This is a genomic window from Rhizobium sp. P1_B8 (genome assembly GCF_056406515.1).
In genome coordinates this window covers 1-112853 of sequence record NZ_JBFTZZ010000007.1, presented here as the reverse complement: position 1 = coordinate 112853, position 112853 = coordinate 1, and the positions used below count along the sequence as shown (strand labels likewise).

Sequence of the window (112853 nt, the reverse complement as noted above, 5' to 3'; positions counted from 1 at the left end):
AGGACGGCATGACGATGATGGTCGTCACCCATGAGATGGGATTTGCCCGCCGGGTGGCGACACGCGTCATTTTCATCGATCAGGGCGAGATCGTCGAGGATCGTCCGAGCGAGGAGTTTTTCGCGGGAAAACACAATCCGCGAACCGAAGCTTTCCTTGGCAAAATCCTGCAACACTGAAGGTCAGGCTTGTGAGCAACTACGATCTCATCATCCAGAACGGCACGGTGGCGACTGCTGCGGATGTTTTCCAGGCGGATATCGGCATTAAAGACGGCAAGATTGTCCAGATCGGGCAGAGCCTGTCGGGTGCTGCGCGCACGATCGACGCCTCGGGCAAATATGTCCTTCCAGGCGGCATCGACAGCCATGTCCATATCTCCCAGCCTTCGGGCGACGGGATCGAGATGGCGGACGACTTCGAGAGCGGAACGCTGTCGGCGGTGTTCGGTGGCAATACGACCATCATGCCGTTCTGCCTTCAGGAAAAGGGCAAGTCGCTGCGAGAGGTGCTAACGGCCTATCATGCGCTCGCAGAGGGCCAGTGTTATACCGACGTCAGTTTTCATCTGATCATATCCGACCCGAGCGACGCCGTGCTGGGCCAGGAGTTGCCAGCGCTTGTGGCCGACGGCTATCCGTCGCTGAAGGTCTTCATGACCTATGAGAGCCTGCGCCTCGATGACGCGCAGATCCTGAAGACGCTCGATGTCGCGCGACGGACGGGCGCCACCGTCATGGTCCACTGTGAAAACGAGGACGCAATCAGGTTCCTGATCGAAAAACACGAGCTGGCCGGCGACGTTGCCCCACGCGCTCATGCCTCCACCCGTCCGGTCGCTGTCGAACGTGAAGCCACGCACCGCGCCCTGACGCTCGCCGAAATCGTAGACGTTCCTGTTGTCATTGTGCATGTCTCGAACGGCGAGGCGATGGAAGAGATCGCTCGCGCAAGGACGAGAGGCGTCAAGGTCGTCGGGGAAACCTGCCCGCAATATCTGACGCTCACCGCCAAGGACCTCGACGGCATGGATTGGGAGGGCGCGAAACTTGTCTGCTCTCCGCCGCCGCGGGATGAAGATGCCCAGAAAGAATGCTGGCGCGGCATCGAGACCAGGGCATTCGAACTCTTTTCATCTGATCATTGTCCATTCCGCTACAACGACCAGCACGGGAAGCTTAATCCCAAAGGCCGCACGAATTTCAGGCACATTCCCAATGGTATTCCAGGCATCGAAACCCGCCTTCCCATCCTATTTTCGCAAGGGTTCATGGCCGGACGCATCGATCTGCCGCGCTTTGTCGCCCTGACATCAACGAACCATGCAAAGACCTATGGCCTCTATCCACAAAAGGGAACGATTGCCGTAGGGGCGGATGCGGACATCGCGATCTGGGATCCAGCCATCCAGCGGACCATCCGCCATGCGGAACTGCATGATGGCGCAGACTATTCGCCCTACGAGGGGATCGAGATCACCGGCTGGCCGATAACAACAATTGTCGCCGGAAAGCCTGTCGTCGAAAACGGCGTCCTGGTGGGTAGCAAGGGCCACGGGCAATATCGGAAAGCCGCGGCGAGACAAATCAACAAGCAGTCAAATCTAACAAGAGCGACATCATGAAACTGAAAATTACAGCAGGGCCATTCATCTTCGACGCTGTCCTGGAAACTGCCAGAGCGCCCAAAACCTGTGAAGCATTCATCAAGCAGATGCCGTTCGATGGGAAAATCGTGCACGTTCGCTGGTCTGGCGAGGGCGTTTGGATCCCGCTTGGCGACCATGATTTCGGCGTCGGTTATGAGAACCATACAAGCCATCCGGCCCCCGGTCATATCATCCTTTACCCGGGAGGCATCAGCGAAACGGAAATCCTGCTTGCCTACGGAGGCGTCGATTTTTCATCGAAAATGGGCCAACTGGCGGGCAATCATTTCATCACAATCACATCCAATCTCGACCAACTCGCCGAAATAGGCCGCCTCACGCTGTGGGAAGGCGCGCAATCCATTCGATTTGAGGCCGTATGCTAAAGCATGTCGCGCAAAACTGTGCAGCGGTTTTGCGATAACGACATGCGTAAAAACAAAGACCTAAAGCGCGACGAGCGAGGAAAGATCGCGACGCGCTTTAGGCGCAATAGCGCGAGGCGACAGGGTTGACGCCGGCGTGCCAGCACCGCCTAACGCAGCGGTTGGCACGTTTCCTGCATTCTAGTTTTCGAGATTTTCTTCGAGATTTCCAATGGTGGACGAGGCCCGAAATGTCTTTTGATTTTGACTTCGAACTTGCGAAAAGAGCGGCGCAAGAACTGCCTCCATCGCAGAAGCAGCCCAAAACGCGTAAGATGTCTCTTCTGCAGAGGCTCATGGCTTCGCCGCCAATTCCTCCTCGCCCGTCTCTCAGCATTCTGCGCCTATATAGAGGTGGTGATGCGCAATGACGCTGTGATACCCCTGTCGAGCAGGTAAGGCGGTGCTGTGCCGATGGTTCTATTCCCGTCGAGGCGGCGTCATTTCTGCGGATGCGGTGCGTGCCACACTTGACGAACTGTGTCGCCGGGATAGTCCAGCGCGGACGTCCAACGACGAGATCACTCTCTACAAGGCAGTCGGAACGACGTTGGCCGATCTTGCCACCGCGACGATGGTATATGAAGCCGCCTTTGATCGCCGGCTGACGTCTTGTGGTCCGGGCGATCGCGAATGATCGGAACCCGCCTGTTGCCCCGTTCCAATGGGCCGGCAGCCTCTGCTCCCAACGACTTCAATAGCGCGCATCTTCAAGGCCACAGAAAGGGTCTACCGGGTTGGTGCCGAGGAAGGGCTTGCGACCGAGCATACAATCAACGACGGCTTCCTGGACACTGTCCATGGTGGAGTACGCATTGATATAGGCCGGTACGCGCGGCGCATCGTAAAGGTGATAGGGATGCCCAAATGAGATCATTACGGAGGGAATATTCGTCCACGGTCGGTACATGGCCTTGAACAGGCCCCCACCACCCATCCTATGCCAGTCGACGAATATCCGGCCTCGTACGAGCAGCGACTCATCGCCTAGCGCATAGAGGACGAGGTCGAAGTCGTCGGGGGTCGGCACGATGTCCGATCGGTCGATCGTGACTTCGAAACCTTCCTTCCGCAACAGCTCGGGTAGCAAGAATTTCAGTGGCTGCGGCATGAGCGGATGAATGATGCCGCCGTCGACCAGCAGCACACGCTTTATCTTCGCCGGATCGAGCGGAAAGATACCATTGACGTCCTTCACAAGCGTGGGCGAGCGGCCGATGTATTCCCTTGATGCAGCGACATTGTCTGGATGCGCAAGCAGGCGGCGCGCTTCAGCGGCATCGGGGAGGACATCTGACGGTTGAAAAAGTTTGAGATGCGCCTTGAGCGCCAGCACGCGAAGAACCGCTTCCTCAAGTCGTTCCGGAGTAATTTTCCCATCTTCGACGGCAGCCTTGACCGCCGCCATATCCTCCTCAGGTTCATCGCTGAACAGGATCATGTCGCAGCCATTTGCGATGATATCAGGCAGCGTATCGAGGTGGTGGCCCCAGGCGGATAGCCCTCCCATGGGTGTCGCGTCAGAGACGATGATACCATTGAAGCCGAGTTCGTCGCGGAGAAGATCAACGTTCAGCAACCGAGAAACCGAGGCCGGTCGGAAAGCTTCAAGCCCGGCATCTGGTATCTTCGATCGAATATAGGCCGGAAGGGAAATGTGCCCACTCATTATTGCCAACACGCCTTCGGTGATCAGCGTTCTATAGAGCCGACCGAAGGTTTCCTTCCACTCGTCCATGGAAAGCGGATTGGTGGTCGTGACGAGGTGCTGATCGCGGTCGTCATATCCCTCGCCCGGCCAGTGCTTTGCGGTGGCGGCAACTCCATTTCGTTGGAGACCGTGAACATGGGCAACCGCGTGCCGCTCAATCTTGTTGACATCGGAGCCGTATGACCGTGTACCGACAATCGGTGATCGGAACGCGGTATTTATGTCGATGACTGGCGTGAAGGACCAGCGCACCCCCATCGCGCGGCCCTCGCGCGCCAAGATTTCTGAACTTTTCTCGGTCGCCTGAACGTCGTCGACGGCGGCAAGGCCAAGTTGGCCCAGCACCGGAGTGCCGAAAGCGAAGGAATGACGGCTGCCTTCGAGGTCTGCGCTGATGATGGGCGGGACTTTGCTCTTGGCCACGAGGTCAGAGATGACCCGCCGCTCGAACTCGAGGTCAGCCGTGAAGAAGCGGGTTACGCCGCCCGGCCTTAGTGAAGCAATGCGTTTGAAATCCTCCTCATCCGTCCCGATCATGATCAAGGTGAAGAGTTGGCCGATCTTGTCATCAAGATCGAGCGAGACATAGGTGTCGTGGAGCCAGGATATCGCAGCGTCGTCGAGGTTGAACGGCGCTTTGCGAAGCGCGTCGTAGATCGTCATAAGTTCCCCCCGTTGATCAAAGCTCTGCGGATAGCCCGTGTGAATATGCACGCTATCCCGTCATAAGCCAGTTCGGTGATGTCAGGTTAAGTTCGTCGGGAACATTTTGGATATCTCGTGCCGAGCGAAGCGCCACACCGTCGTCTTCTTGATTTCGCTGTCCTCCAGCGCCCGCGTTACCGGCACCTCATAAACCGCGCAGAATTCCAGTCGCTCTCTCGGCAGGTAACTGCGTCCGGGATCGCCGACCAGCACCCACTTGCCGTCGGCTGCCAGCTTCGCGAACCAGGGAACGAGCGCATCGGCGAAAGCGCGGTCGTAGAAGACGTCGCCGGCAAGCACGATATCAGCGTCGACGGCCTGTCCGATCAGATCGGCGCCGGTAAATCCGAGTGAAACGCGATTGGCCTCGGCATTCAGCCGGACTGCCGTCTCCGCCCAGGGATCGATATCGGCGGCGATGACCTCCCGGGCACCGGCCATCACAGCCGCAATGCCGACCAGGCCCGAACCGCTGGCGAAATCCAGCACCCGCTTGCCGCGCACCGTTTCGGGATGATCGAGAATGTAGCGCGCCAGTCCCTGGCCGCCCGCCCAGGCAAAAGCCCAGAAGGGCGGCGGCAGGCCGATCGCTTGCAACTCCTCCTCCGTCTTCAGCCAGAGCTCATGCGCCTCGCTTGCCAGATAGAGCGAAATCTCCGGCACATGCGGCGGCGGCATCAGGCTGGTATTGGCGCGGATGAAGGCTTGCGGATCAGTCTTCAACGCGGCGGATTGTCCAGTCCGCCCATGCGGCAGACTTCGAGATATTCTTCCTCGGTCACCGGCTGCACCGAAAGCCGCATCGAGGTGACGAGCGCCATCTTGGCGAGCTTCTCGCTCGCTTTGACATCCTTCAGCGTCACCGGCTTCGGCACGTCCATGATGGCGCGGATATCGACGCAATCCCACTTCGGATCGCCCTTGGCGGAAGAATCGGGATGCGACAGGGCGCAGACTTCGACGATGCCGACGATCTCCAGCCCGTCATTGGAATGATAGAAGAACCCTTTGTCGCCGATCTGCATCGCCCGCATATTGTTGCGCGCCAGATAGTTGCGGACGCCGGTCCATTCCGTGCCCTTTTCGCCGGCAGCCTTCTGCTGCTCCCAGGACCAGGAAGCGGGTTCGGATTTATAGAGCCAGTGCGCCATGCTCACGCCTCCGGTTTGTTGAAGACCCAGTTGTAGGCCTTGACGTCGACGCTTTCGAATAGTCCGGCCTTGGCATAGGGATCGGCATCGGCAAGCGCACGCGCCGCCTCTTTCGATTCCGCTTCGACGATGATCAGGCTGCCGCAGGGCTTGCCGTCGTCATCGAGAAACGGGCCGGCGATCTTCAGCGTGCCCTCGGCGTTCAGCTTGTTCAGATGCTCGATATGCGTCGGACGCGTATCCATGCGCACGTTCAGATGTCCCGGTTTGTCCTTGCAGAGAAGGGCGAAAAGCATGTCTGTCTCCTATTCGGTGGTGATCGGACGCGTCATCAGCTGCTCTATCGCCTCTGATATATCGAGCCTGCCGTCGATGATGGCTGAAACGGCATCGGTAATCGGCATGCTGACCTTCAATTCCGCCGCAAGCCGCGAGGCGACGGAGGCGGCAAACGCACCTTCCACCAGCGCACCATGCAGGGGATCGGTCTTGTCGCCGCGCCCGAGCGCTATACCGAAGCGCAGGTTTCGCGATTGATGACTTGTCGCTGTCAGCACCAGATCGCCGAGGCCGGAAAGCCCGCGTACCGTATCCGCCTGCCCGCCCTTGGCGACGACGAAACGCGACATTTCCGCAAGCCCGCGCGCAATCAGCGCCGCGCGCGCGGAATCGCCGATACCACAGCCCTCGACGATACCGCAGGCGATCGCCAGCACATTCTTCAGCGCGCCGCCAAGCTGCACGCCGATCCGGTCGTTGGAGGCGTAGAGCCGAAAGGTTCGGCCTGATATGGCCTGAGCGAGCCGCTCCGCGGTCTCCATGTCGGCTGCCGCGATCGCCATCGCCGTCGGCAAGCCCTTGGCGATATCGGCGGCAAAACCCGGGCCGGAGAGCACGGCGATCGGATGGTCCGGCAGTTCCCGTTCCAGCATGTCGGTCAAAAGATTGCCCGTCGCCCGTTCGATGCCCTTGGCACAGGTAACGACGACAGCATCCTTGGAAAGATAGGGTCCATATTGCCGCGCCGCATCGGCCTGCGCCTGCGACGGCATCGCAAAAAGCACGATGGAAGCGCCGGCGATCGCATCCGCCTCGGCGGAAAATTCCAGTGTATCGGGCAGGAGAATGCCGGGCAGCACTGCATCATGCAGCCGTTCGCTCTTCAGATCGGCAATCAGTGACGGATCACGCCCGACGAGCGTCACGGCACTTCGTCCCGCAAGCGCAATGACGGCGGCAAGCGCCGTGCCGAAAGCCCCCGATCCAACGACGGCGATGTTTTCGCTCATGCCTTGGCCCCTCGTTTTCCGAAGCCGATCAGCGTTTCCGCATTGGAATCGAGCGGCCAGCGCGAACGCGGCTGCACGTCGAGCGCATCCGGCGCGGCACCGGTCGCCATCCGTTCCAGTCCTGCCCAGGCGATCATCACGGCATTATCGGTGCAGAGGTGCAGCGGTGGCGCGACGAAGCGGAAGCCGTTCTTGTCGCACAGTGCCTGCAGCGTGCCGCGCAGTTCGAGATTGGCGGCGACCCCGCCGGCAACGACTAGGGCCGGCTTTTCACCGGTCGTCGGAAATTCTGTCTTGAACCGCTGCAGGCCGCGGCCGATACGGTCCTTCAGCGTCCGCGAAACCGCCTTCTGGAACGAGGCGCAGATATCCGCCACGTCCTGATCGCTCAGCGGCGCGATATCCTGCGCCGCCTGCCGCACCGCTGTCTTCAGGCCGGAGAAGGAGAAATCGAGCCTCGTCTCGCCGACCAGCGGCCGAGGAAAATCGAACCGATCGGGATTGCCGTCCCGCGCCATCCGCTCCACCGCCGGTCCGCCGGGATAGGGCAGGCCGAGCAACTTTGCCGTCTTGTCGAAGGCTTCGCCGAGCGCATCGTCGATCGTCGTGCCCCAGCGCTCATACCGTCCGACGCCGCGCACCAGGATGAGCTGGGTATGGCCGCCGGAGACGAGCAGCATCAGATAGGGAAAGGACAGCCCGTCCGTCAGCCGCGCCGTCAGCGCATGGCCTTCAAGATGGTTGACCGCATAGAGCGGCTTGCCGGCGGCTCTGGCGATCGCCTTGCCGGTCATCAACCCCACAAGCAGCCCGCCGATCAGCCCCGGCCCCGAGGTGGCGGCGATGGCGTCGACATCGTTGAGCGACACATTGGCGCGCTTCAGCGCCTCCTCGATCAGCTCGTCCAAAGCCTCGACATGGGCGCGTGCGGCAATCTCTGGCACCACGCCGCCATAGGCGCTATGCTCGTCGAGCTGGGAAAGCACGACATCCGACAGCACGTTGGAATGCCCCTCAGCATCGCGCTCGACGACCGCGGCTGCGGTCTCGTCGCAGCTCGTTTCGATGCCAAGGATGCGTAGAAAGGGAACCATGAAGCCTGTTCGTTGATTGCGATGGGATGGAAACCCGTTTACGAGAACTCCGGTAACAACGGAATAGAGCGGATGCAAACAAAACCTTTCCGGATCGGCACGCGAGGCAGCCCGCTGGCGCTTGCCCAGGCGCATGAGGCTCGCGACAGGCTGATGGCGGCGCATCATCTGCCCGAGGAAATGTTCGAGATCGTCGTGCTGACGACCAAGGGCGACCGCATCACCGACCGGTCGCTGGCCGAGATCGGCGGCAAGGGCCTGTTCACCGAGGAGCTTGAACAGAAGCTTACCGCCGGCGAGCTCGATTTCGCCGTGCATTCCGCCAAGGACATGGCGACGAAGCTGCCCGAGGGACTTTATCTCTCCGCCTATCTGCCGCGTGAAGATATCCGCGACGCCGTCATCGGCCGCACCGCGCGCAAACTGATCGACCTGCCGCATGGCGCCACCGTCGGTTCCTCATCGCTGCGCCGCCAGGCGCTGATCCGCCGCATGCGGCCCGACATCAACGTCATCACCTTCCGCGGCCTCGTCGAAACCCGCCTGCGCAAGCTCGAAGCGGGCGAGGTGGATGCGACCCTGCTGGCGCTTGCAGGCCTGAAACGCCTCGGCAAGGTCGACGTGCTGACCGATATCCTTGATCCCGACACCTTCCCGCCGGCGCCGGCGCAGGGGGCGATCTGCATCGAAAGCCGCATCGGCGATGCCAGGGTCGACGATCTGCTGGCGCCGGTCAACGATGGCCCGACCTTCGACACCGTCTCCTGCGAACGCGCCTTCCTCGCCGCACTCGACGGGTCCTGCCGCACGCCGATCGGCGGTTATGCCGTCTGCGAAGGCGACCTGATCCGGTTCTCCGGCCTCATCATCACGCCCGACGGTCGCAGCCAGCATGCGGTGACGACCGATGGCCACCGCCGCGATGCGGCAGCGCTCGGCACCCGCGCCGGCCAGGACGTGCGTGCAAGGGCCGGCAGCGCCTTTTTCGACGACTGGCACTGAACCGGCCATGCGTGTGCTCGTCACCCGCCCCGCGCATTCGGCGACGAGAACCGCACAACGTTTGCGCGATATGGGCCACGAGCCCCTGCTGCTGCCGCTGCGTCAGCCGCTGCACGACAGCGCCGCCGCCCTAGCCGCGCTTGCAACCACCAGCGGCGCAATCGCCGTGACCAGCGCCGAAGCCATCAGGGTCCTCTCCGCTCTCGGGGAGCAACTTCGCCCGCATCTTGCCCGCCCGCTTTTTGCGGTGGGCGAAACGACGGCCGAAGAAGCGCGCAGCCTCGGCTTCCGATCGGTCGCCTCATCCCAGGGCAACGGCCGCGATCTCGCCGATCTCATCGCGGCGGAGAAACCGGGCACGCTGCTCTACCTCGCTGGCACCCCGCGCGCCGAGACTTTGGAAGGAAGATTGCGCGAGCTCGGCATCCATTTTTCCGTCGCCGAATGTTACCGCATGCAGCCGGCCGTTCCCGATCCCGCCGAGATCGACGCGATCTTCGCTAACGGTTACCCGGACGCCATCCTCTTCTATTCCCGCCAGACGGCCGTGGATTTCTTTCGCATGCCGGAATTCCTATCAGCCGGGCCGGAACACAGTAGAAGCCGCCTTCTCTGCCTCAGCGAAGCGGTGGCGCAAGCCATCCCGACGGCTCTGAAAAAAAGCGTCGAGATTTCACCGATGGCGGATGAGAAAAGTCTTCTGTCGCTGCTTCGAAGGCTCTAACCGCCCAAATTTGATCTAACCTCTTCCCTTAACTGGCATCACTGTCTAGTTTCGTTGCAATGCAGAATAAAGAGGACCTCATGGTATCGGGAAACCCGCCACGCCATTCGAAGAGCGCCGACGAGCCGGTCACGATCGACCTCGATGCACAGGAATTCGCCGCTGCAGCCGACACCGAAAAACCGGTAGACAATGAAACTGCCGACGCCGACAGCACCGCTGCCGCCGATGTCGGACTGCCGCCCGAAACCGAGACTGCATCGCATGCCGAAGATGAAGAGAAGCCTGTGATGGATGCGCCGGAGGAGGAACCGGCAGCTCCAGAACCTTCCTTTACCCCTCCTCCCGAACAGCCTGCGCCGAAGAGCGCCGGCACCTCCGGTCTCATTGCCGCCGGCATTTTCGGCGGCCTCGTGGCACTGCTTGGCGCCGGCGCCATCCAGTATGCGGGTTACCTCCCGGGCTCCTCCGCGCCGCAGACGACCTCGCCGGAAACGGCCGATCTTGCCGGCGAGATCGACGGCCTGAAACAGGCCGTCGCCAACCTTGCCGCCAATCCGGCGAGTGCGGATAATGGTGAGCTTGAGAAGCGGATCGCTGCGCTGGAAACGGCTGCGAAGGCCCCCGCGGTCGCCGCACCGGCCGATTCTGTTAACGTCGAGGCACTCAACCAGAAGATTGCTGAACTGACCGGTCAGGTCGACCAGCTGCGCTCGACGCTTGCCCAGTCATCCGAGCAGCAGACGACGAACGGCGCCGATATCGCCAAGCGCCTCGAAGAGGCCGAAAAGAAGCTGAACGAGCCGCGCGAGGACGTCGCCGTTGCCCGGGCGATCGCCGCTGCCGCCCTGAAGGTGGCGATCGATCGCGGTGGCCCGTTCCTGGCCGAACTCGACACCTTTGCCGGCGTCGCACCCGACGATCCAGCCGTTGCCGACCTTAGAGCCTTTGCCGAGACCGGCATTCCCTCACGCGCCGAGCTGGTGGGCGAGGTTCCCGATGTCGCCACCGCGATCGTCGAAGCCGTCAACCAGCCGGACCCGAACCAGAGCTGGTCGGACCGATTGATGTCGAGCGCCAAATCGCTGGTGAGCGTCCGTCCCGTCGGCAATATCGAGGGCGAAAGCGTCGAAGCAATCGCCGCCCGCATGGAGGACAAGGTGAAAAGCGGCGACCTGCCCGGCGCATCCGCCGAATGGAACAATCTGCCTGCCCTCGGCAAGCAGGCGTCCACCGCCTTCAAGCAATCGCTCGAAGCACGCATCCGCGTCGAGGAACTGGTCGGCGGGGCGCTGTCGAAAGCGGTTTCCGGCACCGGCAAGGAAGGATGAGACCATGCTGATCCGCCTTGTCGTCTTCGCCCTCTTCGTGCTGCTTCTCGCCTATGGCTTCTCCTGGCTCGCCGATCGTCCCGGTGACCTCTCGCTGATCTGGGAGGGCCAGATCTACCAGACGAGGCTGATCGTCGCCGCCAGCGCGATCATCGCCCTCATCGCCGCCGTGATGATCGCCTGGTGGTTCGTCCGTCTCATCTGGACCTCACCGTATTCGGTGACGCGTTATTTCCGCGCCCGCAAGCGGGACCGCGGTTATCAGGCACTGTCGACCGGCCTCATCGCCGCCGGCGCCGGCAATGCGTTGCTCGCCCGTAAGATGGCCGCCCGCTCGCGTGGCCTCATCCGCGCCGATCAGGAACCACTGATCAACCTGCTCGAGGCCCAGGCCGCCCTGATCGAAGGCCGCCATGATGAGGCGCGCGCCAAGTTCGAGGCGATGGCCAACGATCCAGAGACGCGCGAACTCGGCCTGCGCGGCCTCTATCTCGAAGCCCGCCGTCTCGGGGCCAACGAGGCGGCCCGCCAATATGCCGAAAAGGCTGCCGACAACGCGCCATATCTTCCCTGGGCCGCACAGGCGACGCTCGAATATCGCAGTCAGGCCGGCCGCTGGGATGATGCGATCCGCCTACTCGAACAGCAAAAGGCCGCCCGCGTCGTCGAAAAGGCCGAAGCCAACCGTTTGCACGCCGTCCTCCTGACGGCGCGCGCCGCCGAGAAGCTGGAAAGCAACCCGACGGGTGCCCGCGACGACGCCCTGCAGGCGCTGAAGCTTGCCGCCGATTTCATTCCGGCCGCCCTCATTGCCGCAAAGGCGCTGTTCCGCGAAGGCGGCGTGCGCAAGGCCGCCTCGATCCTCGAACAGGCCTGGAAATCGGCGCCGCATCCTGAGATCGGCCAAGCCTATGTCCGGGCCCGCAGCGGCGATTCCACGCTCGACCGGCTGAAGCGCGCCGAGCGGCTGGAAGGGCAGCGCCCGAACAACGTCGAATCCCTTCTCGTCGTCGCCCAGGCAGCACTCGACGCGCAGGAATTCGCCAAGGCCCGTGCCAAGGCGGAAGCGGCGGCCCGCATGCAGCCGCGTGAAGCCGCCTACCTGCTTTTGGCCGACATCGAAGAAGCCGAGACCGGAGACCAGGGTCGCGTGCGCCATTGGCTGGCCCAGGCGCTCAAGGCGCCGCGCGATCCGGCCTGGGTGGCAGACGGCTTCGTGTCCGACAAATGGCTGCCGGTATCGCCCGTGACCGGCCGTCTCGACGCCTTCGAATGGAAGGCGCCCTTCGGCCAGATCGAGGGTCCGCTCGAAGACGGTTCGGCGCCGGCCTCGATCGAAACCGCTTTGAAGACACTGCCGCCGCTGCGTGACGTCAGACCGGAAAGCCCGGTCAACGACCATCGCATCATTGAGCTGGAACGCGCCGCGACGATTGCCGAGGCCGTGCGCCCCACGCCGGCACCGGCACCGACATCGGCAAAACCGAAACCCGCCGAACCGGCCGCGGGCGATAAAGCGCCCGCGCCGAGCGAGACAAAACCTTTCTTTGGCGGACTGCCGGATGATCCCGGCGTTCGCGATCCCAGGGTGGAACCGGAACCCAAGACACGGCTCCGCCTTTTCTGAAATGGAACGAAAACCGCATGTTCGAACGCTTTCAGGCATTCTTCCAGAATCTCACCGCCGACCACCCGAAGAAAGGTTTTGCCCCTGATGATCCCCGCATCGCAGTGGCAGCGCTGTGCATGCAGGTCATGGAGGCCGATGGTCAGATCAAGGCCAGCGAGAAGAAGCGGCTGCGCAAGCTCCTGAAGGAGCAGTATTCACTCGACGGCAAGCAGCTCGATGCTCTGATAGCCGCCGGCCTTGAGGCCGAAAGCTCCGCCGTCGACTATTATCGCTTCACCGCCGACCTGAAACGTCATCTCAATACCGAGCAACGCCTCGAGCTGATCGGCGTCCTCTGGGACATCGTCTATGCCGATGGCGAACGCAGCGAGATGGAAGACCATGTGATCTGGCGTATCGCCGATCTGCTCGGCGTCTCCTCGCGCGAGCGCATCCAGAAGCGGCAGGAGGCCGCCGCCAGGGTGACGGATGTCCAGGTTGCGCAAGATGATACCGACTGAGCAAAACCAGAACCGCGACGGGCGCCCGATCCTCATCGTCCTGCATCAGGAGCGGTCGAGCCCCGGCCGTGTCGGCCAATTGCTGGTCGAAAAGGGCTATCGCCTCGATATCCGCCGCCCGGTTCTGGGCCAGCCGCTTCCGACAACACTTAAAGACCATGCCGGCGCCGTCGTCTTCGGCGGGCCGATGAGCGCCAACGATCCCGATGACTTCATCAAGAAGGAAATCGACTGGATCGATGTTCCCCTGCGGGAAAAACGCCCCTACCTCGGTATCTGCCTCGGCGCGCAGATGCTGGTGCATCATCTCGGCGGCAAGGTGCAGTCGAATGCCGACGGCTCGACGGAGATCGGCTGGTATCCGCTGCACCCAACCGAGAAGGGCCGCCTGCTGATGCACTGGCCGAGGATGGTCTATCATTTCCACCGCGAGGGCTTCGAGCTGCCGCGCGGCGCCGACCTGCTGGCCGAAGGCGATGCCTATCCGAACCAGGCCTTCCGCTACGACGGCAATGCCTGGGGCCTGCAGTTCCATGCCGAACTGACCCGGGTGATGATGCATCGCTGGGTCGTGCATGGCGCCCATCGCTTCATCCTGCCGAATGCCCAGCAGGGCCGCGAACATCTCGAAGGCCGCATGCTGTTCGACGCGCCGCTGAAAGCCTGGTTGACCGAATTTCTCGACATCGTCTTCGAGGGAAAGACGGCAAAGGCGACGTCCTCTATCGCCATCCGCGCATAGTCGATTCCGACTATGGAGTGGGCGCGTCCAGCGTATCGATCCTGCGCAGTTTGGGGAAACTCGACGCCCAGATCGCCGCCACGACAAGCGTTCCGATCCCGCCGATGACGACCGCCGGCACCGCGCCGAAGATCGCCGCCATCGTGCCCGCCCTGAATTCCCCGAGCTCGTTCGAAGCGCCGACGAAAACCATGTTGACCGCATTGACGCGGCCGCGCAACTGATCCGGCGTCCAGAGCGCAATCAGGCTCTCGCGGACATAGACCGACACCATGTCGGCCGCCCCCATCAGCGCCAGCGCCGCGATCGAGACTTCGGTGTTGGTCGAGACGCCGAAGATGATCGTTCCGACGCCGAACAGGGCGACGCCGATGAACATGTAGATGCCGGCGCGATGTTTGAGCGGATAGGCGGCAAGCAATACCGCCATGACGATGGCGCCAAGGCCGGGTGCGGCGCGCAGCAGTCCGAGGCCCCAGGGACCGAGAGTGAGGATATCGCGTGCAAAAATCGGCATCAGTGCCGTCGCGCCGCCGAGCAGGACAGCGAAGAGATCGAGCGAGATCGCGCCGAGCACCACCTTTTCGGCGCGGATGAAACTGAAGCCACCAAGGATCATCGCCCAGCTCTTGGTCTCGCCGGTCGTCTTCTGTACCGGTTTCGGGATCATGTAGAGAAGGGCGGCGCCAAGCACGGAAAAGATCACCGCCACCGTATAGGCGGTCGTTGCGCTGACGCCGTAGAGCAGACCGCCGAGCACCGGGCCGGTGATTGCCGCGAGCTGCCAGGACGACGAATTCCACGCGATGGCATTGGAGAGCGCCTCCTCCGGCACGAGATTGGGTGCCAGCGACTGCACCGCCGGCGACATGAAGGCGCGCTCGATGCCGAAGATCAAAAGCACCGCGAAAACAGGCAAGGGCGTGAATGTCCCCATGACAGTCATAACCAGCAGCGCCAGCGTGCAGAGCGCGATCACCAACGAGCAGAGTGCGGCAATCGCCCGGCGATTGTACCGGTCGGCCACCGAACCGGTGACGAGGATGAGCAGCAGCGACGGCAGGAACTGCACGAGACCGATCAAACCGAGATAGATCGCGCTGCCCGTCTGATCGTACATCTGCCAGCCGACGGCGACGCTGACGATCTGCTGCGAGAAGGAAAGCAGGAAGCGCGCGAAGAAGAACCGCGTGTAGGACGAATGCCGGAACGCGGCAAAACGGTCTCCGGTGGGCGAAAACGACATGGAGGTTTTCCGAGGAGACGGGCGCCGGAATAGCGGCAAAGCCGCCCGTTAAACATGATTCACCGTGCGTTTCCACACGGCACTTGCTCGTTTAGTCGCCAATGTCTACATGTCTGTCAACAACGAATTGGAGACGACGATGTTTGCGCTGTTTCAAACCATTGATTTGGCTTTGAATATTTACACCTGGATCCTGATTGCCAGTGCCATTTTTTCCTGGCTCTATGCCTTCAATGTTATCAATTCCAGCAATCAGTTCGTCAATTCGGTCGGCACATTCCTCTATAATGTCACCGAACCGGTGCTGAAGCCGATCCGCCGCCTGCTGCCGAACCTTGGCGGCATCGACATTTCGCCGATCATCCTGCTGCTGATCATCTTCTTCCTGCGCACCTTGCTTTGGACCACGCTGTACCCGCTGGTCGCTTGAGCCGTCCCTGGAGCCTTTTCGATGGCCATCTGCGCCTCGCCGTCCGGCTGACGCCGAATGGCGGGCGGGACGCGATCGATGGCATCGAGGCCGACGGCGAGGGTGAAGCGTTCCTGAAGGCACGCGTCACTGCCGTGCCCGAGAAAGGCAAGGCCAACAAGGCACTCATCCTTTTGATCGCAAAATCCCTGCGCATTCCCAAATCCAGCGTCAGCCTCGTCTCGGGTGAGACCGCGCGCAAAAAAATCCTCCGGATCGAGGGCGACCCGGAGGATTTGGTAAAAAAGCTCGAGATATTTTTAGGCTGAACAATCAGCCTTTCTTCTTGGCGCGCTCGACGGCTTCAAGGATGAGTTCGCCGGCTTCCTTGGAGTCACCCCAGCCGAAGATCTTCACCCACTTGCCGGGCTCCAGATCCTTGTAGTGCTCGAAGAAGTGCTCGATCTGCTTCAGCGTGATCTCGGGAAGATCGGTGTAGTCCTTTACCTTCTCATAGCGCAGCGTCAGCTTCGGCGACGGCACGGCAATGATCTTCTCGTCCTTGCCGGAATTGTCTTCCATCTTCAGGACGCCGATCGGGCGCACATTGATGACGCAGCCTGGAACCAGCGGGCGGGTGCTGGCGATCAGTACGTCGATCGGGTCGCCATCTTCCGACAGCGTGTGCGGCACGAAACCATAATTGCCCGGATAGGTCATCGGCGTATAGAGGAAACGATCGACCACCAGCGTGCCGGCTTCCTTGTCCATCTCATACTTGATGGGATGACCGCCGACCGGAACCTCGACGATAACGTTGACGTCCTCAGGTGGATTGTTGCCGATTGAAATGGCGTCGATGCGCATAAGAAACTCCCGCGAGGTTGAATTTGCTGGCAGCCAGATAATCAGTTTCATGTGGCAACGCAACATGGCACAGCGTCAATGCTTAACTGCACCGGCGCCCATTCACATCAAAAGTTTCTAATAGGAGATAGTCGTAGGCTGACTCCAGCGCCGCGCACTTTTCAGAAGCGCAAAGGCCGCTGCAGCATTTGAAGTGCTGCCTAATATAGGGAATGACGCAGCCGCTCAGCTCCAGATGAAGCCGATCTTCTTCAATTGCCTGTGGTCGAAACTTTCCATGCCTTCGCAGAAATCGACGCCGCCATGATTGCGGTAGAAGTCGCTGGCGTTCTCGTTTTCCTCGAGGCACCAGACAACCAGCCCGTTGCAGCCGAGCGACTTCAAGAGCCGGCGCGCCTCGCCGAACAGCATCCTGCCGAGGCCGATGCCCTGATACTCGGGCCGAAGATAAAGCTCGTAAATCTCGCCTTCCTGCGGCAAAGCGCGGGCGCGGTTGAGGCCGAGCGTCGCGTAGCCGGCAACTGTTCCGGCAACATCGAGAACCAGCAGCGTTGCCGGTCCGCGCGTTGCCTTGCGCCACCAGCTTTCGCCGCGCCGCTCGATCATCTGCGTCAGCGCGCGATGCGGAATGATGCCCGCGTAGGTGTGTTGCCAGGCAAGCCTGTGTGTTTCCGATATGGCTCGGGCATCTTGCGGCTCGGCCCGCCGGACATCGATCGACAACGTCTTCATAACGTTTACTCTGGTCCCGCCGAGGGCAATTAACCATATGCACAGCGGCATTGTGATCGATTGCCCACAGACTTGATATGTGGACGACGGTCAAAAGTTAACGCTTTTTTAACGATTGTCACAAGATGGAATCGACGCGGCGCACAATAAAAAACCCCGGCGTGAAGGCCGGGGTTTAAAGGATTTCTGAAAGAGTGCGACGCGTTTCAGGCTCTCAGAGAGCGGCCTTCGACTTTTCGAAACGCTTGCGATCGTTTGCGTCGAGATACATCTTGCGCAGACGAATATTCTTCGGTGTCACTTCCATCAACTCGTCATCCTGGATCCAGGAGAGCGCGCGATCAAGCGTCATGCGGATCGGCGGCGTCAGCTTCACCGCTTCGTCCTTGCCGGCGGCGCGGATGTTGGTGAGCTGCTTGCCCTTCAGGACGTTGACTTCAAGGTCGTTGTCGCGCGAATGGATGCCGATGATCATGCCGGCATAGACCTTTTCGCCCGGCTCGATGATCATCGGGCCGCGATCTTCCAGGTTGAACATCGCATAGGCGACGGCTTCGCCGGGAGCGTTGGCGAGCAGCACGCCATTGACGCGGCCACCGATCACACCCTTGTAGGGCTGGTAGTCATGGAACAGGCGGTTCATGATCGCCGTGCCGCGCGTATCCGTCAGCAGCTCCGACTGGTAGCCGATCAGGCCACGGGTCGGTGCGTAGAAACGCAGGCGCAGACGGTTGCCGCCCGACGGACGCAGCTCGACCATTTCGGCCTTGCGCTCGGACATCTTCTGCACGACGACACCGGAATGTTCTTCGTCGACGTCGATGACGACTTCCTCGACCGGCTCAAGAAGTTGGCCGCTTTCATCCTTGTGCATCACGACGCGCGGACGCGACACGGCAAGCTCGAAGCCTTCGCGACGCATGGTTTCGATGAGAACGGCGAGCTGAAGTTCACCGCGGCCGGACACGTAGAACGAATCCTTGCCTTCGGCTTCTTCGATCTTCAGAGCGACGTTGCCTTCTGCTTCCTTGAAGAGGCGGTCGCGGATGACGCGTGAGGTCACCTTGTCGCCTTCGGTGCCCGCCAGCGGGCTATCGTTGACGATGAAGGACATGGTGACGGTCGGCGGATCGATCGGCTGCGCCGGCAGCGGTGCGGTGATCGAAGGATCGCAGAAGGTATCGGCGACCGTGCCCTTGGAAAGGCCGGCGATCGCAATAATGTCGCCTTGATGCGCTTCTTCGATCGGCTGACGTTCGATGCCGCGGAAGGCGAGGATCTTGGAAATACGGCCGGTTTCGATCGTCTTGCCGTCGGCGTGGAGAACCTTCACTGCCTGGTTCGGCTTGATGGAACCGGAATTGATGCGGCCGGTGATGATGCGACCGAGGAAGGGGTTGGCTTCGAGGATCGTACCGATCATCGTAAACGGACCTTCGTGGACGGTCGGCTCCGGAACATGCTTGAGCACCAGGTCGAGAAGCGGCGTAAGACCCTGATCCTTCGGACCTTCCGGATTGACGTTCATCCAGCCGTCGCGGCCCGAACCGTAGAGAATCGGGAAGTCGAGCTGCTCGTCGGTCGCGTCGAGGTTTGCAAAGAGGTCGAAAACTTCGTTGATGACTTCTTCGTGGCGGCCATCAGGACGGTCGATCTTGTTGATCGCGACGATCGGGCGAAGGCCAACCTTCAGCGCCTTGCCGACCACGAACTTGGTCTGCGGCATCGGGCCTTCGGACGCATCGACGAGAACGATCGCGCCATCCACCATCGAGAGAATGCGCTCGACTTCACCACCGAAGTCGGCGTGGCCGGGGGTGTCGACGATGTTGATGCGGACACCCTTCCATTCCACCGAGGTCGCCTTGGCGAGAATGGTGATGCCGCGTTCTTTTTCGAGATCGTTCGAGTCCATCACGCGCTCAGCGACACGCTGATTTTCGCGGAACGAGCCGGACTGCTTGAGAAGCTCATCCACCAGGGTCGTTTTGCCATGGTCAACGTGCGCGATGATCGCGATATTGCGAAGTGCCATATGTGAAATCTCTGAAGCTGGGGCGCACGCTCTAGAGGGCGCGCCTATTAGTTTGGGGCGTCCATACAGTTTTTTTTGCGTTTGCGAAAGGGGGGAACGCGCAAAAGCTGCGGCAAGGCTGTCGCCCCGCCGCATCATCGCATGTCATCAAATTGTCTTAGGCGTCGCTGCCTGTCAATTCCTCGAAGGTCGAAAGTCCTTTTTTGACGAGCATCGCATCCGGGCTCGGCAGTTTGCCGCGGAAGGCCTTGTAGGCGTCCTCCGGATCGACCGAGCCGCCGACGGAATAGATGTTGTCCTTGAGCTTGCGCGCCATCTCGCCGTTGAAGGCGTCTCCCGTCTCCTCGAAGGCGGCGAAGGCGTCGGCGTCGAGCACCTCCGACCACATGTAGGAGTAATAGCCGGCCGAATAACCGCCTGAAAAGATGTGTTGGAAGTGCGGCGTCGCATGGCGCATGACGATCGACTTCGGCATGCCGATCTCGGCCAGCACCTCACCTTGCACCGCCATCGGGTCCTCGACGGTCGTTCTCGTGTGAAACGCCATGTCGACCAGCGCCGACGAGGTGAACTCGACCGTATTGAAGCCGGCATTGAAAGTGCGCGCTGCCAGCACCTTGTCGAGCAGGGCCTGCGGCATCGGCTCGCCGGTTTCGACATGCACGGCATAGCGCTTCAGAATAGCGGGCACCGTCAGCCAGTGCTCGTAGAGCTGCGACGGCAGCTCGACGAAATCGCGCGAAACGCCGGTGCCCGAAACCGAGGGATAGGTGACATTAGAAAGCATGCCGTGCAGCGCATGGCCGAATTCGTGAAACAGCGTGCGGGCATCATCGAGCGACAGCAGCGCCGGCTTGCCTTCCGCCGGCTTGGCGAAGTTGCAGACATTGTAGATGATCGGCAATTCGCCGTGGCGGCCATCCTTCAGTTCCAGCCTGTGCTGCGATTGCAGCGAGCTCATCCAGGCGCCGGAGCGTTTCGAGCTGCGGGCGAAATAATCGCCGAGGAACAGGGCGACGAGCTTGTCCTCGCGGTCCCTGATTTCGAACACCCTGACATCCGGGTGATAGGCGGCCACGCCCTTCTTCTCGACGGCGCGGATGCCGAACAGCCGGCCGGCCACGTCGAAGCAGGCTTCGATGATCTTCTCGAGCTGCAGATAAGGCTTGAGCTCGGCTTCGGAGAAATCGAACTTCCGTGCGCGGATCTTTTCGGCATAGTGGCGCCAGTCCCAGGGCATCACCTCGTGGTTCCGGCCTTCCTCGGCGATCAGTGCAGCGATATCGACCTCCTCCTCGCCTGCGCGTTTCACCGCCCGCGCCCAGACAGCCCTCAGCAGCCCGTTCACCGCATCCGCCGTCTTCGCCATCGTGTTGTCGAGCTTCAGCTCGGCGAAATTGCCGTAGCCAAGCAGCGTCGCGACCTGATGGCGCAGCGCCAGCGTTTCCCTGATGACCGCGCGGTTGTCCGTCTCCCCGTCATTTTCGCCGCGCGCCACCCATGCCTTGAAAGCCTGCTCGCGCAGATCGCGGCGCTCCGAAAAGGTCAGGAACGGCTCGATGATCGAGCGTGACAGCGTCACCGCATATTTGCCCTCTTCGCCGCGTTCGCGCGCTGCCGCCGCCATCGCGTCACGAAGGAATTCCGGCAGACCCTCGAGCTCGGCGCTGTCCGAAAGGACCAGTGCCCAGGCTTTCTCGTCGGCCAGCACGTTCTGGCCGAATTGCGTCCCGAGGCCGGCAAGCTTTTCATTGATCGCGGCGAGTTTTTCCTGCTCGGCCTTGTCAAGCTTGGCGCCCGATTTGACGAAGCCTTTCCAATGGCGTTCCAGCACGCGTGTCTGTTCGAGCGTCAGGCCAAGCGTCTCGCGATTCTCCCAGAGCGTGTCGATACGGGCAAAAAGCGCCGCATTCATCCCGATCTTCGAATAGTGGCGCGACATCTTCGGCGAGATCTCCCGCTCCAGCGCCTGGATCACATCATTGGTATGCGCGCCTGCTTTGTTCCAGAACAGCGCCGAAACGCGCGACAGTGCGTCGCCGGCAATCTCCAGCGCCACGACCGTATTGGCGAATGTCGGCGCATCGCCGTTTCCGGCAATTTCGTCGATTTCCCTTTCATGCGCGGCAAGTGCGGCCTCGAAGGCGGCGGCAAAATCACCGTCATCCAGGGCATCGAAACGCGGCAGGCCGTGAAGACCGTCCCAGGTCACCAGCGCCGGATTGAAATCATGTGGAGAAGGCATCGGAGAATTCCTTTTGGCATGCAGATGGATCGTCAATATAGGAGAGCCGTCGTGAAATTGGTATGTTGCCGGGTAGGGCCTTTTGCCCCGTCTGCCAATCTGATGGACGTCCGTCAAATCTCGTGGACAACAATTGATACGTGAAAATTAACCAATCGTTAACGATTGACGCGAATCACGCGCAGGCGCTAGTTTTCCGATGTTCTTCTTGTAAGGGGACATGCGCCATGGAAATTTTTTCTGTGCGGTCTTCTCAGAGTTTGCTTTTTAAAAACAATCCTAATAACGCAAAAAGTTCGAAGACCTCTGATATTGAAATCGAGACCAGAGCTGTCGCCCCGGCCTCGTTCCAGATCGAAGACGAAGTTGGCGAAGGCCCGGATTTCACCGCGGTCAGCCCTGGAGAGCTGCGCAATTACGCACGCCAGAGCTTCGACAGCGGCCTGATCGATCAGAATACCTACGCCGCGATCTCCGAACCGCTGCCGATGCATGCGATCGATCCACTCGGCAACGTCATCGATCTCTCCAGCGTCACCGACGGCACCAGCTTCAATTTCCTCGATTATTACAAGAACCAGCTGCAGGTCGCCATGTCGATCGGCGATGCTAACGAGGTCCAGACGCTAAAATCGATCGTCAATTTCCTCGATGGCTGATCGGAGCATGATGCCGAAAAGTGCGCAGCGGTTTTAGGATAGCGACATGCATAACAACAAAGACAAGCGCGTCGCATGATTCAAGTTTAGCGCGACGCGCTTTAATCAGGCCTTGCGCCAGCCGAGCAAGCCGGGCGTTGCGTGCCAGAGCGCCTGGGCGGCAAATCCCATGAAGAGCACGCCGGAGCAGCGCACGATCAACCGCTCATGGGCGCGATAGAAGCGCCGCACCGTACCGGCGCCGATGATGCCGATCAGGATGATGTCGGCAGTCACGAAACCGACGAAGGACACGCCGAGCAGCACCGGCAGCGCCTCGAAATCGAGCGCGCCGGCCGAGCCTGCAACCAGTGCGGTGAAGGTGGCGAGCGCCACCGGATAACCCTTCGGATTGGTGACGCCGAAAATCAGACCGCGGCGAAACGGCCGCTCGACCACAACAAGCGCCTGCCCTTCCGCTTTCGGCTTGGCATTGACGGCGCTCCAGCCGATCCAGGCAAGGTAGAAACCGCAGGCAAGGCCGAGCAGGTCGAAGACGAAGGTTCCGATCGTCTTTGCGCCGACGATCGCAATCAGCGCCAGCGACGACCAGATAAGATCCCCGACCAGATGCCCCATCATGAAGAAAGCGCCGGCCTTGCGGCCCTGCCCGGCGCCGATGCCGAGCAGCTGCAGGAAGGCAGGTCCTGGAATGAGCACGTAGAAGAGCGCCGCCAGAAAGGCGCCGAAGAGCAAAGACTGCGTCATGGAAATGCTCCGGAAGATGATGACCGCAGACTAAGCGATCACGGCCATCCGTCAAGGGTGGCTACGTGGCCACGAAAGGGAGATGCAATCGCGGCAACGTCTCTCCCACAGCAGATGTTTCGCCGTGCAGTCCGCCACCCATTCGATGAGAAAGGGGCAGCCGATGCACTCAAATTCTTCGATCGAACACAGCAACTGGCGTCTTCAACCGATAGAGTGTCGTCGGTCGCCGGGCCCGCTCAGTCTGCCGCTTTTCGCCCTCGACCGTTTCGAGCAGATCGAGATCGTTGATCTTGCGGCGAAAGGCACTTTGATCCAGCCGTTCACCCATGACCATTTCATAGATTGCCTGCAGTTCCGACATTGTGAAGACCTCTGGAAGCAGCCTCGCGGGAATGGTCGAGTATGCGCCCTTGCCGCGCAACCGCTCCAGCGCGGCGGTGACGATCCCATTGTGGTCGAAGGGCAGTTCGCCTGCAGCCTCGGCCGGCCGCAATTCGAGAGGGCTTGTGCCGCCAGCCAGTGCTCCCTGTGGGACCAATGCAAAATACGCAATCGATACCGACCAGTCGCGGGGGTCGCGCCGCGCCGAAGCGAAGGTTCCGAGCTGTTCGAAGAATATGCCCTCGAGCCCTGCCTTGGCCTTGAGGATGCGCCGCACGGCTGCCTCCGCATCGACATCCTCGTCCGTATGCACATAGCCGCCAATCAGCGCCGGAACGCCGGCAAACGGCTCGGCGGACCGCGGCAGCAACGCGACACACAATCGTCCTTCGTGCAGCGTCAGCAAAACGATGTCGACTGTCACGATCGGCCGTGCAAATTCATCCTCTGCCATCAGCATCCTCCCGGCCAGTGTTGTCCTGGTCCTCATAGCGGCCGACCGAAAAAATAACAATTTGCAAATAGCAACTTGCAAAATGCACTTTGCAAGTTTATATCATGATCAACGAGGCGGCGGGTGACACCGGAGCCGATCGCCAGGCAATAAGCAAAGGAGTGATGCCATGGGTATGGGACGTTTCAGCACGGGCGACTGGGCCGCCTACAATGCGCGCCATGTGGATGGCCGCAGCCGGTCCGAGGTATTCGGTGCCACCGGCATCGATCCGCAGTTCGATCCGGCGCGTTTTTCCACCCGCGAGAGCCGCGACAGCGCCTACAATCCGCAATCGACCCCGATTATTCTAGCCTCGGATGTAACTGGCTCGATGGGCATGATCGCTCATGAGCTCATGCGCGGCGGGCTCATCACCCTGACATCGGAGATCTACGACCGCCGCCCGGTGTCCGATCCACATATCATGGTGGCAGCGGTCGGAGATGCGTTTACCGATGCGGCCCCTCTGCAGGCCACCCAGTTCGAGGCCGATATCTCGCTTGCCAGCCAGATCCGCGCCTTGTGGCTGGAAGGCAACGGCGGTGGCAATGATGGCGAGAGCTACAGCGCCGCCCACCTTCTGGCGGCCCTCAAGACCTCGACCGATGCCTTCGAAAAGCGCGGCCGCAAGGGCTATCTCTTCACCATTGGCGACGAACCGGTTCACAACGGCCTGGCCGCCCACCAGATCGCGCGCATCTTTGGCATCGAACCGCCGCGCGGTCTAAGCGCCCGGGAATGCCTTGCGATGGCGCAGAGGTCCTACGAGGTCTTCCACATCGTCATCCGCGAGGGCTATGCGGCCACGAGGCTCGACCGGGTGCTCGAGAGCTGGCAGCCATTGCTACCTGGCCGCACTTTCGTGCTCGATGATCACAGACGCATTGCTGAACTGGTGGTTTCGATCATCGAGATCACCGAGGGTCGGGATCCGGGCGACGTGGCCGCAAGCTGGCCCGGTGCGGCAGCGGCAGCCGTCGCCAAGGCCATCGGCATTCGTCCGAAGCGGCGCCTGCTGCCCTTCTTCTAAGCCAGACCTTCCAAAGCCCGGGGCGATGGCTCTGGGCGCCATCTTGAGGAGCAGCATGATGAGTACCCAAGCACAGGCCGTGATCGGCGCGCTTTATGGCGATGAAGGCAAAGGACTGATGGTCGATTGCCTTGCCGCGGCCACGCCGGGGGCCGTGGTGGTTCGCAGCAATGGCGGCGCCCAAGCCGGCCACACCGTGGTTGGTGCCGCGGGCGCCCGCCATGTCTTTCATCATGTCGGCTCCGGCAGCTTTGCCGGGGCGGCCACACATTTCAGCCGTTTCTTCGTCGCCCATCCGATGCTGCTGCTCGACGAGCTGGCGGCCCTCGGCCAGCTTGGTGTGACGCCGAAGATCAGCAGCGATCCACGTGCCTTGGTAACGACGCCGTTCGACGTCATCATCAACCAGGCCTTGGAGCTGGCACGCGGCACCGCCCGCCACGGCAGTTGCGGCCTCGGCTTCGGCGAGACCATCGAGCGCAATCTGCGCCCGGAATTCGCCCTCTCGACGAAGGATCTGTTCAGTCCCGATCTGCGCGCCCGCCTTGTCTCCATCCGCGACGCCTGGGTACCAGTCCGGCTTGCCGCGCTGGGCATCACCGCCTTGCCCGCAGAACTCGCCACCGCGCTGGCCGACGACATCACCATCGGCCACTTCGAGGCCGATTGCGCCGCCTATCTCGACCGCGTCACGCTCTGGCCCGACCGACGGCTGTGCGAACGCGGCACCATCATCTTCGAGGCCGCCCAAGGTTTGCTGCTCGATCAGGATAGTGGCGCCTTTCCACACGTCACCCGTTCGAATACCGGGCTCGCGAACATGCTCGCTATCGCCGTCGAGGCCGGTATCACAGAGCTGGACGCAACATATGCGACGCGCTGCTACACCACCCGGCATGGTGCAGGGCCCCTCAAGGGCGAAGTTTCCGCGCTCCCCGGCATCAATGTCGCAGATCCCACCAATGCGCCAAACGAGTGGCAGGGTACCTTAAGGCTCGCCCCGCTCGATCTCGGCGTGTTGCGCGAGGCCATTGCACACGATCTGGCATTGGACCGCGGCGGTATCGCCGTCAAAGCCGGGCTGGCAGTGACTTGTCTCGATCAGGCGGACGATGGCTTTGCCGTGACGGATAACGGAGAGGGAATGCGGCTAGACCCTGCCAAAGCGGCATCGCGCATAGCCAATCTTGTCGGCTTGCCGCTCTGGGCCGAAAGCTGGGGACCGCGTCGCGGTGATGTCAGGCTGCATGTGGATGCAGTCGCCGCGTGAATCGCGGAGCAATAAAAGAGCCCGCGCGGCAATGCCGGCGGGCTGATATCCGGTTCGAAGGTGAACCGTGATTATTTCACGAGGTTGCGCTTGGCGAGCGTGCGCAGGCGCAGCGCATTGAGCTTGATGAAGCCGGCCGCATCCTTCTGGTCGTAGGCGCCCTGATCGTCCTCGAAGGTGACGAGCTTGTCGGAATAGAGCGACTTTTCGCTTTCGCGGCCGATGACCATGACATTGCCCTTGTAGAGCTTCAGGGTCACTTCGCCTTCGACATGCTCCTGGCTCTTGTCGATCAGCGCCTGCAGCATCTCGCGCTCCGGCGAGAACCAGAAGCCGTAATAGATCAGCTCGGCGTAGCGCGGCATGATCTCGTCCTTGAGATGGGCGGCACCGCGATCGAGGGTGATCGATTCGATGGCGCGATGCGCCGAGAGCAGGATGGTGCCGCCTGGAGTTTCGTAGACGCCGCGCGACTTCATGCCGACAAAGCGGTTCTCGACGAGGTCGAGACGGCCGATGCCGTTGTCGCGGCCGTAATTGTTGAGTGTCGCGAGCAGCGTCGCCGGGCTCATGCGCACGCCGTTGATCGAAACCGCGTCACCTCTCTCGAAGCCGACCTTGATGGTCGTTGCCTTGTCGGGTGCGGCCTCAGGCGAAATGGTGCGCATATGCACATATTCAGGCGCTTCCTGCGAAGGGTCCTCAAGAACCTTGCCCTCGGAAGAGGAATGCAGAAGGTTGGCGTCGACGGAGAACGGCGCCTCGCCCTTTTTGTCCTTGGCAACCGGGATCTGATGCTGCTCGGCAAAGGCCAGCAGATCGGTGCGGCTCTTGAACGCCCAATCGCGCCACGGCGCGATGATCTTGATGTCGGGGTTCAGGGCATAGGCCGACAGTTCGAAACGGACCTGGTCGTTGCCCTTGCCGGTCGCGCCATGGGCGATCGCATCCGCACCCGTCTTGCGGGCGATATCGATCAGATGCTTGGAAATCAGGGGCCGGGCGATCGAGGTGCCGAGCAGGTAGACGCCTTCGTAGACGGCATTGGCACGGAACATCGGGAAGACGAAATCGCGCACGAATTCTTCGCGCACATCCTCGATGTAGATCTCCTTGATGCCGAGCATCTCGGCCTTCTTGCGCGCCGGTTCCAGCTCTTCGCCCTGGCCGAGATCGGCGGTGAAGGTGACGACTTCGGCGCCGAGCTCCGTCTGCAGCCACTTCAGGATGATCGAGGTGTCGAGGCCGCCGGAATAGGCGAGAACGACTTTCTTCACGTCTTTGTATGATGCCATGATGATGAGGTCCGTTGCATAAAAGGCCGGCGAAAACCCGGTGTCGCGGCACTTTTAGCGAGATTGGCGCGTGACGCAAGACCAAGTGCGACGCTGATAGTGCCGATACCGTTTGACAGCGCGAAAGCGGAGCCCATATTCGCCAGCGTCCGCAAATGCTCGAGGAGAGGCTGCCCCGTGACGAATATTCAAGACATTTTCAAGAAGTCCAATGTTGCCGTCATCACCGGCGGCGCCTCCGGCATCGGTCTTGCCGCGGCGAAATATTTCGCCGGACGCGGCATGAGCGTCGCCATCGCCGATCTCGGCGGCGATCGGCTGGCCGACGCCGCCAATGAACTCAAGGCCATTGCCGGCGAGGAAAATGTGATGGCGGTCGAGACCGACGTCGCAGTCAAGGAATCCCTGGAGGCGCTCGAGCGCGCCGTACTCCAGCGTTTCGGCCGTGTGCACGTGCTGATGAACAATGCCGGCATCGGCCCGGAAACCTCGATCTTCAGCCCGCAGGCGAACTGGGACCATATCTTCGCCGTCAACCTGATGGGCGTGATCAACGGCACGCGCACCTTCGGCCCGAAGATGCTGTCGCACGGCGAGCCCGGCCTGATCATCAACACCGGCTCCAAGCAGGGCATCACCACACCGCCCGGCAATCCCGCCTACAACATCTCCAAGGCTGGTGTGAAAGTCTTCACCGAAGCGTTGCAGCATGAGCTTCGCAACACCGAAGGCGGAAAGATCTCCGCCCATCTTCTGATCCCCGGCTTCGTCTTCACCGGCCTCACCAAGGGCGACCGCGCGGAAAAACCGGCTGCCGCCTGGACGCCGGAACAGACCGTCGATTTCATGGTCGAAAGCCTCGAACGCGGCGATTTCTATATTCTCTGCCCCGACAATGATGTGGCGCGTCCGGTCGACGAACGCCGGATGGCCTGGGCGGCCGGCGATATCATCGAGAACCGCCCGCCGCTGTCACGCTGGCACAAGGACTTCGCCGACAAGTTCAAGGCCTTCCTCGACCAGAAGTAATCGGCACCATCAGAAGGTTTGATTGGTAATTTTCTGAAAGCTGGGTAAGAGATCCCCAGATCCTTTTCCGGCTTTCAGAGTGTGTCATGGATTTCCTGCCGAGCCTGCCGACCCTTCTCGCCTTTGCCGCCGCGACGCTGCTGCTCGCGGCGACCCCAGGCCCCGACATGACGCTGTCGATCAGCCGCGCGCTGGCCCAGGGCAAAAAGGCGGCTCTCTTCGTTGTCGTCGGCACCAGCCTCGGCATCGTCGTCCACACCATGCTGGTCGCTTTCGGCATTTCGGCGCTGATCACCGCCTCGCCGACCGCCTTCCTGATCCTGAAGACCGGGGGTGCTGCCTATCTGCTCTGGCTGGCGGTGCAGGCGATCCGCTTCGGTTCGAAGCTCACCGTCGCCAAGGTCGAGGAGCAGAAGGGCACGCCACTTTCGAACATCTCGTCGGGCTTCTGGGTCAATCTTCTGAACCCCAAGGTCATCATCTTCTTCATGACCTTCCTGCCGCAATTCGTCAGCGCCGGCGATCCAGCCGTCACCCAAAAGCTGCTCTTTCTCGGCTTCTGCTTCATCCTGATCGGCATGCCGGTCAATGCCAGCGTCGTCTTTGCCGCCGACTGGCTGGCCTCCTGGCTGCAGAACAACAAGAAAGTGCTGCGCGGCATGGACTACACCTTCGCCGGCGTCTTCTCGGTCTTCGCCGCGAAGATCCTGCTCACCCAGGCGAAATAGCCCGCAGCCATTTAATCGGTCCGCCCGCTGTCGGTTTACCCGATCAGCCCGCTGTCGGCCTAGCCGATCAGCACGCTGTCGGCGTCAACCTATCAGCAGGGCGTCATCATCCAGCGTTTGCCCGCGCATCTTGCGGAACATCGCGATCAGATCCTCGACCTGCAATGTCTTGCGGCTGTCGCCGGCGACATCGAGCACGATCTCGCCGCCATGCAGCATCACCGTCCGGTGGCCATAATCGAGCGCCTGGCGCATCGAATGCGTCACCATCAGCGTCGTCAGCTTGCGCTCGGAAACGATTTTCTGGGTCAGGCCCATGATAAATTCTGCCATGCCGGGGTCGAGAGCGGCCGTATGTTCGTCGAGCAGCAGCACTTCCGAGCCCGCCAGCGTCGCCATGACAAGCGAGACCGCCTGCCGCTGGCCGCCGGACAGCAGGTCCATGCGGTCCTTCATGCGGTTCTCGAGCCCGAGATTGAGCTCGGCGATCCTCTCGCGAAAATGCTCGCGCCGTTTTGCGCCAAGCGCCGAAACAAGCCTGCGCCGCTCGCCGCGCCGCGCCGCAAGCGCCAGGTTCTCCTCGATCGACAAGGCACCGCAGCTTCCGGTCAGCGGATCCTGAAAGATCCGGGCGACAAGTCCGGCGCGCGCCGCCGTCGTCTTGCGGGTCACGTCGGCATTGCCGATCAGCACCTGCCCCTCGCTTGCCAGCACATCGCCGGCGAGCACGCCGAGCAGCGTCGATTTGCCGGCGCCGTTCGAGCCGATGACGGTAACGAAGGAGCCTTCCTCGATCGTCAGGCTGACACCCGAGAGCGCCTGCTTCTGCAGCGGCGTGCCGCGCCCGAAGACGACCTTGATGTTCTTGAGGTTGATCACGACGCGGCACCTCCACGCAAACGGGGAAGGATGAGCGCCACGGTCACCAGCACGGCGGTGACGAAATTGAGATCGGACGCCTGCAGACCGATGACGTCGCTCGAAAGCGCCAGCTGGATCGCGATGCGATAGAGGATCGAGCCGAGCACACAGCCGATCAACGCGATCAGCAGACCGCGCCGCCCGAGCAACGTCTCGCCGATGATAACGGCAGCGAGGCCGACGACGATCGTGCCGACGCCTGAGGTGACGTCGGCAAAGCCGTTCGTCTGGGCAAACAGGGCGCCGCCGAGCGCCACCAGCGCATTCGAGATCGCCATGCCGAGATAAATCTGCCGGCTGGTATCGACGCCCTGGGCCCGCGCCATCCTTGCATTGGCGCCGGTCGCCCGCATTGCCAGTCCCGCATCACTTTCCAGGAAACGCCAGACCAGGATGAGCGCAATGACGACCAGAATACCGACGAAGAGCGGCCGCACGTAGAAATCGCGAAGGCCATGGCCGAAGAACGGGCTGATCATCGTGTCGGCATTGATGAGGGCGACATTGGGTTTGCCCATCACTCTCAGATTGACGGAAAACAGCGCGATCATCGTCAGGATCGAGGCGAGCAAATTGAGGATCTTGAAGCGCACGTTGAGCAGCGCCGTCACCATGCCCGCAGCCGCACCGGCTGCCATGGCGATCAGAGCCGCAAGCCAGGCGTTGACGCCGGCAATGATCAGCACGGCTGTCACCGCCGCGCCAAGCGGAAAGGAGCCGTCGACGGTCAGGTCGGGAAAATCGAGAACTCGAAAGGCGAGATAGACCCCAAGGGCGACGAAAGAATAGACTAGGCCGAGCTCGACGGCCCCCCAGAATGCGATTTGGCTCAAGGCTTTCAGCCCCTTTTTGTGTCCGTTCCGCCCGTCGCGAAACGGAGCCTTTTAATACAAACAACCGCTCCCGTGCAAACGAGAGCGGCTGAATACGGCGAAGGCGCTAGACGTACCGGCCGACTATTCGATGACTTTGGTAGCGCGGGAAAGCACGCTTTGCGGCAGGGTGACGCCCATCTTCTCGGCCGCAGCCTTGTTGACGACGAGGTCGCTGCCGGCGGCAGTCTTGACAGCGATGTCGCCCGGGTTCTCGCCCTTCAGTACGCGCACGACGATGTCGCCGGTCTGCTTGCCGACATCATAATAGTTGAAGCCGAGGGCGGCGATCGAACCGCGCGAAACCGAATCCGTGTCAGCGGTAAAGAGTGGCAGCTTGCTCTCCTCGGCAACCGCGACGGCGCCTTCGAGCGCGGAGATGATCGTGTTGTCGGTCGGAATGTAGATCGCATCGGCGCGGCCGACGAGCGCGCGTGCCGCACCCTGGACCTCGGCCGACTTGGTGGCAGCCGATTCGACCACCTTCAGGCCAGCCTTTTCGGCTTCAGCCTTCAGCACGGCGAGCAGCGAAACGGAATTCGCCTCGCCGGAATTGTAGAGATAGCCGATGGTTTTCACATCAGGCAGGATTTCCTTGATCAGCGCTATGTGCTCGGCGACCGGCGACATGTCGGAAAGGCCGGTGACATTGCCGCCGGGCTTGTCCATGTTCTTGACCAGTTGGGCGCCAAGCGGATCGGAGACGGCCGTGAAGACGACGGGAATGTCACGCGTCGAGGAGACGACGGCCTGGGCCGAGGGCGTCGAGATCGGCACGATGACATTGGGCTCGTCGCCGGCGAACTGGCGGGCGATCTGGGCTGCCGTCGCCGGATTGCCCTGCGCCGACTCGAAGACGAATTTCAGGTTCTCGCCCTCTTTATAGCCGGCGGCCGTCAGCGCATCGAGAACGCCCTTGCGCGCCGCATCGAGCGCCGGATGTTCGACGATCGCCGTCACGGCGACGGTGACGTCATCGGCCTTTGCGGGCAGGGAAAGGGCCAAACTGGCGGCAAGAGCGAGCAAAATCGGGCGCATGGGGATCCTCCTGAATGATTTTGGCGCCACTTTTAGGAAAAGCACCCCCTGAAATCAATCGCGGAGAATTGTAGCGAGGATCAAACTTGCTGATCAGTCGTCGGCGCCGTGATTGGCGATCATCATCGCCTCGAAGGCCAGACGTTCGGTCTTGCGCATGCGTTCGGATTCCGATTTCAGCTGGCCGCAGGCGGCAAGAATGTCGCGGCCGCGCGGCGTGCGGATCGGCGAAGCATACCCCGCCGAATTGATGAAATCGGCGAACTTCTCGATCTGCTCCCAGTCGGAACACTGGTAATTGGTGCCGGGCCAGGGATTGAACGGAATGAGGTTGATCTTCGCCGGCACGCCCTTCAGGAGCTTGATCAGCCCCTTGGCGTCTTCCAGGCTGTCATTGACATCCTTCAGCATCACATATTCGAAGGTGATGCGCCGCGCGTTCGAAAGGCCCGGATAGGTCCGGCAGGCCTCGATCAGTTCCTTCAGCGGGTACTTCTTGTTGATCGGCACGAGAATGTCGCGCAGATCGTCGCGCACCGCATGCAGCGAAATCGCCAGCATGACGCCGATTTCCTCGCCAGTGCGGAAGATCTCCGGCACGACACCGGAGGTGGAAAGCGTCACGCGGCGCCTGGACAGCGACAGGCCGTCACCATCCGTGGCGATCAGCAATGCCTGCTTGACGGCATCGAAGTTATAAAGCGGCTCACCCATGCCCATCATGACGATGTTGCTGACCTTGCGGCCCTCGGCAGGCATGATCGTACCCTGCGGCGCTTCGCGGTCCGGGAAATCGCCAAGTCGGTCGCGGGCAAGCAGCAGCTGCGAAAGAATTTCCTCCGCCGTCAGGTTGCGCACCAGACGCTGCGTCCCGGTATGACAGAAGGAACAGGTGAGCGTGCAGCCGACCTGGCTTGAGATACAGAGCGTGCCGCGGCCCTCTTCCGGAATGTAGACGGCCTCGATCTCGACGGGACGCCCGGCGCCCCGCGGCGGGAAGCGCAGCAGCCATTTGCGCGTGCCGTCGTTGGAGACCTGCTCCTCGACGATCTCGGGACGTGCGATGGTGAAATGCTGCTTCAGCATCTCCCGCATGTCCTTGGCGACATTCGTCATATGGTCGAAGTCGGAGACGCCGCGCACATAGATCCAGTTCCAGAGCTGCGAGACGCGCATCTTGATCTGCTTCTCGGCCACACCCTTTTCCCGGAGTGCCGCCCCCATCTCCTCACGCGACAGGCCGATCAATGAGGGTTTCTCGATGTTGGCGGACGTGCGCGCCTGCGGCTTGGTGACAACGATCGCATCCATGACGGACATAGGCATTTATCCCGAATTCGAACATGTGCCGGCTCTGCGAGCCCGCGCGCTTCAGGGGGTAAGCCGGAAGACTTGCGGGCGCATGACGGCACATCGGCAGAAATTGAATGGCGGAACGGCGACTGTTATCGCGATCTGTCCGCTGTTGGCGCCGGCTTTACCATCATTTTGCCCGCGCGTCACTATCAAGCATGTCGCGCAAAAACACGCGGCGGTTTTGCGATTACGGCACGCTCAAACCAAACTCCTAAAGCGCGGCAGGCGGATCTGAAAGACCGCGTCGCGCTTTAGATGGAAACGAGAAGAGCCGGCGCAAGGCCGGCCCTTGAAATTCTGCGGCCGGAAGGACCGCCTACTTGCAGGTTTCGATCTGCTTCAGGGCAGCCGAGATGCCCGAGAGCGAATAGCTGTAGGAGGTGCCCGTGCCCTTGCGCGAAACGGCATTGACCGTCATCGAATGACCGGTCTTCATCGCCGCGACGAGGGCCGGCTCCTGGGCAGCATTCTCGACCCAGCCAGCCTTGTCCTTGGTGAACATCACGAAGGTCTTGTTGTCGATGACGACGTTGATCTTCGAATTTTCCTTGACCGTGTAGCCCATCATCGCCTGCGGCTCGTAGGAAATGTTCTGGCCCGGACGCTGCGAGACGATGAAGAAATTGTCGCCGTGGTCGACGCTTGCCGGCTGCTTTGCCGTCGGAACGGAAAGCACGTAGCAGACGGTGCTGCTGCCCGACTTGTAGGAGTAGGCGCCCCATGCCTGGAACTGCTGGATGCGGTTCGGCGCGGCCTGCTGCGCTTCCGCAACTCCGGCCATAACAAGGGTGAGTGCGAGAGCGGATACGATACTTTTTACAAACATGGATTCCTGCCGGTTCTTGCGATTCAAGGCCCGAAGCGATCATAGCGGGCGCCGCATAATCACGATCTGCTTTATTTTGACTTAATTCAGGTTACCAAATGGTCAACAATAGCTGCGATTTGTATCTGCCTGTGTCATTTCAGCTCGAGTGTCAATTTTCGCCCCTTTGACGGTATCGACCGCGACACCGTGCCCCAATGGCACTGATCGTCCGTTCGGCTGAATTTAAGACACAAAGATTCAGGCAAGAGTTTGACCTTTCCCAAATCCGTTGTACCTCATTAAGACTTGGAAATCCGGGACGAAATTGTTGCCGCAGGGGGCTGGTGAGGGGATATGGATGCCGAGGAAAGACAGCGTTTCGCTGCCCTCGCGAAGGCCGTCGCGAACGATCGCGACCAGCAGGCCTTTTCCATCCTGTTCGACTATTTCGCACCCCGCCTGAAGGCCTGGCTGATGCGCCAGAGGATGACATCAGGCGAGGCCGAGGAACTGGTCCAGGAGATCATGATCGTGCTCTGGCACAAGGCAGACCTCTATGATGCCACGCGATCTTCACTTTCGACCTGGCTTTTCCGCATTGCCCGCAATCGCCGCATCGACATGCAACGCCGCGCCAATACCCGCATCTTCGATGAGACTGATCCGGCCCTGCAGCCGCCGGCCGATATCGGCGCGGAAGAACTCATCGCCAATGACGATCGCGACGCCAAGATACGCGCCGCCGTCGGTCAACTGCCGGAGGAACAGCGCGACATGCTGCGCGCCGCCTTCTTCCTCGGTCAATCGCATTCGGAGATCGCCGAATCGACCGGGCTGCCGCTCGGCACGGTGAAGTCGCGCATCCGGCTTGCCTTCGGCAAGCTCCGCAAGGTGCTGGAACGCGAAATCGCCTGATGCAATGTCGCCCAGACGGGCGCAGCGGTTTTGAGATGACGACACGCATGAAACAAGCGTGTCACATCCCGGCTCGATTCGACGCGCTTTAAATCGTCTTCATCGCTTCTTCCGGCCGGTCGGCGAGAACGCGGTCGGCTGCTTCGTAGTGGCCCGGCCGGATATGGCCGCGCACCATGGCGAAGGCGGCCGAGAGCACGGCAATGTCGTCGGAAAAGCCGATGACGGCGAAAATATCCGGGATCATGTCGATCGGCATGACAAAATAGGCGAGTGCCGCGAGCAGCACGCCGCGCACCTTTGTCGGCGTCTGCGGATCGAGCGCGCAATAGAAACCGGCGACCACATCGCGCGAGAACGGGATCTGTCGCACCGCCCGTCGGAACGTCGGCCAGAATTTCTGCTTGACGGTCTTCTCGCGCCGGCTTTGGGTGTCCTCGTCGCCCGGCAAGAGGATTTCGCCGAATTTGACCTCGTCCATCCCTGCATCCCTTTTGTCCATGCGAACATATGGTGACGGCGCCCAGTCTTTCAATCGGCCCCTTTCAATCGGCCCCATATTCAAACGACACGTCGCGCCGCAGCCTTCTCCATTGCTTTGGCGAGCTTGAAATCCAGTTCCGTCAGCCCGCCGGCATCATGCGTGTTCAGCGTCACATCCACCCTGGAATAGACGTTGAACCATTCGGGATGGTGGTTGAGCTTCTCGGCCGCAAGTGCTGCCTGCGTCATGAAGCCGAAAGCCTCGACGAAATTTGCGAACTTGAACGTCTTCGATATCGAAGAAGCCGCATCATTGAGCACCCAGCCCGAAAGCTCGGTCAGCTGCGCCTCGGCCGCCGTCCGTTCCAGTTTTTCCATTTTCATGCCATGGTCCTCTTCTCTGTCCGACAGGTTACCGATGAAACGCATCAACATCCTCTTCGTTTGCATGGGCAATATATGCCGTTCTCCGCTCGCGGAGGGAATTTTTGGCCATCTCGTCGCCGAGGCGGGGTTGACCGGCGATTTTACGATCGATTCCGCCGGCACCGGTGGCTGGCATGAAGGCGAGCCGCCCGACCGGCGTTCGATCGCCATCGCGAAAGGCCATGGCATAGACATATCGAGACAGCGCGCCCGCCGCGTCCAACCGAGGGATTTCAAGGATTTCGATCTGATCCTCGCCATGGACCGCGACAACCTGGCGGCGCTCGAAAAGAGCGCGCCGCATGGGGCGAATATCCACCTTTTCGGTGACACGGCGCTGGGAACGGGAGAGGATATTCCCGATCCCTATTATGGCGGCCCGGGCGGTTTCGAGCTGGTCTACACCAGGCTCTTGACCGGCTGCTGCAGCCTGCTCGAAACGCTGGGCGTCGAGCGCGCCTCGTGCAGCGGGAACACTTCCTCGGTCAGGTAAGGCCCACCACCAACCGATTCGCGCGACGAAAGCAGCACGAAGCGCGGTGCGGTGAAGGTTGTGGTGTGGAAGTTGCCGCGCCCCGCCAGATATTGCACGACATCGTCGAGCCGCGAGGATTTGAGCCGCGCCAGCGTCACATGCGGCATGAATTTGCGGGGATCCGGCGGCAGGCCGATACGCTGGCAGATGCGCTCGATCTCGCCTTGCAGGGCATACATTTCTGGCGATTGCGAGACGCCGGCCCAGACCGAATGCGGTTTCTTCGATCCGAAGGAACCGATGCCTTCGAGCCGGAACTGGAATTCCGGCCGGTCAATCCGGTCGAGGCGTTCAACGATTTCATCGGCCGTGCGGCCGTCGACATCACCGATGAAGCGCAGGGTGATGTGGTAATTCTCCACATCGATCCATCGTGCTCCGGGGAGGCCACCGCGCAGCAATGAAAGACTCATCGCCGCATTGCGCGGAATTTCGAGGGCGGTAAACAGTCTCGGCATCACGAGCACTCCCCGAATCTTTTGCAGGTGCTCACACGGAATCACGCAATCAACAACCGCGCAAGCCCCTATTTCTTCACAGAAGAAATCGTTTCGACGAAATTTGTGACAGCAGGTTCCATCTTTTCGACCATGACGTCGACACCTCTCGCATTTGGATGCATGCCGTCTTCGAGCTTCAAGTCCGCCTCCAGCGCGACGCCGTCGAGGAAGAAGGCATAGAGTGGAAGCTTATGTTTTTCCGAGAGTTTCTGATAGATCGGGTTGAATCGTGCGGCATAATCCGCCCCCATGTTCGGCGGCGCTATAATACCGGCGAGCAGCACGCCAATCCCACGCTCCTTTAGCCGGGTAATCATTTGATCGAGATTCTTCTCGCTCTCCTCCGGCGGGATGCCGCGCAACGCATCATTGGCGCCAAGCTCGAGAATGACGCCATCGGTGCCGTCGGGCACCGACCAGTCGATGCGCGCAAGGCCTGCTGTCGTCGTGTCGCCGGAGACCCCGGCATTGGCAATGGTGACGTCGAGCCCCTTAGCCTTCAAGGCCGCCTGCAGCTTCTCGGGAAAGCCATCGCCGGGCGGCAGCTGATAGCCCGCCATCAAACTGTCCCCAAAACCGACGAGATTGATCGTCCGGGCATCGGCTGCAGTGGCAAAGATCAGCGAGACGGCAATGACGGTGAATTGAAGGGCGGCAACTTTAAATCTCATGCTGGCTTCCCTAGATTGGCGAGGTGCCGTTATGCGGCCATTCGATTACGGACTTATATAGGGCGATTTCTGTTGGCAAAAACCATTATCGAGTTGAAGGGCGCCGATCTGACCCTTGGCAGCGCAGCCGCCTCCGTCCATGTGCTGAAGGGCATCGATCTCGATATCGCTGCCGGTGAATCCGTCGGCATCGTCGGCCCTTCCGGTTCCGGCAAATCCACCCTGCTGATGGTGCTTGCCGGGCTGGAGAAACTCGACAGCGGTGAGATCAACATCAATGACACGCCGCTCCATAGCCTCAGTGAGGACCAGGTCGCCGATTTCCGCGGCCGCAACATCGGCATCGTCTTCCAGTCCTTCCACCTGATCGCCAACATGACGGCGCTGGAAAACGTCGCCGTGCCGCTCGAGCTCGCCAATGTCAGCAACGCCTTCGAGATCGCTCATCGCGAGCTGAAATCGGTCGGCCTCGGCGAACGGCTGAGCCACTATCCCGGTCAGCTTTCCGGCGGTGAACAGCAGCGCGTGGCCATCGCCAGGGCGCTCGCCCCGTCGCCGGCCCTGCTGATCGCCGATGAGCCGACCGGCAATCTCGATACCGAGACCGGCCGCCAGATCGCCGACCTTCTGTTCTCCAAGCAGGCCGAACGCGGTATGACCCTGCTTCTCGTCACCCACGACGTCTCGCTTGCAAACCGATGCTCGCGCCAAATTCGCGTCCGCTCCGGCAGGATCGAAGGCGACAGTGCCGCCCGCCGCAGCGAAGCGGCGATCGCATGAGGATCATCACGCCACGCGTCTCGCTCGCTTTTCGCCTGGCGCTGCGCGAGCTGCGCGGCGGCATCCGCGGCTTCTACATCTTTCTTGCCTGCATCGCGCTCGGCACGGGCGCCATCGCCGCCGTCAATTCCGTTTCGCAGTCGATCACCGACACGATCGCCTCGCAGGGGCAGGAACTGCTGGCCGGCGACGTCCGTTTCGAACTCAACAACCGCGAAGCCACACCTCAGGAAAAAGCTTTCCTCGAAGGCCTCGGCACCGTTTCGGTGTCAACAGGCCTGCGCTCGATGGCCCGCAAGCCCGACGGTTCCGATCAGGCGCTGGTCGAGGTCAAGGCCGTCGATGACGCCTACCCGCTCTACGGCAAGTTCGTGGCCGAACCGGACTATCCGCTTGCAGCACTGCTTTCGGGCCAAGGCGGCACCTATGGTGCGGTCGCAGCCCCGCTGCTTCTCGATCGGCTCGGGCTTGCGGTCGGCGACGAATTGCTGCTCGGCAACGTCAAGCTCAGCATCACCGGCACGGTGAAAACCGAACCGGATGCGCTGTCGGAAGGTTTTGGCTTTGCGCCGCGTCTGCTCGTCAGCCGCCAGGCGCTTCTAGCCTCCGGGCTGATCCAGACGGGAAGCCTGGTCGAACACGCCTACAAGATCCGCCTGGAAGACAAGGCCGCGATGTCGGGCATCCAGGCGCGCGCCTCCAAGGAATTCCCCTCCGCCGGCTGGGCGATCCGCACCAGCGACCGCGCCGCGCCCTCGCTCACCGAAAACATCACCCGCTTCTCGCAGTTCCTGACGCTGGTCGGCCTCACCGCGCTGATCGTCGGCGGTGTCGGTGTCGCCAATGCGGTGCGCGCCTTCCTCGATTCCAAACGCACCACCATCGCCACTTTCAAATGTCTGGGTGCGCCGGCGCAGGTCGTCGTTCTGATCTATTTCTTCCAGATCGCCATCATCGCTCTCGGCGGCATCCTGATCGGCCTCGTCATCGGCGCCCTGTCGCCGATGTTTGCCGCGCAATTCCTGGCGCAATTCCTGCCGGTCTCCACGACGCCGACCCTCTACCCCGGCGCCCTGCTGCTCGCCACGCTCTTCGGCATCCTGACGACGCTCGCCTTCGCCATCCTGCCGCTCGGCCACGCCCGCGAAGTGCCGGCGACGGCCCTTTTTCGCGAACAGGGCTTCGAGGCCCGCCGCCTGCCCTCCTGGCCCTACATCCTGCTTGCCGCCCTGTTCATGGCCGCCCTTGCCGGGCTTGCCATCCTCACCGCCTATGACCGCTTCATCGCCGTCGTCTTCGTCGGCGCGATCGTTTTTGCCTTCGTCGTCCTGCGCCTGGTCGCCGCCCTGATTGCCTGGCTCGCGCGCCGCAGCCCGCGCGTCAATTCGCCAGCGCTGCGGCTTGCGATCGGCAACATCCACCGCCCCGGCGCACTGACCCCCTCGGTCGTGCTCTCGCTCGGCCTTGGCCTGGCATTGCTGGTGACCCTCACCCTGATCGACGGGAACCTGCGCCAGCAGCTAACCGGCCGTATGAACGAGGGTGCGCCGAACTTTTTCTTCGTCGATATCCAGAGCGCCGAGGTCGATGCCTTCCGCGATCTCGTCCAGGGCCAAGCGCCGCAGGGCAAGCTCGTCGAAGTGCCGATGCTGCGCGGCCGGATCATCGCCTTCAACGGCGAGGATGTCACCAAGATGAACGTGCCGGCGGCCGGCCGCTGGGTGCTGAACGGCGATCGCGGCATCACCTATGCCGAAACCCTGCCGGAGAACGCCGCCCTCACCGAAGGCAAATGGTGGGACAAGGATTACAGCGGCGAGCCACTCGTCTCCTTCTCCTCGGAAGAGGCCCATGAGCTCGGCCTCAAGATCGGCGATAAGGTCACCGTCAACGTGCTCGGCCGCAACATTACGGCGAAGATCGCCAATCTGCGCCGCGTCGAGTGGGAATCGCTGTCGATCAATTTCGTCATGGTCTTCTCGCCGAATACCTTCCGCGGCGCCCCGCATGCGTGGCTCGCGACGCTGACCGATCCCTCTTCGACACCGGCCGAAGATGCGGCGATCCTGAAATCCGTCACCAACACCTATCCGACGATCACCAGTGTGCGCGTCAAGGACGCGATCGATATCGTCAACCAGCTGGTCGCGCAGCTTGCGACCGCGATCCGCGCTGCGGCCTCGGTCGCCCTCATCGCCTCGATCCTCGTCCTTGCCGGCGCGCTTGCCGCCGGAAACCGGGCGCGCACCCACGACGCGGTGGTGCTGAAGACGCTCGGCGCCACGCGCGCCATGCTGATCCGCGCCTTCAGCTACGAATATCTGATCCTCGGGCTTGCGACCGCAATCTTCGCGCTGATCGCCGGCGGCGTTGCCGCCTGGTTCATCGTCGCCCGCATCATGCTTCTACCCTCGACCTTTCTGCCCGACGTGGCGGGACTGACGCTTGTGACCGCGCTCGTCCTCACCGTCGGCATCGGCCTTATCGGCACCTGGCGCATCCTTGGGCAGAAGGCGGCCCCCGTTTTGCGCGAGCTCTGACCGGGCAGCGGCACTCAAACCCTTCACCTTACGGCGATTTAACCGGCCGAGGCTTTGCAAGCCTCTTGTTTGCAATGGGCGAAAGCCTCATATTGTTCGCAGGCATGCTGGAGCTCCGCAGCGGCGCCCGGGTCGAAAACCCCGACACCGTATATCCATCGGAGCTTGTAAGAGGAAACTATGGCTGATCTTCGTAACTATCAAAGCCGCGCTCAGACCGGCGAGATGATTGATCAAGGCCTGCGCGCTTATATGCTCAAGGTCTACAACCTGATGGCGCTGGGTCTGGCGATCACCGGTGTGGCCGCATATCTGTCGTTCCAATTCGCCTTCGCCAATGGCGAACTGACCGCTTTCGGTCAGGCGATCTATGTAAGCCCGCTGAAGTGGGTGGTCATTCTGGCGCCGCTGGCTCTGGTGTTCTTCCTGAGCTTCCGGATCAATACCATGACGGTGGCCGCCGCCCAGACGACCTTTGCGGTCTACGCTGCGCTCGTCGGTCTGTCGCTCTCGTCGATCTTCCTGATCTACACGGGCCAGAGCGTCGTTCAGACCTTCTTCGTCACCGCCGCCTCCTTTGGCGCGCTGTCGCTGTACGGCTACACGACGAAGCGTAACCTGTCGGCGATGGGCTCGTTCCTGATGATGGGTCTCTTCGGCCTGATCATCGCTTCGCTGGTCAACATCTTCCTGGCGTCGTCCGCCGTCCAGTTCGCGATCTCGGTGCTCGGCGTCCTGATCTTCGCAGGCCTCACCGCCTACGATACGCAGCGGATCAAGGAATTGTACTTGGAAGCCGATGACGTCGCCGTGGCCGGTCGCAAGGCGATCATGGGTGCGCTGACGCTCTATCTCGACTTCATCAACCTCTTCATGTTCCTGCTGCAGTTCATGGGCAACCGTAAATAAGCAGGACCGACTGAGATCGAAAAGGCGGCTTCGGCCGCCTTTTTTGTTGCGCAGGCTTTCGCGGGGTGGTTCGACAGCGCCGCGCGTCCTTTCAGACGCGCAAAGGACGCTGTAGCATTTTGAATTGCTGCATAATTTCGTCCTTAAATCGATTCCGATTTGAGGAATTATGCAGTAGGAAGGCCTTACCCACTCCTATGGACCGGCCGCGAAATGTCCTTCCTCCTGCGCGATGCGTCGAACGACGATATTCCCGCCATTGCCGATATCTACCGCGAATCCGTCCTGAACGGCGTCGCGAGCTATGAGATCGTGCCGCCCTCCGAGGCCGAGATGGCGCTGCGTTTTTCGGCGATCGTCAGCCAGCAATATCCCTATATTGCTGCAACCGATGCGGATGGAATCCTACTCGGCTACGCCTATGCCTCGGCGTTTCGCACGCGTCCCGCCTATCGCTGGCTGGTCGAGGATTCGATCTATCTCGCGCCTGAGGCCCGCGGCCGGGGCATCGGCAAGGCGCTGCTCGCCGAACTGATCACCCGCTGCACCGGACTCGGTTTCCGTCAGATGGCAGCCGTCATTGGCGGCGCCAGCCCGGCCTCGATCGCGCTTCATCGCGCAGCCGGCTTCGAGGAGGTCGGTCTGATGAAGGGCACCGGCTACAAGCACGGCCGCTGGCTGGATACGATGTTCATGCAGCGCGTCCTCGGTGAGGGCACGAGCACCGATCCGCACCCGTCAGCCTATCCCGGCACGCTGTTTGCCGGCTAGCGCATCGTGCTTTGCGCGTTTGGAAAGAGGCGCAGCGCTGTAAGTGCGGCTTACTTGTCGACGAGCTTCAGGGCCTTGTCGAACACCTTCAGCACCTGGTTCAGCTCGTGACCGCGCTTCAGGATCGTACCGTTGGTGTTGATGACGGAATAGGCGCCCTGCTTGGCGGCGAGCTTCGGATTTTTCTCGATGCGGAAGAGCGGCATTTCGCCGGAACGCTTGAAGACGGAAAAGACTGCCCTGTCCTTGAGGTGATCGATGGCGTAGTCGCGCCATTCACCGTCACCGACCATACGGCCGTAGATCCAGAGGATGGCGTCCAGTTCGCGCCGGTGGAAGGTCACCGGAAGCGGGTCCTTGCTTTGCTTGTATTCCCTGAGATCGACGACGACTGAGGAACTGTGGTCGACGGAACGGCTTTCGCCGTGTCGCAAATCCGGCTGATCTGTCATCAGTCTCACAAGGCCTCCACATGTGACAGGAGAGTGACAGTTTGCCCGAGCCGCCGCAAATTGCAAGAGTGCCAGCCGCCACATTCGGCCGCACCACAGCGCCGCGCGTCTCTCGCGCACGGACGCTGTAGCACTTTGAGTCTGCGCATCATGCCTTCCGAAAGTTGGGTCCGATTTTCGGAAGGCATGATGCGCTGGGCAGGCCAACGCTTTCTCGACAGCGCCGCATTTCAGTCAAAACAGCGCCTCATTTGCAGGAGATTTATGAATTCCAGTTTGGCGCCAGCGCGCCAAAGGGCCCGGCGGAGCGTATCGACCTTAACCCCAGCCCCGAATACGCTCGGCCGGGCCGCCCCAGCATTTCATCCGTAACCGGATGAAATTTCAGATATTTTTTCCAGCCATCACCACGGTTGCGCCAAGGATGGCAGCCGGATCGCCGTCTGCGGTCGCCGATTGCAGCAGAATCGCGCAGCCTTCGAGCTGCGGCCGCTGCAGGACGCTGGCCGGCAGCGTCAGACTGGTCGCCTTGCCGTCCCACATGCCGACGGTTTCGACATTGGTGACGCTGTGCAGATAGGAGATCTTCTGGCCGCTGTTCTCACCCTTTTCGACGTCGATTGTCTTTTCCTTGTCGAAATAAACCATCACGACATTGGCTTTGCCCTGTCCGGCGCCGATCTTGATCTCCAGTTCGTCGCCGCGCATCGCGGCGTTGATGGGAACGGTCAGACCGTTGCCTTCGCTGCTAAAGGTGTCGATCTTGCTGTTGATTCCGTTGAGATCGGCGCCGGCCAGATGGCCGCGTCCGTTGACGATGGCCTGCGGCGTGTAGACGTTGCTGCGGCCCATCGTCCTGGCATAGCCGTATTGCCGCTCGGTGTTTTCCTTGGAGCTCAGCGTATCGGCCCAGCCGAGATAGTTCCAGTAATCGACATGATAGGCGAGCGCGATGACATCGCCCTGGTTCACCAGCTTGCGGAAAGCGGCGTCAGCGGGAGGACAGGAGGAGCAGCCCTGCGCCGTGAAGAGTTCGACGACACCTTTCGGCGTGCCGTCCTCGGCCTGCAACGGGCCTGAGAAAACAACGCTAGCGATCAGCGGAATCAAAAAACGGGGGGACATTCACCTGCACCTCTTTTTCAGCGCCGACGGCGTGTTCGAACCGGAGGCCCTGACATATGAACGTACGAATAATCCTTCCGGGTCCAAACGAAAAGTCACGAACGGGTGAGACGTAGCTCGACGGGAACTTGCGCAAAACAAATCATCGTGAGCCCCGCCTAAATGGCGTCGCCGCAAAGAAAAGCCGCCGGAAACTGCTCTCCGGCGGCCATTATCATGTGAGTTTCTTAAAAATCAGGCAGCGAGATCGCGCAGAACCGTCTGCAGGATGCCGCCATTGTTGAGGTAGATCACCTCGTCGAGCGTATCGACGCGCGACAGCAGCGGAACCTCCTTCACGGTGCCGTCGCCATAGGTGATCCTGGCAATCTTTTTCTCGCGTGGCTTGATCTTTTCCAGACCTTCGATGGTGACGAGTTCATCGCCCTTGAGGCCGAGGCTCTGCCAGGTCGTGCCCTCTTCGAAGACGAAGGGAATGATGCCCATGCCGACCAGGTTCGAGCGATGGATGCGCTCGAAGGACTGGGCGACCACCGCCTTGACACCGAGCAGGTTGGTGCCCTTGGCAGCCCAGTCACGCGAGGAGCCGTTGCCGTATTCGACACCGGCGAAGATGACGAGCGGCACGCCTTCCTGCTTGTACTGCATGGCGGCGTCGTAGATCGAGGTCTCTTCCTTCGACGGGTAGTGGATGGTGTAGCCACCTTCCTTGCCGTTCGGGCCGAGCATGTGGTTGCGGATGCGGATATTGGCGAAGGTGCCGCGCATCATCACTTCATGGTTGCCGCGGCGCGTGCCGTACTGGTTGAAGTCGGCAACGGCGACGTCGTGGCCGATGAGGTAGGCGCCGGCCGGCGATGCAGCCTTGATCGAACCGGCAGGCGAGATGTGGTCGGTGGTGATCTTGTCGCCGAACAGGCCGAGAACGCGGGCGCCTTTGATGTCGGAAACGCCGGTGCCCTTCTTGCCCATGCCGACGAAGTAGGGCGGGTTCTGCACGTAGGTCGAATTGTCGTCCCAGGCATAGGTCTGGCCCGGCGGAACCTGAACGGCCTGCCAGTTGACGTCGCCCTTGAAGACATCGGCATATTTGCTTTCGTAGAGCTCGCGGGTCACGTATTTCAGGATGAATTCCTGGACTTCCTTCGAGGTCGGCCAGATGTCCTTGAGATAGACCGGGTTGCCGCTCTGGTCCTCGCCAATCGGCTCCTTGGTCAGATCCTTCTGCACCGTGCCGGCAAGGGCATAGGCGACGACGAGCGGCGGCGATGCGAGGTAGTTCGCCTGCACGTCGGGCGAGATGCGGCCTTCGAAGTTACGGTTGCCGGAAAGAACGCCGGAAACGATAAGGCCCTTGTCGTTGATCGTCTTCGAGATCGGCGCCGGCAGCGGGCCGGAATTGCCGATGCAGGTGGTGCAGCCGAAGCCGACGAGGTTGAAGCCGAGCTTGTCGAGGTCGGCCTGCAAGCCCGACTTGGCGAGATATTCGCCGACCACCTGCGATCCCGGTGCCAGCGAGGTCTTCACCCACGGCTTCGTCTTCAGTCCCTTGGCAACGGCGTTGCGGGCAAGAAGACCGGCAGCGATCAAGACTGACGGATTGGAGGTGTTGGTGCACGACGTGATGGCGGCGATCGCCACGTCGCCATGGCCGAGATCGAAATCCGTGCCTTCGACGGCATAGCGGTTGTTCAGCTGGCCGGGCTTCTTGTAATCCGTGTCCATCGAGCCGGCAAAACCGGTCGCGATGTTCTCGAGCGATATGCGGCCTTCCGGACGCTTCGGGCCGGCCATCGACGGCACGACATCGCTGAGATCGAGTTCCAGCGTATCGGTGAAGACGAGCTCGGAGCCGTCGCCGTCACGCCACATGCCCTGCGCCTTCGAATAGGCTTCGACGAGCGCGATACGGTCCTTGGTGCGGCCGGACATGTTGAGATAGTTGATGGTTTCGCCGTCTACGGGGAAGAAGCCGCAGGTGGCACCGTATTCCGGGCCCATATTGCCGATCGTCGCGCGGTCGGCGAGCGGCATGTTGTCCATGCCAGGACCGAAGAATTCGACGAACTTCGAAACGACGCCTTTCTTTCGCAGCATCTGCACGACGGTGAGAACGAGGTCGGTCGCCGTGACGCCTTCCTTGAGCTTGCCGGTCAGCTTGAAGCCGATGACTTCGGGCAGCAGCATAGAGACCGGCTGGCCGAGCATCGCAGCTTCCGCTTCAATACCGCCCACGCCCCAACCGAGAACGCCGAGACCGTTGATCATCGTCGTGTGGCTGTCGGTGCCGACGCAGGTATCAGGATAGGCGATCGTCTCGCCGTCCTCTTCCTTGGTCCAGACGGTCTGGCCGAGATATTCGAGATTGACCTGATGACAGATACCGGTGCCGGGAGGCACGACGCGGAAATTCTTGAATGCCTGCTGGCCCCACTTCAGGAAGCGGTAGCGCTCGCCGTTGCGCTGGTATTCCAGCTCGACGTTACGGGCGAAGGCCTGCGGCGTGCCGAATTCGTCGACGATGACGGAGTGGTCGATGACGAGATCGACGGGAACGAGCGGGTTGATCTTCTCGGGATCGCCGCCGAGCGACACCATCGCGTCGCGCATCGCGGCAAGATCGACGACGGCGGGAACGCCGGTGAAGTCCTGCATCAGCACGCGCGCCGGGCGATAGGCGATTTCGTTTTCGACCGCACCCTTATTGTTCAGCCATTCGGCAACGGCCAGGATATGCTCCTTGGTGACCGACTGGCCGTCTTCGAAGCGCAGCAGGTTTTCAAGCAGCACTTTCATCGAATAGGGAAGCTTCGACACGCCGGCCAGACCGTTTGCCTCAGCCTTGGGCAGGCTGTAATAGACATAGTCCTTCCCGTTGACGGAAAGCGTGGAACGACAATTGAAACTGTCAAGAGATTTAGACACGAGATACCCCGTTTCTGATAGCCAACACAGTCGTGCGAACGCCTATGCACTTAATGCACATCAGGATGCGGGTACGGCCATTTCCGCTGTCCGCACGTGGAACAGACGCTCCAAGTTCGGCGCAAGGATGAAATTCACGCCGACCGCTGGCGTGGTTGCAGGTCTTATAGATAATTTCCTAAAAACTTGCCATACCCGAGGACAGTCAAAATCGGACATTTTTTGACCCCGCCGGAAGCCGAAACCAAGAAAGAGCCGACGCATGCATCTCACCGCCGAAAATCTGGCTGCAAGGCGCGGTGAGGATCTCATTTTCGTTAACATTTCCTTTCACTTGGCGGCCGGCGAGGCGCTTGTTCTCACGGGTAGAAATGGATCGGGAAAGTCCACTTTGTTGCGTGTGGCCGCCGGACTGCTGAGGCCGGAAAAAGGCACTGTCATCTTCCGCGACGAAGAGGGCCGGGAAGGCAGGCATCCCGGCGAGGTCAGCCACTACCTCGGCCATAGAAATGCGATGAAGAATGAACTTACGGTTGCAGAAAACCTCGATTTCTGGCGTACCTTTCTTGGCAATACAGGCGGCGACGCCGGCCTCGCCGTCGAGGACGCCGCCGAGGCGGTCGGTCTTTCGGGAATCACTCACCTTCCCTTCGCTTATCTCTCCGCCGGCCAGCAGCGCCGATTCGCCTTCGCCAAGCTGCTCGTCGCTTACCGCCCCATCTGGATCCTCGATGAACCCACAGCGGCACTCGATGCCAGCGCCGACCGGCTGTTTGCCGATTTGATCTCGGCCCATCTGGCAAGGGGCGGCATCGTGCTGGCGGCAACGCATCAGCCCCTGGGGCTGCAGAATACGCAGGAATTGAAGATGACGGGATTTGCCGGCGTGGATCATGGAGTATGGGGTTGATGTTTCTCGATGTGGCTACCCCGTCCACCGCGCACGCAAAGAGCCGCCGCGCATGACCGCCCTCTTTTTCCGCGACCTCAAACTCTCGATTCGCGCCGGCGGCGGTGCGCTGATCGGCGTGCTGTTCTTCCTGACCATCGTCGCCGTCATCCCCTTCGGCGTCGGTCCCGATCTCAAGCTGCTTTCGCGCATCGGCCCCGCCATCGTCTGGATCGGCGCCCTGCTCGCCGCCCTTCTCGGCCTCGACCGCCTGTTCCAGGCCGAGCGCGACGACGGGTCGCTCGACTTGATGCTGATGCAGGAAACGCCGCTCGTCCTGACGGTGCTGGTCAAATGCTTCGCCCATTGGACGGCCACCAGCCTGCCGCTGGTCATCGCCTCGCCGCTGCTCGGCCTCTTCATGAACATGGACGAGACGGCGATCGGCGCGACCATGTTGACGCTGCTCGTCGGCTCGCCCGCCATCACCTTCATCGGCGCTGTCGGCGCCGCCGTTGCCGTGGCGCTGCCCCGTGGCGGCCTGCTGGTCTCGATCCTCGTGCTGCCTCTGACCATCCCAGTGCTGATCTTCGGCGTCAGCGCCACCTATGCCGCGGTCGAGGATCCGGCCCCGTTCCTGCCGCCCTTTCTGATCCTCATCGCTCTGACACTCTTCTTCGCGGTCATCGGCCCGGCAGCAGCAGCCCTTGCGCTGCGAAACACGGCGGATTGATTGGTCATTCGATTGCAGGAAAAACCGGATCAAGGTATGGAAGCGACATGAGCGAAACGAGCCTTGCCATCAGCAAATTCAGCGATCTCGCCAACCCGACGCGATTTCTGGCGCTGGCGGCGCGCGCCATTCCGTGGATGGCCGGCATCACCGCCCTCTGTTTTACCGTTGGTCTCTATCTGAGCTTCGCCACCGAAGGCGACTACCAGCAGGGCGAGACCGTGCGCATCATGTATATCCACGTCCCCTCCGCCTGGCTTTCGATGATGTGCTATACGATCATGAGCGTCTCGGCGATCGGCACGCTGGTCTGGCGCCATCCGCTGGCCGATGTCTCCGCCAAGGCCGCAGCCCCGCTCGGCGCCGCCTTCACCCTACTCGCGCTCGTCACCGGCTCGCTCTGGGGCAAGCCGATGTGGGGCACCTGGTGGGTCTGGGATGCACGACTGACCTCCGTCTTCATCCTCTTCCTGATGTATCTCGGCCTGATTGCGCTCAGCCGCGCCATCGATGATCCGTCGAAGGCCGCGCGCGTCAGCGCCGTGCTCATTCTCGTCGGCTTCGTCAACATCCCGATCATCAAATTCTCGGTCGAGTGGTGGAACACGCTGCACCAGTCGGCAAGCGTGCTGCGCCTCGACGGCCCGGCGATCGATCCGGAATTCCTGCGCCCGCTGTTCATCATGGCGATCGCCTTCACCCTGCTTTTCTTCACGCTGCACATCATGGCGATGAGGAACGAGATCTGGCGCCGCCGCATTGCCGCCCAGCGCCGTCTTGCCGCCCGCATGGCGAGCCGGGAGGAATAGCCGTGACGCATGCCTTTTACGTCTACGCCTCCTATGGCTTCGCGGCCCTGGTGACGATCGCGGTCACCGCCTGGACCTGGGCCGACGGCCGCGCCCGTCGCCGGGAACTTGCAGCCCTTGAGGCCGCCGGCATCCGCCGCCGCTCGGCGCGCGCAAGGGACGGCGAATGAACGACACACCGGAAAAGACGACCGACAAACCGCGCGCGCTGGGTCGCTACACCTTGGCGCTTCTGCCGCTGATCGTCTTCGGCGGCATTGCGGCCACGGCCGCAAAGATGCTCTACGACCAGGATTTCCATGGCAAGAACATTGCCGAAATTCCCTCCGCCCTGATCGGCACCAAAGCGCCGACGCTGAACCTGCCGCCGCTCGACGGCGCCAACCTGCCGGCGCTGACCGATGCGGCAATCAAGGGCAAGCTGACCCTCGTCAACGTCTTCGCCTCATGGTGCCTCCCCTGCCGGGACGAACATCCGGTGCTGAAGGAACTGGCGAAAGACGGACGGCTGAACATCGTCGCCATCAATTACAAGGACCAGAGCGACAACGCCCTGCGTTTCCTCGGCGAACTCGGCAACCCCTATCAGGCGATCGGCATCGATCCGAACGGCAAGGCGGCAATCGACTGGGGCGTCTACGGCATTCCGGAAAGCTATCTGGTCGGGCCAGACGGCACGATCCTCTACAAGCGCGTCGGCCCCTTCGACGATATCAGCCTGAAGGAAGGGCTGTTTCCAGCGATGGAAAAGGCGTTGGGGAAGCCGGGTTCGTAAGGGGTTTTCTTCCTGCGGCGGTGGGGCCTAAACCCCGCCCTGCCAGACCTTGATCGCCTCCACCGGCCAAATCAGCATCACCACATTGAGCGTCAGATTATCGCGGATCACGTAGCCGGTGAAAATCTCGAAGAAGATCGCGATCGCCACCGTCAGTGCCACCGGCGCGCGCGACGCGAAGAAGAAGCCGACGCACATGAACACGGTGTCCATTGCCGAATTCAGGATGCTGTCGCCGTAATAGTCGAGTGCGATGGTCGCCGTGCGGTAGCGGTCGATGATCAGCGGCGAATTTTCCAGCAGTTCCCAGCCGGATTCGATGACGAGCGCCAGCAGCAGCTTTGCCGCCAGCGGCTTGCGGCGCAGGACGAGATGGCCGAGCCCGTAGAACAGGAAGCCGTGGATGATATGCGACGGCGTGTACCAGTCCGACAGATGCTGCGAATTGCCGCTGGTATTGACCCCGCCCTCCCAGAGCTTGACATAACCGCAGGCGCAGATCGGCACACGGCCCATAATATATTCGGCGGCAACCTGAATGATCAGAACCGCAAGGCAGGCGGCGAACCAAAAGGTCTGGTGTCTTACGCGGTATTCGGCCTCTGCAGCACTCACTTCTCGCCGTCCGTTTCCAGATTGATGCTATGCTTCAACACCAGCGGCATCTGCGCCAGCGTGAAGATGATGGTGATGGGCATCGTGCCCCAGACCTTGAAGGCGACCCAGGTACCGTCGGAAAAATTGCGCCAGACGACTTCGTTCAGCACCGCGAGGAAGAGAAAGAAGATGCCCCAGCGGATGGTCAGCTTGCGCCAGCCCTCGGCATCGAGCTGAAAGGCCGCATTGAAGACATAGCCGAGCAGCGACCTGCCGAAGGCCAGTCCGCCGAGAAGCGTCACCCCGAAGAGTGCATTGACGATGGTCGGCTTCATCTTGATGAAGGTCTCGTTCTGCAGCCAGATCGACAGCGAGCCGAAGATGAGCACGACGATGCCGGATACAAAGGGCATGATCGGCAGATGGCCGAGCACGATCTTCGAAACGATCAGCGAGATGATCGTCGCCGCCATGAAGAGGCCGGTCGCGACGAACAGCGGTCCGCCCAATTCGGAAAGAGCAGGAAACGTCTCCACCAGCCACTGGCCACGCAGATTGGCGAAGAAGAAGATCATCAGCGGCCCAAGTTCCAGCGCCAGTTTCAGCAGCGGGTGATGCCGGTCGGCTGCGGTCGGGGTGATATCGCTTTCGGTGCTCATGCGTTCTTCAAACCTGTTTTCCTGGAAACCTGTTTCCGGCCGTGCCTTGCAGGCTTTCGGCGGCATATCTGTGGCATCATTGCCCAAGTCCGGCAATGGCATGGGCAAAGTCCTCAGCCTCGAATGGCTCCAGATCCTCGACGCCCTCGCCGACCCCGATGAAATAGACCGGCAGCTTGTGCTTGGCGGAGATGGCAACAAGAATGCCGCCGCGCGCCGTGCCGTCGAGCTTGGTCATGATCAACCCGTTGACACCGGCGACGTTGCGGAAGATCTCGACCTGGCTGAGCGCGTTCTGCCCCGTCGTGGCATCGAGCGTCTGCAGCACGGTGTGCGGCGCATCGGGATCGAGTTTGCCGAGCACGCGCACGATCTTCTCGAGTTCGGCCATCAGCTCGGCCTTGTTCTGCAGGCGGCCGGCAGTATCGACGATCAGCACATCGCATTTTTTCGCCTTCGCCTGTTCGAAGGCATCATAGGCAAGGCCGGCGGCATCGGCGCCGAGCTTGGTGCCGATGAATTCGGATTTCGTCCGGTCGGCCCAGATTTTCAGCTGCTCGATCGCAGCCGCACGGAACGTATCGCCGGCGGCCAGCATCACCTTCAGCCCGGCGCCGGAAAGTTTGGCGGCCAGCTTGCCGATCGTCGTCGTCTTGCCCGTGCCGTTGACGCCGACGACGAGGATGACATGTGGCTTGTGCGAGAGATCGAGCTGCAGCGGCTTGGCGACCGGCTTCAGGACCTTAGCGATTTCGGACGCCATGATCCGGCTCACATCCTCGCCGGTGACATCCTTGCCATAGCGCTCGGACGCCAGCGTATCGGTGACGCGCAGCGCGGTCTCGACGCCGAGATCGGCCTGGATCAGCAGATCTTCGAGATCCTGCAGCGTCTCGTCATCGAGCTTGCGCTTGGTGAAGAGCGCGGTGATCTGGCTCGTCAGCTGCGAAGAGGTGCGTGCAAGGCCGTTGCGCAGGCGCTGGAACCAGCTGAGCCTCGGTTGCAGGGCAACCGGCTCCGGCTCGACGACCTTCGGGCCGGTGGCGAAGCCTTTGGGGAGGATGGGAGAGCCAATCTCCGGTTCTGCCGCGGCGCTACCCCCCTCTGCCCTGCCGGGCATCTCCCCCAGAGGTGGGGAGATTGGCTGGGAGGGCGAATCCGGTCCTGCATCATCCTCAGTCGGAATCTCTTCCGGTTCAGTTGGAATCTCTTCCGGAAGCTTTTCGACGATCTCTTCGAGGTCAGCCGGCTGTTCTAGCGCTCCGGTCTCCACATGATCTCCCGCCTCGTGGGGGAGATGTCCCAAAGGGACAGAAGGGGGTATTTCCGCAACGGTTTCGGCGACCGCCTGGATTTCAGTCTCCGCCTCCGCTGCTGCCTCGGCTTCCAGCAATGAAAGCGGCACGACACCCATGTCGCTCAATTGGTCGGCGGCGGGCACGATTGCGGATTCGACATCATCTTCAGCAACCGGCGTCTCGACCCCGCCCTCGTCAATATCTGAAGCGGGCCCGCCGGCAGTATCCATTTCCTCGGCCAGCACTGGATCGTCAGCAACCGGCAGATCTTCGTCGCGCGAACGCGGCTCCAACTCCTTTTCCACGGCCGCAGGCACAGGTTCTTCAGCCGGCTTGCCGAAGGTGAAGACCTTTTTGATGAAACTGAGCGCCATGGGGATTCCGTGAAAGTCAGGCCGCGGCTGCGGCCGTCAATTGCATGTCGAGATGCTTGCCATTGTGGCCGGTGATCGTGACCGGCACAAGTTCGCCGGGACGAAGGCCGGGCGCGGCGACCAGCGTGAAATTCTCCGTATGCGCCAGGCCGTTGTTTTCAACAAGCAGCCATTGCCGGGTTCCGATCATCCCATCGAGATGGGATTGATGCAGCCTATGTCCAGTGGCGCGCAGCCTTGCGGCGCGATCCTTGACCAGCGACCGGTCGAGCTGCGGCATGCGCGCTGCCGGCGTGCCGGGACGCGGACTGTAGGGGAAGACATGCAGATGGGCGATCCCAGCCTCTTCGGCCAGCCGCACGGCATTCTCGAACATCTCTTCGGTTTCCGTGGGAAAGCCGGCGATCATATCGGCGCCGAAGCTCATCTCGGGGCGAAGGCGACGCGCATCCTCGATGAAACGCAGCGCATCGGCGCGCAAATGCCGGCGCTTCATGCGCTTCAGGATCATGTCGTCGCCATGCTGCAGCGAGAGATGCAGATGCGGCATGAAGCGTGGCTCGTCGGCGATGAGATCCATCAGGTGGGCATCGGCCTCGATGCTGTCGATCGAGGAAAGCCGCAGGCGGCGGATATCGGGGATCTGCTTCAGAAGGGTCTTCGCCAAAAGCCCGAGCGTCGGGGCGCCCGGCAGATCGCCGCCATAGCTGGTGGCATCGACGCCGGTCAGCACGATCTCGCGGTAACCGCCATCGACGAGATTGCGGGCCTGGTCGACGACAGCTCCCATCGGCACGGAGCGGGAATTGCCGCGGCCATAGGGAATGATGCAGAAGGTGCAGCGATGGTCGCAGCCGTTCTGCACCTGGATGAAGGCGCGCACATGGCCATCAATGTGCCTGACCATCTGCGGCGCCGTCGCCTTGACACTCATGATGTCGTTGACGCGAAGTTTCTCTTCGGCCGAAACGCCGAAGTCCGGCAGGCCGCGATAGGAGGCGCTCGTCAGCTTCTCCTCGTTGCCGAGCACGGCATCGACCTCCGCCATCGCGGCGAAGGTCTGCTTTTCCGTCTGCGCGGCACAGCCGGTGACGATGATGCGGGCATGCGGATTGTCACGCCGTGCCCGGCGGATCGCCTGGCGGGCCTGGCGCACCGCTTCGCCGGTTACGGCACAGGTATTGACCAGGACGGCATTGTTGAGCCCGGCCTTTTCAGCCTGCGCCTTCATCACTTCGGATTCATATGTGTTGAGGCGGCAGCCGAAGGTAATGACCTCGATGCCGCTCACTGCGCCTCCGCCTCTCGAGTACCCTCGCGCGACCAGAGACCGGTCGAAGGATCGAGCCTGCCCGACCATTCCCATTCGGCCGGGCCGGTCATGATGACATGATCGTCGCGCTCGCGCCATTCGATCGAAAGCGTGGCCGGCGGCTTGGCGCTGGCCACATTGATCGTCACCTTGCGGCCGGTACGGCCGGTGCGCGCAGCACTGACGGCAGCAGAACAGGCAGCCGAGCCGCAGGCGAGCGTCAGTCCAGCGCCGCGCTCCCAGGTGCGCGTCGTCACCGATGTCGGCGAGGTCACTTGCGCCAGCGTGATATTGGCGCGCTCGGGAAACATCGGATGGTTTTCGAGCAGCGGTCCGAAGCGGGCGAGATCATAGGACATCACGTCCCTGTCCACCCAGAAGATCGCATGCGGATTGCCCATCGACATCGCCGACGGCGAATGCAGCACCGGCTTGTCGATCGGACCGATCTGCAGTTCGATGCGGCTGGTGTCGTGGAATTCTTCCGCCAGCGGGATCCTGTCCCAATCGAAGACCGGCCGGCCCATATCGACCGAAATCGTCCCGTCCTCGTGCTCGACGGCGTTGAGGATGCCGGCGACCGTCTGGAAGGTAAAGACCTTCCTGCCGGTCTCGGCGGCAAGTGCCTGCACGACGCAGCGCGTGCCGTTGCCGCAGGCCTGCGCCTTCGAGCCATCGGAATTCAGGATATCGATGAAGGCATCGGTGCCTTCGGCCTTCGGATCATGGATCGCCATGATCTGATCGAACTCAGTCTGCGGATCGGCATTGAGCGCGACCGCCGCCGCAGGCGTCACCTTGTCCGGCCGGCCGCGCATGTCGACGACCAGGATCTTGTTGCCAAGCCCGTTCATCCTCGCGAATTCGACCGTTGCGCTCATGGGATCATTCCGTCTGTCTTTCCGGTGTATATGGCGGAAATGCGAGGGAATTACCAGTGGCCCGCGATCATCCCATCACGCAGCCTCCCGGAATCTATACGGCTTTCCGTCAAAGGCTTGGAGACGATTGAAACCTAGGAAGAGTTCGATAGGCTGCGGATTGAAACTTGTCTCCAATGAAATTCGATCTCAATCATGTTTAAATTATTGTTCAACCGGGTTCTAAAAAGGGCTGGATTCGGGACCTCGGATACTTACTCGGTTTTCACACGCGATTTCGACGTTGTCGTCGATGCGGCGCGTCTAAAGGAGGTATTGGCCCCTCTGAGCACCGATGATGCGACCGCACTTGATGATGCTTGGAAGACATTTGAGATGTCGCTCAATTCATGGCGCACAACTGCCAACCTACAGGCATTGGAAACAACGGGTTTCATAGGAAACGCGACATCGGATCATGAGCGACAAGATACTGTCGTTTCCATTCTGATAGATCATTCGGGCTCTATGCGCGGACAATCGATACTCTTGGCAGCGGCCACAGCAGAGATCGCTTGTGACTTCCTGTCTCGTCTCGGTTACCGGGTGGAGATTTTGGGCTTTACAACATTGGACTGGAAAGGAGGAAAATCACGCAGATTGTGGAGGAGGCAAGGAAGTCCTCGATACCCGGGCCGTTTGTGCGACTTGCTCCACATCGTCTATCGGTCAGCAGATACGAGAGACGCACCCGCGCTCGGTTATATCCTGAAAAATATGCTGCGAAGGGACCTTTTAAAGGAGAATGTCGATGGTGAAGCGCTGGAGTGGGCGGCGAGCCGCCTATATCGCAGGCCGGAGAAGCGCAAGATTCTGATAGTACTTTCGGACGGCGCTCCGGTTGATGATTCCAAGCTGCATGAAAACGGACCGAATTTTCTGATCGATCATCTACGCGGCGTTATTGCGCGTCTGGAAGCAGATGATCGCATACTGCTGGCGGCTATCGGGATCAATTGGGATACCGACGGCCTTTACAAGCGTAGCCTGCGCGTCACTGCACCTGAGGATCTAGCCGGTGCAATGATAGACATGCTCCGCAGTGTACTGATCGCTAGCCGACCGCGGTGATTATTCCGCACAAATCGACAATCGTGCCTAACGTCGTTCTTGCGGCGCAATCAGGGCTCATGGGCGTGCCAAGCTGTCCATGCGATGGCATTCGCTCGTCTTCGCACTGAGCGCCGAACAACATCTCCGTCAGTATTTTCAGCTTTCTGGCTGCGCACCGTCGGGATCGAAGGACGCAGCATGGGCTTCGACGATGGCTGCGGTGATGACCTTTCTCAGCTCGTAGACCAGCGAGCGGGACCGTTTGCGATCCAGATCCTGTGCCGCCTTCGCAAGATTCAAGCCTTCGTTCAGAACAATATGATGGGCCCGCGCCAGCGCCCAACTCTCAATATCAAGATTTATCATTCGATATCTCCGCCGATTCATTCGGCATCAAGGATATTCACGAATCATTTTACAGGACGCACTTAAGTAGAAAGTAGAATCATAAGCAGAATAATTTGCAACTGGCCCCTCCAGCGAATTCGGGTCGCCAATCGGAATTTTTGCCAGCAAAATCGGAAAAATCAGGCGGAGTGCGGAAGCCAATACAAAGGTCGGCTTGAACACGTACTTTCGTGCGTTGTCCAGCGGCACATTCCGGTCGCGCCCATGTCACGCGGGCTTTGAAAAGTCGCCATGCGGTCATTTGCCCGCATTCACCTTGACTTTCGCCCGACTTTCCTGTTTATCGCGCCCAATCTGCGACGAGCCACACGACTCCGAGCCGCCGACCGGGACCTGAGATCCCGGAGGTCAACACCCGACAGCGCGATGCGCCCTCGGGTGCTTTTTGGCTTTGCGTCTTGTTTTCGTCAAGGAAAAGCACGACGTTTCCGGGCATGTAAAAACCCGCCCGAAACGTATCAAGGAAGAGCCGATGTTTGAAAACCTCCAGGACCGTCTTGGATCCATTCTGAATGGACTGACAGGCCGTGGCGCGCTTTCGGAAGCCGATGTTTCCGCAGCGCTGCGCGAGGTTCGCCGTGCGTTGCTGGAGGCCGACGTCGCGCTCGACGTCGTGCGTTCCTTCACCGACCGCGTGCGTGAAAAGGCCGTCGGCGCCGAGATCCTGAAGTCGATCAAGCCCGGCCAGATGGTCGTCAAGATCGTGCATGATGAACTGATCGAGATGTTGGGTGGCGAAGGCGTCGGCATCGACCTGCATGCGGCCGCCCCGGTCGTCGTCATGATGGTTGGTCTGCAGGGCTCCGGCAAGACGACGACGACGGCGAAGATCGCCCATCGCCTGTCGACGCGCGAGAAGAAGAAGGTGCTGATGGCATCGCTCGACACGCGCCGTCCGGCAGCCCAGGAGCAGCTTCGCCAGCTCGGCGCGCAGGCCAATATCGACACGCTGGCCATCATATCAGGCCAGTCGCCGACGGATATCGCCACCCGCGCCGTGCAGGCGGCTAAGCTCGGCGGCCACGACGTCGTCATCCTCGATACCGCCGGCCGCACGCACATCGACGAGCCCTTGATGGTCGAAATGGCCGACATCAAGAAGCGCTCGAACCCGCATGAAATCCTGCTGGTCGCCGACAGCCTCACCGGTCAGGACGCCGTCAACCTCGCCCGCAGTTTCGACGAACGCGTCGGCATCACCGGTCTGGTGCTGACCCGCATGGATGGCGATGGCCGCGGCGGTGCCGCCCTTTCGATGCGCGCTGTTACCGGCAAGCCGATCAAGCTGATCGGCGTCGGCGAGAAGATGAGCGAGCTGGAGGAGTTCCATCCCCGCCGCATCGCCGACCGCATCCTCGGCATGGGCGACATCGTCTCGCTCGTCGAGCGCGCGGCTGAAAACATCGACGCCGAGAAGGCGGCCGCCATGGCCGCCAAGATGGCCAAGGGCAAGTTCGACCTCGATGACCTCGCCGACCAGCTGCGCCAGATGCAGAAGATGGGCGGCATGGGCGGCATCATGGGCATGATGCCCGGCATGGCGGGCATGAAGGACAAGATGGCCGCAGCCGGCCTCGACGACAGACTTTTCGGCCGCCAGATCGCCATCATCCAGTCGATGACCAGGGCCGAGCGCGCCAATCCCGACCTGCTCAAACATTCGCGCAAGAAGCGCATCGCCGCCGGCTCCGGTACCGATGCCGCCGCCATCAACAAGCTTCTGAAGATGCACCGCCAGATGGCGGACATGATGAAGATGATGGGCGGCAAGGGCAAAGGCGGCATGATGAAGCAGATGATGGGCGGCCTTGCCGGCAAGATGGGGCTTGGCGGCGGCATGGGCGGTATGGGTGGCGGCATGCCCGATCTCTCGAATATCGATCCCCGACAGCTCGAGGCCTTGCAGAAGCAGGCCGAAGCGGCGGGGCTTGGAAAGCCGGGTGGGGGTATGCCCGGTCTCGGCGGTCTGCCGGGTGGTTTGTCGGGCCTCGGCGGCGCCAAGCTGCCGGGCCTTGGCGGTGGTTTCCCGGGATTGCCCGGATTGCCGAAGAAGAAGTGAAAGGATCGCTTGCCCCATGAATGATCCAAACGTCAAAGCCCAGCTCGCGAGCTATCGTCAGTCGATCGACAATATCGATGCCGCTCTCGTGCACATGCTGGCCGAACGCTTCCGCTGCACCAAAGAGGTCGGCGTGCTGAAGGCCAAATACAATCTGCCGCCGGCCGACCCGGCGCGCGAGGAATACCAGATCGAACGCCTTCGCCAACTGGCGAAAGCCGCCAATCTGGATCCGGATTTCGCTGAGAAGTTTCTGAACTTCGTCATCAAGGAAGTCATCCGGCATCATGAGCAGATCGCTGCGGATCACGCTGAACAAAGCGCCGCGGCCCGATAACCGTACCGCTCAAGAAAGCGGTCAAGAAAAGCCCAAGGAGTAAAGAACATGGCACTGAAAATTCGTCTCGCCCGCGGTGGCTCCAAGAAGCGCCCGTACTACCACGTCGTTCTCGCCGATGCGCGCAGCCCGCGTGACGGCCGCTTCCTCGAAAACCTCGGTTCCTGGAACCCGATGCTTGCCAAGGACGATGAGAAGCGCGTTCAGCTGAACGCCGAGCGCATCAAGCACTGGATCGAAAACGGCGCTCAGCCCACCGACCGCGTTCTGCGCTTCCTCGATGAGGCCGGCGTTGCCAAGCGCGAAGTCAAGAACAACCCGGTCAAGGCAAAGCCTGGCAAGCGCGCCCAGGAACGCGCCGCCGAAAAGGCTCAGAAGGTCGCTGACGCCGCCGCTGCTGCTGCCGACGCCGCGGAATAATCGGGACATTCCCTTCGAGCGGGCGGCATGGCGACATGCCGCCCGTTTTCGTTTCCAATCGCCCGCACTTCGTTTATGAGAAACCTGTCTTTCGGCTTCACATGAAGGAACCCATGACAAAGCTTGAAAACCCCGTTCTGATGGCGACGATCGGTGGCGCGCAAGGCCTCCGGGGCGAGGTGCGCGCCAAGGCCTATACGGCCGATCCCAGCGCGCTTGGCGACTACGGCCATCTCCACAGCATGGACGGCCGCAGCTTCGAAGTCCTCGAGATCCGCGAGATGAAGAATGTCGTCGTCGTTCGTTTCCGCGGCGTCAACGACCGCAATGCCGCCGAGGCTCTGAACGGACTTGAACTCTATATCGAGCGGGACAACCTGCCGGACGAGGAGCTGGAGGACGACGAGTTCTACTATGCCGATCTCGAAGGGCTCGAGGCGCGGGACGACAAGGGTGTCAGTTATGGCACGGTCACCGGCGTTTTCGATTTCGGCGCCGGCGACCTGCTGGAACTCAAAGGTCCGGGCAAACGCCCGGTGCTGATCCCCTTCTCCGAAGCCTCGGTGCTGGAGATCGACCTTGAGGCCGGCACGCTGCTGATCGATCCGCTGGCGGCGGGTCTGGTCGACGATCCGGAAGAGCTTTCGAAATTCACCCCGGACAAGCCGAAAAAGAAGAAGTGACGCCATGGTTTTCCGGGCGAGCGTGCTGACACTTTATCCGGAAATGTTTCCGGGGCATCTGGGCTTCTCGCTCGCCGGCAAGGCGATGGAGCGGGGGCAATGGTCGCTGGAGGCGGTGCAGATCCGCGATTTTGCCACCGACAAACACCGCACCGTCGACGACACCCCGGCAGGCGGCGGCGCCGGCATGGTGCTGAAACCAGACGTTCTCGCCCGCGCGATCGATAGCGCCTCAGAAAACGATCCCCGCCCACGGCTGCTGATGAGCCCGCGCGGCCGGCCGCTGACGCAGCAGCGTGTGCGCGAGCTCGCGGCCGGCGACGGCGTCATCATCGTCTGCGGCCGCTTCGAGGGCGTCGACCAGCGGGTGATCGAGGCACGCGGACTGGAAGAGGTCTCGATCGGCGACTACGTACTGTCAGGCGGCGAGCCGGCGGCGCTGATCGTGCTCGATGCGATCGTCCGCATCCTGCCTGGTGTCATGGGCAACGATCTTTCCGGCCTGCACGAAAGCTTCGAAGGCGGACTGCTCGAACATCCGCATTATACCCGGCCGCAAGAGTGGGAAGGCCGGGAAATCCCCGCAATCCTCACCTCCGGCAACCACGGCGCCATCGAGAAATGGCGGCATCAGGAAGCGGTGCGGCTGACCCGGGAGCGGCGGCCGGATCTGCTCGGAAAGGGCTAGCCTATCGGCTCAAAAATCGGATCGATTTTCCGAAGGCACGACGTGTATATTCAAAACGGTACAGCGTCCTTTGCGTGTCAGAAAAAGACGCGCGGCGCTGTAAAGTGAGAAAAACGGCTGATTTCGCAGCCCTTTTCACAAAAATGCCGCCCAAGGGATGACAAGCCCTGGCCTTTCGTGTATTGGCGCACGCGGAAATGGGGTTTATCCCCGTCTGCCAGCAAACAAAGAATGGCGAATCCGCTCCCGCCCTTGATGGGCAAAGTCCTGAGGCCAGTTCCGAAGGATCAGTGTTGAGCGCTCTGGCTGTTTCAGAAGAACCAAAGGTTAAGACGATGAACATCATTCAGCAGCTTGAGGCCGAACAGGCCGCCAAGATCGAAGCCAAGCGCACGCTTCCCGAATTTTCCCCGGGCGACACCGTCCGTGTCAACGTGAAGGTCACGGAAGGCAGCCGTACCCGCGTTCAGGCCTATGAAGGCGTCTGCATCGCCCGCTCCGGTGGCGGCCTGCAGGAAAACTTCACGGTCCGCAAGATCTCCTACGGCGAAGGCGTCGAGCGCGTATTCCCGGTCTACTCGCCGATGATCGAAAGCGTCGACGTCGTTCGCCGCGGTAAGGTCCGTCGCGCCAAGCTCTATTACCTCAGAGACCGTCGCGGCAAGTCTGCCCGTATCGTTGAAGACACCGGCGTCCGCGCCCGCAAGCTCAACGACGCCGAGCGCGCCGCTATTGCCGAGGAAAAGGCACGCATCGAAGCTGAAAAGGTCGCAGCAGCTCAGGCGCTCGCCGCCGAGAAGGCAGCAGCCGAAGCTGCGGAAGCCAAGGCCGCTGCTGAAGCAGCAGCAGCCGCTGCCGCCGCAGCGGAACCGGCAGCAGAATAAGTTCTGCGCTACGCAAAATTCTTTGCTTGGAAAGGCGGCCTTCGGGTCGCCTTTTCTAATTTTTGTTTCGGCACGCAGCCGGCGGCCTTGCCTCGGGCCTATCTTCCGTGACAGTTTTTGCCGTTCAATTTAGGGGAACCGTTCAATGTTGTTTCGCCGTACCGTTCTTGCGAGCTTCGCCGCCCTTGCTCTTCTGCCCCTGGCCGCATCGGCCGCCGAACTGCCTGATCTCGGCGGCAAGAGCGTCGTCGTCGTCACCGAGAATGCCTATCCGCCGCTGCAGTTCGTCGATCCGAAATCCGGCAAGGCGATCGGCTGGGAATATGATGCGATGAACGAGATCGCCAAGCGGCTGAACGTCAAGGTCGAATACCAGAACACCAGCTGGGACGCGATGATCCAGGCGGTTTCCGATGGCCAGTACAACATCGGCATGACCGGCATCACCATCAAGGAAGACCGCAAACAGAAGGTGGATTTCTCCGACCCCTACATGCGCTCGCAGCAGTTCATGCTGGTGCGCGGCGACGAGAAGCGCTTCACTGACGCCAAGTCCTTCGGCGAATTCAAGGACGGTCTGGTGGGCGCGCAGCCCGGCACCACACCCTTCTACACCGCGGTCTACGAAGTGCTTGATGGCAACGAGCAGAACCCGCGCATCAAGCTCTTCGAAACCTTCGGCGCCACCGTCCAGGCCCTGAAGGCCGGCGACGTCGACGTTGTGCTGACCGACGGCACAGCCGGCAAGGGCTATGTCGATGCCTCGAACGGCGCCCTGAAGCTGATCGGCGAACCGCTCGGCACGGAGGATTTCGGCTTCATCTTCCCGAAAGGGTCCGATCTTGTCGCCCCGGTCAATGCCGCAATCACCGCACTCAAGGCCGACGGTACGCTGGATGCGCTGAACAAGAAGTGGTTCCTCGACTACAAGATGGGCGAATGACGCCGAGCTGCAGCTGATGGCCTTGCGACCATCTCCCGACAGATACGTCAAGGATGACTATCCCTGGTGGCTGGTCGCGCTTGTCGCGATCGGCCTCGTCCTTGCCGCCGTCATCGTCACCAACGATATCTATGCCCAGGTCTTCCGCACCGTCGTCAACGGTGTCGGCATCACCGTCTTCGTCACGCTGGTCGCCTTCGTGCTCGCCACCGTGCTCGGCCTCGGCATCTGCCTGCTCGGCATGGCCGACAGCCAGGTATTGCGTCAGATTGCACGATTCTACATCGAGATCATCCGCGGCATCCCGATTCTCGTACTGTTGTTCTACGTCGCCTTCGTCGGCGCGCCGGCCCTGGTCGCAGCCTATAATTTCCTGATTTCGCCGCTGGTGACATCAGGTGTGACCGAGCCCATTCTGGTGCGCGACCTCTCGCTGATGTGGCGAGCGATCATCGCCCTGACGGTCGGCTATTCCTCCTTCATCGCCGAAATCTTCCGGGCCGGTTTCCAGTCGGTCGATCTCGGCCAGATCGAGGCGGCCAAGGCCCTCGGCCTATCGCGCTACCGGCGCTTCCGCTCGGTCGTCTTCCCGCAGGCGATCCGGGTGATCTTCCCACCCCTCTCCAACGATTTCGTCTCGATGGTGAAGGACAGCTCGCTCGTCTCCGTGCTCGGCGTCGCCGACATCACCCAGATGGGCAAGGTCTATGCCGCCGGCTCCTTCCGCTTCTTCGAAACCTATTCGATCGTCACCTATATCTATCTGATCCTGACGATCGGCCTGTCGCTGGCGCTGCGGCGGACGGAGAAATGGATGAAGTCGCGGTGATTGCGCCAATGGCCGTACCACCGAGGGGTCTCAGAGGGCCGCCTGATGATTCAAATTGAAGCCGCCGCGAAAAATCGCTATATGCAGGGCCATGGAATCCAAGTTCAGATGCATTGGTGCGCATATTTTCGTGCTGCAGGACCATTATCGCCTGCCGGCGCGGTTTTTTGCCTGCGTGTCCGGTGCGCTCAACAGCCGACTTCGTTGATCGAATGACGGCCGGCGGAGCCTGATCTGCCATTTCTCGATTTTCCAAAAGCTTTAGAAAAACGGACTTAACGCCATGAGCGCACCGCGTACCCTCTACGACAAGATCTGGGACGATCATCTGGTCGACGAACAGGCAGACGGCACCTGTCTTCTCTACATCGACCGCCATCTGGTCCACGAAGTCACCTCGCCGCAGGCTTTCGAAGGCCTGCGCATGACCGGCCGCAAGGTTCGCGCGCCGGAAAAGACGCTCGCCGTCGTCGACCATAACGTCCCGACCTCGCCCGACCGCCATCTCGGCATCAAGAACGAGGAAAGCCGCATCCAGGTGGAAGCGCTGGCCACCAACGCCGCCGAATTCGGCGTCGAATATTACTCGGCAAGCGACAAGCGCCAAGGTATCGTTCACATTGTCGGCCCGGAACAGGGCTTCACCCTGCCCGGCATGACCATCGTCTGCGGCGACAGCCATACCTCGACGCATGGCGCCTTCGGCGCCCTGGCGCACGGCATCGGCACCTCAGAGGTCGAGCATGTGCTGGCGACCCAGACGCTGATCCAGAAGAAGGCAAAGAACATGCTCGTGCGGGTCGACGGCGTGCTTCCGCCGCACGTCACCGCCAAGGACATCATCCTTGCCATCATCGGCGAGATCGGCACGGCCGGCGGCACCGGCCACGTCATCGAATTTGCCGGCGAAGCGATCCGCGCGCTGTCGATGGAAGGCCGCATGACCATCTGCAACATGACGATCGAAGGCGGCGCCCGCGCCGGCCTGATCGCCCCTGACGAAAAGACCTTCGAATATATCAAGGGCAAGCCGCGCGCGCCGAAGGGCGAGGCGCTGGAACAGGCAATCGCCTACTGGAAGACGCTGCAGACCGACGAGGGCGCTCATTACGATCGCGTCGTCGTACTCGATGCCGCCAGCCTGCCGCCGATCGTTTCCTGGGGCTCTTCGCCCGAGGATGTCATCTCCGTCCAGGGCATCGTTCCGAACCCCGACGACATCCAGGACGAAACCAAGCGCACCTCCAAGTGGCGCGCGCTCGATTATATGGGCCTGAAGCCGGGCACGAAGATGACCGACATCACGCTCGACCGCGTCTTCATCGGCTCCTGCACCAACGGCCGCATCGAGGATCTGCGGGAAGTCGCCAAGGTCGTCGAAGGCAAGACGGTTGCCCCAACCGTCGACGCGATGATCGTGCCGGGCTCCGGCCTCGTCAAGGAACAGGCGGAAGCCGAGGGCCTCGACAAGATCTTCAAGGCCGCCGGTTTCGACTGGCGCGAGCCGGGCTGCTCCATGTGTCTTGCCATGAACGACGACCGCCTGAAGCCGGGCGAACGCTGCGCTTCGACCTCGAACCGCAACTTCGAAGGTCGTCAGGGCTTCAAGGGCCGCACGCACCTCGTCTCGCCGGCAATGGCAGCCGCAGCCGCGATCGCCGGGCACTTCGTCGATATCCGCGAGTGGAACTGATCTGATCCGGCCAACGGATGAGATTGAAAGCCGCCCGATACGCATCGGGCGGCTTTGCATTTTATGGCGTCTGTCGCTTCGACACCCACATGTTGCGATCCGCACAGCTCCGCGCCTTCTCCCACGCGCAAGAGCTCTGCAGCCCTCTGAATTGCTGTGCTAAAGCGCGTGGCGGGCGAGCCCGTTTGTGCATGGCCCGCCTTCCCAATTTCATCCTTTCGGGCAATCGACATCGATAAATTCCTGTGGCCTCATCGATAATCAGGCGCGACACGCGACAGATACCGTTCAGGCTTCGGCGAACACCGCGCCATCGGGGAAGCGCCATGAGGCAGAAATTAGTAGTGAGTTTACTGCGAGCCAGCCTGATCATGTTTGCACCGCTGGCATCGATCGACGCCGTCGGCGCCGCGCCGATGCATCCAGCCATACCGACAGTCACGGTCGCCTCGGACCAACTGCTGCAGGTCGCGCAGAAGAAGATACCTTCACTTAACGGATATCGCGGCTACAGCAGTGGCCGGCCCGGCTATATCAAGAGCGCCAATGGTTATTGGTATCCCTCACGCGCCTTCGACGATTATACCGGCTCAATTGGAAGACCGCAGAGCCTGGGCAATAGCTGCAGTTACGGCTTCGCGCCGACCAACGGATCGTCCAATTGCAATTATTGACTGAAGGCTGCATGCCTCCGTCAAGTGCGGCCGCCCGGGTGATCTCTCCTCCGGGGCGACCGCTGATGCCCTCGATAGTGCTCAGAAGGCGGCCGTCATCGGATCCGGTCCCATGCGGGCGCTGGCGCTGTCGAGCTTGGCGATCGCGGCCATGTCGTCGGCATCGAGCTTGAAGTCGAACACCTGGAAGTTCTCCTCGATGCGCGACGGCGTCACCGATTTCGGGATGACGACAAGACCGGTATCGATGTGCCAGCGAATGATCACCTGAGCCGGCGTCTTCTGATGCTTTTTGGCGATCTCGCCTATATCAGCGTTCGAGATGAACTTGCCCTGGCCGAGCGGGCTCCAGGATTCGGTGGCGATACCAAGCTTCTGATGAGCCTCCTGCGCCGCCTTCTGCTGGAAATCGGGATGCAGCTCGATCTGGTTGATGACGGGAACGACGCCGGTTTCGCCGATGATACGCTCGAGATGTTCAGGATAGAAATTCGACACGCCGATCGAGCGGGCGCGACCCTCTTCCCGGATGCGCACGAAAGCCTTCCAGGTCTCGGTATAAAGGCCGCGATGCGGCGACGGCCAGTGAATGAGATAGAGGTCGACATATTCGGAACCGAGCTTCTTCAGGCTGCCGTCGAAGGCGCGCAGCGTATTGTCATAGCCCTGATCGGTATTCCTGAGCTTGGTGGTGACGAAGATGTCCTTGCGGTCGAGGCCGGAAGAACGGATGCCTTCGCCGACGCCCTCTTCGTTGTCGTAACCGGAAGCCGTATCGATGTGACGATAGCCGGCGGCGATCGCAGTACGCACGGTGGGAGCGGCAATATCCTGCGGCGTCTGCCAGACGCCGAGGCCGACTTGTGGAATGGAATGTCGGTCATGGAAAGTGATGATAGGTTGAGCGGTCACAATATATCTCCGGGAGTTTGAAGAATTGGACGAGGCATGAATTGCGCCCGCGCTTGCGGACGTCCCTGAACGCATTTCAGCCGGAGCGTTCGGTCACCGGAAGCATATAGGCGACCGCATCCGGAAGACAATCAGACGACGCGGACAATCGCTCCCTTTCGAAGGTGGGGCAGCAGGCGGCGCATGTCGCGCAGGCTTACCGCCACGCAGCCCGCCGTCGGCTCGTAGCCTGGCCGGATGAGATGGAAGAAGATCGCCGAGCCGCGATTGCGCGCACGCGAGGAAATGTTCCAGTCCATTACCAGGCAGATATCGTAGAGCCCGTCGCTGCGCCGCATCTCCTCATGACTTGCCCGGAACGGCGCCCTGACGAGGCGGTTGTAGCTGGCATTGCCAGACTGATCGCACCAGAGCATGTCAGGACGGATGCGGCGGATGGAAAGCGGGGTGACGAGCCGGCCGTTCCGCTCGCCGCGCCGGAAGCCTGATATCAGCCTCATCGAGGCGATTGGCGTAGCGCCGTCACCCTCGCGTTTCATCACCGTGCGGCCGGAGCGGCCGATCGCAGCGGGCACGGTGATGGCGCCGAGCCGGACGATCGCCCGGCTCTTGCGGCCCGGCGCAGGACGCACCACGATCGTCGACGCCGTCATACTCGGCCTCTGCCTTGCTTTTTCCATTTTTCTCGCATGTCGTGCCTTGTCTGGGGCTTCGATTGAAATCATATCGAAACTGGCCCGGCAACAGCCCGTTGCCCGATCCTTGCCAAACCAGGAATTTGGCGTAGGACTAGGGGACTTAACATGAGGACGCAAACGGCATGACCGCACGCACCATTCTTCTGGTGGATGACGACGATGACCTTCGACAGACGCTGACGGAGCAATTGTCGCTGTATGAGGAATTCACGGTTCTGCAGGAAGCCAACGCCGGCAAAGGTGTCGCGACCGCCCGCTCGACGCCGGTCGACCTGCTGATCATGGATGTCGGCCTGCCCGATATGGACGGCCGCGAGGCGGTGAAGCTGCTGCGCAAGGGCGGCTTCAAGGCGCCGATCATCATGCTGACCGGCCACGATACCGATTCGGACACGATCCTCGGTCTCGAAGCCGGCGCCAACGACTATGTCACCAAGCCTTTCCGCTTCGCCGTTCTGCTCGCGCGCATCCGTGTGCAACTGCGCCAGCATGAGCAGAGCGAGGACGCGACCTTCACCGTCGGCCCCTATCTCTTCAAGCCGAGCCAGAAGCTTCTGACCACCGATAACGGCCAGAAGATCCGGCTGACGGAAAAGGAAGCGGCGATCATCCGCTATCTCTACCGCGCCGAACAGAAGGTCGTCACCCGCGACGTGCTGCTCGAAGAGGTCTGGGGCTATAATTCCGGCGTGACGACGCATACGCTGGAAACCCACGTCTACCGCCTGCGCCAGAAGATCGAGCGCGATCCCTCCAATGCCGAAATCCTCGTTACGGAAAACGGCGGCTACAAAATCATACCCTAGAGCATTTCCGTTTTTCTGCGAATCACGGAAATGCTTTATCTCTTTGTTTTCACGCAATTCCCGGCAAAAGCGTTTCACGCTTTGCCTGGCAAAACCGCTAGGCACTTTTGCTGGAATTGCTCTAAGGCGAAAAGCCCGCATGGCGCTGACCGACGACATCCACATGCTCGCGCAGCTTCCTCTGTTCAAGGACATGAACGAGGATCAACTGCGGTTGATTGCCTTCGGCGCCGACCGGCGCATGATCGCTGCCGGCCAGATGCTGTTTCGCCAGGGCTCACCCGCCGAGAGCGCCTATGTCATCCTCAGCGGCAGCCTGGAGCTGAGCGCGACGAGCAGCGACGGCATGCAGAGGACAGAGGGGATCGCCGGTCCCGGAACCCTGGTTTCCGAGCTGGCGCTGGTGACGCTGGTGGAGCGCAAGTTCACCGCGGTAGCGCGCGAGGACACCAGCATCATCCGCATCACCCGCGCCCTCTTCCACCGGCTGATCGAAGAATATCCGGACGCAGCCCGGCTGATCGAGAACCGGATCCGCGACAATCTTGCGGAGCTTGCGGCAAAGGCCGCAAGCCAGTTCTACCGCTTCAGCTGATCTTGATAGAGGCCGCGCCTCCGAGAGGATGCGCTACAAATCGAAATGCGCCGTCACCGGCACGTGGTCGGAAGGACGATCCCAGCCGCGCGCCTCCTTCAGGATCTCGATCCGCTTCAGATGCGGCCCGAGATCCGATGACGACCAGATATGGTCGAGACGGCGGCCGCGATCGGCGGCCTCCCAGTCCTTGGCGCGGTAGCTCCACCAGGTGTAGAGCTTCTCGTTTTCAGGCACATGCTGACGCATCAGATCGAGCCAGTCGCCGCGCTTCATCACCTCGAGCAGCCCTTCGGTTTCGACAGGCGTATGGCTGACGATCTTCAGAAGCTGCTTGTGCGACCAGACATCATGCTCCAGCGGCGCGATGTTGAGGTCGCCGACGAGGATGGCTGAGGTGTTGGCCTCGCCGTTGGCTTTCAGCAGCTTCATCTCCTCGATGAAATCGAGCTTGTGGCCGAATTTCGGATTGATCGTGCGATCCGGCTCGTCGCCGCCGGCCGGGACGTAGAAATTATGCAGCCGGACGCGACGATTGCCGTGCTCGAAGATCGCCGAGATGTGGCGCGCATCGCCGACGCCGCAATAATCCTGCCGGTGATCCTCGGTCAGCGGGATGCGCGAGGCGATCGCCACGCCGTGATAGCCCTTCTGGCCATGGATGATGATGTGATTGTAGCCCATCGCCCGCAGAGGTGCCGCCGGAAACAGCTCGTTCGTCACCTTGGTTTCCTGCAGGCAGAGGATATCGGGCCTGTGCTTGAGAACGAGCTGCTCGACGATCGGCATGCGCAGCCGCACCGAGTTGATGTTCCAGGTGGTGATCGAAAAGCCCATGCCCATACCCTCTCACGCTTTCATGAAAGGGCTTTAAAACAAAGGCGGACGCGAGGGAACCGGCCGCGTGCAAAAGCGGCCGGCGATCAACCGAAAAGGTTTCAGTCGCGCGACTGAGGCGTGCCTGGAATGGTCTCATAGGGCACGCGGAAGACGCGATCGTCGAACTGCACGCCGGTTTTGACGTTGAAGATCATCACCGAGGTGTCCTTGCCCTGATTGTCGGTGATCGTCCACTGACGCAGGTCGTAGGTCTTCGGGTCGAACATCATGGTGATGGTCGAGTTTCCGAACACCGTATTGTTGCCGAGCGCGATCGTCGTCAGATCAGACTCTTCCTTCACGCCCTTCACCATGCCGGCCGACAGGTCGATATGCTGCGCCAGGAGCAGGCTGAGCGGGGTCTTGGAGAGCGGATAGAGATCCCAGGTCTTGAGCTTCGTATTGCCGATGGCGACGTTCTTGCCGTCGGCGATCACCCGCATCGGCGACGGATCGTCATAGTTGAAACGCAGCTTGCCGGGACGCTGGATGAAGAACTTGCCGCCGGTCTGTTCGCCGCGCGGGCCGAACTGCACGAATTCACCCTGCATCGTCGTGACGCCGGAGAAATGATCGGCGATCGCCTGCGCCGTGCCGGAGGCGGGAGCTGCCGCCTGCGCGTAAGCGCCGAGGGGAATGGCGCTCGCCATCGCAGCAACGGCGAAGGCGCCGAGAAGGTCGCGGCGCGTTACCGTCAGGCCGGAGAGGAAGGTATCGGAGTGACTCATCTAAATCTCCTTTATGCCATCTGCATGCTGCCGAAAGGCGGCGTCTTCAAGGCGTTGCGATCGGGCTGCGAGAGGTAACGGCTTCGATGCTATCAGGTTTCCGCAAAAGCGGCTGCATCGGAAATATATGCCTGTTCTGTCAGCGGTCGAGGATGTCGCCTTCTGTGGGAACGAGAATCTCGCGCTTGCCGGCGTGGTTGGCCGGCCCGATGATGCCCTCCTTCTCCATGCGCTCGACGAGCGAGGCGGCGCGGTTGTAGCCGATGCCGAGCCGGCGCTGGACGTAGGAGGTCGACGCCTTGCCGTCGCGCAGCACGATGGCGACCGCCTGGTCGTAGGGATCTTCCGATTCGGAAAGATTGGACGTGCCGGCCGGACCACCGCCACCGCCGCCATAATCGCCGTCCTCGTCGTCATCGGCGGTGATCGCGTCGAGATATTGCGGCGAGCCCTGGGTCTTCAGATAGGAGACGATCTCTTCCACCTCGACATCCGAAACGAACGGGCCGTGCACGCGCTGGATACGCCCGCCGCCCGCCATGTAGAGCATGTCGCCCATGCCGAGCAGCTGTTCGGCGCCCTGTTCGCCAAGAATGGTGCGGCTGTCGATCTTCGACGTCACCTGGAAGGAGATGCGGGTCGGGAAGTTTGCCTTGATCGTGCCGGTGATGACGTCGACTGACGGACGCTGTGTCGCCATGATCACGTGAATGCCGGCCGCGCGCGCCATCTGCGCCAGACGCTGGACGGCGCCTTCGATATCCTTGCCGGCGACCATCATCAGGTCGGCCATCTCGTCGATGATCACGACGATATAGGGCATCGGCCTGAGATCGAATTCTTCGGTCTCATACATCGCCTCGCCGGTATGGCGGTCGAATCCGGTCTGCACCGTGCGCGAGATCGCCTCGCCCTTCGACAGCGCCTGCTCGACACGGGTGTTGAAGCCATCGATGTTGCGCACGCCGATCTTCGACATCTTCTTGTAGCGCTCTTCCATCTCGCGAACGGTCCATTTGAGCGCGACGACGGCCTTTTTCGGATCGGTGACGACAGGCGAAAGCAAATGCGGGATGCCGTCATAGACGGAGAGTTCGAGCATCTTCGGGTCGATCATGATCAGCCGGCACTGCTCCGGCGTCATGCGATAGAGCAGCGACAGGATCATCGTATTGATGGCGACCGACTTGCCGGAGCCGGTGGTGCCGGCCACCAGCAGGTGTGGCATCTTGGCGAGATCGGCGATGACGGCTTCGCCGCCGATCGTCTTGCCGAGCGCCATGGCGAGCTTCGCCTTGCTGCCTTCGAAATCCCTGGAGGCGATGAGTTCACGCAGATAGACGGTCTCGCGCGTCTGGTTCGGCAATTCGATGCCGATCGCATTGCGGCCGGGCACGACGGCAACACGGGCGGCAATGGCGCTCATCGAGCGGGCGATATCGTCGGCAAGGCCGATGACGCGCGACGACTTGATGCCGGGCGCCGGCTCCAGTTCGTAGAGCGTGACGACGGGGCCTGGACGGACGTGGATGATCTCGCCCTTGACGCCGAAATCTTCCAGCACACCTTCGAGCATGCGGGCATTCTGTTCCAGCGCATCGGCCGAAAGCGTGGAGTCGCGCACGACATTCTTCGGTTCGGCGAGCAGATGCATCGACGGAAGCTGGAAACCCTCGGGACGGATGAACGAGCCCTGCGCTTCCCGTTCGATGCGGGCGCTGGGCTTTGGACGTGCGACCACCGGGACGACGCGCGGTTCCGGCTTGCCGGCCGCCTTTGCCGGCGCGCGGATCATCCAGTCGTCGTCATCCTCGTCGGGCAGGATATCGGCCGGGCGCGGCGGCATGTCGCTATCAAAGGGCAGGTCGTCGTCATTGTCGTCGTCGTCATCGATCGACAGCGACGGCGCGGAAACGATGCGCCGCGGCGAAGCCGTCCTTGACCCCATCGATGATTCCATCGACGGCTCCATGCGCTCGCCGCGGACGGTCGGCGCCTTGGCGCGAACGGGTTCGTTCAGCGTGCCGAACTCGTCATCGTTGAAATCATAAGGTGATTCGTAGTCGCCCTGACGGCGCTTGCGCGGTCCCATGCCGAAGAGCCGGCGCAGCCGGCCCTGGCTCATGTACCAGGCATGCGTCACGGCCCCGCTGAAAGCGACCCAGCGGGACTCGTCCTCCTCCTCGTCCTCGTCTCCGACGACGCGAGCCTTGCTACGCGTATCGACGTAATCTTCCTCGACCTCCTCGTCGGCGTCGCCGCGACCGACGAGGCCGGAGGCAAAGAGCATCATCCAGGCCGTCGGCGCGGCAAAGATGCAGCCGACGATCATGGCGAAGGTGCCTGTCGGATAAGCGCCGACGAAGAGTGCCGGAAAACGCAGGATCATGTCGCCGACGACGCCGCCGATGCCGTTCGGAATCGGCCAGGTGAGCGGCGGCGGAAAACAGCCGATGACGGCGGAAGAGAGTACCGAACCGGCAAACCAGGCGCCGATGCGGGCCGGAATACGGCTGAAGCGGCGGCCCGAGATCAGCGTCAGCGCCCAGGCGACGATCGGCAGCATCGAAACAACGCTGGCAAGGCCGAGGAATTGCATGACGATATCGGCAAAGGCGGCACCGCTGTAACCGAGAATATTGGTCGGCAGATTGGCGGTCGCATAGGAATAGCTCGGATCCGCAACATTCCAAGTCGCCAGTGCCGCGACGCAGAACGCCAACAGCAGAAAGATCGCAAAGCCGATGAGCGCCTGGATCTGCCGCAGCATGAATGCCGAGAAGGAGAACCGATCCGGACGGCCATCCATTGCCGGCGACGTGCTTCTTGCCATGTGTCTAACCCGTCCAATGCCTGAGGACACGCGAATCGCTAAAGCTTCGCCGTGCCAAAATGCGTCCGCTCTACCTAATCAGAGCCGGGTTAAAGCGATGTTAACCATGCATGCTAGGACGTGCATTCCGAACCGGGAAATGAAAAAAGCCCGAACCTTGGAAGGTCCGGGCCAAATGCGGTCTATGGTTAGATAGGCCGCGACGGGCCGTGCAGCGGCGCCCTTCTGCCGGGCGCCGCAAACCCTGTGATCAGGAAGAGTGATAGGCGGCTTCGCCGTGGGTCGAAAGGTCGAGACCTTCGCGTTCGGCTTCGACGGTCACACGCAGGCCGATGACGACGTCGACGATCTTGTAAAGGATCGCCGAGCCGATGCCCGACCACAGCAGCGTCGTCAGCACGCCCTTGGCCTGAGCCAAGACCTGCGTTGCCGTGCCGGCATAGGAGGCTGCGAAATCGGCTGTGGAATAATCGACGATGCCTGCACCGCCGAGCGCCGGGTTGACGAGGATACCGGTGCCGAGAGCGCCGATGATGCCGCCGACGCAATGGACGCCGAAGACATCGAGGCTGTCGTCGTAGTTGAACTTGTTCTTCACGACGTCGACGAAGAAGTAGCAGACCGGCGAGACGATGAGGCCGAGAACGATTGAGCCCATCGGACCGGCAAAGCCTGCCGCCGGGGTGATGGCAACGAGACCGGCGACCGCACCGGAAGCACCACCCAGCATGGAAGCCTTGCCGCGGGTGAGGGTTTCGACGATGCACCAGGACACAGCGGCGGCAGCCGTTGCGACGAAGGTGTTGATAAAGGCAAGCGAGGCATAGGCATTGGCTTCGAGGTTGGAGCCGGCGTTGAAGCCGAACCAGCCGACCCAGAGCAGCGAGGCGCCAACCATGGTCAGCGTCATCGAGTGCGGAGCCATGATTTCCTTCTTATAGCCCGTGCGCTTGCCGAGCATGATGGCGCCGACGAGGCCCGCAATACCGGCATTGATGTGAACGACCGTGCCGCCGGCGAAGTCGATTGCGCCATAGGAGAAGATCAGGCCGGCCGGCGAAGTGTAGGAGCTCGGACCGCCCCAGAACCACACCATGTGTGCCATCGGGAAGTAGATGAAGGTAACCCAGAGCACGACGAAGAGCATGACGGCCGAGAACTTGACGCGTTCGGCGAATGCGCCGACGATCAGGCCGGGCGTGATGCAGGCGAAGGTCATCTGGAACACGATGAAGGTGTATTCCGGAATGGCGACGCCCTTCGAGAAGGTCTCGGCGAGCGACGACGTGTTAACGCCGGCCAGGAACGCCTTGGAGAAGCCGCCGACGAAGCTGTTCAGCGAGCCGCCGTCTGTGAAGGCGAGCGAATAGCCATAGGTCACCCAGATCAGCGCCACGACGGCCGTGATCATGAAGACCTGCATCAGCACCGAGAGCATGTTCTTGGCGCGGACGAGACCGCCGTAGAAAAGCGCAAGGCCGGGGATGGTCATCAGAAGGACGAGCGCCGACGAGACGAGCATCCAGGTATTGTCACCCTTGTCCATGGTGAAAGCAGGAGCAGCAGCAGCAGCGGTGGCGGCAGCTGGCGCAGCCTCCTGCGCGAAAGCGACGGCCGGCGCCAGAAGGGCGGCCGAAGCTGCGCAAAGCCGCGCAAAGGTGGAAGAAAACTTCGAAATTGACATTGGATAAAGCTCCTTGATCTGCCGTTCTTACAGCGCTTCTGAGTCGGTTTCGCCCGTACGGATGCGCACGGCATGGTCGATCGAATAGACGAAGATCTTGCCGTCACCGATCTGGCCGGTCTTGGCCGATGCCGCGATGGCCTCGACCGCCCTGTCGACGAGTTCCGATGCCACCGCGATTTCGATCTTGAGCTTCGGCAGGAAGCTGACTGCATATTCGGTGCCGCGATAGATTTCGGTGTGCCCCTTCTGGCGCCCGTAGCCCTTCACCTCGGTTACGGTCAGCCCCTGAATACCGATCGCCGTAAGGGCTTCGCGGACCTCATCGAGCTTGAACGGCTTGATAATGGCCATCACAATTTTCATCTGGTTTCCCATCCTTCGTTATCCTCGGCGCGGAGCCGACTCTCCTTGCCGCTGACGTTCCTGAACAGCGACCGGCGATACACATTCAAGGGGCGTGCCAGATTCGAGGCAGATCGTAAGTTATTGAAAAGTAAAGGTTATAATAAAGAGTGCCAATAAACAGGCAAATGATCGGCCAATAAGCGCACAAATAACGCGCAAATTTATAAAGTTGCACAATTTTTATTCATTTGCCTTTTTCCGAATCAGGCCTTCCTGCGCGACCGATGCGATTAGGCGACCCGATCGCGTAAACAGGCTACCCCGGGTTAATCCTCTGGCACCTGAAGCCGACGGACTGTCCTGCGTATAAAGCAGCCAGTCGTCGAGCTTGCAGGGTCGGTGGAACCACATGGAGTGATCGAGGCTCGCCACCTGCAGGCTCTGGTCGAAGATGGACGTTCCGTGCGCATAGAGCGACGTATCGAGCAGCGTCATGTCCGAAAGATAGGCAAGCACAGCCGCCTGATAGAGCCGGTCGTCGGGAACCGGGCCGGTGGCGCGCACCCAGACGTCCTGTTTGGGATCGAGCTTCCTGTCGGAAAAATAATGGGTCAGCGAGACGGGACGGATCTCGATCGGCCGCTCACGTTGCCAGTATTTTCGGATCGCCTCCGGCGCATGCGCGAGATACTGTTCCTTGATCTGCTGCTCGCCGAGCAGCGCCTCCGGCATCTCGACCTCGGGCATCGCAGTCTGGTGCTCGAAGCCCGGCTCCTCCACCTGGAAGGAGGCCGACAGCGCGAAGATTGCCTTGCCGTGCTGGATGGCGACGACACGCCGCGTATTGAAGCTCGATCCGTCGCGAATGCGCTCCGCCTGATAGATGATCGGCACCGAGGGATCGCCGGGACGCATGAAATAAGCATGCAGCGAATGGACGAAACGTTCGCCCTCGATGGTGCGCTGTGCCGCCATCAGCGCCTGGCCGATCACCTGGCCGCCGAAGACCCGCTGCCAGCCGACCTTGGGACTGCGGCCGCGGAAGATATCGACCTCGATCGGCTCGAGGTCGAGCGTCGAAAGCAGCGTCTCCATCGCCGAAGGCCCGGTCGTCTCGCCTGTCATTTCTATGTCTCCCAGCGGTAGGAAGTGAAGTTGCGATGATCTATATAGATCACATCTGAGGCATAAGGTACGGGAGCGGCGCGATGCTGGACATGCTGGTTGTGGGCGGGGGTTATGTCGGCCTTTCCGCCGCTGTCGCGGTCAAACAGGCGGCACCCCATCTGAATGTCGCCGTCGTCGAGGCCGCCCCCGAACATGTCTGGAAAAACGATACGCGCGCTTCCGCCATCATCGCGGCGGCGGCGAAGATGCTCGAGGTCTTCGGCATCTGGAACGAGATCGAACCGGAAGCCCAGCCGATCACCAAAATGATCGTCACCGACTCCAAGACCTCCGATCCGGTGCGTCCGGTTTTTCTGACCTTCGACGGCGAAGTGACTGAAGGCCGGCCCTTCGCCCACATGATCCCGAATGTTGCCATGGTCGCAGCACTGCGCGGCGCCTGCGAACGGCTCGGCATCGACATCCGCCACGGGCTCGGCGCCACGGAGCTGAAGACCCACGACACCCATGTCACCGTCACGCTTTCGGACGGCAGCGCGCTGGAAACCCGGCTGCTGGTTGCCTGCGACGGCGTGCGCTCGAAACTGCGCGATCTGGCCGGCATCAGGACCGTCACCTGGGACTACGGCCAGTCCGGCATCGTTGCAACAGTCGAACACGAGCGGCCGCATGACGGATGCGCCGAGGAACATTTCCTGCCGGCCGGCCCCTTCGCCATCCTGCCGCTCAAGAACAACCGCTCCTCGCTCGTCTGGACGGAGCGGACGCCGGATGCCAACCGGCTGGTTGCCGCCGACGACCTGATCTTCGAGGAAGAGCTCGAACGCCGCTTCGGCCACAAGCTTGGGAGCCTGAAAGTCATCGGCGACAAGCGCGCCTTCCCGCTTGGCCTGACGCTGGCGCGCTCCTTCGTCGCGCCGCGTTTCGCGCTGGCCGGCGACGCCGCCCACGGCATTCACCCGATTTCCGGTCAGGGCCTCAATCTCGGCTTCAAGGATGTGGCGGCACTTGCCGAAACCATCGTGGACGCCGATCGCCTCGGCCTCGATATCGGCTCGATCAATATCCTCGAGCGCTACCAGACCTGGCGGCGCTTCGACACTTTCCGCATGGGGGTGACGACCGACGTGCTGAACCGGCTCTTCTCCAACGATGCGACGCCGGTCCGCATCGCCCGCGACGTCGGCCTCGGCATCGTCGACCGGCTGCCGCGCCTCAAATCCTTCTTCATCGGCCAGGCGGCCGGAACGACGGCAAAGGACAATCCGCGCCTGCTTGCCGGAGAGACGATTTAATCTTTGTTTTTACGCAATTCCCTGGAATTGCTTTAGTCGTCGAGGCGGCGGGCCTCGGACACCAGCATGATCGGAATGCCGTCGCGGATCGGATAGGCAAGTCGTGCCTTTTCCGAGACAAGCTCATTCTGCTCGCGATCATAGGAAAGCCGGCCCTTGGAGAGCGGGCAGACCAGGAGATCGAGCAGCTTTGGATCGACGCGGCTGAGTTTTTCATCCATGGCTGAAGTCTACTGCAGAACCGTGTCGGAGTCACCGAAGACGCGCGCCAGCACGATTTCAGTAATGGCGATCAGCGTCTCGGCCCGCGTCTTCAGGTCCGGCGCCTCCAGCAGCGCTTGCTTTTCTGCCGGCCCGAAGGGCGACATCATCGCCAGCGAATTGACGAGCGTCAGATTGCTCGCCCGCTCGACGCTCTCCCAGTCGGCCTCGAGCTTGTTGGCATCGAGATAGGCCTTGAAGGCGGTCAGAAGTGCTGCCCGGTCGACCGCCTCCTCCTCGTTCGCAGCCGAGAGGTCGGCGATGAACGGGGCGATACGGAAGATGCGGAAGGGATCGCTGGTCGTTTTCTCCTCCAGCAGCCGGAAGCGGCAGACGCCGGTCAGCGATACGATATAGCGCCCGTCGCCGGTCTCCGCGAAGGAGGTGATCCGACCGAGGCAGCCGACAGCGGCAAGGTTGGGCTCGCCGCCCTTGTCCTCATGTTCGCCAAGCGCCGGCTGCACCATGCCGATCAGCCGGTTTCCGGTCAGTGCTGCATCCAGCATCGCCAGATAGCGCGGCTCGAAAATGTTGAGGGGAAGCTGCCCGGCCGGCAGCAGGAGGGCGCCGGTCAGGGGGAAGACAGCGATCGCATCAGGCAGATCGCCCGGCTTCAGGTATCTGGCATTCCCGACTTGCATGAAACCGTCCCGCATTCTTGTAACGGGCATGCCCGTTCTGACGAGAATGTGGTGCCCTCGTCCGAAAACGCAAGGGCAGATGCTCGAAACTTAACGCATACCCTGAAAATCAGGATCGATGTTCGAGCAGGATTATACGTGGATTGAATGCGATAGCGCGCGGTTAGCGCGTCCTGTTGGACGCGCGGAGCCGGGAGCAATTCCGGGAAAAGTGCGAAGCGGTTTTCCCGGAATTGCGTGAAAACAAAAGGCTAGAGCGGTGCTGCGCTTCCAGGAAAGCTGGATCGCTTTACGAGAACAGCATGGCTGAAAGCTTGCGGCGCGCTGCAACCGTCGCCGGATCCTTGAAGCCCCAGACTTCAAAGAATTGAAGCAATTGGCGGCGGGCGCCATCATCGTCGAAGGCACGGTCCTTGCGCATGATCAGAAGCAGATGGTCGGCCGCTTCGTCGCGCCGGCCTTCGACATTGCGAATCTTGGCGAGCTTCAGACGCGACTCGTGGTCATCGGGATTGGCAGCCAGCTCGCGCTCAAGCGCAACGGGATCGCCGAGCTTGCGGGCCTCTTCGATCTGCTCGAGCTTCATCAGCACGGCCTGGATGCCGGCGTCTTTCGCCAGCTCTTCCGGCAATTCCGTCAGGATTTCGCGCGCCCGTTGATGCTGGTTTGCGGCGATCATGCATTCGGCCATTCCGGCAAGCGCCTTGGCATTCTCGGGGTCGGCCTGCATGACGGCGCCATAGAGCTGAGCAGCCTCGTTGATATTCCCGGCAGCAAACAGTTCCGCCGCTTCCGCAAGCACGGCTTCGATTTCCGCCGCCTCGTCGGCGCCGGCCGGACCGGCGATCCGGTCGATGAACTGCAGGATCTGGCTTTCCGGCACCGCGCCCATGAAGCCGTCGGCGGGGCGGCCGTTGACGAACGCGATGACAGCAGGGATCGACTGGATGCCGAGCTGGCCGGCGATCGAGGGATGATCGTCGATGTTCATCTTGACCAGCCGGACGCGGCCCTTGGCTTCGTTGACCACTTTCTCCAAGACCGGCGTCAGCTGTTTGCACGGACCGCACCAGGGTGCCCAGAAATCGACCAGCACCGGCTGCTTGCGCGATTCCTCGATCACATCCTTGCCGAAATTCGCGGTCGTTGTATCCGTGATGTAGCTGCCGGCCGCAGCCGCGGGTTCCGGTGCCCCGCCGAAGCTTGTCGTCGCCGTCATCTGATTTCCGAAGGAACCGCTATAGGGGTTGTCGCTGCCGCTCATAGGTATCTCCCGCCGCGCCGATCCTTCCGGCGTCTTTGCTAAAGCATCTCGCGCAAAACTGTGGTGCGGTTTTGCGATAAAGACATGCGCAAAACCAAAGACTAAAGCGCGGCAAGCGAATCTAAAAGATCGCCACGCGCTTTAGCGCTAAAATCGTATGTCAGGACGTCACTTTCAAGACAAGTGGCTTATGTCCCGTCGCTTCCATGAAACGGATGAGGTCACTGCTCGCAATTGAGGTCGTCGCATCATTGGATAGCGGATGGCAGTTGACGATCTCCTCGCGCATCAGCTCGGCATCGAGCACGAAGGTGACATTCTCCGCAGTATCGTTGATCGCGCCGAACGCCGTGACCGAACCCGGAGGCACGCCGAGATACTCCATCAGCTTCTCCGGTCTGCCGAAAGAGACCCGGCCGGACCCGCCGATGGCATTATGCACCTGCTTGAGATCGACGGCAGCATTTTCCTCCACCGTCAGCAGAAAATACTTGTCCTTCTTGTCCTTGACGAAGAGATTCTTGGTGTGGCCGCCGGGGATCTCGTCGCGCAGGGCCACCGATTCGGCCACAGTGAAGACCGGCGCATGGTCCACCGTCTTATGGGCGATGCCGAGCCCGTCGAGAAAGGCAAACAATTCTTCTCTGGTCTTGGGGGCATTTTCGGACATGGGGCAATCCATTGGACGGGAAGGGAAAAAAGCGAGGCGTCCTGATTAAGTCCGTCCACATCGTTTGGCAATCTTTGCGACCGACGCTTTGCCCCGCATTTGCGGCCTTTCCGCCCGAGCTCTGCGAACACCAGAATTTTTCTTCGCCTCACCGTCATTTCCCTGTTGCATTTGAAAACCCGTTAGGCCATATAGCGCCGGTCGCCGCGAGGCGGCGCCCACGGTCCAACAACTACCCCGGACCGATGCGGATTGAGCGGGTGTAGCTCAGGGGTAGAGCACAACCTTGCCAAGGTTGGGGTCGAGGGTTCGAATCCCTTCGCCCGCTCCAGTTTCTCTAAGAAAACCAGCCAGTTAGAATGGCCTCGTGTTTGCGGAGCTATTTGTGCCGCAATCGCGTCGCCACCACGTCGCCACGCCAGCCGAATTTGATCAACTTCGCTCGCGAATTGTTGCGGTCTGTAAACAAAGCTTATTTCGCTGTCCAACCGATTGATCTCCCTCGGGAATCACGTGTACACCACCTGTATGTTTAAAATAGGAATTTTATCCTATTAGGGGTCTTGCCAATGGCCCTTCCAGCGATTTTCAATGCTGGAAGAACACTGGAGAACGCAGATGATCCCGCAAACCCCTTTACACCGCCAAATGCTGCGCACGGATGATACGGCCAGGATAATCGGCTTATCTCCTTCCACCCTGGCTAAGCTTCGTCTTACGGGCGGAGGTCCCCGATACATCAAGCTTGGCCGAACCGTCGTCTACGATCCCGCTGACGTCGAGGCATGGCTCAGCACACACCGCCGGTTGTCCACGTCCGTTCATGGGGAAACAGGATCTATCGAGCTTCGTAAAAAGGACCCTAAAACCGGAGGGCCTTGCAAATGAGCCGCCGTGCATCAATGGGCATAATAGACGCACTTTGCGCGGCCGACCACATTGTTGATGTGGTCGCATACGTGGATCAGGTAGAGTGCGTGTTCTTTCCCGCCATCCTGCCCCATGTCAGGAGCAAGCTTCGCCAGCTTAATGATGGAAGAGTTTTCCTGCGACGACCCAACCGTCGCCGTAAGCTGCGCCCAGGGGAACGTCAAGGTCAGGTATGTGTGATTCTTCAGCCAACGCCCGCAGCGCTGAGATACCTTGCGCGGCAGCGCCACCTTTGTCTTGGCTCACAAACCAACCAACCCACCTTTTCGGTTTACCGCGTCGACATAGCGATAGACTTCATCACGAAAACGATTGCCGGCGCTACAGCCGCAGGACAATTCCTGACCAGTTGCGTGCTTCACAAATGGCACCGGGACAGACGTACCAATCAAAGCGGTAACACATACTATGCAAGTCGGGCCGGTGTACCGCGAAATCTTGCCATTTATTCCGATAGGCCATCGAAAACCGGGCTTGGCCCATGTGCGCACCTGGAATTGCGGTTTCGTACCATGGCGAGATGCAGAACATCCAAACTCGACGATCTAGACCAGCTTGCTCAGGGGCTGAATGCTCTTGAGCTACTTCGGCGCGAAGTTCGTTTGGCTTATGTCGATCAACTTGCCTTTGACGGCTTCCTTGAGAAGACGGCTCGTGGAGTAAAGCGTACCTACCGCAGATACCGCGATACCGACCTTGCGGAGGTAGTTGCCACACTAGGCAGGATATTCGCACCTATGACTCAAAATGCTGAATATATGCCGGACCCGGGAAGTGTCAGAAACGTTCGAGCTCAGGACCTCTATGACGCTTTCAAGAAATTTCGCACGCGGTTTATTGCTATTGATTGGGAAGAATTTAGCGATCCGCCTCGATGGATCGCGAACGACTGACAGTGATTCATGTGGCTAACCATACAAAACTCCTGCATGTCATTGATCGGAAAGAAGAAACCAACCGCAGAACGCCATTATCGAGATGTTTCAGGAAGAGATTTTTCCTCTGAAAGGTAGAACCACTGGATCGACGGCGATTTAGCCCGAGCACCGTAGTACAGCCGAACCAAGGCAGTTACGGTCGTGTTTTCTTGAGTTGAAACGTATGATGGATTTCTACGAACCTCATTGCAATGTCATGCGGACTGTCCTGCTTCATGGCATGGACGGGCCGCCCGAATATTCCATTGCACGATAACGCCTGGCCCTGAGCATTGGCTGGTGGGTAGCATTACTAGCCCCTGATTCCACCACGGGAGGGGTATGGTTGGATTTGGGGAGGCATCCCCCCACCCCGCGCCGGTTATCCTTCCGACATTCGCCACCGCGATTTTTCCATTTCCTTGGCATTTAACGCCGCCAGCAATGGTAATTGGCTTGACCCGTTGCTTGACGACAGACGCGCCGACGGCGGCGCTGTGATCTCTGCTGTACAGTTTTACTGGTGTACAGTGATTGGCGGCTGTCGGGCTTTTATCGGCTGGCGGCGGGTGATGGCAAGCCAAGAGCCCGGCATGCGGTCACTCGAAGATTTTCCACTGGTAGGAGCCGGCATTTGCCATCTTCTGCTCCGCTCCAACTATGCCGTCGCGAACAAATCGCCCCCATGCCTTGCCATAGGGCCATTTTCCAACCTCGATCTTTTCGACAACAAAGTGGCTAGTGGGCCCCCAAGTCCATCGGGCTACCTTGAATGGAAGCGTTTCGCCGCACTCTCTCCAGAGCTGAAACACGTTCTTGTTGCACTCAAGATCGAGCATCTGTTTCGTCCTGCGGTGCCTGAAGACAGATTGTTTCTATGTCACCGACTCTGAGATGCTGCCCGGTAGAGGTAATCACCTTGTGAGTGGCGACGCGCATAGCAATGCCATGTCGGATACCTTCCTAAGACGTCCGCCCGCGCGGCTTCCTGCTCGACTAAGGCGCCCTCGCCTGTGCGTGCGCGGGGCGGCCCTCTTAGGGAGTTAGCCTTGGATGTAATCAGTCAGGTCAACTAGGCGATGTTGCCAGAAGAGACAGACTCCGCCGTCGTTCTGGACCGCGACCAGATTGCTCGGATTAAATACCCCGCTTAGCACGGCGCAGGGAATCACCTGAGCCTTACCAAGCTGCTGATACCAATGCGCAGCCTTCCCGCCCGTATCGTGCACTACCCGCTTGTAGGAATTGACGCTGGAATTTGAGACCTTGCATTCAATAGCGAGGACGCGACCATCCTGAAGGCGCGCCACGACATCCGCGCGCGTTCCGGCTAAACGACTTTCGCCGCAAAACTGCCCAGGGGCGGGCGCCGAAGTGAGAATTGGAATGTCTCTGGCGGGCACTTCCGTCATCCCAATACCTCTCAGGAGGTCTTTGACGGCGCCTTCCTGAGCGGCCTTCGACGTATTTCGGCGGTGGGTCTCAACCTCGCGAGCCGCAGCGAGAGCCGCCGATGCGAGGACGGCGCGTTCCATTTCTTCGTCGGTTGGCTGTCGTGTTGGCGCCACAGCCCACGGAAACCGGTGAGGATCGAGTATACTGAGTATGGTATCGCGAACTCGCAGCGCTTTTTCCGGATCAGCCGCTAGGGTGCCCGGCGCGATAGATGTGTCCGCCACGGCTTTCAGGTCGTCTTCAGAGATTGGCGGAGCAGCCAGATACCGAAACGTCTTTTGCTGATTTCGGCCGCGCACTAGATCAGCCACCAAGTCGGCATCGATCGGATTCTGAGCGAGATCTGGCAGACGCTCGATCGTGTCCCGGAATAACCCTTCAAAGGTGTGAAAGAACTGGTTGTAGAGATCTAGCGGTTCGCCCACGCGCTCCTCGCGAAAGAGGTTGCGCGCGGTTGCCGCGTCATTGGTGAGTTGTGTGTTGGTCCAGCGAATCGGTAAGTTCATAAAGCCGATCTAAGGACGGAATCCGCAGCCGCTCAAGCTCTTTCGGCTCAAATTTAACTAATCCCCCCGCATAAGTTCGGCCACCGTCGATTGTGACGGCGTTTCGGAGGTAGGCAAGGATCACCTTGATATCTTTGCTGCTTAACTCCCCGCGCGGATAGAGCCCGTGCGCGATGTTGATATGCCGGGCACCAGCTAGGTTGTAAACGAAGGTAGGAGCACTACGCGCCATATAGGTCGAAAGTATTGGAGCCGGATCCCGCAGTTGCACTGCCCACCAGGCACGGCGATGTTTTGCAACAAAACCCGCATGCGCATCCCGGGCTTTGGCCCAAGCTAAAAAGCGCTCAACAGATTTTAATTCGACCGATGTAAGCTCATCGAGATCGGTCGGCAGGTCAAGAACCCGGCGTAGTGGGGCGGTGGGTGACAGCGTCTCTCCGGCGGTAATTAGATCCCGTGCCCGCGTGACCGTGGCTTTGAGAAAGCGCGAAGCGACACCCTTCATAGCGGCGTTTTCAATCCAAGTATCATTGCTACCCGTGACCTGCCCCCGATGAACGCGGAACAGCTCGCCGAGTTCGATCATCCCCGGCTGGGGGGCGTTTTCTTGGCGAATGAAACTGGACCAGCGGGGCGCCTTGTCGAGGAGATTCCAATCAAGGCGGATACCTTCGGTCAGAGGTTCAAGTGCATTCAAGTCTCGGGCCATGTGAACCATCAGGCTTTGAGGACGATTGCCCACACGGAAAGATGTGATGGCGCCACTTACCATGGCGTCGGCGAATGGCTTGGCTTTGGGATCTATTATTTGCAGGGCGGCGCCTCCTAGGCCGTCCGCCAACATGTCGCGTAAGACAGAACCGTAGTTGACATCCAGCCACTCAGCCGCGGTGATGAACGACCCGAAGTCACCGTCGGCGGCAAGCTCACGGGTTTTAAGGAAGAAGTGGATATGCAGACCGGCAAGCTTGCTGGCCTTAAATCCTTGCTCTCGCGCGTTGGCAGCAAACCAGTGCTTCCACTCTTCTGATATACCGTGATGACGCACATAAGGGGGGTTACCAATGAAAAGAGTGGGCCCCTTGACCCTAGCAAGCCGCAATCTTCGATAGTCCTTGAGATGAACGACAAGGCGATCAGAAAAGCCGTTCACGGCCGCGTTAGCGCGCAGCAGTAAGCACGCGAGGGGGTCGATTTCCACAGCAATCAGCCGTGCTTCGGGGAATCGCGCCGCTGCAGCTACAAGAAAGCGGCCCGATCCCGCTCCAGGATCGACTATGCGGACGGGGGCGACAGGTTCCGCCGCCGCCCAATTAATCATGGCTTTGATAATTGGCGAGGGGGTGTAAGTAGCCCCGTTGGCGCGCCGAATCTCGCGAGTTCGGATTTGGCAGAATGCATCCCCCAACGGGTCTTCGCCGATCAATATTGCTTTGCGAATCGCGTCCACTTCGCCCGCTGTTGGCGCGTCATACTCGACCCGCTGTTCATCGACCGTGAGCGCGCCGGTCGCGCCGATTAGCTCGCGCGCGACCCCGGCCAGAATGCGTTCGGACAGGTTCATTGTTGAGGTTTCGACTTATCGGTGGGCGATTGATAGACCTGCCAAAGCTCTTCGAACAACTTACGCAGCGATATCCCGCGACGTGCCGCCTCCGCCTTTACCTCGCCAGCAAGTTCCGGCGAAAGGCTCAATCCGATGATACGACGGGCGGCCGGTATTTTTGAATTGCTCATGCGCTTATTTTGTCGACGAGTCGACAAAAAGTCAACCGATCTTGTTTTGCCCAACCGGGGCGTTTGACGCATCTAGGCGCGGCACCATCCCCTTGGGTTTACTCATAGCCGCGCGGAAGAAAAATTCGATACGCTTGCTTTAACGATAGAGGCCTCGATGTTGGCGCTTCAAACTAAGCCGCAAAGTCACCCAACTCGTACGGCGAAAGCTGTGCCGAGGCTTTTGTCGGCCAGCAACGGCGTCGCACATGCCCATGTTGCCGGTGATTGGCTACCATGGCTTCATCGGGCCTGACAAGGGATCTGCAGCGCGGAGAATCAATTAATCAATCTTTATATTGGCGCCTATATGAACTTAAACCCGCCCGAGACTAAAATTGAAAGATTTATGCAATCAAAAATCAAATATATTCGCCACTATTACTGCCTATATTGACATAATATTCTTATAAGCAATAACTACAATGATACCCGGAGGTTTGAGGACGAGTTATGGTGCTAAGGGATATCTATGGAAATACGGGTGCAACTGGCTTCTCGATTGATTTCTTCGAGCTTACAGCCGCTAAGGCGAAGTCTGCACTGTTGGCCAGTCCATTCTATAGTACTTACGATCCAGTAGGGGCATTGACATCACGTGGATGCGATGTGCGGATGATTGTCCGCCTGTGCAGTGTGACAATGCCGGAGGCACTCAGAAAAGCTCACCTCGACCCGAAGGTAACCGTCCGTTATTTCACAGATCAGCGTTTCCACGCCAAATTTTACGTCGTCGATGACATTGCAATGGTTGGCTCCGCAAATCTCACGAACGCGGGCCTGAAATCAAACCGGGAAGTTTCGGTGATTCTCGAACGTGGTCGAGATACCGCATTCGACGCCTTACCCGGGATTTTTGACGAGCTTTGGGGCTACGCTGACGTTCTGACCGACACAATCCTTAAAGATTACGAGCGGGCGTTCCGTGCCCCCGGTCGGCCGCAGTCTGAAGACGAATTCAACAAGTTTCTAGAAAATTTTGTGCCGAGATGTGCTCCATCGAGCATTGTGGTTGGCAGTGATGCCGTAAACAAGCAGCGTGCATTCCTCCAGAAATTCAGAAGAAAATACGATGAAATATTAGTGCCCGCTCATCGTCGTGTAATGGCCGTTGCACAGGCACACTCGTTCGGGAGGCAGGAATTCAATGGCGCGGATCCTCAGATTGAAATGGGCCGCTTTCTTGGTTGGGTCCGGCTTGCACATGGAGCAGGCGAGGCTTGGAAGCAAAATCCTGTTCTCCAAGGCGAAGAGCTTGACAATCGCATCCGAAAATATGCGGAGCTTTGGAAGGCGGCCGACGATATCGTCTTGGGAGACATGTTCAAAGCCGACGCTGAGATAAGAAACATAGAAAAAATAAGGACGTCGTTTGGAGATCCGGAGAAGCTTGTTGCATTGGAGTACGATGATCTCTTTGATGTGCTAACTGGTTGCCATGCCTTTTTGGAATTATTGCGTTTTACGAATGGGGGGCTGGAGGGTCTGCGAGCTGACTTCAAAAGGCGCAATGCAATCAAGGATATAAAGCGCACGATCGATCACCTTATCCGAGGTGGCGGTGATGTTGTTCAAAGGGCTTATGACTGCATCCATGATGAGCGCTTTCGTCTTCAACGATTCGGCGAGTCCTGCGTTATGGAATTGGCCGGGTGGCTCACACCAAATCGCCCGCCCTTCAATAGTAGGACGATAAAGGGATTGCGGTTTCTCGGTTTCGGTGTCGAGGATTTTGCTTAGAGCTGGCTTGGGGCACGCGCTGTGACCCGGAATCTGCACGAGGCATGACCTTGAGATTTCGAAAGCAATGGAAGTACAATGCGGATCGTCTCCTGTTCATGCTCGGCACGTATGTCTGGCGATATCGCGGGATGACTTGGGCCAGTCACGCACAACTTTTACCGAAAGTCATTGTACCTCAGGAGCGGCGTTCGCGGCCGCGCTTAACCATTGGCAGTGGCGGCACTTGGATCCTTAGCCATTGCAATAACTCACGGCTTTAGCTCGTGCAGCCTCGTGACCGTTGCCGCCTCCTTACCCGACAGCGCGGCAGCTATGGGACCGACTGCTCGATCAGCAGCCTGGGCTGCGGGATCGCGTTGGATGTGTGCATAGATCGTGGTCGAGCGGTGGTTGTTATGTCCCAAGATTGCCCCCGTCATGGCTAACGTTTCACCTGTCGAAACAGCAGCAGAGCCAAGGGTGTGCCGTAAAGTGTGAGGAGTTACACCGGGTAGTTCGGCCAACTTGATAACTTTGGGCCAAACTCTTTTCGTGCCTTGGTAATGCCCTTTTCCGGTCGTTGCGGGGAATACAAAATCTGACCCGGCTTGAGGTCGAATAGATGCAAGTAGGGCCAGAGCGGGAGATGCAAGCGGCCGAATGCTAGCACCTGTCTTGGTATCTTCCAGCTTTAGGCAGGCATGCTCAAAATCAATTTCGCGCCACCTAAGTGCGGCTATCTCATCCCGACGGCAGCCGGTCAGGGCCCAAAGGCGGGTGATGTTCAGAGCTTTCGGATTTGCGCCCTGAGCCTGCAGTGTTTCCAGCGCCTGCCCGAGCCGCCTGACCTCCTCAATAGACAAATAGCGAGAACGCCGATTGTCGACTTTGCGAATGGCGGCTATCTCACAGGGGTTAGCTGCAACGATCTGCTGCCGGACTGCGAAATTGAACACCGCTGAAAGATCGCGAGCCACTTTTCTCGCGGCTCCTTCGCCACCACGGACGATGATTCGGCGACGATGTGCCACCTTTTCGTCCTTGGCAGTCTTCCCAATCGTGATGTCGCGGACCATGCGTTCGACATCACCCGGCGTAACTTCCGTGACGCGTTTCGTTCCAAGCAAAGCGACCACGTGATTTCTAAGTCGCGCAAGTGTGAAAGCTTTAGTTAGAGGTTTCATCGCCTGTCCCTGCCGAATACCACGCTGGACGTAACACCCCTCAGATTCGTAGAAATCTATCAGTGCGGCAAGCTTCATCTCGCGACGTTTTGCGCCCCGCTCGCGGGCAGGATCGCTGCCGTTGGCGGCGGAGCTGAGAATGTCCCTTGCCTTTCGACGTGCTTCGTCCGGTGTCAAAGAAGCTGCCGTCCCGAGGGCCATTCGGCGCTTTGCAACGTCACGCCCGCCAGGGTAGGGCCGGTACTCTACCTGCCAAGTCTTTGCCCCGCTGGGTGCAACACGCAATCCAAACCCCGTTAGTTCGGTGTCGTAAACAATAAACGCCTTTGCTTCAGGAAGCACGGCATCAATGTACCGCTTCGTCAACTTTGCTCGTGCCATGTCGCCACCATATCGCCACCATGAAGGAACACACCGGATACTCAGTACATCTCCCTGCTAGGAAATGCAGTGCGTTAAGCATCTTATGGACACTACGGGAATCGAACGGAATGTCAAATGACAACCTTGCCAAGGTTGGGGTCGAGGGTTCGAATCCCTTCGCCCGCTCCAGTTTCTCAATTGCCCATACCGAAGACATAGGTAACAGATTGTTCCTCAGACATGGGTGACAACCTCGTGCCGAACGGGTTGTCGGTGGTTTGCAAAGTCCTCTGCTCCAGGTCGATATATCCCAGATCATAGTCCACCGACAGCTTCGACAGGTTGTAGAGCCCGTTGGGCTGGCAAAGGGCAGGCCGTTTAAGCCAGGGTCATGCCGCCATCGACATGAAGCTCGATCCCGTTGACAAAGCTTCCTGCGTCGGAGGCGAGGAAGAGTGCGGCGCGCGCCAACTCTTCCGGTCGGCCGAGACGGCCGGCAGGGATCAGGGAAGCCATGTAATCTTCGAATGCCGGCCGCTCGGCCTCCGATACGCCCAGCTTGGCGAGGATTTCCGTCTCGACCGGTCCCGGGCTCAGGATGTTGACGCGGATCCGCCGCGACTTGAATTCGATCGCCCAGTTTTTCGCAAAGGCGGCGGTTGCTGCCTTTGAACCGGCATAGACAGTATGGTCCGGGAGGACCTTCGTGGCCGCGAGCGAGCTCGTAACGATGATATTTCCGCCGTCGCGGATCAGAGGGGCGATCGTCTGCACGCCGAAGAACACGCCGCGCGTATTGATTGCGAAGTGCCGGTCATAGTCTGCCGGAGTCACCTCGGCGGAGGGGGTGAGGTTGATGATCCCGGCATTGGCCATGTAGATGTCGAGCCCGCCGAAGCGGCTCTTCACGGTGTCCGCCAGCCTGCGATGATCTTCCAGGTCGGCGGCATCACCCACGAAGCCGATGGCCGACGGACCGATTTCTTGCACGGCGCGGTCGACAGCATCCTGCCGGCGCCCGGAAATGATGACCTGCGCTCCTTCTTCCGCGAACAGCCGAGCGGTCGCTTTGCCGATGCCGCTATTGCCGCCGGTGATGACGGCGACCTTGTCTTTGAGGTGTTGCATTGTTTATCTCCTTTCAACGAGAAATGAGATAAACGCTGCCACTGTTCGTCATTAGATCATGGGCGGGCACATGATCTGTGCCGCGGAGGTGCAAATGCCGAATCTGCTCAACGAGATGCCCGGGTTGATGGCTTTTGTGCGCACGGTAGAGGCCGGATCGTTCAGCGCCGCGGCCCGCGATCTGGCGACGACACCGTCAGCGGTGTCGAAGAGCGTGGCGCGGCTGGAAAAGAAGATTGGCGCCCGGCTGTTCCTGCGCTCCACGCGCGCCCTGATGCTTACCCAGGACGGGCAACTTTTCTTCGACCGCGTTGCGCCGCTGTTGCGAGACCTGGATGCAAGTGAAGAGGCGATCAGGTCCGACGTTGCGCCCTCGGGTCGCTTGCGCATCAGCATGCCTAGCGAAATGGCGCCTCTACTGCTGCCGCGCCTCTTCCGAAGCTTTGCAGCCGACTATCCGAACCTGCATCTCGAAGTCGGGCTTACGGATCGGTTCGTCGATCTGATCAGGGAGGACTACGACGTTGTGCTGCGCGTTGGAAATCCCGCGCCGGGGGACCTCATGGTTCGTCACCTGGCCGACCTGCCGATGACGATTGTCGGGTCTCCGACCTTTCTGAAGACCTGGGGCAATCCTGCAACTGCCGAAGCGCTGGCGGCTCTGCCCTTTGCCCGCTATGCACTGGGTGGTGTCACGCAGCCTCTGCGCCTGCCGGACGGGACGAGCTTCATTCCCTTCGGGCGCGTCGATTGCGACTCAGGGGCCGCACTGATTCAGGCTGCGCTGAGTGGGCTGGGAGCGGCCTATCTTCTGCGATGTCTGGTCGCGAAAGACCTGGCAGACGGCACGCTTGTTACACTCGCGGCGGGGTTTGCGTTCCCTAGCGCTCCCTTTAATGCGCTGCACGCCTTTGGTCGCACCGTGCCATTGCGCGTAAAACTGGTCTGCGATTTCATCGCCCGCGAGGCAAAATCCCTCGAAACCATCTGAGCTTGACCGTGACTTCGCTGATGCCGAGGTCGAAAGCGATCTGTTTGTTGAGGCGTCCGCGCGTCACCACTTCGCGTCGGATCTCGCGCTCGCGATGCGTCAGCATCCCTAAACATTCAAGATTGCGCCAGACGACGATAGCTTCCGTGCGCCGGGGCCATCCAACGCGATACCGGCCCCACTGCATCGAGCAGCGTCTGGTCTGACACCGGCTTGGTGAGGAAATCCATAGCGCCCGACTTCATCGTTTTGACCCCTCCGCCTACTTGGGAAAGCGCGCCGAGCTTCAATCAACGGCCCCGAGATGTTGATGGCGAAGCCTATTGGAAAGGCCGCAGCACCAGCTTGCCAGACGAGTGACGTCTCGTTGCTATCTCAGATGGGGCGATGGTGTTCCAACTCGATATTGGATGCCGACCCTAAGGTCGAAGCAGTCGAGAACCACGTAAACGACGATCCCGAAGGCCAGGATGTCTTTGAGGATCATTGCCGGACGTTTCTCTCGCGGCTGCATCCAACAAACCGGCGAAACCCCGGGCGACTGCCGCATGCACATGCGTCAACAGCAATTGCTCTGCAGCGGCAGCAATCGTTCTGGCGCAGCCGCAGATCGGTTTCGCTAGATCATTAGAGGACACGCCAGCAGTGAGTGTGTCGCCGACCGCTAAAGACTTCACCCGCATTGACCGCGCTTCCCGTCCAGGAAGCGTAAGCCACCCAGGATTAGCACCAGGATAGAACACAGGAGTTTTCAAAGATGAACCAGATGATCAATGACACTCAGAAGTCAGGCATGAAACTGGACAACAGCTCACATCCCAGCAGACCGGCGCCCGAAGAGCTGGTTCCGTCGCGCTATGCGGTACGGATCGGCGAGATTGACGTGCTGGTGATCAGCGATGGGGTGCTACCGCTTCCAACCGCGATGTTGGGACACAACGCCGAGCCGGCCGCCCGGGCCGCCTGGCTGGGCGACATGTTCCTGCCGCCGGACGCCTTCGACTGGGCACTGAACGTGGTCGTGGTGCGCAGCGGCGGGCAGACCATACTCATCGACGCCGGGTTAGGATTGGACCCGGACTTGAACTTGCCGCGGGCCGGGCAGTTGATGAAGCGACTGGAGGCCGCCGGCATCGATCTTGGATCCGTGACCGACGTGGTGCTGACACACATGCACATGGACCACGTTGGCGGGCTGCTCGTCGACGGGGTGAAGGAACAGTTGAATCCGGACCTGCGGATCCATGTGGCCGCTGCCGAGGTCAAATTTTGGGAGTCGCCCGATTTCTCCCACGTCTCGATGCCGGCGGGCTTCCCCGACGCGCTTCGGGCGGCCGCCAAGCGGTTCGCCAAAGAGTATCGCAGCCATCTCAGGCTGTTCGAGGATGAGCATGAAGTGGCGCCCGGCGTGGTCGTCTCTCGTACCGGCGGGCACACCCCTGGGCACAGCGTGGTCCGCGTGGCCTCAGGCAACGACCGTCTGATGTTTGCCGGCGACGCCGTGTTCGCGGTCGGGTTCGACCACCCCGACTGGTACAACGGCTTCGAACATGACCCCGAGGAGGCTGCCCGCGTTCGGGTCCGGCTTTTGCGGGAGCTTGCAGCGACCGGCGAACTGTTGGTGGCAACGCATATGCCGTTTCCTTCCGTTGGCCATGTTGCGGTCGACGGCGACGCCTTTCGTTGGGTCCCGGTCTTTTGGGACTACTGACCGCTTGTTGAATTAAGGCCGAACCAAAGCGTGCATCCTTGAAGGCCGTGCCCAGCCCGGCCTTCAAGCCCGCGCTTCAACCAGCCTTCACCTATCCACCTATTGAACCACGCGCACCGCATGGGCGCGCAGCAAATGGAGCGTCTTATGAAAATCGTGATTATCGGCGGAACCGGCCTGATCGGTTCCAAGACCGCAGAGCGCCTGCGCAAGAAAGGGCATGAGGTCATTGCCGCTGCCCCGAAAACCGGCGTTAATACCCTTACCGGGGAGGGCTTGGCGGAAGCACTGAAGAATACCGACGTGGTGATCGACCTCGCGAACTCGCCATCCTTCGAGGATAAGGCCGTGCTTGAATTCTTTCAGACGGCGGGCAAGAACCTGATGGCAGCGGAAATCGCGGCCGGCGTGAAACACCACATCGCGCTTTCCATCGTCGGCACGGATCGGTTGCCGGATAGCGGCTATCTTCGAGCCAAGGTCGCCCAGGAAAAGATCATCCGGGAAGCCGGCATTCCCTACACCATCGTGCGTTCAACACAGTTCATGGAATTTCTCGGCGGCATCGCCCAGGAGGGCACGGTTGGCGACACGGCCCGCTTGTCGACAGGTTCCCTGCAGCCGATCGCGTCCGACGACGTCGCCGATTTCGTGACGGACGCGGCGCTTGCCGCGCCGGCTAACGGCATTATCGAAATCTGCGGCCCCGAGCGCGCGCGTCTCTGCGATTTCGCCGCGCGCTACCTCAAGGCGATCGGAGATTCCCGCACCGTTGTCGCAGATCCGGATGCCCGCTATTTCGGCACCAAACTGGAAGACGGTTCACTCGTCTCCGACAATCATCCTCGCATCGGCCGCATCGGTTTCGATGATTGGTTTGCGACAACGCCCAGAAAATAACGAGTTGCACATTGGCCGCCTGACAAGCGGCCCATGCGCCCGCAGCATTGCATTTTGATGGCCATGTAAAACATCAAAAAGATGTATAAAAACAATATGTTATATAGAAACCGCGATCGACTCCAAGTCATGAAAGGACGATAAACATGATCAAGTCATTGGCTTTTGCCGTCGCATTGACGGCTCTCCTGTCAGGTTCGGCTCTTGCGCATGATGCGCCCGGTGGCGGAGAGGGCGCAAAGGTTACGCTGGTCTATGACCACAAACTGCCGAACGTACCCGGCAAGAGCATGAAGGGCGTTCTCGTCGAATATGCTCCGGGTGGTTTCTCGGAGGGCCATACACATCCGGTGTCCGCCTTCATATACGCGACCGTTCTCGAAGGCGCGATCCGCAGTCAGGTCAACGATGGCCCCGTCACTGTCTATAGCGCCGGTGAAAGCTTTTCGGAATTTCCGGGCGATCGCCACGGTGTCAGCGAAAACGCCAGCAAGACTAAGCCGGCAAAGCTGCTTGCTGTCTTCGTGGTCGATACCACTGAGCAGGAACTGACCTTCCCGATCAAGAAATAGGCGATCTGGCCGGGCACACGATGTCGTGCCCGGCAGTTCATTGACACAAACCATGATCGGTGAACCCAGCTATGTCCGGTGAAGACAATTCCTGCCGGTCGTCCTGATCAACACTCTGGGAATTTGCCGGGATCGTCGTGTGGCACACAGGGCGGAAACCGTCCGACACGTCGCCTGATCGTCCAGATCCTCTTCTTTATCGGCATGAGTCTCGTGCCTTTTATGGCAAGCATCGCGCCGCACCAGCCCGATGGTATCGCACGCCTTCAAAGATTGCTTACGAGCCGAAAGCGCTCGGGAAGAAATGATCGATGAAAAATGAGTTGCGCCGGGAACAAGCCGGAATATGGCAAGCTGCGCTCTTATTTAGAGCGCAGCCTCATCGAGGGATCCGATCACAGTTTGGTCACATGCTCCGGATCAGCTGAGGCCAGCGCAGCGGCGCGCTCGGGCTTCGGCGGATAGATCCAGACGGTGTTGATCTCCTGCTTGGTCGCCTTCGCTTTCTCGCCGACCATCTCCACCTTGCGATCCCATCCTCGCGTAAAGAGGGCTCCGGCATCGCCGAGGTCGAGGCAGGTGACATAGGCTTCCTGATGATATCGCCGTGCTGGCACGCCCAACAGTTCAGCGGCGGCGTTGTTGCCCGCGAAGGCGCCCATGCGTGTGGCGTGCTGGCACGACATCAGTGCGTAGTTGCCGCAGTCGTCGCAAGCGGCGCGCGCCGCATCCCCGGTGGCGAAGACGCCGGGTACGGACGGCACGCGCAGGCAGCCATCGACCAGCAACCGGTCGAACTTGTCACGCTCGCCGGGAATTTTGGTGGTCAGCGGATTGGCCCGTATGCCTCCCGCCCAGATCACGGTCATGGTTTCGATATGCTCACCGGTACTCAGCGTAACTCCGGATTTATCCAGTGATGAAACGCCGGCATTGAGCCGCGTTTCCACGCCGAGCTTGCGAAGTGCTTCCTCGATGATCGGGCGCGGACCTTCGCCCATGTCAGGGGCTACCGCGCCGCTGCGGTCGACGATGATGACACGCGGATTGGCCGCCTTGTCAAACAGGGTCCGCAGCCGCGAAGGCATCTCGGTCGCCGCCTCGATACCTGTGAAACCAGCGCCGGCAACAACGATTGTGTCACGCGCGGCCGAGGCCGGCATCTTCGCAAGCTCGTGCAGGTGGCGATCAAGGGCAATGGCGTCATCGATGTTATCGACGCTGAAAGCGTAGTCGGCGAGGCCGGGAATATTCGGACGGAACAGCCGGCTGCCGGTGGCGAGCACAAGGCGATGATACTGAAGGGACTTTCGTTCGCCCTTGGCATTGACGACGTCTACGGTGCCGGCCTTCGTGTCGACCGCTTCAACGCTGCCCTGCACGTAGGCGACATCGACGGCATCAAATACATCCTGCAAAGGTGCCGTCAGGCTCTCGGGTTTCGGCTCATAAAGCCGGGGGCGGATGACGAGCGTCGGTTCCGGGGACACCAGCGCGATTTCGAGCTCTTCGGGCGAAACGCCTTCGATATCGCGCAGGCGGGCTGCGGAAAGTGCGGCGTACATGCCGGCGAACCCGGCGCCTACAATCACAAGTCTCATGTTATTCACTCCGTGGTTTGTAGTTTCAAAGGGCCGCGCGTCACCGTTGCCACTCCCGATGGGCGGCGAGATGGTCGGTAACGATGGCGCGCGGATTGGTGAAGCGATGTCGCTCAGGCGGTGATGAAGGCCAGCATGTCGGCATTGACGACATCTGCATGGGTCGTGCACAGCCCATGCGGCAGTTTCTCGTAGATTTTCAGCGTGCCGGCCTGCAGCAGCTTCGCCGACAATGGAGCGGCAGCACCGATGGGAACGATCTGGTCGTCATCCCCATGCAGCACCAGCGTCGGCACGGTGATGCTCTTCAGGTCCTCGGTGAAATCCGTCTCCGAGAATGCCTTAATGCCTTCGTAATGCGCTTTCGCGCCGCCCATCATGCCCTGACGCCACCAATTCGAGATCACCGCCTGCGACGGCTCGGCACCCGGGCGGTTGTAACCGTAGAAGGGGCCGCTCGGAAAATCGCGATAGAACTGCGAGCGATTGGCAGCGAGCTGGCTGCGCAATCCGTCGAATGCCTCGATCGGCAAACCGCCGGGATTGGCGCCGGTCTTCAACATCAATGGCGGCACGGCCGCAATCAGGATCAGTTTGGCAACGCGACCTTTGCCGTACCGCGCGACATACCGCGCGGCTTCACCGCCGCCGGTAGAGTGGCCGACATGGATCGCGTTGCGAAGATCGAGGTGGTCGATCATTGCGGCAACATCGGAGGCGTAGTGATCCATGTCATGACCGTCGCTCACCTGGCTCGATCGGCCGTGGCCGCGGCGATCATGAGCGATCACGCGAAAGCCTTTGCCGAGGAAGAAGAGCATTTGATTATCCCAATCGTCGGAGCTGAGGGGCCAGCCATGGTGAAAGACGATCGGCTGAGCGGACTTCGGTCCCCAGTCCTTGTAAAAAAGCTGAACACCGTCGCTGGTTGTAATGGAGGTCATTGTGCTGATCCTTTGGAGAATATTTGTTTCGGCGCCCGTCCTCGCCGGACGGACAGTTGCTAAAATCGGGTATGCAAGCCGCTACGGGTCGCATCGTTGCGACCGACCCGTAATCGGTGTCCCAGACCATCCCTTGTCTCCGCAGGATCCTTTGGCATGGGCGCAATGGTGGTTTAGCGAAACACGTCTACAGCTGCGCCAGAGGGATTGGCACCGTTGCAGAGCAATTGCGGTTTAGCGGGTGCGCAGCAGTTCATCGCCCGGCGTTTTACCGGTCAGCTTTCGAAAAGTGGCGGCCAAGGCTGTTTGCGCAGTCAAGTGAGGCTGCGACCAACGCCATGCCCGGGGGGATTGCCCGGCAGGGTCGTCGCGTGCTCGAGCCGATGGCGTGGAAGCGAATAACGGGACAGTCCGGAATCTGAGGCGAGGGCAAAAGGAGATGACGGTCAGCCGTGGCGGCGGCGCCAATCAGTCGGTGTTTCACCGGTCAATTTTCGGAATGCCGCTGCAAATGCTGTTTGCGAGGCATAGCCGAGGGAGGCGGCAACCAACGCGATCGAATTTTGAGGATCGCGCAGCATGTTTATGGCTTGCTCGAGCCGATATTGACGCAGCCAGTTGTGAGGTGAAAGCCCCGTGCTTTCCTTGAAAGCACGGCAGAAATGAAAACGCGACAGCCCGGAATCGGCAGCGAGGGCCGCGAGGGAGACGTCCGCGTCGGCGTCCGACCGCAATCGTTCGATGGCCCGGCGCAGCACGCTCGGCGCGAGGCCGCCGAGCGCCGGCTGATAGCTCGGTGCCTTGCCTGTGTGCGCAGCCAGCAGGCGCGTGGCCAGAAGGTCGGTCAACTGCTGCCTGAATAGTGTATCCAGTGCCGTATTGCCTTCCAGGACATCGGCTGCGCTCAGGAGCAATCGGGATGTAATGAGGTCCGGATGCGCCGTTCGCTCCACGAGATCGGTCGGCGTGAAAGTATCGGTTTCGTCGGCGATGCGCGTCAGTGTCGAGCGGGGAAGATAGAGCTGAACGACATCAACCGGTTTTGGAATATCCCATCGGGAGCTTGATCCAGCCGGGATGATGATCACAACCCCGCGACGAAACGTTCCGCTCTCGACCGATCGTCCGGACCGCCGTTCCATGCGCTGTATCACGCCGTTGTAAGCCATGATGACGTGGTCGGTCATGGGCTCGACGACATCATGCAAGGGGTCGTGATTCCAGTGGGCGATTGCACCGCCGGAGGGGTCGGCCGCAAGATGAATTGGCGCTGTCCTCAGAACGCGCGACATCTCGTTTGCAGGATTCTGGTCAGCAGCCGGCATTTCGTCCCGGCGCGCCTCGATTGCCTCATCCGGCGAGCTCTCGAGAGGGTCACTGGAGCCAGGCAAGCTCATGGTTGCCCGCTCGTTGACAGGCGCTGCCTATGTGCGATCCCGACAACAATGGCGGGCTCATTGAGCATCCGCCTATAGTGGCCGACGTTGTCAGTCCTACTACCCATGACATGCCCCAATGTCGCGAGCGATTTCGCCGTGCTTTTGACTATTCGCGTTGTGCGATGCAGCGTAAATATCAAAATCTTTCGAGGGCAAAAACCTATTCTCTAGGATAGGTTGCCTTCGCAGTTGGGCCTCGTTTCTCAACCAATAAAATTGAATGTTTGCATAGCGCCGCGATTGACGCCCTTGCGCCAACGCACGGCAAGGGACCATATTCGTTCCGAAACTCATGTGTTCCGAATCCCGATTTCATCTCGAAATCCTGGTGCAGCAGCGAATGACTGATGCTCAAACATTTTTAGCTCGCCACTTTGTGGCGATAAGCGTCAACTCTCGCATCAAGGGCGATCACGGTCCCGACCGCTTCTTTGTGGCTTCTGGGTTGTTGATACGCATCGGAGACATACTTGGCATTCTGACAGCGGGTCATGTGGTCGAATATATTGATGAGGCCGTGAACCATCCGGACATCTTGAGCATTGGCTGCCAGTTGCTTGACACGTTCGGCGATACCAAGCTCAGCGACCTCGGCGTCCCTTATGATCTCAAGACTTCGCCACGTCTGCATTTCCACAATGACGAGCAGGGACTAGATTTCGGTGTCTTGTTTCTTCATGAGCACCAAGCGCGGCTAATCGAGAAACACAACATTATCCCGCTCACGTACGAGGCTTCGCGGAACGAACCTGCCGACCTCGACGTCTTTTTTCTGCTTGGCCTCCCCGCTGAGCTAACATCCGAGAGGGTATCTCCTTCGGGAAACGCCACTGTCGGAATGACAATGCTCAGGCTGAAGAAAGTCGAAGCGGAGGAGCAGACCACGCTCTTTCCCCGATTTATCGCCACGATCGACAGTCAGACCGATTTACAGAGCCTTGAGGGCATGAGTGGTGGGCCGATTTTTGGTTTCAACACCGAGCGCCTCAACAAATATTGGATCGTAGCAATTCAGTCGTCATGGAAAAAATCGGAGCGCAAGATATTCGGGTGCCCGGTAACGCACATCTATGACATTTTAAACCATCTACACGATGAAGCCGCTAAGGAGCTTGCGCACAAGAGCTGATTTGACGCCTTGCGCTACGTCTCCGACCCCCACCATAATCTATATAGCACTTCGGAATCCCGAAATTGGTTGCGGTGTTGAAATCATTGGATGTTTCCCCGCGGCAACACCGCCCAAAACGCGACGAATTTCGGAATCCCGAAGCGGAGGAATTTCGGGATCCCGAAGTGGGATTTTTTTTCCTTATGGCGACGCGGCCCGCGTTTGTCGGCAGCAATCGGATCGCGGCATCCGACGGAAGAAACCGAGTCGGTCGGTGGCTCACCGATTACAGCACCTTCCACCTCAACGCCGGCTTAGAAGATCAAGATTGCAATTATTTTGGTTGATTGGTTCGTTTGTAAACTTATTGTCGAGGCAAAAGGACGCGTCTTCGGATCGAATCCCGAATGTTCAGTTTATCGCAGCACAAACCCGTCGACCAACACAGATCCAGCACCAGCACGTCGATGCCGGCGCTCGAGCCGGGTTGCCAGCATCGCCACCCATAACGTCCTGATTGCTCCCAACATCAACTGAGGTTTCCCATGCGCATCGCCGTCGGTGGCATTCATATCGAATGCAGCACATACAACCCCGTCCTGAACGAAGAGAAGGATTTTCGCGTGCTGCGCGGCGAGGCGCTGCTGGAAGCGCCGTATTTCGCCTTCCTCAAGGATTACGATGCCGAGTTCTTGCCGACCATCCATGCACGCGCCATCGCCGGCGGCCCGGTTTCGCGCGCCACCTACGAGGCCTTCAAGGGCGAATTCCTCGAGCGGCTGAAGCCGATGCTGCCGCTTGACGGTCTCTATCTCGCCATGCACGGCGCCATGTATGTCGAGGGCATGGAAGATGCCGAAGGCGACTGGATCAGTGCGGCCCGCGCGCTGGTCGGCGAAGATTGCACCGTTTCGGCAAGCTACGACCTGCACGGCAACGTCACGCAGCGCATCATCGATGCGCTCGACATCTATTCCACCTATCGCACCGCGCCGCATATCGATGTCGAGGAGACGATGCGCCGCTCCGTCTGCATGCTGGTCAAGAGCCTGAAAACTGGCGTGAGGCCGACCCTTCTCTGGGCGCCGATCCCGGTCGTGCTGCCCGGCGAACGCACCAGCACCGTCGATGAGCCGGCAAAGAGCCTCTATGACATGCTGCCCGGGATCGATGCGATTGATGGCGTCTGGGACGCATCGCTGATGGTCGGCTATGTCTGGGCCGACGAACCGCGCGCCACGGCTGCCGCCATCATGACCGGCACCGACCGCGCCGTGCTGGAGCGCGAGGCCAACCGCCTCGCCAAGGCCTATTGGGATGCGCGCGAAGACTTTGTCTTCGGCTGCGAGACCGGCTCGGTCGAAGAATGCGTCGAAAGGGCGATCGCCAGCCCGACCGCGCCAGTGGTACTTGCCGAATCCGGCGACAACCCCACAGGCGGCGGCGTCGGGGACCGGGCCGATGTACTGGCCGAACTGATCGCCAGGGATGCCACCGGCGTCGTCTTTGCTGGCATCGCCGACAAGGCGGCGACCGAGGCCTGTTATGCCGCAGGCATAGGCTCGGAACTGGAGCTCAGCGTCGGCGCCTCGCTCGATACCAAGGGCAGCAAGCCGGTCTTCGCCCGCTTCACGGTCAAGTTCCTGCATGAGACATCAGATCCTGCCGACCGCCAGGCGGTGGTTTCGGTCAGTGGAATTGATCTGGTGCTCTCCGCCAAACGCCGGCCCTATCACAATATCGTCGATTTCACCCGGCTCGGCCTCGACCCGCACCGGGCGAAGATCATCGTCGTCAAATCGGGCTATCTCTCGCCGGAACTGGCCCCGATTGCCAATCCGAACCTGATGGCGCTGTCGACAGGTGTTGTCGACCAGTTCGTCGAGCGCCTGCCGCGGCTGCGCAAGCAGCATCCGACCTATCCCTTCGACAAGGATTTTGCCTTCGAGCCGCAGATCTTTCTCTCCGCACGCTCGACGCCGGCCTGAGCTTCACCTGAACCAATTGCATTTTTCTGAATAACATTGTCGATCGCGCCGCCCTGTCGCCGCGGTCGACTGTTTTCCCGTATCGCGGCAATAGCGGGAATTGAGCAAAAAACAAGCAGATTTGGAATTGCACAAAAAAGCGCTTGACGCTTGGCATGATTTGGTTTGCACTGAACCAATAGAAAATTGGTACGGACCATTTAAGCGAATGCCGATGGATGAGACGCAGGGCAATTCGAATTATGCGCTGGAGAGGCTGAGGGCTCTGCTGCGGTCCGACAGTCTCGACGCCGACGGCAAGCTGCCGACCGAGCGCACCCTTTCGGAAATGCTTGGCGTCGGCCGCCGTGCCGTCCGCCGCGCCCTGGAAGTGCTGGAGGCCGAGGGCCGCATCTGGCGCCGCCAAGGCTCCGGCACCTATGCCGGCCCGCGCCCCGACGGCTGGAGCGATCATGTCGGCTCGATCGTTGCCGGCACCGATCTCATGGAAGTCATGGAAGTGCGCCTGCGCATCGAGCCGCAGCTCGCCCAGCTTGCCGCCATGCGCGCCAAGGCCGCCGATATCGAGCGCATGTACGATCTGGTGAAGAAGATCTACGAAAGCACCGATGCCGACGGACGCGAACTCTGGGACGGGGCGCTGCACCGCCAGATCGCCCAATGCGCCGGCAACGGTTTCTTTCTCACCATCTTCGACGTCATCAACCGGGTGCGCCAGGACGAGGCCTGGCAGACGATCCGTGAGCGCGCCCGCAGCGCCAGCCGGACGCGGCCCGTCACCTTCGGCCAGCACACGGCAATCGTCGATGCGATCGCCGCTCGTGATCCTGCCAGGGCGGGCGAAGCCATGCGCCAGCATCTGCTGACACTGCAGGAAAGCCTCATCCGCATCACCTCGCTCGACCATAGCGAAACGGAGGTCGACAAGACCCTCGCCTGACCGGGTGAGCAGGGAGAAAAAGCACGGACGGGCCATACCCGCCGGAATGGAAGCAAAAACCAAACAAAACAGAACAGAGGAGAATGGAATGAAGATCGCCAAATTGCTGACCGCCACCGTTGCCGGCGCGCTGTTTGCGCTTCCTGCCTTCGCCGTCGACCTGAAGATCGGCCTGCAGGACGATGCCGACGTGCTCGATCCCGCGCAGTCGCGCACCTTCGTCGGCCGCATCGTTTATACTGCAATGTGCGACAAGCTCGTCGACGTCTCGCCGGATCTGAAGATCGTGCCGCAGCTTGCCACCGAATGGAGCTGGTCGGCGGACGGCAAAGAGCTCACCATGAAGCTGCGCCAAGGCGTCAAGTTCCATGACGAGACCCCCTTCAACGCCGAAGCCGTCGTCGCCACGATCGAGCGCAACATCACCCTGCCGGAATCACGCCGCAAGAGCGAGCTCAGCTCGGTCGCAAAGGTCGAGGCGACAAGCGAATACGAGGTCAAGTTCACCCTCAAGGCGCCTGACGTCACCCTCCTTGCCCAGCTTTCCGACCGCGCAGGCATGATCGTCTCGCCGAAGGCCGCCAAGGAACTCGGCGCCAAGTTCGGCGATCACCCGGTCTGCGCCGGTCCGTTCAAGTTCGTCGAGCGCGTCCAGCAGGACCGCATCGTGCTCGAAAAGTTCCAGGACTATTGGAACAAGGACAAGATCTTCATCGACAAGCTGACCTATCTGCCGATCCCGGATACGACGGTGCGTCTCGCCAATCTGCGGTCCGGCGATCTCGACATGATCGAGCGCCTGGCGGCGACCGACGCTGAGGCGGTGAAGGCGGATTCGAGCCTCGTCTATGCCGACGCCGTCGGCACCGGCTACATGGCGCTCTATACCAATATCGGCAATGGTGCGCGTGCCGACAATGCTTTCGGCAAGGACAAACGCCTGCGCCAGGCCTTCTCGCTGGCGATCGACCGCGATGCCGTCAACCAGATCGTCTATGAAGGCACGGCCGTTTCCGGCAACCAGCCCTTCCCGCCAAGCAGTCCATGGTTCAACAAGGATATTCCCGTCCCCGCCCGTGATCTCGACAAGGCCAAGGCCCTGATCAAGGAAGCCGGCTTCGACCGCGTGCCGATCGAGCTGCAGATCCCGAACAATCCTGTTGCCATGCAGATGATGCAGATCATCCAGTCGATGGTCGGCGAAGCCGGCTTTGACGTGAGCTTGAAGTCGACGGAATTCGCCACGCTGCTGAGCGAGCAGACGGCCGGCAACTATCAGCTCAGCCGTTCCGACTGGTCCGGCCGCGTCGATCCCGATGGCAACATCCACCAGTTCATCACCTGCAAGGGTGGCATCAACGACACGAAATACTGCAACCCCGAGGTGGACAAGCTGCTGAACGAAGCCCGCGCATCGACCGACGATGCCGTGCGCAAGCAGAAATACGATGCTGCCGCCGTCATCTTGAACGATGATCTGCCGATCATCTATCTCGGCCATCAGTCCTGGATCTGGGCGCTGCACAAGAACATCACCGGCTTCATCCCGTCGCCGGATGGCATGATCCGCCTCGTCGGCGTGAAGAAAGCCGGCTGATCATAAGCAAAATCATGGGGCGGAAACCTCCGCCGCATGATTCTAAAGCGCGTCGCAATCTTTCAGATTCGCTTCACGCGCTTTAGCTTTTTGTTTGCGCATGTCGTTATCGCAAAACCGCTGCACACTTTTGCGCGACATGCTTTGGTCGTGTCAGGATCGCCCATGTATACCTACATCGCCAAACGGCTCTTGGTCGCCATACCGACGCTTTTGATCATTTCGATCTTCGTCTTCTCGCTGCAGAAGCTGCTGCCCGGCGATCCGATCCTCGCCATGGCCGGCGAGGAACGCGACCCGCAGGTTCTCGAATTCCTGCGCGAGAAATACCGGCTGAACGATCCCGTGCCCTATCAATATGTCCGCTGGCTGGGTGCCGCCCTTCAGGGCGATCTTGGTATCTCGCTGCGCACCAATCAGCCGGTTCTGCAACTCGTCGGCGAAAAGCTGCCGGTCACCATCCAGCTTGCCATCATGTCGATGATCTTCGCCTTTGCGATCGGCGTGCCGATGGGCATCCTGGCAGCCGTCAAGAAGAACACGATGATCGACTATCTCGCCAACATCATCGCGCTGACCGGTCTGTCGATCCCGAATTTCTGGCTCGGCATCATGTTGATCCTCCTGGTTTCGGTCAATCTCGGCTGGCTGCCGGCATCGGGCTACGAACCCTTCTTCAGCAACCCACTGCGATCGCTGGAAACCATGCTGATGCCCTCCTTCGTGCTCGGTAACGCGCTGGCTGCGACCCTGATGCGGCATACCCGCTCGGCAATGCTCAGTGTGCTGAGCGCCGACTACATCCGCACCGCCCGCGCCAAGGGACTGCCGGAAAGCACCGTCGTGCTCGAACACAGCTTCCGCAATGCGGTGCTGCCGATCGTGACGCTGACCGCGCTGCTGTTCGGCGAACTGCTCGCCGGCGCCGTGCTGACAGAACAGATCTTCACCATTCCGGGTTTTGGAAAGCTCATCGTCGACGCCGTCTTCAACCGCGACTACGCCGTCGTCCAGGGCGTGGTGATCTGCACCGCGATCGGCTTCATTCTGATGAACCTCTTGGCCGACATCCTCTACGTCCTGCTCAATCCGCGCGTGAGGGCCGCCCTATGACCGCGATCGGAGAGACCGGCATTCCCTCCGCGGTCGACCGCACGCCGAGCCGCGCCTGGCGCAAGCTGAAGGCCAACAAGGGCGCTCTCGTCGGCCTTGCGATCATCGCCTTCTTCGCCATCCTCGCGGTTGCCGCCCCCCTTCTTCCGATTCCCGATCCGAACGCCACAAGCTGGTCGGCGATCCGCAAGGCCCCCTCCGCCGCCCATTGGCTTGGCACCGACGACATCGGCCGCGACATTCTTTCCCGGATGATCTGGGGCGCGCAGGCTTCGCTGATGGCAGGCGTCTTCTCGGTGGCGATCGCCGTTGTCATCGGCGTGCCCTTCGGCCTTATCTCCGGTTATTTCGGCGGCTGGATCGACATGGTCATCTCCCGCATCACCGAAGCCTTTCTGGCCATGCCTTTCCTCATCACCGCGATCGCGCTCGCAGCCTTTCTTGGTCCGAGCCTGACCAATGCGATGATTGCGATCGGCCTTTCGGCCATGCCCGTCTTCGTGCGGCTGACGCGCGGCCAGGTGCTTTCGGTCAAGACCGAGGAATATGTCGAGGGCGCCCGCTCGATCGGCCTCCGGTCCTCGAGCATCATCACCCGCTATATCCTGCCGAACGTCTTTGCGCCGATCCTCGTGCAGGCGACGTTGACGATCGCAACCGCGATCATCGCCGAGGCGAGCCTCTCCTTTCTCGGCCTCGGACAGCAACCGCCGGCGCCGAGCTGGGGCTCGATGCTGAACGTCGCCAAGAATTTCCTCTCCCAGGCGCCATGGATGGCGATGTGGCCGGGTGCCGCGATCTTCCTCGTCGTCATCGGTTTCAATCTCTTAGGCGACGGCCTGCGCGATGCGCTTGATCCGCGCGAAGCATGATTTCTCGAAAGGACATTTGACATGACCGCATTCACGACCCGTCCCGAGATCCTCGGCACCTTCGGTGTCGTTACCTCGACGCACTGGATTGCCTCGGCGGTCGGCATGAGCATTCTCGAAAAGGGTGGCAACGCCTTCGACGCGGCGGTGGCGACGGGCTTCGTACTGCAGATCGTCGAGCCGCATCTTTGCGGCCCGGGCGGCGACCTGCCGGCGGTGATCTATTCAAAAAAGAAGGACAAGGTCGAGGTCATCTGCGCGCAGGGGCCCGCCCCCGCCGGCGCAACGATCGAACACTACACGGCGGAAGGCCTGAGCCTGATCCCCGGCGACGGGCTGCTTGCGACCGTCATCCCCGGCTCCTTCGACGGCTGGATGCTGATGCTGCGCGACTACGGCTCGATGAGCGTGCGCGAGGTGCTCGAGCCAGCCATCTACTACGCCGAACACGGCCATCCGATGCTGCCGCGCGTCTCTGCCACCATCAAGGGGCTCGCCGCCTTCTTCGAGAAGGAATGGCCGACCTCCTACAAGACATGGCTGCCCAATGGCAGCACGCCCGAAGCGCATGCGAATTTCAGAAATCCGGTGCTTGCCGAAACCTGGAAGCGCGTCATCGCCGAGGCCGAGGCGAAAAGCGGCCGGGAAGCGCAGGTCGAGGCGGCCCGCGACGCCTTCTATCGCGGCTTCGTCGCCGAGACGATCGATGACTATCTCAAAACTGCAGAGGTGATGGATGCGAGCGGCAACCGCCACAAGGGCGTTTTGACTGCCAACGACATGGCGAACTGGTCGGCAACCATCGAGGAGCCGCTGACCTATGATTATCATGGCTGGACCATCGCCAAGATCGGCCCCTGGGGCCAGGGTCCGGTCTTCCTGCAGACCCTGTCGATCCTCAAGGGCTTCGATCTCGCCGCGATGAACCCCGTTGGCGCCGATTTCGTCCATACCGTCGTCGAGGCGATGAAGCTCGCCTTCGCCGACCGCGAAGTCTATTACGGCGATCCTGATTTCTCGGAGATCCCTGTCGCGCACCTGCTGTCGGAGACCTATGCAGCCGCGCGCCGCAAGCTGGTCGGCGCAGACGCCTCCTTCGATCTTCGCCCCGGCATCGTGCCTGGCTTCGAGGCGCAGCATGATCTGACGATGACGATGCTCGGCGCGGATTCGAAAACCGGCGCCGTCTACGAGCCGACCATGGCGCATCTTTCCGAAAAGCGCGGCGACACGGTGCATATCGACGTGATCGACCGCGACGGCAACATGGTCTCCGTCACGCCATCAGGCGGCTGGCTGCAATCCTCGCCGACCGTGCCCGGTCTTGGCTTTTGCCTCAATTCCCGCGCCCAGATGTTCTGGCTGAAACCAGGCCTGCCGACGTCGCTTGCCCCCGGCAAACGGCCGCGCACGACGCTGACGCCGTCGCTCGGCCTCTACGAGGGCCGCCCGACGCTGGCCTTCGGCACACCGGGCGGCGACCAGCAGGAGCAGTGGCAGCTCTCCTTCTTCCTGCGTTATGCGCATCACCAGCTGAACCTGCAGGCGGCGATCGACCAGCCGCTGTTCCACACCTCGCATTTTCCAGGCTCGTTCTATCCCCGCACCCGCGAACCCGGCAGCCTGATGGCGGAGGCGAATTTCGGCCCCGAGGTCCTTGATGCCCTGCGCCGCAAGGGCCACAAGCTGACGGTCGCCGATCCCTGGACGATCGGCCGGCTGACCGCCGCGAGACGCGATAGCGACGGACTGTTGCGCGCCGCAGCCACCCCGCGCCTGATGCAGGCCTATGCGATCGGACGATAACCATGACCTGGTCCATCGTCGCCCGTGATCCCTCGACCGGTCATCTCGGCATCGCCGTCGCGACCCGCTTCTTCGCCGTCGGCACCCTTGTGCCGTATATTCGCGGCGGCATCGGCGCCGTCGCCACGCAAGCCTTCGTCAGCCCGCTTTACGGCGTCGACGGCCTGTCGCTGCTGGCCACCGGCAAGGCGCCGGAGGAAATCATCGCCGACCTGACCGCGCGTGACGCCGGCCGCGATCAACGGCAGCTGCACCTCATCGATGCGAAGGGGCGCAACGCCGCCTTCACCGGCACCGCGTGCATCGACTGGGCGGGGCATCTGATCGACGAAAACGTCTCGGTCGCCGGCAACATGCTCGCGGGTCCCGACGTCGTCGCCGAGACGCTTGCCACCTACAACAAGGCGATGGACAAGCCGCTGGCCGAACGCCTGCTGCTGGCGATGCAGGCAGGCGAGGATGCCGGCGGCGACAAGCGCGGCAGGCAGTCCGCCGCCCTCGTCATCCATCGCGATCAGGATTATCCCTGGCTGAGCATCCGCGCCGACGATCATCCCGATCCGCTTGCCGAACTTGTCCGCCTCCATGCAGTGGCGGGTGAACGTTACCTGCATGTCGCCGAGACGATGGCCACGCGGCAAAATCCGAACGGCATGACCGACAGGCGCGAGATCGACGAAAAGATCGCGACGCTGGAAGCGGCCCGCATCACGGCAGGCAGGCCTTCCGCCTCCTTCGCCACACCTTTGAAGACGTGAATCAGATAAAACTATGGGAACGACATGCGTGATGTTTCTTCGGCCCCCGCCTCTCCGGTTCTCTCCGTCCGGAACCTGACAACCTCCTTCCTCGTCGATGGCGACTGGAAGCCGGTGGTGCGCGACGTCTCCTTCGACGTCATGCCTGGCGAGACGGTGGCGATCGTCGGCGAAAGCGGCTCGGGCAAGAGCGTCACCTCCCTTTCGATCATGCGGTTGCTCGCCAAGGGATCGAGCCGCATCGATGGCGCCATCACCTTGAACGGCAAGGATGTTCTCACCCTTTCGGAAAAGGAGATGCGGCAGGTGCGCGGCAACGACGCGGCCATGATCTTCCAGGAGCCGATGACATCCCTCAACCCGATCTTCACCATCGGCCGCCAGATCTCCGAAGCGCTCACCTGCCACGGCGAGATCGGCAAGGCCGAGGCGCGGGCCGAGACCGTGCGCCTGCTGGGAAAGGTCCGTATCCCCAACGCCGCTTCGCGCTTCGACGAATATCCGCACCAATTCTCCGGCGGCATGCGCCAGCGCGTGATGATCGCCATGGCGCTCGCCAGCCGGCCGAAACTGTTGATCGCCGACGAGCCGACGACGGCGCTCGATGTGACGATCCAGGGCCAGATCCTCGACCTGATCAAGATGCTGCAGGAAGAAGAGGGCATGTCCGTTCTCTTCATCACCCACGACATGGGCGTCGTCGCCGAAATCGCTGACCGCACCATCGTCATGTATCGCGGCGAGGCGGTGGAAACCGGCACGACCGACGACATCTTCCATCGCGGCAGGCATCCCTATACCCGCGCACTGCTCTCGGCCGTGCCGCGCCTCGGCTCGATGGCCGACCGGAAATGGCCGCTGCGTTTCCCCGTCATCGATACCACGACCGGCGAACGCCGCGAGCCGGTCGAGGTGGCCGATACCGTCGACCGCCGCCGGACACCGATCCTCGAAGTCAAGAACCTCGTGACCCGTTTCGATATCCGCGGCGGGCTGCTCGGTCGCAAGACGGGCGCGATCCATGCGGTCGAGGACGTCTCCTTCGATCTCTTCCAGGGCGAGACGCTGTCGCTCGTCGGCGAATCCGGCTGCGGCAAGTCGACCACCGGCCGCTCGATCACCCGCCTCGTCCAGCCGAACGGCGGCAGCGTCAGCCTCGACGGCTATGACGTGCTGAGCCTTGACGCCGTCAGTCTCAGGCGGATGCGCCGCAGCATCCAGATGATCTTTCAGGATCCCTTCGCCAGCCTCAACCCGCGCATGACCGTCGGCGCCGCCGTCGCCGAACCCATCACCGAACACGGCCTCGGCACCCGCGCCCAGGCCCGCGACAAGGCGGCCGATCTTCTCGAACGCGTCGGGCTGAAACCCGACATGATGAAACGTTACCCGCACGAATTTTCCGGCGGTCAGCGCCAGCGCATCTGCATCGCCCGCGCGCTCGCACTCGATCCGAAGGTGATCGTCGCCGACGAAAGCGTTTCGGCCCTCGATGTCTCGATCAAGGCACAGGTCTGCAATCTGCTGATGGACCTGCAGCAAAGTCTCAACCTCGCTTTCCTGTTCATTTCCCATGACATGGCGGTGGTTGAGCGCGTCAGTCACCGGGTCGCGGTGATGTATCTCGGCGAAATCGTCGAGATCGGCCCGCGCGCGGAATTGTTCAGCAACCCACAGCACCCCTACACGAAGAAGCTGATGGCAGCCGTGCCGGTTCCCGACCCCTCACGTCGCGGCATCAAGCGCAACCTCGGAACCGACGAGCTCAAGAGCCCCGTTCGCCCGGTTGGCTACGTCGCGCCGCCGCGTCGATACCGGGAAGTGACGGCGGGCCATCTGGTGCGGGTCGATGAAGCCGCCTGAGCGTGAAATCCACTCTTCAGAGCACTCGATAAACAAGTATTGCGGGAAAATAACCCGTCCTGGTGGCGCGCGGGCCGTCTTTTTTGCTGCACCGCTTATATGACTTCTGCTAGATATTATTTTACCGATAATTATTAACGACCGATTCCACCCTTTTGTGTTCTCTTATCCTTGCGAATCAAAAAGGTTTGATTTGCCCGGGGACGGCCCCCATGTTCAAGCATGGGGCGATGCAACAGTTGGGTAGGAGCCTATGCTGCAACGGATTGAAGACATTGATGCAGCGCTCGTCGACAGGCTGCAGCATTCGGCGTTCAAGTACTTCCTGAAATATACCAATCCCGAAAATGGCCTTGTGGCGGACACGTCGATCGGCGGGGTTCCGTGCAGCATCGCAGCCGTCGGCTTTGCGCTTTCCTCCTATCCTGTTGGTGTCGAGCGTTTATGGATCAGCCGCGAGGAGGCAGCCGAACGCACGGTCAATACGCTGCGGTTCTTCGCCGAGGCGCGCCAGGGCGAGGAACGCCACGCCACCGGCCACCGCGGCTTCTTCTACCACTTCCTGCACATGGATACCGGCCATCGCGCCTGGAACAGCGAGCTTTCGACCATCGATACGGCGCTGCTCGTCGCCGGCATCCTCACGGCCGCACAGTATTTCAATCGCGAAGACGACGAGACGGAGACTGAAATCCGTGAACTCGCCACCTTCATCTACGAGCGCGTCGACTGGCGCTGGGCGCTGAACAAGGGCGACACCATTTCCATGGGTTGGAAGCCCTCATCCGGCTTCCTGCGTTGGCGCTATCACGGCTTCGACGAGGCGATCATTCTCTATACGCTGGCGCTCGCTTCGCCGACGCACCCGATCCCGCAATCGAGCTACGACGCCTTCACGTCAAGCTATTCCTGGATGCTGCATGGCGAGCAGTCCTATCTCTATGCCGGGCCGCTCTTCATCCACCTCTTCTCGCATGCCTGGATCGATTTCCGCACCATTCAGGACAAGCCGATGGCGGAGCGAAACTGGGACTATTTCCGCAACACGCAGGTGATGATCGACGTCCAGCGTGACTATGCCGAACGCAATCCCGGCCAGTTCGTCGGCTACAACAAGAATATCTGGGGTTTCTCTGCCTGTGACGGCCCCCCGCCGACACGGCGTATGCGCGGCGGCCGCCAGCCGAAGGTTCTGGGCTATGCTGCACGTGGCGCACCGCTCGGCCCGGATGACGGCACGATCGCACCTTGGGCAGCACTTGCCTGCCTGCCCTACGACCGGCAGGCGGCTCTCGACGGCACCAAGGCGCTTCTGACCACCTATCCGAACCTGCTCTTGGAAGGCGGCTTCCCTGGTGGCTTCAACCCGACCGTCAAGACCAAGCGGCCGGAAGGCTGGGTCGACGACCGCACCGTCGGCATCGACCAGGGTCTTGTCGTCATGACCATCGAGAACGAGCGCTCCGACTTCATCTGGAAGCTGATGCGGCAATCGCCGGTCATCCGTCTCGGCCTCGAGCGCGCCGGCTTTACCGGTGGCTGGCTCGAAGGCATCGAGCCGGAAGAAGTGGTGCGCAAGTTCGGCTAGGAGGTGTGGACTCTTAGGATTCCCAAAAGAGCTTTGGTCTGATTCAATGCTGTCTTTTGGAGGCAGCCATGGGTATTTTAGACCGTTTGATTCTTCAGGATGACCAGTGGGAACGGATGTCTCGTCATATCATTGGCGATGATCG

The 112853-nt window shown here is 60.7% G+C and carries 112 protein-coding genes, 1 tRNA gene and 3 pseudogenes (1 of these 116 running past the window's edge); 61 read left to right on the top strand and 55 right to left on the bottom strand.

Going from position 1 to position 112853, the window contains the following annotated elements:
* The 4 genes and pseudogenes from AC1D2N_RS11985 to AC1D2N_RS11970 form a co-directional block, all read left to right on the top strand.
* A protein-coding gene (locus AC1D2N_RS11985; RefSeq protein ID WP_112905459.1) for an amino acid ABC transporter ATP-binding protein crosses the window boundary here: on the top strand, positions 1-179 show its 3' portion. Its footprint begins 550 nt before the window's first position; the window shows 179 of its 729 coding nt (coding positions 551-729); the start codon falls outside the window, past its left edge; its stop codon occupies positions 177-179.
* An 11-nt stretch (positions 180-190) separates the two neighbouring features.
* On the top strand, positions 191-1624 hold the full coding sequence (gene hydA, locus AC1D2N_RS11980; protein ID WP_130653227.1) for a dihydropyrimidinase: 1434 nt from the start codon (positions 191-193) through the stop codon (positions 1622-1624).
* The gene (locus tag AC1D2N_RS11975; protein WP_018448219.1) at positions 1621-2034 is read left to right on the top strand and encodes a DUF3830 family protein; all 414 of its coding nucleotides are present in this window, start codon (positions 1621-1623) and stop codon (positions 2032-2034) included. The genes hydA and AC1D2N_RS11975 overlap by 4 nt, the downstream gene beginning before the upstream one ends.
* Positions 2035-2503: 469 nt before the next feature.
* Positions 2504-2710 (top strand): annotated as a pseudogene (locus AC1D2N_RS11970) (hypothetical protein); the annotation flags it as partial.
* A 57-nt stretch (positions 2711-2767) separates the two neighbouring features.
* Here AC1D2N_RS11970 and AC1D2N_RS11965 read toward each other — a convergent pair.
* From AC1D2N_RS11965 to tsaD, 6 genes are all read right to left on the bottom strand, one after another.
* Entirely contained in the window at positions 2768-4447 is a 1680-nt protein-coding gene (locus AC1D2N_RS11965) for a glycoside hydrolase family 3 protein (protein WP_130653228.1), read from the bottom strand.
* Between the two features lie 81 nt (positions 4448-4528).
* A complete protein-coding gene (locus AC1D2N_RS11960) occupies positions 4529-5212 on the bottom strand; it encodes a class I SAM-dependent methyltransferase (protein WP_130653229.1) in 684 nt (227 codons plus the stop codon).
* Positions 5209-5640, bottom strand: coding sequence for an EVE domain-containing protein (locus AC1D2N_RS11955; RefSeq protein ID WP_130653230.1), 432 nt, complete (start codon positions 5638-5640; stop codon positions 5209-5211). Before AC1D2N_RS11955 ends, AC1D2N_RS11960 begins: the two co-directional genes overlap by 4 nt.
* Positions 5641-5642: 2 nt before the next feature.
* Entirely contained in the window at positions 5643-5936 is a 294-nt protein-coding gene (locus AC1D2N_RS11950; RefSeq protein ID WP_003543605.1) for a YciI-like protein, read from the bottom strand.
* Positions 5937-5945: 9 nt separating this feature from the next.
* Positions 5946-6929: an NAD(P)H-dependent glycerol-3-phosphate dehydrogenase gene (locus tag AC1D2N_RS11945; RefSeq protein WP_130653231.1), complete on the bottom strand. Its 984-nt coding sequence runs from the start codon at positions 6927-6929 to the stop codon at positions 5946-5948.
* On the bottom strand, positions 6926-8023 hold the full coding sequence (gene tsaD / locus AC1D2N_RS11940; protein ID WP_130653232.1) for a tRNA (adenosine(37)-N6)-threonylcarbamoyltransferase complex transferase subunit TsaD: 1098 nt from the start codon (positions 8021-8023) through the stop codon (positions 6926-6928). Before tsaD ends, AC1D2N_RS11945 begins: the two co-directional genes overlap by 4 nt.
* 72 nt (positions 8024-8095) lie before the next feature.
* Here tsaD and hemC point away from each other — a divergent pair, with 72 nt between their 5' ends.
* The 6 genes from hemC to AC1D2N_RS11910 are packed head-to-tail and all read left to right on the top strand — an operon-like array spanning position 8096 to position 13952.
* A complete protein-coding gene (hemC, locus tag AC1D2N_RS11935; protein WP_018448223.1) occupies positions 8096-9025 on the top strand; it encodes a hydroxymethylbilane synthase in 930 nt (309 codons plus the stop codon).
* 7 nt (positions 9026-9032) lie between these two features.
* Positions 9033-9749 carry a uroporphyrinogen-III synthase gene (locus tag AC1D2N_RS11930; RefSeq protein ID WP_065277683.1) on the top strand — a complete coding sequence of 239 codons (717 nt, stop codon included), beginning with the start codon at positions 9033-9035 and terminating at the stop codon, positions 9747-9749.
* 59 nt (positions 9750-9808) lie between these two features.
* Positions 9809-11080 carry a COG4223 family protein gene (locus AC1D2N_RS11925; protein ID WP_197728270.1) on the top strand — a complete coding sequence of 424 codons (1272 nt, stop codon included), beginning with the start codon at positions 9809-9811 and terminating at the stop codon, positions 11078-11080.
* A gap of 4 nt (positions 11081-11084) precedes the next feature.
* The gene (locus AC1D2N_RS11920) at positions 11085-12707 is read left to right on the top strand and encodes a heme biosynthesis protein HemY (protein ID WP_065277681.1); all 1623 of its coding nucleotides are present in this window, start codon (positions 11085-11087) and stop codon (positions 12705-12707) included.
* 17 nt (positions 12708-12724) lie between these two features.
* Positions 12725-13210, top strand: coding sequence for a tellurite resistance TerB family protein (locus tag AC1D2N_RS11915; protein ID WP_065277680.1), 486 nt, complete (start codon positions 12725-12727; stop codon positions 13208-13210).
* Positions 13179-13952, top strand: a complete 774-nt coding sequence (locus tag AC1D2N_RS11910) for a glutamine amidotransferase (RefSeq protein ID WP_032980581.1) — start codon at positions 13179-13181, stop codon at positions 13950-13952. Before AC1D2N_RS11915 ends, AC1D2N_RS11910 begins: the two co-directional genes overlap by 32 nt.
* A 10-nt stretch (positions 13953-13962) precedes the next feature.
* Here the strand turns inward: AC1D2N_RS11910 and AC1D2N_RS11905 are convergent, their stop codons facing one another.
* On the bottom strand, positions 13963-15198 hold the full coding sequence (locus AC1D2N_RS11905) for an MFS transporter (RefSeq protein ID WP_130653234.1): 1236 nt from the start codon (positions 15196-15198) through the stop codon (positions 13963-13965).
* A 139-nt stretch (positions 15199-15337) separates the two neighbouring features.
* Here AC1D2N_RS11905 and AC1D2N_RS11900 point away from each other — a divergent pair, with 139 nt between their 5' ends.
* Both AC1D2N_RS11900 and AC1D2N_RS11895 read left to right on the top strand, forming a co-directional pair.
* Positions 15338-15628, top strand: a complete 291-nt coding sequence (locus AC1D2N_RS11900) for a YggT family protein (protein WP_018448228.1) — start codon at positions 15338-15340, stop codon at positions 15626-15628.
* Positions 15625-15936: a DUF167 domain-containing protein gene (locus AC1D2N_RS11895; RefSeq protein WP_028733542.1), complete on the top strand. Its 312-nt coding sequence runs from the start codon at positions 15625-15627 to the stop codon at positions 15934-15936. Before AC1D2N_RS11900 ends, AC1D2N_RS11895 begins: the two co-directional genes overlap by 4 nt.
* A 4-nt stretch (positions 15937-15940) precedes the next feature.
* Here the strand turns inward: AC1D2N_RS11895 and ppa are convergent, their stop codons facing one another.
* From ppa to AC1D2N_RS11875, 4 genes are all read right to left on the bottom strand, one after another.
* Positions 15941-16474 carry an inorganic diphosphatase gene (gene ppa, locus AC1D2N_RS11890; protein ID WP_011653868.1) on the bottom strand — a complete coding sequence of 178 codons (534 nt, stop codon included), beginning with the start codon at positions 16472-16474 and terminating at the stop codon, positions 15941-15943.
* A gap of 225 nt (positions 16475-16699) precedes the next feature.
* On the bottom strand, positions 16700-17206 hold the full coding sequence (locus AC1D2N_RS11885) for a GNAT family N-acetyltransferase (protein ID WP_018243937.1): 507 nt from the start codon (positions 17204-17206) through the stop codon (positions 16700-16702).
* A 214-nt stretch (positions 17207-17420) separates the two neighbouring features.
* Positions 17421-19241, bottom strand: coding sequence for a translational GTPase TypA (gene typA, locus AC1D2N_RS11880; RefSeq protein WP_018243938.1), 1821 nt, complete (start codon positions 19239-19241; stop codon positions 17421-17423).
* Between the two features lie 157 nt (positions 19242-19398).
* Entirely contained in the window at positions 19399-21486 is a 2088-nt protein-coding gene (locus tag AC1D2N_RS11875; protein ID WP_130653235.1) for a M3 family metallopeptidase, read from the bottom strand.
* A gap of 227 nt (positions 21487-21713) precedes the next feature.
* Between AC1D2N_RS11875 and AC1D2N_RS11870 the strand changes: the two genes are divergently transcribed.
* The gene (locus tag AC1D2N_RS11870; RefSeq protein WP_018243940.1) at positions 21714-22145 is read left to right on the top strand and encodes a hypothetical protein; all 432 of its coding nucleotides are present in this window, start codon (positions 21714-21716) and stop codon (positions 22143-22145) included.
* Between the two features lie 105 nt (positions 22146-22250).
* On the opposite strand, the gene AC1D2N_RS11865 is transcribed toward AC1D2N_RS11870, so the two are convergent.
* Positions 22251-22892 carry a LysE family translocator gene (locus tag AC1D2N_RS11865; RefSeq protein WP_024320406.1) on the bottom strand — a complete coding sequence of 214 codons (642 nt, stop codon included), beginning with the start codon at positions 22890-22892 and terminating at the stop codon, positions 22251-22253.
* Positions 22893-23061: 169 nt separating this feature from the next.
* Positions 23062-23730: an NUDIX hydrolase gene (locus AC1D2N_RS11860; RefSeq protein WP_028733546.1), complete on the bottom strand. Its 669-nt coding sequence runs from the start codon at positions 23728-23730 to the stop codon at positions 23062-23064.
* 169 nt (positions 23731-23899) lie between these two features.
* Between AC1D2N_RS11860 and AC1D2N_RS11855 the strand changes: the two genes are divergently transcribed.
* Together AC1D2N_RS11855 and AC1D2N_RS11850 are read left to right on the top strand one after the other, a co-directional pair.
* Positions 23900-24802, top strand: a complete 903-nt coding sequence (locus AC1D2N_RS11855; protein ID WP_130653236.1) for a hypothetical protein — start codon at positions 23900-23902, stop codon at positions 24800-24802.
* Positions 24803-24860: 58 nt separating this feature from the next.
* Entirely contained in the window at positions 24861-26072 is a 1212-nt protein-coding gene (locus tag AC1D2N_RS11850) for an adenylosuccinate synthetase (protein ID WP_047620298.1), read from the top strand.
* A gap of 71 nt (positions 26073-26143) precedes the next feature.
* Here AC1D2N_RS11850 and AC1D2N_RS11845 read toward each other — a convergent pair whose 3' ends face one another.
* Positions 26144-27367 (bottom strand): argininosuccinate synthase, encoded by a 1224-nt coding sequence (locus AC1D2N_RS11845; RefSeq protein ID WP_028733549.1) that lies wholly within the window; start codon positions 27365-27367, stop codon positions 26144-26146.
* A 177-nt stretch (positions 27368-27544) separates the two neighbouring features.
* On the opposite strand from AC1D2N_RS11845, the gene AC1D2N_RS11840 reads away from it, so the two are divergent.
* Positions 27545-28396, top strand: a complete 852-nt coding sequence (locus tag AC1D2N_RS11840) for an SDR family NAD(P)-dependent oxidoreductase (RefSeq protein WP_112905472.1) — start codon at positions 27545-27547, stop codon at positions 28394-28396.
* Between the two features lie 86 nt (positions 28397-28482).
* Complete coding sequence (locus AC1D2N_RS11835) at positions 28483-29124, top strand: LysE family translocator (protein WP_017995428.1); 642 nt, start codon at positions 28483-28485, stop codon at positions 29122-29124.
* Between the two features lie 84 nt (positions 29125-29208).
* On the opposite strand, the gene AC1D2N_RS11830 is transcribed toward AC1D2N_RS11835, so the two are convergent.
* The 5 genes from AC1D2N_RS11830 to AC1D2N_RS11810 form a co-directional block, all read right to left on the bottom strand.
* On the bottom strand, positions 29209-30003 hold the full coding sequence (locus AC1D2N_RS11830) for an ABC transporter ATP-binding protein (RefSeq protein WP_130653237.1): 795 nt from the start codon (positions 30001-30003) through the stop codon (positions 29209-29211).
* Entirely contained in the window at positions 30000-30878 is an 879-nt protein-coding gene (locus AC1D2N_RS11825) for an ABC transporter permease (protein ID WP_018243953.1), read from the bottom strand. The genes AC1D2N_RS11830 and AC1D2N_RS11825 overlap by 4 nt, the downstream gene beginning before the upstream one ends.
* A gap of 123 nt (positions 30879-31001) precedes the next feature.
* The gene (locus AC1D2N_RS11820; RefSeq protein ID WP_130653238.1) at positions 31002-31955 is read right to left on the bottom strand and encodes an ABC transporter substrate-binding protein; all 954 of its coding nucleotides are present in this window, start codon (positions 31953-31955) and stop codon (positions 31002-31004) included.
* Between the two features lie 93 nt (positions 31956-32048).
* Positions 32049-33275 carry a dual-specificity RNA methyltransferase RlmN gene (gene rlmN, locus AC1D2N_RS11815; protein WP_018243955.1) on the bottom strand — a complete coding sequence of 409 codons (1227 nt, stop codon included), beginning with the start codon at positions 33273-33275 and terminating at the stop codon, positions 32049-32051.
* A gap of 352 nt (positions 33276-33627) precedes the next feature.
* A complete protein-coding gene (locus AC1D2N_RS11810; protein ID WP_018243956.1) occupies positions 33628-34137 on the bottom strand; it encodes an invasion associated locus B family protein in 510 nt (169 codons plus the stop codon).
* Positions 34138-34473: 336 nt separating this feature from the next.
* Between AC1D2N_RS11810 and AC1D2N_RS11805 the strand changes: the two genes are divergently transcribed.
* Positions 34474-35034 (top strand): sigma-70 family RNA polymerase sigma factor, encoded by a 561-nt coding sequence (locus tag AC1D2N_RS11805; RefSeq protein WP_028733550.1) that lies wholly within the window; start codon positions 34474-34476, stop codon positions 35032-35034.
* 88 nt (positions 35035-35122) lie between these two features.
* On the opposite strand, the gene AC1D2N_RS11800 is transcribed toward AC1D2N_RS11805, so the two are convergent.
* The gene (locus AC1D2N_RS11800) at positions 35123-35515 is read right to left on the bottom strand and encodes a YkvA family protein (protein WP_130653239.1); all 393 of its coding nucleotides are present in this window, start codon (positions 35513-35515) and stop codon (positions 35123-35125) included.
* A gap of 80 nt (positions 35516-35595) precedes the next feature.
* Positions 35596-35901, bottom strand: a complete 306-nt coding sequence (locus tag AC1D2N_RS11795; RefSeq protein WP_130653240.1) for a 4a-hydroxytetrahydrobiopterin dehydratase — start codon at positions 35899-35901, stop codon at positions 35596-35598.
* A 34-nt stretch (positions 35902-35935) separates the two neighbouring features.
* Between AC1D2N_RS11795 and AC1D2N_RS11790 the strand changes: the two genes are divergently transcribed.
* Positions 35936-36436 carry a low molecular weight protein-tyrosine-phosphatase gene (locus AC1D2N_RS11790; protein WP_130653241.1) on the top strand — a complete coding sequence of 167 codons (501 nt, stop codon included), beginning with the start codon at positions 35936-35938 and terminating at the stop codon, positions 36434-36436.
* Here the strand turns inward: AC1D2N_RS11790 and thpR are convergent.
* Both thpR and AC1D2N_RS11780 read right to left on the bottom strand, forming a co-directional pair.
* Positions 36343-36936 carry an RNA 2',3'-cyclic phosphodiesterase gene (gene thpR / locus AC1D2N_RS11785; RefSeq protein ID WP_018448244.1) on the bottom strand — a complete coding sequence of 198 codons (594 nt, stop codon included), beginning with the start codon at positions 36934-36936 and terminating at the stop codon, positions 36343-36345. The two genes, AC1D2N_RS11790 and thpR, sit on opposite strands and share 94 nt — an antisense overlap.
* Positions 36937-37004: 68 nt before the next feature.
* Positions 37005-37649, bottom strand: a complete 645-nt coding sequence (locus tag AC1D2N_RS11780; RefSeq protein WP_018243961.1) for an arylesterase — start codon at positions 37647-37649, stop codon at positions 37005-37007.
* A gap of 72 nt (positions 37650-37721) precedes the next feature.
* On the opposite strand from AC1D2N_RS11780, the gene AC1D2N_RS11775 reads away from it, so the two are divergent.
* From AC1D2N_RS11775 to AC1D2N_RS11760, 4 genes are all read left to right on the top strand, one after another.
* On the top strand, positions 37722-38429 hold the full coding sequence (locus AC1D2N_RS11775; RefSeq protein WP_018448245.1) for an ABC transporter ATP-binding protein: 708 nt from the start codon (positions 37722-37724) through the stop codon (positions 38427-38429).
* Complete coding sequence (locus tag AC1D2N_RS11770) at positions 38426-40969, top strand: ABC transporter permease (protein ID WP_130653242.1); 2544 nt, start codon at positions 38426-38428, stop codon at positions 40967-40969. The genes AC1D2N_RS11775 and AC1D2N_RS11770 overlap by 4 nt, the downstream gene beginning before the upstream one ends.
* A 180-nt stretch (positions 40970-41149) precedes the next feature.
* Positions 41150-41878 carry a Bax inhibitor-1/YccA family protein gene (locus AC1D2N_RS11765; protein ID WP_011653891.1) on the top strand — a complete coding sequence of 243 codons (729 nt, stop codon included), beginning with the start codon at positions 41150-41152 and terminating at the stop codon, positions 41876-41878.
* Positions 41879-42091: 213 nt separating this feature from the next.
* Positions 42092-42649, top strand: a complete 558-nt coding sequence (locus AC1D2N_RS11760; protein ID WP_130653243.1) for a GNAT family N-acetyltransferase — start codon at positions 42092-42094, stop codon at positions 42647-42649.
* 50 nt (positions 42650-42699) lie between these two features.
* On the opposite strand, the gene AC1D2N_RS11755 is transcribed toward AC1D2N_RS11760, so the two are convergent.
* The 3 genes from AC1D2N_RS11755 to acnA all read right to left on the bottom strand — a co-directional run bounded on the left by AC1D2N_RS11755 (position 42700) and on the right by acnA (position 47151).
* Positions 42700-43101 (bottom strand): DUF2794 domain-containing protein, encoded by a 402-nt coding sequence (locus AC1D2N_RS11755; RefSeq protein ID WP_018448249.1) that lies wholly within the window; start codon positions 43099-43101, stop codon positions 42700-42702.
* 384 nt (positions 43102-43485) lie between these two features.
* Complete coding sequence (locus tag AC1D2N_RS11750; protein WP_018243966.1) at positions 43486-44226, bottom strand: DUF1223 domain-containing protein; 741 nt, start codon at positions 44224-44226, stop codon at positions 43486-43488.
* 234 nt (positions 44227-44460) lie between these two features.
* On the bottom strand, positions 44461-47151 hold the full coding sequence (gene acnA, locus AC1D2N_RS11745; RefSeq protein ID WP_028733557.1) for an aconitate hydratase AcnA: 2691 nt from the start codon (positions 47149-47151) through the stop codon (positions 44461-44463).
* 262 nt (positions 47152-47413) lie between these two features.
* Here acnA and ccmA point away from each other — a divergent pair, with 262 nt between their 5' ends.
* Genes ccmA through AC1D2N_RS11720 form a run of 5 tightly spaced genes read left to right on the top strand, consistent with a single transcriptional unit; the run spans position 47414 to position 50357 of the window.
* Positions 47414-48061: a heme ABC exporter ATP-binding protein CcmA gene (ccmA, locus tag AC1D2N_RS11740; RefSeq protein ID WP_130653244.1), complete on the top strand. Its 648-nt coding sequence runs from the start codon at positions 47414-47416 to the stop codon at positions 48059-48061.
* 52 nt (positions 48062-48113) lie between these two features.
* Positions 48114-48773, top strand: coding sequence for a heme exporter protein CcmB (ccmB, locus tag AC1D2N_RS11735; RefSeq protein WP_018243969.1), 660 nt, complete (start codon positions 48114-48116; stop codon positions 48771-48773).
* A gap of 47 nt (positions 48774-48820) precedes the next feature.
* Positions 48821-49582: a heme ABC transporter permease gene (locus AC1D2N_RS11730; protein WP_130653245.1), complete on the top strand. Its 762-nt coding sequence runs from the start codon at positions 48821-48823 to the stop codon at positions 49580-49582.
* 2 nt (positions 49583-49584) lie between these two features.
* Complete coding sequence (ccmD, locus tag AC1D2N_RS11725; protein ID WP_018448253.1) at positions 49585-49752, top strand: heme exporter protein CcmD; 168 nt, start codon at positions 49585-49587, stop codon at positions 49750-49752.
* On the top strand, positions 49749-50357 hold the full coding sequence (locus AC1D2N_RS11720) for a DsbE family thiol:disulfide interchange protein (protein ID WP_113542432.1): 609 nt from the start codon (positions 49749-49751) through the stop codon (positions 50355-50357). Before ccmD ends, AC1D2N_RS11720 begins: the two co-directional genes overlap by 4 nt.
* 27 nt (positions 50358-50384) lie before the next feature.
* Here AC1D2N_RS11720 and AC1D2N_RS11715 read toward each other — a convergent pair whose 3' ends face one another.
* From AC1D2N_RS11715 to dapF, 5 genes are all read right to left on the bottom strand, one after another.
* Positions 50385-50972, bottom strand: coding sequence for a DUF2585 domain-containing protein (locus tag AC1D2N_RS11715; RefSeq protein ID WP_130653246.1), 588 nt, complete (start codon positions 50970-50972; stop codon positions 50385-50387).
* Positions 50969-51613: a septation protein A gene (locus AC1D2N_RS11710; protein ID WP_026188550.1), complete on the bottom strand. Its 645-nt coding sequence runs from the start codon at positions 51611-51613 to the stop codon at positions 50969-50971. The genes AC1D2N_RS11715 and AC1D2N_RS11710 overlap by 4 nt, the downstream gene beginning before the upstream one ends.
* Positions 51614-51689: 76 nt before the next feature.
* On the bottom strand, positions 51690-53285 hold the full coding sequence (gene ftsY, locus AC1D2N_RS11705; protein ID WP_130653247.1) for a signal recognition particle-docking protein FtsY: 1596 nt from the start codon (positions 53283-53285) through the stop codon (positions 51690-51692).
* A gap of 16 nt (positions 53286-53301) precedes the next feature.
* Positions 53302-54576: a tRNA (N(6)-L-threonylcarbamoyladenosine(37)-C(2))-methylthiotransferase MtaB gene (gene mtaB / locus AC1D2N_RS11700; RefSeq protein WP_128400372.1), complete on the bottom strand. Its 1275-nt coding sequence runs from the start codon at positions 54574-54576 to the stop codon at positions 53302-53304.
* Positions 54573-55478 (bottom strand): diaminopimelate epimerase, encoded by a 906-nt coding sequence (gene dapF / locus AC1D2N_RS11695; RefSeq protein ID WP_130653248.1) that lies wholly within the window; start codon positions 55476-55478, stop codon positions 54573-54575. Before dapF ends, mtaB begins: the two co-directional genes overlap by 4 nt.
* 195 nt (positions 55479-55673) lie before the next feature.
* On the opposite strand from dapF, the gene AC1D2N_RS11690 reads away from it, so the two are divergent.
* Entirely contained in the window at positions 55674-56588 is a 915-nt protein-coding gene (locus AC1D2N_RS11690) for a cobaltochelatase CobT-related protein (protein ID WP_130653249.1), read from the top strand.
* Between the two features lie 138 nt (positions 56589-56726).
* Here the strand turns inward: AC1D2N_RS11690 and AC1D2N_RS11685 are convergent, their stop codons facing one another.
* Both AC1D2N_RS11685 and AC1D2N_RS11680 read right to left on the bottom strand, forming a co-directional pair.
* Positions 56727-56957 (bottom strand): hypothetical protein, encoded by a 231-nt coding sequence (locus AC1D2N_RS11685; protein WP_080764053.1) that lies wholly within the window; start codon positions 56955-56957, stop codon positions 56727-56729.
* A gap of 6 nt (positions 56958-56963) precedes the next feature.
* Positions 56964-57140, bottom strand: coding sequence for a hypothetical protein (locus AC1D2N_RS11680; protein ID WP_165403104.1), 177 nt, complete (start codon positions 57138-57140; stop codon positions 56964-56966).
* 310 nt (positions 57141-57450) lie between these two features.
* Between AC1D2N_RS11680 and ffh the strand changes: the two genes are divergently transcribed.
* The 10 genes from ffh to AC1D2N_RS11630 all read left to right on the top strand — a co-directional run bounded on the left by ffh (position 57451) and on the right by AC1D2N_RS11630 (position 66188).
* On the top strand, positions 57451-59037 hold the full coding sequence (ffh, locus tag AC1D2N_RS11675; RefSeq protein ID WP_130653250.1) for a signal recognition particle protein: 1587 nt from the start codon (positions 57451-57453) through the stop codon (positions 59035-59037).
* Positions 59038-59053: 16 nt separating this feature from the next.
* The gene (locus AC1D2N_RS11670; RefSeq protein ID WP_018243980.1) at positions 59054-59374 is read left to right on the top strand and encodes a chorismate mutase; all 321 of its coding nucleotides are present in this window, start codon (positions 59054-59056) and stop codon (positions 59372-59374) included.
* A 48-nt stretch (positions 59375-59422) separates the two neighbouring features.
* Complete coding sequence (rpsP, locus tag AC1D2N_RS11665; RefSeq protein ID WP_018243981.1) at positions 59423-59794, top strand: 30S ribosomal protein S16; 372 nt, start codon at positions 59423-59425, stop codon at positions 59792-59794.
* Positions 59795-59907: 113 nt separating this feature from the next.
* A complete protein-coding gene (gene rimM / locus AC1D2N_RS11660; RefSeq protein ID WP_026188551.1) occupies positions 59908-60477 on the top strand; it encodes a ribosome maturation factor RimM in 570 nt (189 codons plus the stop codon).
* Positions 60478-60481: 4 nt separating this feature from the next.
* Entirely contained in the window at positions 60482-61165 is a 684-nt protein-coding gene (gene trmD / locus AC1D2N_RS11655; protein ID WP_130653251.1) for a tRNA (guanosine(37)-N1)-methyltransferase TrmD, read from the top strand.
* A gap of 335 nt (positions 61166-61500) precedes the next feature.
* Complete coding sequence (rplS, locus tag AC1D2N_RS11650) at positions 61501-62049, top strand: 50S ribosomal protein L19 (RefSeq protein ID WP_018448262.1); 549 nt, start codon at positions 61501-61503, stop codon at positions 62047-62049.
* Positions 62050-62194: 145 nt separating this feature from the next.
* A complete protein-coding gene (locus AC1D2N_RS11645) occupies positions 62195-62992 on the top strand; it encodes a transporter substrate-binding domain-containing protein (RefSeq protein ID WP_018243985.1) in 798 nt (265 codons plus the stop codon).
* Between the two features lie 16 nt (positions 62993-63008).
* Positions 63009-63821: an amino acid ABC transporter permease gene (locus AC1D2N_RS11640; protein WP_018243986.1), complete on the top strand. Its 813-nt coding sequence runs from the start codon at positions 63009-63011 to the stop codon at positions 63819-63821.
* 283 nt (positions 63822-64104) lie between these two features.
* Positions 64105-65514 (top strand): 3-isopropylmalate dehydratase large subunit, encoded by a 1410-nt coding sequence (gene leuC, locus AC1D2N_RS11635; RefSeq protein WP_018243987.1) that lies wholly within the window; start codon positions 64105-64107, stop codon positions 65512-65514.
* Between the two features lie 326 nt (positions 65515-65840).
* Positions 65841-66188, top strand: a complete 348-nt coding sequence (locus tag AC1D2N_RS11630) for a hypothetical protein (RefSeq protein WP_026230958.1) — start codon at positions 65841-65843, stop codon at positions 66186-66188.
* Between the two features lie 81 nt (positions 66189-66269).
* Here AC1D2N_RS11630 and AC1D2N_RS11625 read toward each other — a convergent pair whose 3' ends face one another.
* Positions 66270-67100 (bottom strand): aldo/keto reductase, encoded by an 831-nt coding sequence (locus AC1D2N_RS11625; RefSeq protein ID WP_130653252.1) that lies wholly within the window; start codon positions 67098-67100, stop codon positions 66270-66272.
* Between the two features lie 131 nt (positions 67101-67231).
* On the bottom strand, positions 67232-67753 hold the full coding sequence (locus AC1D2N_RS11620; RefSeq protein WP_130653253.1) for a L,D-transpeptidase family protein: 522 nt from the start codon (positions 67751-67753) through the stop codon (positions 67232-67234).
* Positions 67754-67920: 167 nt separating this feature from the next.
* On the opposite strand from AC1D2N_RS11620, the gene AC1D2N_RS11615 reads away from it, so the two are divergent.
* Both AC1D2N_RS11615 and AC1D2N_RS11610 read left to right on the top strand, forming a co-directional pair.
* Complete coding sequence (locus tag AC1D2N_RS11615) at positions 67921-68604, top strand: response regulator transcription factor (protein ID WP_018243991.1); 684 nt, start codon at positions 67921-67923, stop codon at positions 68602-68604.
* Between the two features lie 139 nt (positions 68605-68743).
* The gene (locus AC1D2N_RS11610; protein WP_003543679.1) at positions 68744-69199 is read left to right on the top strand and encodes a cyclic nucleotide-binding domain-containing protein; all 456 of its coding nucleotides are present in this window, start codon (positions 68744-68746) and stop codon (positions 69197-69199) included.
* Between the two features lie 33 nt (positions 69200-69232).
* On the opposite strand, the gene AC1D2N_RS11605 is transcribed toward AC1D2N_RS11610, so the two are convergent.
* From AC1D2N_RS11605 to tesB, 6 genes are all read right to left on the bottom strand, one after another.
* Positions 69233-70036 (bottom strand): exodeoxyribonuclease III, encoded by an 804-nt coding sequence (locus AC1D2N_RS11605; RefSeq protein ID WP_112906686.1) that lies wholly within the window; start codon positions 70034-70036, stop codon positions 69233-69235.
* Positions 70037-70137: 101 nt separating this feature from the next.
* The gene (locus AC1D2N_RS11600) at positions 70138-70806 is read right to left on the bottom strand and encodes an outer membrane lipoprotein carrier protein LolA (RefSeq protein WP_018243993.1); all 669 of its coding nucleotides are present in this window, start codon (positions 70804-70806) and stop codon (positions 70138-70140) included.
* Between the two features lie 139 nt (positions 70807-70945).
* The gene (locus tag AC1D2N_RS11595) at positions 70946-73639 is read right to left on the bottom strand and encodes an FtsK/SpoIIIE family DNA translocase (RefSeq protein WP_130653254.1); all 2694 of its coding nucleotides are present in this window, start codon (positions 73637-73639) and stop codon (positions 70946-70948) included.
* Between the two features lie 250 nt (positions 73640-73889).
* A complete protein-coding gene (locus AC1D2N_RS11590) occupies positions 73890-75323 on the bottom strand; it encodes an ammonium transporter (RefSeq protein ID WP_130653255.1) in 1434 nt (477 codons plus the stop codon).
* A 27-nt stretch (positions 75324-75350) separates the two neighbouring features.
* Positions 75351-75701 (bottom strand): P-II family nitrogen regulator, encoded by a 351-nt coding sequence (locus tag AC1D2N_RS11585; protein ID WP_003543684.1) that lies wholly within the window; start codon positions 75699-75701, stop codon positions 75351-75353.
* Between the two features lie 210 nt (positions 75702-75911).
* Positions 75912-76796, bottom strand: a complete 885-nt coding sequence (gene tesB / locus AC1D2N_RS11580; RefSeq protein ID WP_028733566.1) for an acyl-CoA thioesterase II — start codon at positions 76794-76796, stop codon at positions 75912-75914.
* A gap of 83 nt (positions 76797-76879) precedes the next feature.
* Between tesB and AC1D2N_RS11575 the strand changes: the two genes are divergently transcribed.
* Entirely contained in the window at positions 76880-78094 is a 1215-nt protein-coding gene (locus AC1D2N_RS11575) for a ubiquinone biosynthesis hydroxylase (RefSeq protein WP_018448274.1), read from the top strand.
* A 32-nt stretch (positions 78095-78126) separates the two neighbouring features.
* On the opposite strand, the gene AC1D2N_RS11570 is transcribed toward AC1D2N_RS11575, so the two are convergent.
* From AC1D2N_RS11570 to AC1D2N_RS11555, 4 genes are all read right to left on the bottom strand, one after another.
* On the bottom strand, positions 78127-78315 hold the full coding sequence (locus AC1D2N_RS11570) for a Trm112 family protein (RefSeq protein ID WP_017966162.1): 189 nt from the start codon (positions 78313-78315) through the stop codon (positions 78127-78129).
* Positions 78316-78324: 9 nt separating this feature from the next.
* Complete coding sequence (locus tag AC1D2N_RS11565) at positions 78325-79011, bottom strand: LON peptidase substrate-binding domain-containing protein (RefSeq protein WP_018243998.1); 687 nt, start codon at positions 79009-79011, stop codon at positions 78325-78327.
* A 274-nt stretch (positions 79012-79285) separates the two neighbouring features.
* The gene (trxA, locus tag AC1D2N_RS11560; protein WP_028733567.1) at positions 79286-80260 is read right to left on the bottom strand and encodes a thioredoxin; all 975 of its coding nucleotides are present in this window, start codon (positions 80258-80260) and stop codon (positions 79286-79288) included.
* 160 nt (positions 80261-80420) lie between these two features.
* Positions 80421-80930 carry a prolyl-tRNA synthetase associated domain-containing protein gene (locus AC1D2N_RS11555; RefSeq protein WP_018244000.1) on the bottom strand — a complete coding sequence of 170 codons (510 nt, stop codon included), beginning with the start codon at positions 80928-80930 and terminating at the stop codon, positions 80421-80423.
* Between the two features lie 256 nt (positions 80931-81186).
* Between AC1D2N_RS11555 and AC1D2N_RS11550 the strand changes: the two genes are divergently transcribed.
* The 3 genes from AC1D2N_RS11550 to AC1D2N_RS11540 all read left to right on the top strand — a co-directional run bounded on the left by AC1D2N_RS11550 (position 81187) and on the right by AC1D2N_RS11540 (position 82753).
* A tRNA-Gly gene (locus tag AC1D2N_RS11550) sits at positions 81187-81261 on the top strand.
* A gap of 260 nt (positions 81262-81521) precedes the next feature.
* Positions 81522-81818 (top strand): helix-turn-helix transcriptional regulator, encoded by a 297-nt coding sequence (locus AC1D2N_RS11545; protein ID WP_477981302.1) that lies wholly within the window; start codon positions 81522-81524, stop codon positions 81816-81818.
* A complete protein-coding gene (locus tag AC1D2N_RS11540; RefSeq protein WP_477981300.1) occupies positions 81815-82753 on the top strand; it encodes a hypothetical protein in 939 nt (312 codons plus the stop codon). Before AC1D2N_RS11545 ends, AC1D2N_RS11540 begins: the two co-directional genes overlap by 4 nt.
* A 623-nt stretch (positions 82754-83376) precedes the next feature.
* Here the strand turns inward: AC1D2N_RS11540 and AC1D2N_RS11535 are convergent.
* From AC1D2N_RS11535 to AC1D2N_RS11520, 4 genes are all read right to left on the bottom strand, one after another.
* On the bottom strand, positions 83377-83616 hold the full coding sequence (locus AC1D2N_RS11535; RefSeq protein ID WP_477981298.1) for a hypothetical protein: 240 nt from the start codon (positions 83614-83616) through the stop codon (positions 83377-83379).
* Between the two features lie 204 nt (positions 83617-83820).
* A complete protein-coding gene (locus AC1D2N_RS11530; protein ID WP_477981296.1) occupies positions 83821-84738 on the bottom strand; it encodes a XamI family restriction endonuclease in 918 nt (305 codons plus the stop codon).
* A complete protein-coding gene (locus AC1D2N_RS11525) occupies positions 84695-86305 on the bottom strand; it encodes an Eco57I restriction-modification methylase domain-containing protein (RefSeq protein WP_477981294.1) in 1611 nt (536 codons plus the stop codon). Before AC1D2N_RS11525 ends, AC1D2N_RS11530 begins: the two co-directional genes overlap by 44 nt.
* The gene (locus AC1D2N_RS11520) at positions 86302-86478 is read right to left on the bottom strand and encodes a hypothetical protein (RefSeq protein WP_477981292.1); all 177 of its coding nucleotides are present in this window, start codon (positions 86476-86478) and stop codon (positions 86302-86304) included. The genes AC1D2N_RS11525 and AC1D2N_RS11520 overlap by 4 nt, the downstream gene beginning before the upstream one ends.
* A gap of 495 nt (positions 86479-86973) precedes the next feature.
* Between AC1D2N_RS11520 and AC1D2N_RS11515 the strand changes: the two genes are divergently transcribed.
* Positions 86974-88257 carry a phospholipase D family protein gene (locus tag AC1D2N_RS11515; RefSeq protein WP_477981290.1) on the top strand — a complete coding sequence of 428 codons (1284 nt, stop codon included), beginning with the start codon at positions 86974-86976 and terminating at the stop codon, positions 88255-88257.
* A gap of 251 nt (positions 88258-88508) precedes the next feature.
* Here the strand turns inward: AC1D2N_RS11515 and AC1D2N_RS11510 are convergent, their stop codons facing one another.
* Both AC1D2N_RS11510 and AC1D2N_RS11505 read right to left on the bottom strand, forming a co-directional pair.
* The gene (locus AC1D2N_RS11510; protein WP_477981288.1) at positions 88509-89789 is read right to left on the bottom strand and encodes a tyrosine-type recombinase/integrase; all 1281 of its coding nucleotides are present in this window, start codon (positions 89787-89789) and stop codon (positions 88509-88511) included.
* 375 nt (positions 89790-90164) lie between these two features.
* Positions 90165-90914, bottom strand: coding sequence for an SDR family NAD(P)-dependent oxidoreductase (locus AC1D2N_RS11505; protein WP_018244001.1), 750 nt, complete (start codon positions 90912-90914; stop codon positions 90165-90167).
* Between the two features lie 58 nt (positions 90915-90972).
* Here AC1D2N_RS11505 and AC1D2N_RS11500 point away from each other — a divergent pair, with 58 nt between their 5' ends.
* A complete protein-coding gene (locus AC1D2N_RS11500) occupies positions 90973-91905 on the top strand; it encodes a LysR family transcriptional regulator (protein WP_018244002.1) in 933 nt (310 codons plus the stop codon).
* On the opposite strand, the pseudogene AC1D2N_RS11495 reads toward AC1D2N_RS11500, so the two are convergent.
* Positions 91904-92159, bottom strand: a pseudogene (locus AC1D2N_RS11495) (response regulator transcription factor); the annotation flags it as partial. The gene AC1D2N_RS11500 and the pseudogene AC1D2N_RS11495 sit on opposite strands and share 2 nt — an antisense overlap.
* Positions 92160-92662: 503 nt before the next feature.
* On the opposite strand from AC1D2N_RS11495, the gene AC1D2N_RS11490 reads away from it, so the two are divergent.
* The 3 genes from AC1D2N_RS11490 (at position 92663) to AC1D2N_RS11480 (ending at position 95088) form a co-directional block, all read left to right on the top strand.
* Positions 92663-93616 (top strand): MBL fold metallo-hydrolase, encoded by a 954-nt coding sequence (locus tag AC1D2N_RS11490; protein WP_165403105.1) that lies wholly within the window; start codon positions 92663-92665, stop codon positions 93614-93616.
* A gap of 147 nt (positions 93617-93763) precedes the next feature.
* On the top strand, positions 93764-94516 hold the full coding sequence (locus AC1D2N_RS11485; protein WP_018448281.1) for an SDR family oxidoreductase: 753 nt from the start codon (positions 93764-93766) through the stop codon (positions 94514-94516).
* Positions 94517-94662: 146 nt separating this feature from the next.
* Positions 94663-95088, top strand: a complete 426-nt coding sequence (locus AC1D2N_RS11480; RefSeq protein ID WP_047620262.1) for a cupin domain-containing protein — start codon at positions 94663-94665, stop codon at positions 95086-95088.
* Between the two features lie 395 nt (positions 95089-95483).
* Here the strand turns inward: AC1D2N_RS11480 and AC1D2N_RS11475 are convergent, their stop codons facing one another.
* The 3 genes from AC1D2N_RS11475 to AC1D2N_RS11465 form a co-directional block, all read right to left on the bottom strand.
* Positions 95484-96689, bottom strand: a complete 1206-nt coding sequence (locus tag AC1D2N_RS11475; protein ID WP_130653256.1) for an NAD(P)/FAD-dependent oxidoreductase — start codon at positions 96687-96689, stop codon at positions 95484-95486.
* A gap of 113 nt (positions 96690-96802) precedes the next feature.
* Positions 96803-97633, bottom strand: a complete 831-nt coding sequence (locus tag AC1D2N_RS11470; protein ID WP_130653257.1) for an alpha/beta fold hydrolase — start codon at positions 97631-97633, stop codon at positions 96803-96805.
* A 446-nt stretch (positions 97634-98079) separates the two neighbouring features.
* Positions 98080-99030, bottom strand: coding sequence for a helix-turn-helix domain-containing protein (locus tag AC1D2N_RS11465; protein WP_130653259.1), 951 nt, complete (start codon positions 99028-99030; stop codon positions 98080-98082).
* Between the two features lie 382 nt (positions 99031-99412).
* Between AC1D2N_RS11465 and AC1D2N_RS11460 the strand changes: the two genes are divergently transcribed.
* The 11 genes and pseudogenes from AC1D2N_RS11460 to AC1D2N_RS11410 all read left to right on the top strand — a co-directional run.
* Positions 99413-100201: a hypothetical protein gene (locus AC1D2N_RS11460; protein ID WP_130653260.1), complete on the top strand. Its 789-nt coding sequence runs from the start codon at positions 99413-99415 to the stop codon at positions 100199-100201.
* Positions 100202-100728: 527 nt separating this feature from the next.
* Complete coding sequence (locus AC1D2N_RS11455; protein WP_130653261.1) at positions 100729-102171, top strand: M81 family metallopeptidase; 1443 nt, start codon at positions 100729-100731, stop codon at positions 102169-102171.
* 208 nt (positions 102172-102379) lie between these two features.
* Positions 102380-103111, top strand: a complete 732-nt coding sequence (locus AC1D2N_RS11450; protein WP_012759394.1) for a FadR/GntR family transcriptional regulator — start codon at positions 102380-102382, stop codon at positions 103109-103111.
* A gap of 88 nt (positions 103112-103199) precedes the next feature.
* Entirely contained in the window at positions 103200-104708 is a 1509-nt protein-coding gene (locus tag AC1D2N_RS11445) for an ABC transporter substrate-binding protein (RefSeq protein ID WP_130653262.1), read from the top strand.
* Positions 104709-104873: 165 nt separating this feature from the next.
* The gene (locus AC1D2N_RS11440) at positions 104874-105821 is read left to right on the top strand and encodes an ABC transporter permease (protein ID WP_130653263.1); all 948 of its coding nucleotides are present in this window, start codon (positions 104874-104876) and stop codon (positions 105819-105821) included.
* Positions 105818-106693, top strand: coding sequence for an ABC transporter permease (locus AC1D2N_RS11435; protein WP_113542414.1), 876 nt, complete (start codon positions 105818-105820; stop codon positions 106691-106693). Before AC1D2N_RS11440 ends, AC1D2N_RS11435 begins: the two co-directional genes overlap by 4 nt.
* A 21-nt stretch (positions 106694-106714) precedes the next feature.
* Positions 106715-108499, top strand: coding sequence for a gamma-glutamyltransferase family protein (locus AC1D2N_RS11430; protein ID WP_018448291.1), 1785 nt, complete (start codon positions 106715-106717; stop codon positions 108497-108499).
* Positions 108500-108501: 2 nt separating this feature from the next.
* A complete protein-coding gene (locus AC1D2N_RS11425) occupies positions 108502-109257 on the top strand; it encodes a DUF1028 domain-containing protein (RefSeq protein WP_113542412.1) in 756 nt (251 codons plus the stop codon).
* 24 nt (positions 109258-109281) lie between these two features.
* The gene (locus AC1D2N_RS11420) at positions 109282-111120 is read left to right on the top strand and encodes an ABC transporter ATP-binding protein (RefSeq protein ID WP_113542411.1); all 1839 of its coding nucleotides are present in this window, start codon (positions 109282-109284) and stop codon (positions 111118-111120) included.
* Positions 111121-111373: 253 nt separating this feature from the next.
* Entirely contained in the window at positions 111374-112708 is a 1335-nt protein-coding gene (locus tag AC1D2N_RS11415; RefSeq protein WP_047620252.1) for a glucoamylase family protein, read from the top strand.
* 68 nt (positions 112709-112776) lie between these two features.
* Positions 112777-112853 (top strand): annotated as a pseudogene (locus AC1D2N_RS11410) (IS5/IS1182 family transposase); the annotation flags it as partial.

Bases quoted from the DNA above. Each gene is read 5' to 3' on its own strand.
- AC1D2N_RS11975 (WP_018448219.1), top strand. From the start codon at position 1,621: ATGAAACTGAAAATTACAGCAGGGCCATTCATCTTCGACGCTGTCCTG.
- AC1D2N_RS11965 (WP_130653228.1), bottom strand. From the start codon at position 4,447: ATGACGATCTACGACGCGCTTCGCAAAGCGCCGTTCAACCTCGACGAC.
- AC1D2N_RS11955 (WP_130653230.1), bottom strand. From the start codon at position 5,640: ATGGCGCACTGGCTCTATAAATCCGAACCCGCTTCCTGGTCCTGGGAG.
- AC1D2N_RS11950 (WP_003543605.1), bottom strand. From the start codon at position 5,936: ATGCTTTTCGCCCTTCTCTGCAAGGACAAACCGGGACATCTGAACGTG.
- AC1D2N_RS11945 (WP_130653231.1), bottom strand. From the start codon at position 6,929: ATGAGCGAAAACATCGCCGTCGTTGGATCGGGGGCTTTCGGCACGGCG.
- tsaD (WP_130653232.1), bottom strand. From the start codon at position 8,023: ATGGTTCCCTTTCTACGCATCCTTGGCATCGAAACGAGCTGCGACGAG.
- hemC (WP_018448223.1), top strand. From the start codon at position 8,096: ATGCAAACAAAACCTTTCCGGATCGGCACGCGAGGCAGCCCGCTGGCG.
- AC1D2N_RS11930 (WP_065277683.1), top strand. From the start codon at position 9,033: ATGCGTGTGCTCGTCACCCGCCCCGCGCATTCGGCGACGAGAACCGCA.
- AC1D2N_RS11925 (WP_197728270.1), top strand. From the start codon at position 9,809: ATGCAGAATAAAGAGGACCTCATGGTATCGGGAAACCCGCCACGCCAT.
- AC1D2N_RS11920 (WP_065277681.1), top strand. From the start codon at position 11,085: ATGCTGATCCGCCTTGTCGTCTTCGCCCTCTTCGTGCTGCTTCTCGCC.
- AC1D2N_RS11915 (WP_065277680.1), top strand. From the start codon at position 12,725: ATGTTCGAACGCTTTCAGGCATTCTTCCAGAATCTCACCGCCGACCAC.
- AC1D2N_RS11910 (WP_032980581.1), top strand. From the start codon at position 13,179: ATGTCCAGGTTGCGCAAGATGATACCGACTGAGCAAAACCAGAACCGC.
- AC1D2N_RS11905 (WP_130653234.1), bottom strand. From the start codon at position 15,198: ATGTCGTTTTCGCCCACCGGAGACCGTTTTGCCGCGTTCCGGCATTCG.
- AC1D2N_RS11900 (WP_018448228.1), top strand. From the start codon at position 15,338: ATGTTTGCGCTGTTTCAAACCATTGATTTGGCTTTGAATATTTACACC.
- ppa (WP_011653868.1), bottom strand. From the start codon at position 16,474: ATGCGCATCGACGCCATTTCAATCGGCAACAATCCACCTGAGGACGTC.
- AC1D2N_RS11885 (WP_018243937.1), bottom strand. From the start codon at position 17,206: ATGAAGACGTTGTCGATCGATGTCCGGCGGGCCGAGCCGCAAGATGCC.
- typA (WP_018243938.1), bottom strand. From the start codon at position 19,241: ATGGCACTTCGCAATATCGCGATCATCGCGCACGTTGACCATGGCAAA.
- AC1D2N_RS11875 (WP_130653235.1), bottom strand. From the start codon at position 21,486: ATGCCTTCTCCACATGATTTCAATCCGGCGCTGGTGACCTGGGACGGT.
- AC1D2N_RS11870 (WP_018243940.1), top strand. From the start codon at position 21,714: ATGGAAATTTTTTCTGTGCGGTCTTCTCAGAGTTTGCTTTTTAAAAAC.
- AC1D2N_RS11865 (WP_024320406.1), bottom strand. From the start codon at position 22,892: ATGACGCAGTCTTTGCTCTTCGGCGCCTTTCTGGCGGCGCTCTTCTAC.
- AC1D2N_RS11860 (WP_028733546.1), bottom strand. From the start codon at position 23,730: ATGGCAGAGGATGAATTTGCACGGCCGATCGTGACAGTCGACATCGTT.
- AC1D2N_RS11855 (WP_130653236.1), top strand. From the start codon at position 23,900: ATGGGTATGGGACGTTTCAGCACGGGCGACTGGGCCGCCTACAATGCG.
- AC1D2N_RS11850 (WP_047620298.1), top strand. From the start codon at position 24,861: ATGAGTACCCAAGCACAGGCCGTGATCGGCGCGCTTTATGGCGATGAA.
- AC1D2N_RS11845 (WP_028733549.1), bottom strand. From the start codon at position 27,367: ATGGCATCATACAAAGACGTGAAGAAAGTCGTTCTCGCCTATTCCGGC.
- AC1D2N_RS11835 (WP_017995428.1), top strand. From the start codon at position 28,483: ATGGATTTCCTGCCGAGCCTGCCGACCCTTCTCGCCTTTGCCGCCGCG.
- AC1D2N_RS11820 (WP_130653238.1), bottom strand. From the start codon at position 31,955: ATGCGCCCGATTTTGCTCGCTCTTGCCGCCAGTTTGGCCCTTTCCCTG.
- rlmN (WP_018243955.1), bottom strand. From the start codon at position 33,275: ATGTCCGTCATGGATGCGATCGTTGTCACCAAGCCGCAGGCGCGCACG.
- AC1D2N_RS11810 (WP_018243956.1), bottom strand. From the start codon at position 34,137: ATGTTTGTAAAAAGTATCGTATCCGCTCTCGCACTCACCCTTGTTATG.
- AC1D2N_RS11805 (WP_028733550.1), top strand. From the start codon at position 34,474: ATGGATGCCGAGGAAAGACAGCGTTTCGCTGCCCTCGCGAAGGCCGTC.
- AC1D2N_RS11800 (WP_130653239.1), bottom strand. From the start codon at position 35,515: ATGGACGAGGTCAAATTCGGCGAAATCCTCTTGCCGGGCGACGAGGAC.
- AC1D2N_RS11795 (WP_130653240.1), bottom strand. From the start codon at position 35,901: ATGAAAATGGAAAAACTGGAACGGACGGCGGCCGAGGCGCAGCTGACC.
- AC1D2N_RS11790 (WP_130653241.1), top strand. From the start codon at position 35,936: ATGAAACGCATCAACATCCTCTTCGTTTGCATGGGCAATATATGCCGT.
- thpR (WP_018448244.1), bottom strand. From the start codon at position 36,936: ATGCCGAGACTGTTTACCGCCCTCGAAATTCCGCGCAATGCGGCGATG.
- AC1D2N_RS11780 (WP_018243961.1), bottom strand. From the start codon at position 37,649: ATGAGATTTAAAGTTGCCGCCCTTCAATTCACCGTCATTGCCGTCTCG.
- AC1D2N_RS11770 (WP_130653242.1), top strand. From the start codon at position 38,426: ATGAGGATCATCACGCCACGCGTCTCGCTCGCTTTTCGCCTGGCGCTG.
- AC1D2N_RS11765 (WP_011653891.1), top strand. From the start codon at position 41,150: ATGGCTGATCTTCGTAACTATCAAAGCCGCGCTCAGACCGGCGAGATG.
- AC1D2N_RS11760 (WP_130653243.1), top strand. From the start codon at position 42,092: ATGTCCTTCCTCCTGCGCGATGCGTCGAACGACGATATTCCCGCCATT.
- AC1D2N_RS11755 (WP_018448249.1), bottom strand. From the start codon at position 43,101: ATGACAGATCAGCCGGATTTGCGACACGGCGAAAGCCGTTCCGTCGAC.
- AC1D2N_RS11750 (WP_018243966.1), bottom strand. From the start codon at position 44,226: ATGTCCCCCCGTTTTTTGATTCCGCTGATCGCTAGCGTTGTTTTCTCA.
- ccmA (WP_130653244.1), top strand. From the start codon at position 47,414: ATGCATCTCACCGCCGAAAATCTGGCTGCAAGGCGCGGTGAGGATCTC.
- ccmB (WP_018243969.1), top strand. From the start codon at position 48,114: ATGACCGCCCTCTTTTTCCGCGACCTCAAACTCTCGATTCGCGCCGGC.
- AC1D2N_RS11730 (WP_130653245.1), top strand. From the start codon at position 48,821: ATGAGCGAAACGAGCCTTGCCATCAGCAAATTCAGCGATCTCGCCAAC.
- AC1D2N_RS11720 (WP_113542432.1), top strand. From the start codon at position 49,749: ATGAACGACACACCGGAAAAGACGACCGACAAACCGCGCGCGCTGGGT.
- AC1D2N_RS11710 (WP_026188550.1), bottom strand. From the start codon at position 51,613: ATGAGCACCGAAAGCGATATCACCCCGACCGCAGCCGACCGGCATCAC.
- ftsY (WP_130653247.1), bottom strand. From the start codon at position 53,285: ATGGCGCTCAGTTTCATCAAAAAGGTCTTCACCTTCGGCAAGCCGGCT.
- dapF (WP_130653248.1), bottom strand. From the start codon at position 55,478: ATGAGCGCAACGGTCGAATTCGCGAGGATGAACGGGCTTGGCAACAAG.
- AC1D2N_RS11690 (WP_130653249.1), top strand. From the start codon at position 55,674: ATGTTTAAATTATTGTTCAACCGGGTTCTAAAAAGGGCTGGATTCGGG.
- AC1D2N_RS11685 (WP_080764053.1), bottom strand. From the start codon at position 56,957: ATGAATCGGCGGAGATATCGAATGATAAATCTTGATATTGAGAGTTGG.
- ffh (WP_130653250.1), top strand. From the start codon at position 57,451: ATGTTTGAAAACCTCCAGGACCGTCTTGGATCCATTCTGAATGGACTG.
- AC1D2N_RS11670 (WP_018243980.1), top strand. From the start codon at position 59,054: ATGAATGATCCAAACGTCAAAGCCCAGCTCGCGAGCTATCGTCAGTCG.
- rpsP (WP_018243981.1), top strand. From the start codon at position 59,423: ATGGCACTGAAAATTCGTCTCGCCCGCGGTGGCTCCAAGAAGCGCCCG.
- rimM (WP_026188551.1), top strand. From the start codon at position 59,908: ATGACAAAGCTTGAAAACCCCGTTCTGATGGCGACGATCGGTGGCGCG.
- trmD (WP_130653251.1), top strand. From the start codon at position 60,482: ATGGTTTTCCGGGCGAGCGTGCTGACACTTTATCCGGAAATGTTTCCG.
- rplS (WP_018448262.1), top strand. From the start codon at position 61,501: ATGAACATCATTCAGCAGCTTGAGGCCGAACAGGCCGCCAAGATCGAA.
- AC1D2N_RS11645 (WP_018243985.1), top strand. From the start codon at position 62,195: ATGTTGTTTCGCCGTACCGTTCTTGCGAGCTTCGCCGCCCTTGCTCTT.
- AC1D2N_RS11640 (WP_018243986.1), top strand. From the start codon at position 63,009: ATGGCCTTGCGACCATCTCCCGACAGATACGTCAAGGATGACTATCCC.
- leuC (WP_018243987.1), top strand. From the start codon at position 64,105: ATGAGCGCACCGCGTACCCTCTACGACAAGATCTGGGACGATCATCTG.
- AC1D2N_RS11630 (WP_026230958.1), top strand. From the start codon at position 65,841: ATGAGGCAGAAATTAGTAGTGAGTTTACTGCGAGCCAGCCTGATCATG.
- AC1D2N_RS11620 (WP_130653253.1), bottom strand. From the start codon at position 67,753: ATGACGGCGTCGACGATCGTGGTGCGTCCTGCGCCGGGCCGCAAGAGC.
- AC1D2N_RS11615 (WP_018243991.1), top strand. From the start codon at position 67,921: ATGACCGCACGCACCATTCTTCTGGTGGATGACGACGATGACCTTCGA.
- AC1D2N_RS11610 (WP_003543679.1), top strand. From the start codon at position 68,744: ATGGCGCTGACCGACGACATCCACATGCTCGCGCAGCTTCCTCTGTTC.
- AC1D2N_RS11605 (WP_112906686.1), bottom strand. From the start codon at position 70,036: ATGGGCTTTTCGATCACCACCTGGAACATCAACTCGGTGCGGCTGCGC.
- AC1D2N_RS11600 (WP_018243993.1), bottom strand. From the start codon at position 70,806: ATGAGTCACTCCGATACCTTCCTCTCCGGCCTGACGGTAACGCGCCGC.
- AC1D2N_RS11595 (WP_130653254.1), bottom strand. From the start codon at position 73,639: ATGGCAAGAAGCACGTCGCCGGCAATGGATGGCCGTCCGGATCGGTTC.
- AC1D2N_RS11590 (WP_130653255.1), bottom strand. From the start codon at position 75,323: ATGTCAATTTCGAAGTTTTCTTCCACCTTTGCGCGGCTTTGCGCAGCT.
- AC1D2N_RS11585 (WP_003543684.1), bottom strand. From the start codon at position 75,701: ATGGGAAACCAGATGAAAATTGTGATGGCCATTATCAAGCCGTTCAAG.
- tesB (WP_028733566.1), bottom strand. From the start codon at position 76,796: ATGACAGGCGAGACGACCGGGCCTTCGGCGATGGAGACGCTGCTTTCG.
- AC1D2N_RS11575 (WP_018448274.1), top strand. From the start codon at position 76,880: ATGCTGGACATGCTGGTTGTGGGCGGGGGTTATGTCGGCCTTTCCGCC.
- AC1D2N_RS11570 (WP_017966162.1), bottom strand. From the start codon at position 78,315: ATGGATGAAAAACTCAGCCGCGTCGATCCAAAGCTGCTCGATCTCCTG.
- AC1D2N_RS11565 (WP_018243998.1), bottom strand. From the start codon at position 79,011: ATGCGGGACGGTTTCATGCAAGTCGGGAATGCCAGATACCTGAAGCCG.
- trxA (WP_028733567.1), bottom strand. From the start codon at position 80,260: ATGAGCGGCAGCGACAACCCCTATAGCGGTTCCTTCGGAAATCAGATG.
- AC1D2N_RS11555 (WP_018244000.1), bottom strand. From the start codon at position 80,930: ATGTCCGAAAATGCCCCCAAGACCAGAGAAGAATTGTTTGCCTTTCTC.
- AC1D2N_RS11545 (WP_477981302.1), top strand. From the start codon at position 81,522: ATGCTGGAAGAACACTGGAGAACGCAGATGATCCCGCAAACCCCTTTA.
- AC1D2N_RS11540 (WP_477981300.1), top strand. From the start codon at position 81,815: ATGAGCCGCCGTGCATCAATGGGCATAATAGACGCACTTTGCGCGGCC.
- AC1D2N_RS11535 (WP_477981298.1), bottom strand. From the start codon at position 83,616: ATGCTCGATCTTGAGTGCAACAAGAACGTGTTTCAGCTCTGGAGAGAG.
- AC1D2N_RS11530 (WP_477981296.1), bottom strand. From the start codon at position 84,738: ATGAACTTACCGATTCGCTGGACCAACACACAACTCACCAATGACGCG.
- AC1D2N_RS11525 (WP_477981294.1), bottom strand. From the start codon at position 86,305: ATGAACCTGTCCGAACGCATTCTGGCCGGGGTCGCGCGCGAGCTAATC.
- AC1D2N_RS11520 (WP_477981292.1), bottom strand. From the start codon at position 86,478: ATGAGCAATTCAAAAATACCGGCCGCCCGTCGTATCATCGGATTGAGC.
- AC1D2N_RS11505 (WP_018244001.1), bottom strand. From the start codon at position 90,914: ATGCAACACCTCAAAGACAAGGTCGCCGTCATCACCGGCGGCAATAGC.
- AC1D2N_RS11500 (WP_018244002.1), top strand. From the start codon at position 90,973: ATGGGCGGGCACATGATCTGTGCCGCGGAGGTGCAAATGCCGAATCTG.
- AC1D2N_RS11490 (WP_165403105.1), top strand. From the start codon at position 92,663: ATGAACCAGATGATCAATGACACTCAGAAGTCAGGCATGAAACTGGAC.
- AC1D2N_RS11485 (WP_018448281.1), top strand. From the start codon at position 93,764: ATGAAAATCGTGATTATCGGCGGAACCGGCCTGATCGGTTCCAAGACC.
- AC1D2N_RS11480 (WP_047620262.1), top strand. From the start codon at position 94,663: ATGATCAAGTCATTGGCTTTTGCCGTCGCATTGACGGCTCTCCTGTCA.
- AC1D2N_RS11475 (WP_130653256.1), bottom strand. From the start codon at position 96,689: ATGAGACTTGTGATTGTAGGCGCCGGGTTCGCCGGCATGTACGCCGCA.
- AC1D2N_RS11470 (WP_130653257.1), bottom strand. From the start codon at position 97,633: ATGACCTCCATTACAACCAGCGACGGTGTTCAGCTTTTTTACAAGGAC.
- AC1D2N_RS11465 (WP_130653259.1), bottom strand. From the start codon at position 99,030: ATGAGCTTGCCTGGCTCCAGTGACCCTCTCGAGAGCTCGCCGGATGAG.
- AC1D2N_RS11460 (WP_130653260.1), top strand. From the start codon at position 99,413: ATGACTGATGCTCAAACATTTTTAGCTCGCCACTTTGTGGCGATAAGC.
- AC1D2N_RS11455 (WP_130653261.1), top strand. From the start codon at position 100,729: ATGCGCATCGCCGTCGGTGGCATTCATATCGAATGCAGCACATACAAC.
- AC1D2N_RS11450 (WP_012759394.1), top strand. From the start codon at position 102,380: ATGCCGATGGATGAGACGCAGGGCAATTCGAATTATGCGCTGGAGAGG.
- AC1D2N_RS11445 (WP_130653262.1), top strand. From the start codon at position 103,200: ATGAAGATCGCCAAATTGCTGACCGCCACCGTTGCCGGCGCGCTGTTT.
- AC1D2N_RS11440 (WP_130653263.1), top strand. From the start codon at position 104,874: ATGTATACCTACATCGCCAAACGGCTCTTGGTCGCCATACCGACGCTT.
- AC1D2N_RS11435 (WP_113542414.1), top strand. From the start codon at position 105,818: ATGACCGCGATCGGAGAGACCGGCATTCCCTCCGCGGTCGACCGCACG.
- AC1D2N_RS11430 (WP_018448291.1), top strand. From the start codon at position 106,715: ATGACCGCATTCACGACCCGTCCCGAGATCCTCGGCACCTTCGGTGTC.
- AC1D2N_RS11425 (WP_113542412.1), top strand. From the start codon at position 108,502: ATGACCTGGTCCATCGTCGCCCGTGATCCCTCGACCGGTCATCTCGGC.
- AC1D2N_RS11420 (WP_113542411.1), top strand. From the start codon at position 109,282: ATGCGTGATGTTTCTTCGGCCCCCGCCTCTCCGGTTCTCTCCGTCCGG.
- AC1D2N_RS11415 (WP_047620252.1), top strand. From the start codon at position 111,374: ATGCTGCAACGGATTGAAGACATTGATGCAGCGCTCGTCGACAGGCTG.